We start from the raw sequence: 90,262 nt of genomic DNA, 5'->3' as shown, positions 1-90,262 counted from the left end.
GTTCTTCCTTGCTCCGCCAGGGCTCCGTCTTCCTTGCTCCGCCAGGGCTCCGTCTTCCTTGCTCCGCCAGGGCTCCGTCTTCCTTGCTCCGCCAGGGCTCCGTCTTCCTTGTCGCCCGACGTTTTGTGGAGGGTGGGGTCTTCAAACTTCTGATGAGGCGCTCCGCGCCTCAGATGACATGACGGCTGCGCCGTTCCGTTTCGGCTGTTGAAGGTACTGTCCGCCCTTCTCTTGGCAAGTCTCCGCCGGCGGCTTTCGCGGCATATCCTCACTCGCTTCGCTCCCTCCGGTATTCCACGGTCCCCCGACTCCAACTTGCCAATTCACTTCGCGGCCAAGTGATGACGGCGTTGCCGAAAGGAACGGTGGCAAAGATGAAAGCGAGACGAGCGATGTATGGGTTAGTGACGCCACGCCAGGTGGCTCAGAAATACGGCATCAGCATGATGGCGCTGGCCTCATGGAGGCGCCGGGAGATCGGACCGCCGTTCTACAATCTCGGACGCAAAGCAGTCCGTTACGACATGGCCGACGTCGACGAATGGTTCAACGATCCACGCAACGCGCACCTACCACTTCCCAGTGAACGAAGAAACACACCCATGCCTTGGCAATAGCGGACCACCAGAATCGACACAGATAGGGTTGAACCATGGGAAACATCAGCATCGAACAAACACAACAACAAGCACGCGCACTCCTCGACTCACGCATCGAATCCATCACCGCCCTGGTCAAAGCCAGGCAGCGCGTAGCTGACCTCAAAGAACAGCTAGCCGAAGCGGAACGCGAAGACAAGCGCGCCTACGTCCGGGCAACCAAAGACGGCTGGAGCACCGACGAACTAAAGAAGCTCGGACTCGAAAACGGGGCCGCCGGCCGCCGCCGCGCATCCAACCGCAAAGCGGTGGAGACCTTTCCCGCAGCACACGATAACGGCACGACGGACAGTTCGCAGAGCTGACGGCCAACCAGGGAATATCAATGGGGAATTTGAACGCTCCGATAACGAACCAGTGCGCTCACTCTGACTCGACTGAAACCAACAGAAATACTGTGAGGCCGACTGGTCAGGGTTCTTCAGGGCCTCACAGTTCCCATCTCGACGGGGACGCAGCCATCCTATCTGGCTGACGTGACGCTCTTCAGGTTCTTACACCACGCGCGTCAACGACTGGAACCTTCATCAGCGAGTAATTGCTGTCGACTGCGGCTCTACCTCCAGACCAAAGTGATCCGTGTCGTTGGTGAGAGCAACTCGTTGCACCCCGGCGGGTAGACGTATGCCGAAACCGTCTTTCCGAACTCGGATTTCATCCAGCGAAAGGGTTGCGAGGTTGCCCATGGTCGTCTCATCAAGCGACAAGTTTCTAGTGATGCACGCGCTAATATCGAGCATCTCCATGAGGCATCGGGAGAAAGACATACTTTGCAAGGATTTCGAGCCATTAAGAATCAGGCTGGTTGTCATAACCTCGGAAAAGTAGAGCGATGTCGCGGTCACATCCTCGAAGAATATTTCACCGCTCACCTCGCATCGCTGCATGGTGCAGGACCCGAGAGACGCGTCGATCCCTGTCAAGTCACCATCGACGTAGCAACCGCTCAACGATAATTTCCTACCGAAGTACGTGTTCGTTAAGTCCAAGCTGAAGCCTTTGTCCGCGATCACTAGGTCGTCCAAATTTGCTCTAGACAACCTTAGAAACGGAGGTGACTGATGTCCCCCTCGCACACTTTCGGCACTTGGTAGCAGCTCTGGCAGGAGCTCGGCGCATGTACGGCGAACTTCTCGTTCTGCATCGCGAGCGTCACGTGCAGTCCCATCGGGCGGAACCCACCCGGTCTTACCGAAGGGTAGAGGTGACGTGTCGCCGATATCCCGATCAAGATCGGGGTGATGGAATGGTTGCCGGAGATACGCGCAAAAGACTTCCAGTATCGTGCTTAGCCGCTCGGGTTCTGACAGGGCGAGCCTATGCAATGAGTGAAGTGCGCCAACTCGAACAGGGGCTGCCGAATCCCCAAGGTGCTTCACCGCCGCCGAGAAGCGGTCATCGTTAGCGGTCAAGCGAGCACGCTCTTGAATTTCGTCATGGTGTCGCTTCGCCTGGCGGACGGTCTTGTTGTTTATCCGCACCCCCGCGGCAGCCGCGCCGGTCGCAAGGAGCGCAGCCACCACGACACCTAATGCCTGTCGCACACCATTTTGAGCCGCTGCCGCTGCACTTGCGGCTTGTACCCGCAATCCGGCGGATGCCGGATCCGCACATTCACCGTCAACGATAGTTACTTGAGAAGAGGACTTGAGTGGGAACGGGATCAGCCCGTTGGGGTTGAATGAATCCGTCGGTGAGTCCGATTGTGCAGCCTCTACGCACGGGGCGGAAACAATGACCTTCTCGAATGCTTCGGATGGGTACAACTTGGAAGGCAGGAAGAGAAGCGTCCATGCAGCTACAGCAATTAGGACCAAGATGGCCGTAATCATCCAGCCCATTGATCGGTCCTGCTTTGGCGCTGCTATCGAATCCACCTACTGAGGCTAGCGCTAACTCTCAACATCCTCACGCCCATGTATCCGACACGGCAGATGCGGGAGATCCGGTATGTGACGCCAGCAGGTTTCGCAGATCAGTGGCATACTCCAACGTCTCGCAATCGTAGGGCGGTTTCAGATGGTCGTCGCAACAGACGGTTTCGATGGGTCTAAGAGTAGCTTTTCGAGTGCTGCGGCGGGCGTGATGCCGTCGAGGGTTCTGCGGGGTCGCTGGTTGAGTTCGGTGGCGACGTCGAGGAGGTGTTCGGGGCTGTGTGCGTTGAGGTTGGTGCCCTTCGGGAAGTACTGGCGCAGCAGCCCGTTCGTGTTTTCATTCGACCCGCGCTGCCACGGCGAGTGGGGGTCGCAGAAGAAGATTGCCATGTCAGTCGCGACGGTGACCTCGCGGTGGCGGGCCATTTCGGTGCCTTGATCCCAGGTGAGTGAACGGCGTAGGTGCGCCGGCAGTGTGCTGATCGTGGCGACGAGGCCGTCCCGGACGTTCTCCGCACTGTGCCCGTCCGGTAGGTGCACCAGCATCAAATAGCGGGTGGTTCGCTCAACAAGGGTGCCGATCGCAGAACCTGACGCGGACCCGACGATGAGATCACCTTCCCAATGCCCAGGCACTGCCCTGTCGGAGGCTTCAGCGGGACGCTCACTGATCAGGATCTTGTCCCTGATGCGCCCTTTCGAGGTAAAGTGCAGGCCGCGGGGCTGACGTGCAGCCCGGCCCGTTCGAAGGTGTTTATGCAGGTCAGCGCGAAGGTGCCCGCGGCCCTGGACGAACAGAGACTGGTAGATCGTTTCGTGGGACACCTGCATTTCCTCCCGCCCCGCAAACACCCGGTTCAGGTCATCGCTGACTTGTTGCGGCGACCAGTTCTTCCGCAATCGTTCCTCGACCACAGCGACCAACCGGGCGTCGGTGAGCTTGCCGGGCTTGGGCCTGCAGGCTCGCTGATCACACCGTTTCTGCGCCGCGTAAGGACGGTAAGCGCCAGTACCAGGCCTGCTGTTCCGGCGCAGCTCCCTGGAAATCGTCGATGGTGCCCGGCCGAGTTCCCTGGCGATATGACGAACGCCCGCGCCGGTCAGGCGCAGGTCCGCGATCTTCAACCGGTCGTCCTGGCCCAGATACCTACCCGAGCGAGGCCGCTCCGCAACAGGGAACCGGCCTCCAGCTGCTTTGATCCCCCGATAGCCCTGAGTCCTATGCACCTCCACAGCCTCACACGCTGCCCCGGCGGTGTAGCCCTGCCGGAGGAGCTCCCAGAACCGATCCTGTCGATTCCTCGAAGCCTGATTTCCTCCCATAGCAACACCTCATCAAATAGGTGTTGCGACGACCCCTTGAGGCCAACGTAGGGTTGCAAAACACTAGGACGAGACAACCCCACTCCCCTGCCACTACGACTCCCTCTATGTCTTGCTACCCTGTCTCCTAAGTGGGGTATCTAGTCGTGACTGAGAAGTAGGTTGCGAGACAATTATGGGAGCAATCGACATAGAGGAGCCGCATGGGCAAGCTCATCGGGTACGCGCGGGTATCGACGCGCGTCCAGGACACCGATCGGCAAGTTGCCGATTTACTCTCCGCCGGCGTCCGCCGCGATGACCTGTACATCGACCACGGCGTCAGCGGTGCTCATGCGCGACGGCCCCAGTTCGACAAAGCCCTCGACGCACTGCATGAAGGTGACACCCTGATCGTCACCACCCTCGATCGCCTCGGCCGCTCCACTTCCAACATGCTCGCCCTGGCCGATGAACTTCGAGCTCAGAAGGTGAACCTGCGAGTCCTGAACCTCGGCGGCGGGAACGTCGACACTGGCACACCCATGGGATCCATGGTCTTCACCGTCATGGCTGCCCTCGCGCAGATGGAGCTCGAGATCAAACGCGAACGCGTCAACGACTCCAACACCAAACGCCGCACCGCCGGCTTAGACCTCGGCGGACGACGTCCGACTTTCAGTGACAGCCAGATCGCCAACGCCCGCCGCCTCATCGAGCAGGGTAAACCCGCTTCCCACGTCGCCCGCGACCTTGGCATGTCGAGAGCCACCCTGTACCGACGAATTGCCAACCTCGAGGCCAAACAGTGGGTTACCACCTATCCGGCCAGCTGAAATGTCACCGCCTACTCCTACATTTAGTCTCAGAACCCATGTAACGGAGAACTCTTATGCGTCCCACTACCGCCCTCCCCGGCCTCGCCATAGCAATCACGCTTCTCCTGAATGGTTGTTCCACAGGCTCTGAGGCAGAAGCGCCGCCCACCACGGCGGTCGATCCTTCCCCATCTGCTTCAGCCGAGGAAACCCCGGCCACGTATGAGCTAGGCCAATCATTTACAGCCACAACGTCCTACGGGGCGGAACTGACAGTGGAAATTCCCGCAGAGGGACCGAGCGATGTGGAGCAATTACGCGAAGACTTACGCATTCCGCCGATCAGCTACGCGCACGTCGGCATCGATAACAGGAAGGGGACCGAGGACGTGTCCGTCTACCTTGTCACTATCTACGATGAGGACGGAACCGCCTACGAGTTCCAGGACCTTTCTGTGTACCACGTGGCTGACTGGGGCCCGCACTACACCGATGCTCTCGGTGGCGTGGAAGGCAAGTACGGCTACACCCTGACGGACGGTACGGTGCTCGAGGAGCCTGTAGGAGATGACCTCAGCAGGCGGTCTACTACCCTTCACAACCAGTACCTGAACGGCACCAATGCTTCCAAGCTTGAGGTTTCTACCGGTTGGCTCGCCTCGACTACCACCGAATTGCCAGGACGAATCACGGGCATCACCATTCAACCCAACGGACTGGGGGAAGAGATTCCGATGACGCCAGGCGGGACTATGCCCTCCGTGCAAGCTACCCAGGCCCCGAGTGCAGAACCCGAAACGACGACTCCCCCAGCACCAACAGACAGCCCTGAAGCTGACTCGGAGCAAAAATTCACGTACGAGGAAGCACTGGCCGCACTGCAAAACGGAATGCCTTACTACGAGGCCTTCTGTCTGCGCTACGAGCCAACCACAGACGCCGGTCGCTCCCAATGTGAAGGCATAGAAGTCGGCACTGTTGATCCAGTAACCGGGGAGTACATCGGAGGCTGAACCTACGAAAGGACGCCGACGACGAGCTCGTGTTGGGGCGAAGGGCCTAGATGTCTGCACATATTCGTTGCAAAAGTCGCTAGAAGACCCTAACGCCACGCAGATATGTTGGCTGCGGCGTGTTGCGTGTGGGTGTGCCCTAACGCAACATGCTCTCGACTTTGTAAAAGCCCGCACCGAGATCGATCGATTGTGGGGTCCGGTTGGACGAGCTAACGCAGGATCCCTTTGGTACGAGCGGTGGCGACGGCGGCGGTGCGGGATGTGACGTCGAGTTTGGAGAAGATGTGGGAGAGGTGTGATTTCACGGTGGGTTCGCTGATGTGGAGGCTTACAGCGATCTCATTGTTCGAGTGTCCTGTGCTGACGAGCTCGAGTACCTCGATTTCACGAGTACTGAGGCTGATACCCGGGGCGCGGAGGCGGTTGAGGAGCCGGGAGGTGATGACGGGGGCGAGTGCGCTTTCGCCGGCGGCAGCAGCCCTGACCGCGGCTACCAGTTCGTGGGGTGGAGCGTCCTTGAGAAGGTAGCCGCTGGCGCCGGCTTCGACGGCGCCGAGAATGTCAGCGTCAGAGTCGTAGTTCGTCAGTACCAGAACGTAGGGAGGGGCTTCGAGGGATCTGATGCGCCGTGTGGCATCAGCGCCGGTGGAGGTCGCTCGGGCTCCGAATTGGAGGTCCATGAGAACGACGTCGGGACTGTCCCGCTCCGCGGCAGCTACAGCTTCGTCGGGGGAGGCCACCTCGGCGATCACGTCGAGGTCGTCCTCGAGGCTGAAAAGGGCGATCAGGCCGGCGCGGACGATGGGGTGATCATCGGCAATAACGAGCCTAATCATGCTGCGTCCTGAAGTGAGAGTTCGACAGTGAGACGGGTTCCGCGCCCAGTGGCAGCGTCAAGGGTTAGAGTTCCGCCGAGCTGTTGCACGCGCTCCTCGGTGGCTTGAAGTCCGAAGGAATCTGACGTGTGTTCCTGTGTGAGTGCTTGTGGGTCAAATCCTGTCCCGTCGTCGAGGATCGTGAACCGCAGAACGCTGTCATCAATAGCGAGTGAGATCGTGGCGGTGGTCGCGTTCGCGTGTTGCAGGACGTTCGCGATTGCTCCTTGGGCTATCCGTAGCAACGCGGTCTGTAAGTGCATCGGCAGGACGACCGTGTCCGATACGCGCACCCGCACCTGGAGGCCCTGGGCAGCCCATTGGGTGGTGGCGAGCCTGCGCAGGGCACCTCCCAGCCCGTCGTCGTCCAGGTTTGGTGGGGTCAGCTCCCGGATGAACCGGCGCGTGTCAGCGAGGCTCGCGGCAGCAGTTTCGCGCGCCAGCTGGATGTGTTCGACTCCGGGCCGGTTCAGGTTTAGTCGCTCGGCTGCGTGCAGCAGCATCTGGATACTGGAGAGCCCCTGCGCGACGGTGTCATGGATCTCCCGTGCCAGACGGGCACGCTCTGCGAGTACTCCTGCTTCGTGCTCGGTCGCGGCGAGCTGATCTCGTGTCTCCAGCAGCTCTTTGACGAGTGCTTCTCGCTGCTCCGCCTCACGGGCGAGGGCCTGATAGCCAAGTCCGATCAGCAGGGCCACCCCTGCGCCGACAAAGGGACCGACGACACCGCCAACGGTCCAGCCGCTGTGGATGCCCAAAGCGCAGACCACGACGAGGGTCGACACTATGATTGCCGCTGTTCCCCACCTCCTGCCTAGCAAGTGCAGGTAGAGAAAGAACAAGGCAAAGGCCAAATACGCGGCATCAGGGCTGAGCACCAACAGGACAAGCCACACCACGGACAGGACACCCAACCAGGCCGACGCCAGCGCATTCGGTACTGGGCGAGCAGGTCGAAGCACTACGGCCCCGAGGCAATACACCCCTATCAGGACGACCGTCAGGACGATGATGAGCGCACTGGCGTCAGACGGGACAATCACGGCCCGGGCGAGGACCACGACGGCCAGGACGATGAACAGGGCATGCAGGCCGGTGCGGAGGCCCCGGAAAACCGGGGTCAAAGCAGTGTGGGCCATGATCTGAATGCTACGCCCGCAACAGGGCCGGCTCATCGTTCGAAAGTACGACCAGGGAACCATCCCTTCGATCAGCAGAAAGCAATCGGGAGACCGATGAACGAGCAGCCCCGAAACGGAAGAGTTAAACCTGTCACCGAATCCGGTGGCAGGAAAGGGAAAACACCATGTTCGTCGCGTTACGCGATCTTCGCTTCGCCCGGGGACGATTCGTCCTTATCGGTTCCGTCGTTGCTCTCATCACTGTCCTTGTCGGTTTCCTCAGCGGCCTCACCGGTGGCCTAGCCACCCAGAACATCTCGGCAGTCCTCGCCCTCCCTGCAGACCGGATCGTCTTCTCAACCCTGAACAACGGTGCTGAGCCGACGTTCTCCGACTCGACTGTGACCGAGCAGCAGGCCCGTTCCTGGGCGGCAACGGCAGGCGTCAGTACAGCCGAACCGGTGGGGATCAGCCAGACCCGCGCCGAGACCGGCACCGCCCGTGCGGCGGTAGCCGTGTTCGGAGTTGAACCGGGATTTGATGCCGCCGCTCCCGCTGGGGACGGGCTCCTGTCACTGTCAGAGCCTGCAGCGAAAGACCTCCAGGTGGTGACCGGTGACAGCGTCACGATTGCAGGTACCCCATACATCGTTGAGACGATCAGCGGAGATGACTGGTACAGCCACACCCCCGTCATCCGGATGACCCTGCACGACTGGCAGTCATACTCAGCAACCACCGGCAATCCCGATGCCTACGCCACCGTCCTCACCGTTACCGGCGAACCTGACTGGGCTGCCGCCGACAGCGCCCATGCCACCATCTCCAAAACCACCCTCGCCTCCCTGACCGCCCTGAGCTCGTTCCGGTCCGAAATCGGCTCCCTCCTGCTCATGGTCGGCATGCTGTTCGGTATCTCCGGACTGGTCATCGGAGCGTTCTTCACCGTGTGGACGATGCAGAGAAAGGCTGACATCGCGGTCCTCAAAGCACTCGGAGCAAGCACCCGTTCCCTCATCCGGGACGCCCTCGGACAAGCACTCATCGTGCTGCTCCTGGGAATAGGCCTCGGCCTGGGGATAGTCGCGCTCCTGGGCACTCTCGCCGGTTCCGCGCTGCCGTTCCTGCTCAGCCCACTCACAACAGCCCTTCCGGGCTTCATCATGATCGTGCTCGGACTGGCCGGGGCAGCGTTCGCCCTGCGCTCTGTCACCTCCGCCGACCCCCTCACTGCCCTAGGAAGTAACCGATGATCCGCCTGAACAACATCACCCTGACCTTCCCCGATGGGGACAGCACCATCACCGCCGTCGACCACGTGAACCTCGCTGGCCACCCAGGAACGGTCACCGGCATCACCGGCCCCAGCGGATCCGGGAAGTCCAGTCTCCTCGCGGTCGCGGCAACACTCATCCGGCCAACCTCCGGGCAGGTCCTCATCAACGACGTCGACGCCACCCAATTGACCCAGAACGAGGCTACAGAACTACGGCGCAACAGCATCGGCATCGTCTTCCAGCAGTCCAACCTTGTTCCCTCTCTCACTGCGCGGGAACAACTGGTCGTCATGAACGAACTGGGCATACGGCATAGCAGGAGCAATCGCGCACAGGCCATCACCCGCGCTGGTGATCTTCTGGAAACGGTAGGCCTCGCTGATCAAGGCGACAAGCGGCCCCACCAGCTCTCTGGCGGGCAACGCCAGCGCATCAATATCGCCCGGGCACTGATGAACGATCCCAGTGTTCTCCTTGTCGATGAGCCCACGAGCGCTCTAGACCAGGAACGCGGTGCCAGCATCATCGAACTGATCCTGCGCCTTACCGACGAACTGAACACCTCAACCCTGCTCGTGACCCACGATCTCGTACACCTGCCCAGCATGCACGGATCGGTCAACCTCGTCGACGGACGCCTCGTTGATATGGTTTCTGCCGCCTGATGCTAGGGCTGGCACTGACCGAAGAAGCCTGCGGGGCCTGGAAAACAACTCACATCCCGCGTGCCGGGCGCGCGGGATGTGAGCTGGTTTAGTGGGAGACCGCAGCAGGGATGACGCAGCGGGCGGACAGTAACTCCTCATAGGAGCACACTTCCAGCAACCGAGCAGGAGGTGTGCTCCTCGGGTGCTTCCCGAAACCCAGGAGAGAGCTTCAACCTCCGGGGCGTTCTGTCACTAATGAAGCCGTAAACTCGAATGTCTGTGCAACAGTTGAAGTAGAAGGTAGTCAACCTGACCACGCCAGACACAATTTGACCGACAACACTGGTCATCCTGACCGCGCAGAACGAGGAGACCCTCATGGTCGTCGACAAAACGGACCGCCCCATCCGAGACGCGATCGACCGCGCAGTCCTCGAGGCGCTGGACGCCGATCCCAGAATGACCATCCTCGCAATTGCGCATCGCACAGGACTGGCCCGCGGAACGGTCCAAGCCCGCCTCGAACGGTACGAGCGGCTAGGAGTACTCAGGTCTCACAGCGTACGTATCGATCCAGCAGCCCTCGGCATGGGAATCTCCGCCCATGTAGCAGCCGAACTCGACCAACACCGGATCAACGTCGCAGTAGACGGACTACGAGCCATCCCGGAAATCATCGAATGCCTCGCCCCGGCAGGAGAGACAGACCTCCTCTGCCGAGTCGTGGCACGGGACCCGGACGACCTGTATCGGGTGTCAGAGGAAATACGTCTTTGCCCAGGAATCCTGCGAACCAGAACAAGCATGTTCCTTCGCCAACCCATCCCCTACCGTATGAGCCCGCTACTAACCACCCTCGGCAAATAAGCGCGACCCTTCGGCAGTGACCTGGCAGCGACCGGGTTGCCGCCCGACCTACTTGCCGACGCACGTTCACCCCCTGAACAGTCCTGGCTGTATGTGCATTCACACCAATATGCGTTCCAAGTCCACCCTCCACTGGACACCTGCTTAGAGAGGCCGGAAGTGGTCAAGGTCGTCGCGGGTACACCAATTGCCGATCTGAGGTCATATCCTTCTGCCACAGATCAGCTGCTGAGGGTGTACCCCAGCGCTACATCTCACCTTGAGCTAGCAACAATCGCTTCTGCCCGGCGACGGCTTGCAGGCCCGAGCCGCTATTGGCGCCGGTGATGACTGCTCGGCTACCCATTAGGTCACTTATCGCATCCACAGTGGCGTTACTCATCGTGTTCCTACCTTGCCGCCCGACAGCCAGCGGTCACCGCGCTTGGTTACGTACTGCCGGACCATGTATCGCCAGGGAAGGATGATGAGGACAATCACGAGCAAGGAGCAGTTGATGGCCACACTGGCGGTGGCGCCGTTGAGGTCGTCACCGCCGAGCCAGAGCGGCAGCGCTACTGTGCTGAGCCAAATCACCTTCCACACCAGCTCAAACAGCAGGAGCGGGATCATCTGCACCGGGTAGCGGACACCTAGGAAGAACAGCAGTGACAGCGCAACGAGCATGCACAACACCACACCTTCCATCAGCGCCAAGGACGAGTCATGCCCGATCAGGAGCGGCCACCGGGTGATTGCCAGGCCGAGGGCCATGAACAGGTAACCCGCGCGCAGCAGGTAGAGACGGGGGAGGGAAAACGTTTGGCTGGTCGACGTGGCCGATGCCGCAATTGGGTCGGGCTCGGTTGTTGCAGGGGATGTCATGGCATTCTCCTAGTTCTACAAGCTGCACAGGTGTGAAGCTCATATACAGAGGGTGCGCTGCCTTGAAGACGCGGTTAAGTTTCGTTGCCAAAACTGGGACGGCAAGACCCGCACGATGCTCACAATCGGAAGATGGATGGCAACGCTCTGTGGGCAACGCCAGGTACTCCCCGCCGGCGATTCACCGCAAGCCTCAACGGGCGGGCCACGTCATCCATGCCGGAGGGATCGTAAGTGATGAGCCAACGCCAGCAACTATGGACCGTGCGGGAATGCTCGACCTCGGCACAGAGACTTACCAGTTCGCTGAGGTGGAATCAGTTTGCTTTGACAACCCGCACCGGGACTCGATCGCTGGGCCGTCGCAAGCGAAAAGGGCGGATCTTAGCCTCTACAACTCATAATGATGACGTTCCTGGCGGATCCCGCGTCGGTTCTGAACTTTCACGAGTGGCCTGTCGCGTCGTGCGCGTTACTCGGCTTTATCTCTTGTGGACTTAGCGCGGACGTGCATCCGCTCACCCTGCCCACCGAACACACTGAGGACTTCCGCCGGCCGTTCACCAGTGCTGCCGAACCAGTGAGGTACGTGAGTGTCGAATTCAGCTACCTCTCCCGGACCCAAAACCAGGTCATGATCTCCGAGGACCAGACGCATGCGGCCCGAGAGGACGTACAGCCATTCGTAGCCTTCATGGGTTTTCAGTTCAGGGGTGGACTTGGAGGTGGGAATGATGATTTTCCACGCCTGCATGCCTCCTGGTTGGCGGGTCAGCGGGATCACAGTTCGCCCATTTGCGTTGGCGGGTTTCAGACGGATGCGCGGGTCTCCGACCTCCGGTGCACCGACCAGCTCATCCAGTGGCACGTGGAACGCTAAGGCCAGGGGAAGGAGGAGTTCCAGGCTCGCACGCCGCTGCCCTGTCTCAAGCCGGGAGAGCGTGCTCTTGGAGATACCGGTAGCGGCCGAAAGGCTGGTCAGGGTGACACCGCGCCGGGTGCGCAGTTGTTTCAGTCGGGCGCCGATGTGGTCAAGTGTTGCCTCAATCGCCGTTGTCTGGTCATCCACAGTGCCATCCAATCACCCACAGGGTCCATCGGACCCCGAATTCCCGGAAACAGCAACGTTCGTTGGCGGACCCGGAGTGCGTGGGCACTCTGGAGTTATGAGCAATTATGACGTAGTGATCATCGGTGGCAGTGCCGCCGGATTGTCGGCAGCACTGGTTTTATCCAGAGCTCGCCGTAAGGTTCTCGTGGTCGATTCCGGTGTGCCAAGGAACTCCCCGGCTTCACACATGCACGGATTCTTATCTCAAGACGGTCTGCCGCCAGCCGAGCTCCTTGCCATCGGTCGGGCCGAGGTGAAGGGCTACGGTGGAGAAATCCTCGAGGCAACTTCCACGGAATTGGTCCGGTGTGGCCAAGACGGGTTCCAGGTACTGCTCTCCGGCGGTCGGCGTGTTGCCGCACGGCGCCTGCTTGTGGCCACCGGCCTGCGCGATGAACTGCCCGACGTTGAAGGCCTCAGCGACCGGTGGGCGCGTGATGTTCTGCATTGTCCGTACTGTCACGGCTATGAGGTCCGCGACCAGCAGTTTGGGGTCCTGGGCAGTTCCCCCGACACGGTGCGCTACGCACAGATCGTTCGACAATGGACCCAAGATTTAGTCCTGTTCGCTCCGGTCGGGTCCCTCACTGTCCTTCAGCGCTCCCAACTGGTGGCCCGGGCCATCGGGATCGTCGAAGGAACTGTGAAACGGGTTGTCACAGAGAATGACCGCCTACTCGGGGTCGAATTGGATGATGGCCGCGTCATCCGCCGTGACGCGTTGTTCGTGCCGCCACGCTTCGTTCCGAACAACAGCCTCCTGACCGGCATCGGTTGCGAGACTGACGAAGCAGGATGGCCCGTCAAGGACAGCACCGGTCTCACCACTGTTCCCGGCCTCTGGGTAGCGGGCAACGTCGCTAACCCGCGTGCGCAGGTCATCACCGCCGCCGGTGAAGGATCCGCTGCCGCCATGGCCATCAACGCCGACCTAATCGAGGCCGACGTCCGAGACGCCGTCCGCAACTTCAATCGGGGCATCTGACCAACGAAGCTTCGATTTCTTGCCCGCCCCTTCGATCCACCACCCAAAGACCGTCCAGGAGTACTGATGTCCACCCCCACTGCGACCCACCGGCCTACACCGCCGACCAAACACCAACTGGCCCTGATGATTTGGCTAGCCGTCTTCCCCACACTGACAACCATCAACCTTGCCTTCGGACACTGGCTGGAAATGCTGCACCCTGTCCTGCGTACCTTCGTCCTGGCCACCGTCGCGGTGCCCATCGTGATCTACGGCATCATGCCTCACCTTCACCGCCTTCGCGGCCGCCTCCTCGCACGAGGACATTAGAGAACTGCGCTGCGATGAGTGCCTACAACCCGGTGAGCGTTCCCATCGCCTCTGTGAGCTCCGCGGCGGATCACTTGTGGCGATCGAGAAGTACCCGAATGACGCAGAACGAAAATAGTGACCAGCACTTTGGCGCTCTTCGATCAGTCGCTGATTGCCTCGACAATGCCACAGTGGCGCTCGAACGGATACGTCAGGAGCCAGTGCACGACAAGGACGACCTCGACGCACTCGATTGGATGTGCAGGTCACTTAGTGAATTTTCTGCCACCATCCAAGGACTCAGGCTCGCCGACGACCGTCGCTTCTACGCTCAGCCCGACACGATGCGTGAACTGCTATGAGCTGGCCTAGGCAACCTGTCCCGAAACGCAGCACCGGACCGGTAACATCTGAAACCAACCGCCCTCGAACGAGGCGCAAGCCTACGCTCTGGCTTATTCCCACCGGGCTGATACTGCTCAGCCTCATCCCCACACTGGGCGGGGCAGTTCGTCTCACCGAGTTGGCAGGTGGTGCGGAAATCACACCGCAGAATGAGCGGTTCTTCGACTCTCCTGTCCCGGTGTTCCTTCACATCATCAGTGGGACCGTGTATTCACTACTGGGCGCGTTACAGTTCGTCCCCTCACTACGCGGGCGGAACTGGCATCGGGTCGCTGGACACATACTGGTTCTCGCCGGGCTGGTGGCCGCGTTATCTGGAGTGTGGATGGCCATCTTCTACTACCACCCAGGAGATACCGACGTCATCCTGCTCATTCTGCGGTCAGCCATCGGCTTCTCAATGATCTTGAGCATCACGCTGGGCTTGTACTACGCGATTCGCCAAGCCAACCCTGCCCGACACGGTGCATGGATGACCCGTGCATACGCGATTGGAATAGCCGCCGGCACTGAGGCTCTCATCATCATCGGACAGGAGATTCTTACCAGCCCGCCAGACACTCGCGCCCAAAGCATGGTTACAGGAGCAGCGTGGATCATCAACATCGCCGTGGCCGAATACTTCATCCGCCGTGCCCCTCGCGTCACCGGTCCGCCACAGAACGCAGTGAATGTGCGACAGGGGAAGAGCGCAAACCCTTCGAGACACTCCGATACCCTGCCGGATAATATCCAGGCACCACAACGCCAGCGTCGGTATGGGGTCTTGACCTCTTGCCACAGATCAGCTGCTCACGGTGTACCCCATCGCGACATACTTTCGTGAAGTTACGATTGGCCAAAGTGCCGCCCGTAATTCGGCATCATGCACCGTGAAGGAAATGCTTTTCATATCGCGGCACTGCGGCCGGTTGCAGAAATGTAGCGATAGATGGCGGGGCCTCGCCCCCACTCTCTCATGATCCCTGGCCATTTAGGGGTGCGGCCGGCCGTCACTAACTGGTGTGTGGGTACTACACCGAGACGGTTACGCCCTCTCGTGCGCATGCGGCCACGGCGTCCGCGACGGCTTGGGCCACCCGGGGATCTAGGGCTGAGGGCACAATGTGGTCGGGGCGCAGGCCGTCGGCGAGTGCGATCGCTGCGATAGCTTTGGCGGCTTCGACTTTCATTTTTTGGGTGATCCTGGGAGCACCGGCGTCCAGCGCCCCACGGAAGATGCCCGGAAATGCGAGCACGTTATTGATTTGGTTCGGGAAGTCGGAGCGGCCTGTGGCTACCACTGACGCGTACTTGGCCGCCACGTCAGGCATGATTTCAGGATCGGGGTTGGCAAGAGCGAAGACTACTGCGTCTTCGGCAAGCTCGGTGAGGTATTCCTCCGGGACCTTCCCGCCGGAGACTCCGACGAACACGTCTGCACCTCGGAGAGCGTCTTTCAATCCGCCCGTCAACCGGCGGGGATTCGTACGGGCTGCATACCGGCCCTTGATGGCGTTCAGGTCGTCACGTTCGGGCGAAATGATTCCGCGGGAGTCTAGCAGCACCACGTCCTCGATGCCTTCTGCCAGCAGGATTTCCGTGATGGCGATTCCAGCCGCACCTGCTCCGGCTACGACGACGTTCAAAGATTCGAGATCCTTGCCGACCACCTGTGCCGCGTTGAGCAGCGCCGCGAGGACAACCACCGCCGTTCCATGTTGGTCATCGTGCATGACCGGGATATCGAGCTCCTCGATAAGGCGCTGTTCGATTTCGAAGCAACGGGGAGCAGAGATGTCCTCGAGGTTCACGGCACCGAAGGACGGGCGCAGCAATTTGACGGTGCGCACGATCTCGTCGACGTCCTGGGTGTCGAGGACGATCGGGATAGAGTCCAGGTCGGCGAAGGTCTTGAAGAGGGCAGACTTGCCCTCCATGACTGGCAGGGAGGCAGCGGGTCCAATATTGCCTAGGCCCAGTACGGCTGAGCCATCCGAAATCACGGCCACCAGCCTGCCAGCCCAGGTGTGCGTTTTTGCCATGGACGGGTCAGCGGCAACCGCGCGGGAAACTTCGGCGACTCCTGGCGTGTAAGCGATGGAAAGATCTCGGCGCGAAGCCAGAGGGGACCTTGAAACCACTGAAAGTTTTCCACCCTCATGCTTGGCGAAGATTTCCTGGGACGTGATCGGGTCAGGTTCGACTGTGTGGTTTGTCATTAGTCTCCTTGAATTTCCGTGCAATAGGTGTGGCGGGCGATTGCGCCGGTTCGGCCGTCAGGCGATAGACACCGAAACTGTCCAGGTTCGGTTCGAACTGACTTGGACCAAAGGTCGGAGCGCGTACTTTCGGCCTGATGAATGCTCTCGGCAGAATTCTGCACAGCGGGCCACCCCTGACACGCACATTTTGGGGTTCATTTCCCTCGACGGTTCATCGTCGTTAGGCCTGCACCCGCCCCGGGTAGGGGCAAGGACGACTTGTTGGTCGCCAACGTTAGCGCAAGACCATGACGTCATCAATTTCGATGACGGTGATTCACTATTTCAGGCCAGCCTCCTTCAGGCGTCCTCTACGGGGGTACGACTTCCCAACGACGGCGAAACCGTCGTAACGTTTCGGCTGCCTGGCAACTAAATGGGTGTACTTCTTGATGCAACCGACGTTGTGGCCAGGATCGAACCCGCACTGAGGCCCGTCGGACAGTGTCGACGGAGAGTGGAGCCGTGAAGAGTTCGAAGAACACATCCGGGACGAACAATCCACGTTTCGCTGGCTTCTCGAACCGATGATGCGACGTGCCCGTTTCGACATCATCGATGCCCAATGCGTGCCGGAGACCTTCGACGCAAAGTACAACTGCGCGCAATCTGAGGTTCATATCAGGTGTCGGTACCCGCTTCGCCTGCCCATACCCGGATATCGATTTCGTACTTGCAATGTGACCGACGTCCCCCTGGCCGCTTCGGGCCTTTCTGCTGAGGTGTCAGAATCGGTCGTTTCTGACTATGCGGTTGGAGATGACAAGAACCCAATGAAACGCCAAATGTAGAGCCGTTATGCAGGGCCCCAGAGTCAGGCTGGGTGTCATTGATTCCATCGACAACAGTGCGACCTCCCAGACCGCTCCTAGCCGAGGCCCCTGTCCTGTGCTGTGCTGTTCGCGTGGCCTTCTACTTCGCGAACCAAAGAACAAACTATGAACAGGTCATCAAGACCAAGACCCTATGGACATGCCCTCGGCCGAACAACGCTGCCCTCAGGGAATCTCGCCGACTGATTCACGATCTTCGGCGTGGCGATGTTGTGTTCCACTACCAACGAGGCGCTTTGCGGGCAGTCAGCACAGTAGTTGAGAAATGGGTCCACCATCACCGACCGCCTGAGTATCCAGCCCGAGCCGGTGAGGTCGATGACGGCTGGCTTGTACGCGTTGAGCCACTTATAACGGGTCTCGAAGTGGGCTACAGCAAACTCGGCACGATCATCACGCTCGGCGAGCAGGGACCGCTGAACAAGGACGGTAGCGGAGCAGCTCAAAAGTATCTGTCTTCGATCACCGCCGAGGACGGCCATCGTCTATTGGACGCCCTCGAGCTGGATGTTCCGGAGTCGGACGGCGGATGGCTCGGCCATCCACCAAGTTTCTGGGATGGCGCTGACTCAGATGTTGAAACCTTCGGCAAGATGCGAGCGGAACAGCGCTATCTTCGCCGACACCTCATCGCTGGCAGGACAGAGTCGGACTGTGCCTTATGCGGCAAGACTCTGCCGATAAACCTGCTTATAGCGGCACACATCAAACCACGCTCCCAGTGCAACGAGATGGAGCGGCGGAACTTCCAGGCAGTAGCGATGCTGGTCTGCAATCTTGGGTGTGACGCTCTCTTCGAGTGGGGCTACATTGCCGTGAACGACCAGGGCTACATCTTTAGCCTGCGACCCGCACCCACTGCGCCAACGGCACAAGCTGTAACTAGTCTGCAGGGACTTCCCTGCTCAGCCTATAACCCCATGACAGCACCGTACTTCGCCGCTCACGCTGCCTTTGCGCAGCAGCGGGAGGGAAGCCCGTAACCGGTAGCGGGAAAACTTTGAGGCATCCATTAGTCGAGTATGTTGGGGCCTGAACGTTTAGTTAGGGATGGGAGACGCCGTTGATACCTCCGAAGCCGTCAAGCCGTCATAGCGTCGCCTGTGTGGGGCCGCTAGTAGATAACGTGCTGACTGGATGCGATCGCACACCTATTCGTTTCGTGGTCTCCCCCGCCCGTAACGACTTCGGGCTGGGTGTAATTGATGAGGGAGAGCTGCCGGCCATAAAAGTTTGCGGCACATGCTCTCGTCATATCGACCAGCTCCTGGAGGGTTTGCGCGAATCAAGTCCGTTCGAAGCTGATCCAGCTGTGTTCACTGTCCCCGACCTCCTAGAGAACTGGGAAGCCTTTTTCGCAGACCTGTCTCAAGCCATGGGTGAGGCCGATTCCTACCTAGTAACCCGCCATAACGGCGACGTTAACGACAGTCCGACGAGGTTATGAACCGAAGACGCGGCAACTCTGGTGGCCCAGGAAGGCGCTACATCATCAGATGCGTTCCGCAGCCGGAGCAGTGAACTGCGCTTAGCGTGCAGTCACGACCGCAAGAGTTCCAATCTCGGCAGAGATGACACTCCTCGCGATTGTGTTCGGTTTCAGCAGGGGCCCAACACTCGTTGCAAAACCATGAACCGCCACTTCCCTTAAGAGCGCGCGCGATGTCATTCCAACGGAAATGGAAGGTCCCCGTGACCGTATACCCACCACCCGCAGTGTGCACTGTGCCCGGGTGGAGGATTCGCGAATTGTAGTCCACTGTCATCTGATCGAGGTGCGCCTGGCACGCGCGGTAGCTAGCCAGCGCACCTTCGAGCTCGGCCTCAAGAACCATCCACTGTCTTCCTTGCTTGACCGCTGCGACGCGATGTTGGTCAAATGAAACGGAACCGTAGCGGGCCGCGGATTCCCGGTACCAGTCGTAGGCATTCGGCCTCGTGCGTAGTTCTTGACTAAAGCGAGCCACCGCTTCCTTCAGGGGTATGAGCACGAGAACGACTGTACCGGGCGCTCTTCTGCAGTGCTGGATCTGGCAGCAGCATCCACAGCGGGCACTGTTTTAGCGTCTCCATCAGGGAAGCAATGCCACCGCAAAGCCCTTCACGGCGCGGTTATATGACTTCGCGAACCTTCTCTGGGATCGTTAGACCAACAAAGGCCAGTTGATCCTTGGGGGGAGCACGTGTCATTTCCAGCTGATCTCACGGCCACCCTCTCGGGCACCTTGATGCACCAGTTGTATCTTTGGCGAAAGTCCAGCCTTCTCGTCCCCGAAGTGAGCTCCGGTCGACCACCGCTCTATTCCTTCCGCGACGTCACGGCGCTTCGCGCGATGGCGTACCTCCGAGCTCGCACGTCACTCCAGAGCATCCGAACAGCCTTCGGCACCCTCCGTTCACTGAACTTTGAAGACCATCCCTCGGCATACAGGTTCGAGACGGACGGTAGGACAATCGCTGTCACTGACGCTTCCGGCAACACAGTTGACCTCGTCCGGCACAAAGGTCAAATGTCAGCGTTCACTCTGGCGGATATCTTCCGCCCCTTCGAAAACCTCCAGAATCAAACGGTTGCAGACTTCGAACATCCCCGTCCGCGCTTAACTGTGAACGGAGAACGCCTCGGCGGCTGGCCAACTATCGACGGCACCCGGGTGCCCTACGACGTTGTGACGCAATTTCTTGGCGAACATCCTGACGAAGAGGACTTCGAGGACCTCCGCTATTACTACCCGGACGTCGGCAGAGAGGCCGCTGAGGACGCTGTCGATTTCGATGCAGAAGTCATGGCGACCAATCGGGGGTCTGCCGCTTGAAGTTCCTCCTGGACGAGTGCGTCTCGTACCGACTCATGCCCTCACTGGAATCGGCCTTTCGAAGTAGTGAATTCCACTCCGTAAAATCACTAAACTGGCGCGGAACGCTCGACCCAAAGCTTTTCCGCGCAGCCGCCGACGAGTCCTTCGACGTTCTCGTTAGCTTGGATCACAAGATCCTTCGCCTGGAAGATGAGCGAAGTGCACTACGGCGGGCAGGACTACATTTCGCCGCAATCGAGCGCCCCCCGTTAGGCGTCAAGGGCAAGGACTTCAACGCGCTCGTTCTCGCTCAGCTCGTGTCATGTCTCACGCTTGTGTTGCGTACATCCACCGCCGCTCCAACCTTGTTCCGGCTCGGCGCCGTGCCACATCACCACACGAAGAGACTCACGGTCGAGCACATCTAAGCGGGTGCTGCGGGGGAAACAGCACAGGCAGAGGCGTCCGTCCAAGAATTCCTCGAGCACGCGGATACGCTTAGGGGCATGAACGTCGAACTGCCCTCTGCGAAGTATGAACATCTTTCAAGGACTGAGCTGATAAATCTTCTTCGCCGCCGTGACGCCTCGAGAAAGCTTGGGCTGGTTTGGGAGAGAGATGAGCTGGAGCACGAGCGTGCCGTCAATGATGACTTCGTAACGGTTGATCTAGTGCCTGAGCTGTCCGTTGGGTACGGACCCTACAGGAACCTGATGATTGAAGGAGACAACTTCGACGCTCTCCGCCACCTGCGCATTGCGTACAGAGGCCGCATCAAGTGCATTTACATCGATCCGCCGTACAACACCGGCAGCAAAGACTTCATCTACAACGATTCCTATGTTGGCAAAGATGACGGGTTCAGGCACTCAAAGTGGCTCGAATTCATGTATCAGCGCCTCATCTTGGCGCGGGATCTCCTGGCTAACGATGGAGTGATATTCATCTCAATAGACGAAGCCGAGAGCGCACACCTAGCCTTACTCATGGACCAAGTGTTTCCTGAGCGCAGGGTGGCAAATTTCGTATGGAAGCGCCGAAGTGGTGCCAACCTTTCGAAGGACAGGTTCCTCAGCGTCGATCATGAGTACGTTCTCTGCTACGCCAATCCTGGATTCACTTTTGCCGGCGACCGGAAGGCACTGCAGGACTACGCCAATCCGGACAATGATCCGCGCGGCCCCTGGGTCAGCAGTGATCTAGGCAAGGCCCACACGTGGAAGCAGCGTCCGGAAGCTTTCTATCCACTATTGAATCCGGAAACTGGCGTCTGGTACCCAGTGGACCCTGAGAGAGTGTGGGCTTTTGCGACTGCCGAACGGTCAGAGGCCAGAACGCTAAGAACGAAGACAATGGAGCAGCTCATCCGCGAGAAACGAGTGCTCTGGCCCGAAGTCGAGGAAACGGTCACCTACTCTACGGTGGATGAGCTCAAAGCAGCTGTCGCTAGCGACGCTGTGCCTGCCAATCTGAGTTTCTACAAGAACCTCGAACTGCTTGAGCAGCAGGTGACTTCAGGCGAAGCTCCTGCGAAGCTGCTGAATTTCATCGAACCGCTGGAAAAATGGGTCGGTCGGAAAATCGGCTTAGGAAAGCCGCGATTCAAGAGATTCGCCAGTGAACTTCGGAGCACAGAGAAGCCGGTCTCCACCTGGATCAAACCCGCGTCGATGAAGGCGTCAGAGGTTCGGGAGCTTGAACTTGAAGAAACGACAAACCTGACCTCCGGCTACACGAGTGAGGGAACCAAGGTTCTGTCCCAGATCATGGGAAACAAGGATTTCGACTATCCCAAGCCCTTGAGCCTAATCAAGGAACTCGTCAATCAATCGACGATCGCTACAGGCAACGACATCGTGCTGGACTTCTTTGCAGGCTCTGGAACTACAGGACACGCAGTTCTCAGCCTCAACGAAGATGATGGCGGAAACCGCTCCTTCATCCTTGTTTCCTCCACTGAGGCCACTGATACAGAGCCGGAAAAAAATATCTGTCGAGATGTCACAGCTCGTCGAATGAAGAGGGTCATCGAAGGGTATAGCTACCGCGGGAAGAACGCCAACGTCCAAATCGAGGGCATCCAAGCCGAGTTCGCCTACTTGCGCACTGACAAGATTGCTCACGAGTCCCTCCTAACGTCCCTCCGCCACGATCAAGTGTGGATGGCACTGCAGGAAATACACGCCGGAGCTGTTTCAGCGTTCGACCCTGACCTGGCAGTCCAAAGCTTCACCGGCGATGCATTCGCCTATGACATTCTCTATATCCCCCAGCTGACTGAAGACTCATTCACGATGCTCACAGAGAGACTAGATACGTCGGTGAAACCTTGTGTCGTTTATTCATGGCAGCCTGGTCTGATTGCACAACGGTGCACTTATGAGCACTTGCAACTTGAACGCATCCCCGAAGCACTGATTGAACGTTTCGGGAAGGCTCTTTGATGGAGTCACCACTGATGTACGGGACGGCACTGCGGGGATTTCAGCAACAAGCCGTAGAGAACGCATCCCAGATCCTCAAGAACTGCCTAGTCGGGCTTTCGGAACTACCGGAAGAGAACTTCCAGAAAAACCGGGCTGCCTACATCTCCGACACGGGAGCTGTGCTTCTTGAGGCGCCGACCGGTGCCGGGAAAACTCTCATGGCCGGGACTATCGTTCAAAACCTCAGCAAGCTAAGCGCGATGGAACCCCTTCCAAAGGTTCTGTGGTTCTGGTTTGCCCCGTTCGCAGGGATCGTCGAGCAAACTGTGGCTGCAATGCAGGAGGAATTCTCATCCCTTCGAATAAAAAACCCATCAACCGACAGGGACATATCGGCTCTCGCCTCAGGGGATATCTTCGTCACGACCTGGCAAAGCGTGGCGGTGGCCAACGCCGCGAGCCGTAAAGTACGGACAGAGACGGAAACCATGCCGTCTTTGGACGATCTCGTGATTTCCGCCCGGGAACTTGGATTTGCAATCGGTGCAGTCGTCGACGAAGCCCACCACGGGTTCAAGAGCAACACTCAGGCTTTGAACTTCTACACCTCGGTTCTAGACCCCGATCTGACAATTCTGGCTACAGCGACTCCTCGAGACAGAGACGTGGACTCATTTGCCACCGCAACAGGTATCGCCAATCTGCGCCGAATCTCCGTCTCAAGGCAGGACGCCGTCGCCTCCGGTCTCATCAAGGAATCAGTCAAGTCCATCGTTTTCAAGGCACCGACTGATGTTGCAGCGGTCGTGGACTTCAAAAAAACCGCCTTGCAAGCTGGCGTTGAAACGCACACCCGCATCAAGCAAATACTTGCCACGAACAACTTGGGCGTCGTTCCACTTCTTCTGGTCCAAGTAGACGACACCGCCAATGCCGTCGAAGAGGCGACTTCATGGCTGAAGGAACTGGGATTCCGCACCGAGGGCGAATCAACGTTAATTCGCTCACATACCGCCAAAGAACCGGATCCCTACCTCACCTCCATAGCTGCCGACGAGTCGGTAGAAGCGCTAATCTTCAAGCTAGCCGTGGCCACAGGCTTCGACGCCCCTCGCGCCTTCACACTCGTCTCCTTCCGGCGTAGCCGCGATGAAGATTTTGGCGTTCAAATCGTCGGCAGGATTATGCGCATAGACAGGCGATTGCAAAGCATCGCCAGTCCCCCAAGCGGCCTGAACTCTGGCTATGTCTACCTCTCAGACAACGAGTCGCAAACGGGCCTCACCTCGGCGGCTGACCGAATCAATGCAATGAAATCCTCGCTCGCCTCCGTGACTTCCAATGTTGCTGTCGTGGCAGTGGGAGACCTCCCTCCCACAACGACAAATACAGCCCACGGCCAAACACACTATCTGGACGAACAAGGCAGATTGGTGGGCTCTGAACCAGAACCGGTACCTGAAGAACCAGTCGAAGCCCCCGCATCTACTGACGGCTCCTCGACTACCAGCTCCGATCGCCCTGGGACCCAGCAGGAGTTAAGCGCCATCCTCGATCACTTTGGCCTGTCGACAGAGGCATCCGCTGTGCCCACTCCCCCTCCAGCAGCACAGAAGACTTGGTCCTACCCAATACGTCAAGACCTTGGTGTGCCAGCACGACTGAAGAAGGCTGTCTGTTCGATGGACAGCCCAACTATTCTGCAAGACGCTGTAAGTAACTTTCGGTTCGACGGTGACGCATTGCTGATGGCTATGAAGTCATCCACCGCGATCATCAAGCGAGAGTACGACCTTTTCACACAGACCGCTGGAACTTCTGAAAACTTCTATGCTGCGTTGGCACAGAAGGAAATTGATGCTCGCGCTCAAACAATCCTCATCTCAGCTGACGAGCTTCAAGTAATCGACATGAAGGGGCTTCAGTCGGCTCTGCTCGAGCAGTTCACGAAGGAAGTACTAAGGGCAGGAATTTCCGGATTCGAAACGGAAGAGAAAAGACTCGCTGGGTTGAACAAGATCTTGGCATTGCGGCCCGCAGCTCTACGGAGTGCCGTCGCGAAAAGCATCTCCAGAAACATGGTTTCGATGGATGCTGGACCACTGCCCGAAGTACTTGGCTCGGAGGAGAGACTCCTTGGAGCTCGACTCAACATCTATGGGGTCTTCCCGGGGGATCTTAATTCATGGGAACTGCAGCTAGCCCAGGAACTTGATGACGACCTGACTGGGACGGTTCTCTGGTGGCACAGGAACCCGGTCCGACGACCAGAGTCCGTCAGTCTCCCGCTCCCGAACAAGTACCAGTTCTACCCTGATTTCGTCGTTGGCGTGAAGAACCGTCAGCGAGGTAATGGCATTTTGCTTGTCGAGACCAAGAACGCCATCAACGACCAGCAAGGCGACTCTGTAGTGAAGAACCTGGCTTCTCATCCCGATTACGGCAACGTCATGATGCTGTTTTGGGAAGATGAACGCGAGTGGCAGGTGGTCGAATACGATGCCTCGAAAGAAAAGAACATCTTGGAGAGGGTTTTTAGGATCGACCTCATGCCGAACTACTGATGGCCTAAAGCAATCCATGCCCGCTCCGCCCGGGGAAGGCTAAGGAATCTCGACTGATTTACTCGTCCCGGCTCGGCGCTGATGAGTTGATCGCCGCATGGCTCGATCTCGTTGCACGCCTTGCAAGCAATCTTTAAGGGAGGCTCTCTGCACCCGATGCCTATCAGACGGCTGAGCATACGAGCCGCAATGGGACGGCTACTTCACTGCATCGTTCCGTGCCAAAGACTAGGAACGCCGATAACGGCCTGTTATGCCCCCGGTGCGTGCCCGGGGCCCGCCACCGCCACAAGGGTTAGCCTGGAGCGTTCGCGGCGCCCCTAGCGGGCACTTTATCGTGCTGCTTCTACGTACAACGGCACCCCTCGCAGATGTGCCGGCCAGCCTCCCCGTCACGACGTGTCACTGAAGGTTCGGCTTGCGGGGCGGCGGCAGCGGGAGTCCAAATCCGCTTCCTGCGCTGCTCGCATTCCACCGTAGAGTGAAGCCTTCAGACGGGTGCTGAGTCGTCGTACTACCCGCCCTGGCGGCGCAAAAACGCCATGTCAGTCGTTTGGGGTGCCGAACTGCTATTCTGTCCAAAAATCATGGGGGATTTTGTGGGAACGAGCCGACTGACAATTTATCTACTGCGCAACGTCTCGAAACCAGAAGACGCGATCGTTCCAGATAAGAACCCCCAGTCGCGAACGCTTGACCCAGCCTCAGGCGTGGAGGGGAAGTTCTTTTTTTCATCCCGGCCAGCTGACCCGCCCGCATGGGTTTCATTCGTTCAGCCGATTCTTTCCTCACCGGTTCAGTCACTGAAGACGTCATCCGCCTCTGGTCTCCTGGTTATGAAGGCCAAGGACAGACATTTCGCTCTTACCTTCGGCTACGGTCGGAGCTTCATAAATCCTTCCAAGGTCGAGCACCAGTTCGGGCTTAGAGTCGCTCTCAATCGTATTGATCCGCGCCATATCCGTAGCCTCGACACCAAGACGTTTGAAGACATGGTCGTAACCAAGAACACACAATCCAGTAAGAGCTCTGAGCTGCCCACATTCGGAGTTGACGTATCACGTGACATGCTGCGGGCCGTTACTGGCGAGCCCCGAGACAAAACCCTCGCTAAACGTCTTTCAGGTTCAGACGCCTTGGTCCTAAACGTGGACATCCTTCCCGCTGATTTACCAAAGCTCTGCGAGGAGCTTTTTCTAGCCTTCCAAGAAGACACGTACAAGACCAACTTTGAATGGATCGACCACTTAGCCTTGGTCACGGATGCAGAGTCCATATCGGAGCTCAATAGCCTGCTTGAGAAACAACTTATTGCTGGTGACACCTCCAACACGCATATGGCGATGCCGGAAGCGATCGACTGGGAGGATATCGACGCGTTCAGGATAGGGGGAACACGAAAGGAAGAGTACGAGGACCTGGATCTGGATGACTACCTTGGCCGCTTGGGCGACGGAAAATCAGAAATCACGGTTGAAAAGCTCCGGTCCCGCCATGTGTCTGTACGCTTCAGCCGTTCCAACGATTTTGACTCGCGATGGAACCTATATCAGTGTCTAGTGACCGAGCAGCGCCTTAGGTCTCAACTGCATGTGTTGATTGAGGGCCGCTGGTTCGTCGTGAGCGATTCCTTGGTTGCGAAGGTTGATCAATTTGTCTCCGCGCTACCGGCGACCGCAACGACGCTGATTGAATCCAAGGCTGGAGAAATAGAGGCGAAATACAACGCACGCTTGGCGGATTCAGCGCCGGCGGATCTTCTCCTGCTTGATGCGCGCATTAAGAGGCCAGGAGGGGCATCCAGTGGGATCGAGCTCTGCGATGTCCTTTCGTCAACCGGAGAGTTCATACACATCAAGAGGAAGACCCGATCGGCCACCCTTAGCCATCTTTTTGCCCAAGGAGCAGTGTCGGCAACGACCTTTCTTGCTGATGGAACCTTCCGTGATGAGCTTCGGAAAGTCGTTGAAGCTGAAACGGAAGAACCGCAGAGGAAGGTCTGGCTTGACATGATTCCGGACGGAAAATCCACCGTGGACCGGTCTCGGTACTCCGTTTCCTACGCGGTGATCGCCAATTCCTCTCGGTCAGGGACGGACTGGCTGCCCTTCTTCAGCAAGCTGAACCTGATGCAGAATGGCCAGCAATTGCTGAATCTAGGCTTACGCGTCTCAGTTTCGAGAGTAGCGATCACCGCATAAGCGGTCACTAGAAACGAGGTAGTGCGGGTCTTGACGATATTGACCGCGCCTAACTTCCCACGCACCACTATCGGCAGGCCTTGAGTCAGCGACGCTGCTAACCGATGGGATACACGGATGGGGACCTTGAGGAAGAGGACTGGACCCGCATCGGCCAAACTTCCTCAACAGAAGTGTCCGTTGAGGAATCGACACTGCCGAGGCAACCGACTCCAAGACTGTTCTGTCCCCCACCCCCCTTCTGTCGCCAAGACTCTACAGCCGCATTCCCAGCACTGAACGAGATCCCACCCGGGGTCCGGCGACGATGAACATGAGTTGTTGCCGCCGGATCAAGGCATTCACGACGCGCGGAAGCCGCAGATATTCCGTTGCGTCAGTGGTAAAACTTGCCACGCGCTTCTTCAGATGAACCTGAGTCGCTTCTCCCCTCACCGAGCCGAGGCCGGTCCGAACACTGCTGCTACGTCCCGAAAGCCCTTAGTTCTTCCCGTTCTGACCAGCACGATCAAGCAGAGGACGAAGGGCAGCAATCGCTTTGAGCATCCGATGATGGACAGAGTTAGGGGAAACAACAGAAAAAGGTCGGTGGTCATAGGAGATCCTATTTGCAGCAGGGAATAGGTGATTGCCTGATGCCGCCGTGGAGCAAGAAGTTTGCTGAAGATGGCCTCGGGCTCCAATCTCGCTTCGGAAGGGCCCCTTCATTAGTCACCTCGAGCAATTTAGGTCGCGGGCCTACCACGCTGCTCAGCCCCCTAGGAAAGCCACCGATAAGTAATCTGCTACGGACCCTAGGTTGGTACGCCCTAACAGTGCTTTGATCCTGCCACATCATCACCGGTCCTGTCAGCAGCGCCAGACATAGTCTGCAAAGCGCGCGCTTTGCATTGGGAAGGACGCGACTGGCGGCCGACTCTGAGCGGTGAGGGATCGCTATGCAGTCAGGGGACGTCCTTACTCTTCTGGCCTCCTGCACACACACCCCACGTCACCAACAACCTGGACTCTCACCTCGTGCGAGCGGGGGGCATGCACAGCCTAGTTCCAGCGCAAGAATGGGTCGATGGAGCGTGCCGCTCGAACCCACACCCTGTATGGGCCGTCCGTGTCGGCCAGGGCGTGGATTCGTTCCTAAGCGGACGCCGTCGGAAGAATAGGGTTATGACGCCCTCTGATGTTGTTCTCCCTGACGGCTACAGCCAGACACTCGAGGCGCTGAAGCGCCGTGTGCGTGAGGCTCGCATCCAAGCGCAGCGCAACGTTAACACGGAGTTGATTCAGTTGTACTGGTCGATCGGCAGGGAAGTCCTGGTCCGGCAGGACCAGCAGGGCTGGGGAAGCAGGGTCATCAGCCGACTTGCCGCGGATTTACGGGCTGAGTTCCCGGATATGAAGGGGTTCTCCCCGCGGAATCTGCAGTACATGACGACATTTGCCCGGCAATGGGGCGCAGGTCCAATTGCGCCACAGGCTGTGGCGCAATTGCCGTGGGGCCATATCCGCACGATTATCGACAAGTCGCTGACTCCCGCAGCGCGTGCCTGGTATACGTCGGCGGCCGTTGAGTATGGGTGGTCGCGCAACGTGCTGCTGAACATGATCATGAACAACTCGATGGAACGTACCGGTGCGGCACCGTCAAACTTTACCCGGCAACTCTCCTCCCCGGACTCGGAACTCGCCCAGCAGGTGGCCAAGGACCCGTACGCGTTCGAGTTCCTCGGTCTCTCGGGCGAGGTCGCCGAACGGGACCTGGAACAGGCGCTAACCGACCGGATCGTCGACACCCTGCGCGAGCTCGGTCCCGGGTTCGCGTTCGTGGGCCGGCAGGTGCGCTTCGACGTCGGCGGCGACGACTTCTACATTGACCTGTTGTTCTTCCACGTCGAGCAACTGCGCTATTTCGTCATTGAGCTCAAGACCGGCAAGTTCCAGCCCGAGTACGCCGGGAAACTGAACTTCTACGTGGCCCTGGTCGATGGCCAGCTCAAACGTCCCGCCCACAACGAGACGGTCGGCATTCTGATCTGCGGGTCCAAGAACGAACACACCGTCCGGTACGCCCTGGGACGCTCGGACTCACCGATGGCCGTCTCCACTTACACCTACGAGTCCCTGCCGCCGGCCGAACGCAACGCCCTGCCCGGCGCGGATGAACTCTCCGCGGCCTTCGACCAGCTCGAACCAGCGACCGGACACGACACCACCAGCGGATAGACCACCGCACACCACCACCAGCTCCCCGTCCCCTCCCCCAGCCCGTATGGTTCGATGGGGTCCATGACGAGCGATCCTCCCCTCCCCCAGCCCGTATGGTTCGATGGGGTCCATGACGAGCGATCCTCCCGCGGCCGTAACCCACGACGTCACCCGGCTGTTGGCGGCCCTGGATGCCACCGTGCCGGTCAAGGATGATTCAAACCTCCTGATCGGGACCTGGAACGTCCGTGCGTTCGGGGATCTGACCGAGAAGTGGACAGCGGGACCCCGGGATTCACCCAAACGCGATCTCCATGCCATAGCGTGCATCGCCGAGATCGCGAGCCGGTTCGATGTGCTGGCCCTGCAGGAAGTCCGCCGGAACACCACAGCCCTGCACCACCTGATGGCCCTGCTGGGCCCGGGGTGGCGGTTCATCACCTCCGATGTCACCGAAGGCTCCGCCGGTAACGGGGAACGCCTGACCTACCTGTACGACACGGCCCGGGTCCAAGCCTCAGGCCTGGTCGGTGAGATCGTCCTCCCACCCGGAACCGACGGGCCGGTCCCGCAGTTCGCCCGCACCCCGTACGCAGCAGGGTTCACCCGCGGCACGGCCGGGTTCGTCCTGACCAGTGTGCACGTGCTCTGGGGCGACAGGGCCACTGACCGGCTACCCGAACTGACCGCATTCGCCCAGTGGATGCGGGATTGGGCCGAACGCCCTGATGACTGGAACGAGAACCTCCTCGTCCTGGGAGATTTCAACCTCGACCGCATCGGGAACCCCCTGTATGAGGCGTTCGTGTCCACCGGGCTGTGGCCACCCACGGAATTGGACACGGTGCCGCGGACCATCTTCGACAACGACAAAACCCGGCACTTCTACGACCAGATCGCCTGGTTCTCAGAACCCGACGGGACCAGCATGCTCCAAACCCTCACCTACACCGGCCGCGCCGGGCACATCGACTTCCTGCCCCACATCCTCACCAGCCTGACCAAAAACGAGGTGTCCTGGCGGATCTCCGACCACTACCCCCTCTGGGCAGAATTCACCGCCTGAAACCTCACTCCTCCGCCCCGCTGCTTCTGGCTGGGTGCTGAGTCTGTGAGCAGTGCGGCAGGGCGGTGGCGGTTTACCTCAGTGCGGCTGCCTGACTCGCAAGCACGTCGGAGCCTTCTGATAGAACACATGTTCTAATTAAAACGGAGTGACCCGTTAGGTTAAGTAAGTGGTGCCGGCCACCGTACGAATGGGGGAAAACGTACGGGGGCCGACACCGGTGAGGGTCCAGTCTCCTGATCTCACTCGATCACATCGATGGGGGAATCAATGTGCTGATACCCAGCCTACTGATCAATCCTGTGGGGAGGCTGGGTAGCCGACGGCGTGGAGCACGAGGCGGAGGTGTCAGGAATGGGCGAGAACAAGCGATACCGGGCCTACTATGACCGGCTTCTGGATGATTGGATTGAGCGTTTCGTGATGCGCGAGGAGCCGATAATGCTCACCGAGGCCGAGCTCGACCTGGAGCACCATCCAGCCCGGGAGTTCCAACCTCCACGGCGGGTTCACGTGTGGATCCGCTACCCCTCACAGGCGCACCTGGTGCAGGCCCAGGCGACGGCGTGGACGGCCACGGCGATCCGTATCGGGTTCTTCGAACCGGCGATCAAGATTCACCGCGAAGGTTGGGTGTGGCGCAGCGCGGTCACACCGGCCCCGCCCGACAAGAAGCAGTGACGGGAGTCTTCGCCTTCGTCTGTGAGCTTTACTCCTCGTTGAAGGGCTTCGGCTGTGCGGGTATAGGCATCCGCGATGTATTCCTCGAGCTTGGACCGTTCGATGCGCCATTGCCCGCGGCCGCCAATCTGAATGGCAGGAAGATCACCGGAGTTGATGATGGCCCGGATCTGGGTTTCACTCGTCGCCAGCTCGGCCGCAACACTCTTGATGGTCAGGAAGCGGGATTGATCCTGTGCGGCCATGTATCAAATGCTCCTCAATCTTCAATGTCATCGGACATAAGGGTGGGGCCGGGAGCTGCACCACACAGCTTCCGACCCCGTTTCTTTCTTGTTTTCCCTGCGAAAAGGAAACCTATTCGGTTCGGCGCTTCTCCTCGGCGAGGTTCCGCCTACCCGTACGGAGCGCACCTGGCGGCACCGGCTCGTACGGTGGCCGCCGCTGTACTTGCGCTGCAGCCGGCGAACTTCTTTCAGGACCGCTTTCCCGATTAAGTCTGACACGGACACATACTCTTCCGCGGCACCTGCCGTAAGGAACGCCCGCACGGACCCTGCCCGCATCTTCCTGGGTGAAGTACGGGGTGAAAGAGGCAGGCTTCCCGCTTACTCATTTACTCAGATACTCATTCACTCAGGCGCTTCGTCGGCGGGTTCTTCGAACCGCGCCCGGGCTTCCTCAACTGTGAGGTTCAGAGCTTCCCCGATCTCATGCCAGTCACCGCCCTGGTTGCGGGCGAGTTTCACTGCTGCAATGAGCTCCCGTTCGGCCCGTTCGAGTTTTTCCTGGTGCCCTTCCAACAGTGCCCGCCAGTCCTCGATGAGCCATCCGCGGCCCATCATGTCCGCATCATCGGAGAGCTCAAAGCAATCCCCCAGCAGCCGGTAGGAGTTGAGGAGCTTCGCGGCCTCGTCCTGACTGAGCTCGTCGAAGTCGTTGGTATCGCTGGGGCCGGCGTAGGGCGTGTCCCTCATCGTGTGTTCCTTACAGTTGGTGCTGGGAGTGCCGGCGACCAGCGTAACGCTGCCTTATCGCCGACACTCCCCCAGCGGTCGGTAGAAGTGGTTTAGAACGGTGGTTCGGTGGCTTCAGGTGCATTGCCCCAACCACTGTTAGCAGCACCTGCATTCGCTGGTGCTCCCCAGGGGTCTGCCTGTGCGCCCTGGTTACGCTGTGCTCCCCCGCCGTCGCTGTTGTTGGTGTTGCGTTGGGTGCGGTTGATTTTGGCGGAGGCGTAGCGCAGGGACGGACCGATTTCGTCGACGTCGAGTTCCGTGACGGTGCGCTTTTCGCCTTCCTTGGTGTCGTAGGAGCGGGACTTCAGCCGGCCCTGGGCGATGACGCGGGTTCCCTTGGTGAGGGTTTCGGCGACGTTCTCAGCTGATTCTCGCCACAGCGAGCAGCGCAGGAAGAGGGTTTCGCCGTCTTTCCATTCGTTGGATTGCCGGTCGAAGGTGCGCGGTGTGGATGCGATGGTGAAGTTCGCTACCGCCGAACCCGACGGTGTGAAGCGCAGCTCCGGGTCCGCGGTGAGGTTCCCTACAACGGTGATGGTGGTTTCGCCTGCCATGATGATCAACTTCCCTCTCGTGCTGGTTGTGGTGGTGTCGTTGAATAACTCGGGTTAGATAACTGAGCTGGGGTTTGGGTGGTTAGGCGGCTTTGCGTGCTGCCTGGATGAGTTTGTCCATGCGGTGCCCTGACCAGTGGTCCTCGTCGTCTGCGTCGTTGACGACGACGGGTGCCTGGGAGTAGCCGAGTCCGCCGTCTGCCGGGTCGCTGGTGATGTACTCGAACGCTGCGGGGACTTTGGTGATGTCGACCTCGCGGAAACCGACGCCTTTTCGTTCGAAGTAGCCTTTGGTCTCAACGCAGAGGGGGCAGTTTGGCTTGGTGTACACGGTGTAGGTAGCCATCGTCAGTCCTTGGTTTCGTATCGGTTTTAGTAAGAGTCAACTGCTGTACTGCTAACCCAATATTCACGGGTTCTCACCTGGAAAAACAGAGTCCTCAGCTGAAACTGCAGGGGATTTGTGGTGTGCCCTTCCTCCCCCGTTGTTTTTGCCTGCTGGCAAGCTCGCTTGCTTGCCCTAAGACGGAGCAGTTCTCAACCCGTAGGGCAGCATCCGGCAGCTGGAATGTGGGAGGAAATAAGCGACGCCAGGAGCGCCGGACATCATTGCTGTGCCGGTGGTGCCGGCCATTGGCCGGTTGACGCTGTGGAGCGGGGGCGCACAATCCGTAGGACAGCAGCAAAAATCGTGTGAGCTGGGTCAGCCTGAGCGCAGCGAGGCCCGCGTGGTGTTCCAGCCCGGAACGGTCTCATCGAGGGTGTCCCGCCTGACGTGTGTGAGTTTGCCGGCGCGGGCTTTGGCGCGCTGGGTTTGGATCCAGACATCGAGCGTGGCTTCAAGCGGAGTGGCGTTCTCGTTCTGTCCGTGGGGCATGCGCCCGGTGTCCTGGATGAACTGCAGCAGCTGGGCGTGGACGGTGCGCCAGTGGGTTTCCCGGTCCCCGAGCATGGTCCCACGCCAGGGCCCGAGGGTATCGAGCTGCTTGATCTGATCCTCGGTCATGCGGCCTTCGGTGTAGCGGGTGCGCTGGTATCGGAGCCACCGGTGCAGGTTCTTCTCCTCCGGGTGTGGGGAGAGTTGCTGCGGGAACCGCCGCCGACGGCGGACAAAACTTTGCAGTTGGGCGAACTTGTCCTCCCAGGGTTCCCGGTACGGCGCCGCCGGTTGTGGTGGTGCCGGTGCTGGCTGGTCGTGGAGAATCAGCCGGCGCCCGAGCAGGGTCGGGTCGCGCCGTTCCCGGGAGCGGATGTGGAGCCGGACTTTTTCGTAGTCGACCCGGCACAGTGTGGCGATCTGTCTGATGGTGAGACCCCGGACGTACATGAGGGTCCATTCCCCGCGGGACGTCGCCGGCCCCCACTCGCGGGCATCATCATCGTTCATCAGCGCTAGGGAGTGCGGCAGCTCTGCCTGTTAGGCGTCAGGCCAAAGTCCACTGCCGGACCGGTCCCAGGTGAGGTTCACCGGCCCACTTACACCAGCACCCAGCGGCAGGGCTGTGGTGAGGGCTTCCTCGGCCCCGCTGGAACGCTCGTAGGCGACCTGCCGCGTCGAGTAGACGAGGTCGGTGCTGGTCATCTGGTTACCCCCTGAAACTGGCTTTCCTTTGGGGTTACTGTACCGGGGCCGGTGGCGCGGTCACGGGGGTTTGAGGTGGCGCGTGTGGGTGTCGTGCTGACTGCGGCGGCCGGCGGAGCGAAGCGGGGGAGGCCGCCGCCGCGCATCCTGAAACCACCGCTAGGGGCAGGGAACCCGTGTGGCTCCCTGCCCCTCCCCTACCGGATTAGCGCTGGTAGGCGGTGTGCTGGTGTTTGACGCATTCGGGCAGGGTGCCGGTGTACACGAGCTGGGTGAGCAGCTGGGACAGCGTGTGATCCGGGTCCGCGTCCTGCGCCTTGGTCAGGTACTGGGCGGCGATGGAGGACCGGCCCTTGTACCAGTGGATCCAGCCGAGGGTCGCGAACAGGGGCGCGCGCGCTTCGGGTGGGGTGAAGCGGAGCAGGTCGATGAGTAGTTCCTGGGTGGCGTCGACATGTTCCCAGTCCGGTGCGCCGGTATAGCGGCCGGTCAGGACGGTAGCGAAAGTTTCCGGGTCATCGTCGGTGCTGATGGTGTCAGCGATGATCCGGTCGCGTACTGCGGGAGTGTGCAGGGCGGCGAGAAGTTGAATGGCGGTGTCCTTGGCCGGTGTTGTGCCGAGGGTTTCCTGCCACAGTGCCCGGTTCTCGGCGATGACCGGTCCGGCCCAGTCGCAGTGGTCGGTGATGGTCCAACCAGCGATCAGGTCAGTGACCCGGTCGAGGATTGTTTTGTCTCCGGTGAACTCCGGGTCCGCGACGGTTTCCCGTCCGGGGTTGGATCCCTCGTACACGAGCCGGGCACTGAGGGCACTGTCGGTGATTTCCTCGAGCGGGTGCGCAGAACAGCAGTCGGCGTCTTCGCAGAAGTACGTCACCCAACTCTCCGAGCCCACGAGCCAGCTGTCCCGTATCGGCGTGCCTGCCGCGTCCAGCATGCTGTCCAGGGCGTGCGCGTGGTCGCTGAACGGCTTGGTCCCCTCGATGGTGGGCTGGTCGGTGTAGGCGATGAACAGCACTCCGTCCGCGACCGCGTCGCGGGACAGGTACCCGAGGACCATCATGGCGAACTCTGCCGGATCACCGTGCTGTGGTGCGTCGATGCGCAGCGTGGCGCCCAGGCGCTTACCGGTCATGGTCAGGAACACGAACGACTCCTGAGGGGTGAAGCCGAGGGCGTGCGGGACGTAGGCCAGAACATCGGCCGCGGACGTAGCTGAAATGGTTTCCTTGCTCATGATGGTGCTCCTTCGTCGCAGGTGGGTTTGAGGCGTGTGGTGTGCCAGCAGTTCGCCCCTCCCCCGTTGTTTTTGCCTGCTGGCAAGCTCGCTTGCTTGTGCCCGACGGAGCCGGGTCAACCCCGCAAGGGGCAAAGGGGACAGAAAGTCCGGGAAGGAAATAAGCGACGAAGGAGCGCCGTCCGTACCTTTGTGTGCCCGCAGCAGCGCAGCTGTTGAACCGGTGGAGCGGGCACGCATAATCCGTAGGACAGCAGCAAAAACCCAAAGAACCCTGCCGGGGGCGACGCCAGGAGCCACCGGAAGCACAGCCCGGAGCGCCAGCGAAGGTCCGGTTCCCTTGTGTAGCGTGCGGGTCACTTGGCACGTTCGGCTGGCCCAGCTACGTCCGTGCCTCCCAGCAGGAATCTAATGTCGAGGGGCCACTGGGGAGTTACAAGTCCCGTTCGACAAGTACGACGTCCAAGTCATGGTCGAGGGCCCCTGGACACATCCCGCTGCACCTGGTCCGCGAGAACGTGGAACGGCAGCAGGAATTGTGCGTCGGGCCAGCGGCGAAGCGCGTGGAGACTGAATTCAGACACGATCCACCCACTCACAACCGACGTGCGCGGCATCGGCGGCACCGGCTGTCATGCCCGCCAGGCGGTCCCGGAAAGCCTCGAGTTCCGCGCTGCTGTCCGCGACGGCGACGGTGACCAGCACCTGGCTGGGCTGGTACGTGGTGCCGAGCACGGTCAGCCCGGCGCCGCGGAGGTCGTTCTCCAGACGCCCTGCTGTGGCGTGCGGTGCGGAAACCTGGAACACCCGGCGCCGTTCTCGTTGGACGTACCGGGCGGTGTCGAGGGCCTGCGACACCGACCCTGAATAGGCGCGTACCAGGCCACCGGCGCCGAGGAGGATCCCGCCGAAGTAGCGCACCACCACGGCTGCCACATCACTGAGGTCCGTCCGGCCGTCGACGGTCTCTCGACGCGTCAGAGCCTCGAGCATTGGAGCGCCGGCCGTTCCGGAGGGCTCGCCGTCGTCGTTGGCGCGCTGGACCTCGCGGTTCGCTCCGATCAGGATGGCGCTGCAGTGGTGGCGCGCATCGTGGAACTCCCTGCGAAGTGCGGCGAGGAGGGCGTCGGCCTGCTCCTGCGATTCCACCCGCTCAAGGACGGCAATGAAACGCGACCGCCGCACCTCGATCTCGTGCCGGTGGCGCCCGGCGATCGTCGTGTACGTCAGCGCCGCCCCGGTTCCTGTCACCGGTCCAGTCTAGGCAATGGTGAGGAGCCGATTCCCGGGGCCCTGTGTAGGGCTTCCGGCGTCCGGTATCTGGTCAATAGCATCAGGGCGGCTTCGGACCGGCTCTAGTCAAAGGCCTGCTCAAGTGCGGGGAAGTACTCCAGCAGCTGGGCGCGCAACCGGCTAATGGCCCGCCCACGATCCACGGCCCGGAGCTCGACGCGGAGTACGTGGAAGTGGATCCGCAACCAGAAACTGAAGCTCGGTTGTTGATCCGAGGATTCTGACCTCCCGTAGGGCAGCAAGCAGCCGACTTGCCGGGGATCTACATTCTGAGTTCCCGGACATGAAGGGGTTCTCCCCGCGGAACCTGCAGTACATGACCACATTTGCCCGGCAATCGGGCACAGGCCTAATTGCGCCTGCCCGAGCGCAGTGAGGTCCGTTTCCTAGGTTCGGGTGGGCTCTCGCCGCCGGTGAAAGCATCCGCTGAGGCTGTGCGTGCCCCAGCACACGTCCAGCAGCAGGCGAAGTGAAGGGCTCAGGCGAGGTTGCTGGGCCCGTAGAGGAAGCCCAGCAACCTTTCCTGCCTCCTATCCCGCTTCGGAGTAGTGGTCTTCCTCCGCGATCAGTTCTTCCTCACCGGCGTGGACGCCCGCGAACGTCTCCCCCGGCTCCTCGTGAGCCTCGTGTGCCTCGACCGTGTGTGCGTCGCGGGCCATGACGTGGTCGGTGATGATGGCCTCGACCTCACTGAGGGTGTACCCCCAGTCCTGGAGTTGAAACAGGTAGTAGGCCGCCTGCGTGCCAGGGTGCCGCCAAGAGTCCCGGCTGAGGTCGGATTCATGGGCCGCGAGCATCATCGCCAGCACGGCGACGTTAGGGTTCGTAGTGTTCTTCTCGGTCAGTTCCTTGTAGGAGCGGTATCCGGGCTCTGGCACTCCGGCGAATCCTGCGGCGAGTTCCTGCTTCTGCGCGGTGGCTTTGGCGACGCTGTTACCGTAGCTGGCCAGCGTGGTGGCGCTGAACTTCGCCCAGTCCCTGGGCGGGTTCTTCCGGCTGAGCAGGGTGGTGAGCCACTGGTGCCGCACCTCGGTCGCGGCGTCCCAGAGCTTGTTGTTCTTGATGACCCTGCGCCGTTCTTCCTTCTGCTCCTCGGTCATCGGCCCTGACTGGGTGCCGCTGGGACCGCCGTAGTACTCCTGCAGGGTGAAGCCTTTGGCTTCCCAATTGGCGATGACGGGCCGGACGTTGATGTCGTTGCGATAGGTCACGGTGAGGACCACGGCGTTCGTGTCCTCGTCGGTGGCCGGTTTCCCGTCGGGCCGAAGCAATGCGTGGGGGTACTGGTGCTCGGGCATCTGGTAGCCGGCTGCTTCCACCACGGTTTTGCCGGCCTTGACCTGCTCGGCGGTGGCTTCGGCCAGAAGTCGGGCGGTCTCGCGCTCATTGCGCAGGTACTGCACGGTGTGCTCGAACCGGTCAGGGTACTCGTTGAGGGCTTCCTGGAGGGAGGCTAGGGCGTCGGCGTCGTCGCTGAACTCTTCCAATGCCGCTGATTGCTCGAGGGTCCAGCCTTCTGCGAGGGCTTTGGTGGCGGTGTCGTTGGCTCGGACTTTCAGCGCGGTTTCCACGGTTGTTTTCTTCGCCCCGGTCTTGCGGGCGATCTGGGTTGCCGAGACTCCGAGTAGGGAGAGCTGGTGGAACGCTTCGGCCCGATCATGATCGGTCAGGGCCTGCCGGTGATCATTCTCCACGACCTGCTTGGCCAGCCGGTCGGCTTCGGTGAGGCTGTCCACCACGTAGACGGGAATGAGGGGCTGTGCCGTTTCCACGGCTGCCAGGGTGCGCCGCTGCCCGTACAGGACGTGCACTCCCCCGTCCCCGGTGCGGTGGGCGACGACGGGCTGGATAACGCCGTGCTCTTTGATGGAGGCCAGGAACGCTCTGTCGAGTTGGACGTCTGTGCGGACGTTCGCGTCGATGGTCAGGGTGGCCGGGTTGATCTGTTCCAGAACAGTCATGATGGGTGCTCCGTTTCGCAGGTGGGGAAGCTGGGCTGTGGTGTACCAGCAGTTCGCCCCTCTCCCCCGTCGTTGTTTAGCCTGCTGGCGAAGCAACGCGCAGCTGTGCCTGACGGAGCAGCGCTCAACGCCGTAGGTGCAAGGGTGCGCCAATCCTGGGAGGAAATAAGCGAGGCAGGAGCGCCGGACAGGATCGGTGTGCCCGCAGCCGGCGCCAGCCGGTTGACGCTGCGGAGCAGGCACACACAATCCGCAGGACAGCAGCAAAACAGAACAGGTTTCTGTCAGCCTGAACGCAGTGAGGTCCTAATCAGTGGCGCAAGAGTCCCCATCCGTGATGGGGACTCCGGAACTACGTGATCATATTCTTCCGCGCAAGAGCGTACAGACATGCCCGCACACGAGGAAATGGAGCTGGATAACCACCAAGTTCCTCGCGCTTGGTGGTCGATGCAATGGGCAACAGCCCGCGTCAGCTGCCCACGGGGCGCCCGCGGCGTACGCCCCGTGCGCCCTTCCTGTACCGCTCCCCGCCGTTGTACTTTTCCTCCAAACGTTCGACTTCACGTTCTAGCACTGAACAAATGAACGCCGAGAGGGATTCGTGGCCCTCGGCCGCGGATGTGTCCACGAACGCAGCGCGCATGCGCTCACCGAACTCTGGCGGCTCCCAGTACCCAGTCTTCTTCAGCTTCTTCTGAGCACTCCCAGAAGCAGGCTCAGCGGACTGTTGCACAACCTCGGGCTCCCTCGGCTCCTCGTCTGCCCTGCGTGGCTCAGCTGCTGGAACGGCCGGCTCGGGCTGTGCCTGCTGATACGTCAGCCTCTCCGGTTCAACCGGCGGTTCAGCCGGCGGTTGAGCGACAACTTCCGGCTCATCCCTGGCACTTGGCACAGCGTGGAGGGTGGGTGTCAGCGGTGGCGATTCGGTAGCTGCACCCATCTCTGCGACAACGCTGCGCGAGGGTGCCTTCTTCATACCTTTGGGGCGCAGCTTCGCCAGCGGGTCCACCTCCCCTCCCCTTCTGGGGGCAGGATCAGGGCGGCTCATTCCCCACTCCCCTTCCAGATCAGCTGTGCAAGCTGCTCAAGATCGGACCGGAGGATGTTCGCTGCCGATCCGAATGACCTGAGGGGCTGGGACGCTGCCTGAGACCTGGCGAAGATTTCGCGGTCGGGCAGCGGCGGATCCAGCACGAGGTCGCCGAAATCGCTGCGCACTTTGTTGATCCAGTAGGTCTGATCAGACCGGCCCTTGCGCTCCTTGTTGATGATGACGCCCACCAGATCGATGTCCTCGTTCAGGTTCTCCTGTACCTCCGCAATGGTTGTCACGATCTCCGACAGTCCTTCGACTGACGAGACGCGGGGTTCAGTGACCAGGAGTGCATGGCTGGCGGCGGTCAGCGCGTTCACGGTGAGGAGGCCCAATGAGGGCGGGCAGTCGATCAACACGATGTCGTACTGGTCGGCGACTCCCTTCAGCGCGATGCGCAGACGGTGCTCGCGGGCCATCATGGAATCGCGCTCCCGCGAAGCCAGGTTTCGTTCTGAAGCTATGAGGTCAATCTTGGGGTAGTCTTCTCCCCTGTCCGCTCTGGCTTGCCATTCCTCGCCTGCCGAGATGATGGCGTCCCCGGCTACGCCAGGGGCAATCTTCTGGTTGTTGTCCGGATCCCCATAGAGGACGTCATTCAGGGTGAACTCTGGCTCGGTCACGCCCATCGCCGAAGTGGTGTTCCGTTGAGGGTCTGCGTCGATCACTAGAACGGATTTGCCGAGCTTCTGGGAGAACGACTCGGCGAGCCCGGTGACGACGGTAGTCTTACCGACCCCGCCCTTCTGGTTGCAAACTGCAATGATTCTCGCCGACATCTGCCAGTACCTTCCCTAGTCGCGCGCTGCGGTCGAGCCGAGACTGACAGGAAGCGTCCTGGTCAGGGACGAACCGGGCCGGCAAGACCGATTTTTCTTCACAGTAGTGCCGACCGGCCGTTCCCACTCCTCGCCACGCGGGACGACGGAGTAATGGTAGTCGAACTTCCATTACTCACGTCGGTAGCTTTGGAAACTATGGTGCTGTTACTACCAATGGAAGTATTGGTAGTAACGGATGTTATGTACCCGTTGGTTCTATTGAAAGCCTTACTACCAATGTTTTTTACTTCCATTACTACCGTTGGTAACGTTTAGCGGGACGTGAAATGGAACCAATGCTTCCAACGGTCTCTTCGGTGCCGATACTTCCATTACTACCGCGGCTCGCTCCGACCGGAGACAGTGAAACGTCAGCAACGCTTCCATTATTGAAAACGCCCGAGACTGCGGCTATCAGTGTGGTTCTACGCCTGCATTCTCCGCAGGGACTCCTGCATACGGAAGCAAAACTTCCATTACTTTCCGGAGCGATTCGACACCACGTTGCCGGGCTGACCTGAGTCCAGCGCCCCGCATTCTGCTTCTGGAAGTAGGAGGAGGTCGGCTAGATTACTTCCGATACTTCTTGCACTCCCTTTACTTCTTATGCCACCATAACTTCCATAACTCCCCTTACTACCGTCGGAAGCTTTGGCAGTATCGGGAGTATTGCTACCGCAACTTCCATTACCTTTCACAACCACTACCAATGTGAGCAATGGAACCATTACTTCCTCCAGACCGCCCTTCGAGCAGGTGTTCGGTCCGGGCCGCTGTAGGCACCAGGGTTCGGGAAGCTGCCGGCCGGAGGCTGACGGCAATCCAAGCTGGACTCGTCCTGTCCGCGATGGGCTTGGCCGGCGTGTGCAGCGCGTGGCGTTTCGCTGACCAGGTGTTGGTCGTGAGCCGTTCATCAGGATCTTCGGAAGTAATGGACGTTTCGGTGGCAGCCTTAAATAGGTGTAACGGGACCGTTGGTGCCGAAACTTCCATTTCAACTAATGGTTCCAATGGTGCCGTTGCTCCATGTGGAAGCTATGCCAGTTTCGGAAGCTTCAGAAGTAATGGAAGTTTTACACCGGTCTCACCAGGCGCGGTGCCGCGGCGGGGAGGCATATTGGGGGAGCGGAACCAATGTCACCGTTGTCACCAATGGTGGTATCGGAAGTAACGGTAGTTTTATCCGGTAAGCCGGAACGCCATCTCCGAGAGCTCCCAATCATCTGGGGGAGGCTCAGCGAGACGCCAGGGATAAGAGTCGCCGGGGGAGAGGAGTGGTTGCCCTTCGATGGCGCGTCCGGCAAGCCAGGAGTGCCAGGCCGCACGTTCCTCCCGGTAGCGAGTGATCTGGGCTGTGACGTTGTCGATGACGCCCAGGTACTCGGCAAGCCAGGCCAGACTGCAGGACGGGTCGATCGACCAGCCGCGATTTTCCGGACCGCCCCGAGATACCAGCTTCCAGGCGGCGAGGATCTCCAGCGCCTCGGTGACCGCTGTCCGGCTCAGCGCCGTTGCTTCCACCAGCTGCGTGGTCGATAGGGGAGTGGGGGAGTGCTCGAGCGCCTCGTACACGAACGCAGATGGCAGCCCGAGCTCCCTGAAGGCTGGCCGGAGCGAGTGGAGTTTGCCGGCGCGCCAGGACATCGCTTCTGCAGCGCTCTGAAGATCTGCCGGAAGCGTGAGCATGTACTGATCGGCGTGGGTTCCCTTGGCTTCGACGACCTGGGTGATGAGCGGTTCCGGTTCGTGGCGGAGGGCCCTCAGATGGGCGGCCACCGTGGTGTGGTCCATTCCGGTGGCTACAGCGATCGAGCGGACACCGAACTCGATGAACCTGCTGCCGGTGATATGTGCTGCGGCGCCCAAGGCGCGAAGGACCATCCTGCGTGCTAATCCCTGACGACTGCCTCGGTAACGTACTTCAGCGATAGCCAGGGCATTGCGCCAGGTCCGGATGAATCTGTGCTCGTGATCGGAACCAACGGTAGGAGAACCCAGTAACCCCTGGCGCTGTGTATATGGCTGGCTTGTGGGGTATTTACGGACATTGTTCTCACCGTCTTTGTGGAGCTTCTGATTTGCTCTGACGTGCCCGATGGCTTTGTCCCAGTCGCGCTTGAGCGCCGTCGACCGGTGAGAGGGGGCGTACCGGGCAAAGAACTGCGCTAGCCCTGGCCAGAGCCCCTGCTTCATCCGCCGGTCGACGTCCGTCATGGACAACCCAGCGGCGGCCGCTGCAACCAGGACGGCCTGACGCGCCTCAGAGGGCGAGCTGTAGCGTGCTGTGTCGTACATCCCCTTGGTGGCGATGTCGAGCATCCGACGTGACATCCGGTGGTGCGGGCCGTCGATCTTTGCTCCGTCGTCCTTGGGCCCCTCATAGGCCTGTTCGAGCCGGAGCGCGCGCACACCGGCTATCTCCGCCTGAAGGTCGTTCCTGAGGGACTGGATCAGTCGAGCGGCGTTGGGCCGGCGCGCGATGTCGTAGGCCATGGAAAGACTCATATCGAGTATCTGGTAGCCGCCGCGCTTGTGTATGGCACCAGGGGTGCGCATGCATCCGCGGTCGATACTCTGGTGGGGGGACTTATCCAGGCTTCGGTATCGGGTGCCTATGGCTTCGACAAGCTCACGGGCCTCATGGAAGGGTAGGCGTTCAGCGAGCGGTACGTAGATGTGGCGTCCGCCGTTGGGGGAGTGGTCGGCGATCCAGCGGATGCTGTGCTTGTACAGCCAGCTGGTGAAGAGGTGAACCTCGGCGTCCACTCGGTCGATGCCATCCACGGATGAGTCGAAGTCGAAAAAGAGCGCTCGGCAGGTCCCGTCCTTGCCGAAGATGCGTACTGCTGCCGGCATAGTAGGTGCTTTATCGGTCAGGTCCCGCTCGTTGTGCAGGGGGTAACTCCGGCCTCCGTCCTTGGAGATGCGGATGCGGGGTTGCCCGGCCAGGAGTGGCGCGAGTGCTGCAAATACGGTCGCGGGGTCATCTTTGACCAAGGCGACACGCGGGGCGCCCGTTTCTGAATGTTCTGGGCGCGCGAAGATGCGCTGCTGTACGATGAGGATGTTCCTTCCGATGAGGGGGAACAGATAAGCCCTCGGACTTATCTGACGCAAATCCCGTGAGGGATCTGTACTGGCTTTTCACCTGGTCGCCGGCAAGCATTTAGGTGAAGGGCTGCAACTTCGTCATAAGAGGCCCGCCATGTGCGGGCCTCTTTATGCGTTAAGAGGCCACTGCGATAGGCAGTTCCTCCTGATTATCTCGTGCGGTCAGATCGACATGCTGCAGGCGCATAGCCAAAGCAGACTCTATGAAGTCGGTGATGGTCAGACCCTCGAGCTCGGCTGCTTGAGCAACCTGCTCAGCCATACGCGTGGGAACCTTGCCGCCCACGAACTGACGAGGTCCCTTGCTTGGGCGCCCGCCTCCGCGGGGATGTCCTGATGTAGCCATCGTCCATCTGTCCTTTACGTCAGTGCGTCCGTCCGACCTGTAGCTGGCCGGTGATTCGCACGGCGGATCCTCATGAGTTGAGCCTCGTATTGCATTCCCTAGAAGGGCTGAACCGATTACTGTTTTCAACTCATGAGCAAAGTACCAAAGTCCTTCGCCATTGTGTGGGACCTTCGACAGCTCCTCGTGTCCGGATACTCCTGACCCTTCTTCCCAGTATTGGCGCGGAAGCAGCGCCTGCTTCCAGCAGGGACCCTCATACCTACCCGCAGACTGGGGCGAGGTTCCAATGTTAGTAATGGAACCAATACTGAAAACAGATAAAGAAACCTGCTGGTGCCCTGTTATTCGCCGGGCAAGCCGTGAAGCGGAAGTAATGGAACCCTTCTCACCTCGCCTGGCATGTTCGGCGCGCAACTCACGCCCCGATCCTGACCAACATCTCGGCACGACGGATCCTCTCCCAAAAAATTGCCGTCTTCGGCGTGTCGCCCCAATTTGGATGGTCTCAGTACTTACAAGCCGTTCGCGAGTGCAGCCACCGGCGGGAACCATGGTTGGGAATGTAGGGGCTTCGCGCCGGATACCGCTGGCTTCCTCGCGGGTCAGCTTCACTCCAAGTGGTACTGCCCCAGATGCATAAGTCATTCGCTCATGTCCTGAAACTGGTGTCCTACGACGTACCAATGTTCGTCGTGTTTCTCCAGGTAGACGGTGACGATTCGCTGGCCGGTGTCGGTCAGCTCTTCTCCGTCTCGGCTTTCCCAGCGCCACCGGACGTCGTATGCGCGGATTGCTTTGTCCTCGGCGACGTCTTCGGACACGTCGCCCGGCGCAGGAACGATAGAGGGAGAGCTGTATGCCCGGTGTTCGGCTGGTTCGAGCCAGGCGCCTTGGGCAGCGTTCCGTTTGGGTTCGATCTGGTGGGCTGCCCAGTCCTCGCTCATGAGTGGTTTGGCGCGGACGGCCGCTGCTGTCTGGGTGTGGTCCGTGGTGGTGTCCCAGGAATGGAGCATCAGCGCTGCGACTTCTGCGGTTGAATCAGCATCGGAACGGTCTGCTTCTGACGCTGCTACGAAACTACCCTCGCCCGGTGTGGGCGCGGCGGTAGCCGGTTCGGAGGTGGCCGGGGCCGTGATCTCGGATGCTGCTCCGGTGTGATCCTCGCTGGGTCCGCAGGCGGTGAGCGTGAGGGCCAGACTGGTGCAGACACCGGCGACGGTTGATTGGTATGGGCGGGGCTTTGTCACTGTGGCCACGCTCCTTTTTCTCTGAGGATGGGTTCGGGGTCGATGTTGTAGCCCTCATAGGGGAATACGAGGTCGGGAGCATCCGGCGCGTAGAGCTCAAGGTGGAGATGCGTCGGGACGGACCCGAGCGCGGCTTTGTTGCCCTCGGTCCCGATCACGTCGCCTCGTTCGAGCTGGTCTCCTGTGTCGACGCCGTAGTCGTTGAGGTGGCAGAACGCGAATCCAAAATCTGGGTCGTCGCCGTTCTCTTTGGCGATTACGCAACCGTCTTTGTCATTGATTCCGGTGATACGCAGGTCGGTTGGGGCGATGATGGTTCCTCCGTCGCCGTGTCCAGCGCCGGGTGTGGCGATATCCACACCGACGTGGTTCTGTGCCCAATCGGGAAGTCCGGGTACGTTGCGTTGCCCGTATCCGGAGGTGAATCTCCCTCCGGGTAGGGGAGTGGTCCATTCCCCGTCGCCGAGGTCGCCGTCCCATGTTCTGGCTCCGGTGGGTGCCTTGCATTCCATGGAGAACCTGCTTTGCGCGTTGTCGAAAATGCTGTTGACGTACTGCTGCGTCTCCTGAAAGGGGGGAATTCCTTGATGTTGTCGGACCGCGCCGGGGCCGGCGTTGTAGGCGGCGAGCGTAAGACGTACGAGGAGGTCAGCATCGTCCTTGGCTAGCGCCTGGACTTCTTTCATCAGTGCGGACATGTAGCGTCCGTAGGCCGGTATCGCGTCACTTGCCGAGAATGGGTCTCCGCCGTTGCCGTAAGTGGCCCAGGTTGCTGGCATGAATTGCGCGACGCCTTGAGCGCCGGCGTGGCTGCGGGCGTCTTCCTGCCATCCTGACTCTTGGGCTAGCTGCGCAGCGACCACGCTTGCGGGAAGGCCAGCCGTTTTAGCGGCATTTTCAACCAGGGGACCCCACCCATTAGGCACGGAGGGAAGGGAGTCGTTCCCGCTATCGGCGACAACGCAGGAGGCGCGCTCCAGCTGCTGAGCTTCCTCGTCCTCAGCGATGCTCGTGGCAAGGAAGACGAGCGCCATGACAGCGCCGACAGGCGCAACGACGAGTGCGGTTACAGCGCACCCGACAGCTTTCCCCCTGGACATGGTTTCCCTACCCGTTGAATGAGACTTCTGAGACTGAAGGAGACTTTTGGGACGTGGTGCTCTCTGTTTACAGCTGGTCGGTGAGGTCGGCGGTGGCTGACTCGTACGCATGCCAGGTGGCTGGGTTGAGGATGTCGTAGTTGAAGGCCATACCCTCTTGGAGGGACCGGTCGAAGGGGACAACTGCGACCGCGGCGAGGCCGATGGTCTTGCCGTACTCCTGCAGCCACGCGAGGCGTTCCGCGTTTGGTTGTGCGGTGTTGGTGACTACGAGGATCGACCGCGCGAGCTTGTCGCCGTGTCCTTCTGCTTTGACTCCCTCGACGGTTGCTTCGAGAAGGCGGCAGTCGTCGGCTTTGTTCTGTGCAACGAAGACGAGGGAATCTGCGACGTCGACGGCGGCGCGCCATGTCGATGCCTGAGCGGAGTTGCCTGTATCGAGCAGGATCAGGCTGTACAGCGAGAGCAGCACGTCATGTGCTGCCTTGACGGAGTTGCCGTCGACCCGCCGCCGGTCGGCTCCTTCCGGAGGGGACGCGAGAACGTGGATCCTGTCATCGCCCTGCGGCCGGACGTAGCGAACGAGGTCGCTGGTACGGCGGGTTACCGAGCCCAGGTTCCGGATCAGATCCAGCGTTGTCCGGTCGTGGGAGCCAGCGAGAGCTCGTTCGCCAAGTGTTCCTTGGTTCTCGTTGAACTCACCGGCGAGGATGTTGCCGCCGCGGATCCGCCCGTAGGTCGCCGCGAGGTGGTAGGCGACCGTTGTTTTTGTGGCCCCGCCCTTGAGCTGGACCACAGCGACTGTGCGGTGTGATTCGAGGGGGCGCTGGATGCGTCGGCGCCGGTCGCGGTTTGCCTGTTCCGCGGCCGTGGGCGCCAGGTTGATCTTGAAGGCCGCGTTCATCCAGCCACGCCATCCCTCTCGGGCCGGGGTTAGCGCTTTCTCTGCAGGGATCTCCGGACGCAACCGGATGCGCGGGTCATCAGGTTCGACCTGGATGGCAGCGGGCACAGCGGCTGGTGCTACTGATGGAAGTGGTTCGTGCTCGGTTTCGGCGGCGGCCACCGCTGGTTCATTCCGCGCCGGTTCCTCAACGATGGTCTGCTCGGCGGTGGGGGACTCATCAGCGGCGGTCACGTCCACAGCGACGTTGCCTGCAGCTGAAGTGTCCGAGCGTCCGGAGGTTCCTGCTTGAGCCACATGCAGTACCCCGCGCCGCGGTGCGCGCTTGGTGCGCACGGAAGAGTCTTCCACCACGGAACCGTCGACGTCGACGATCAGGAATGACTCCGGGTTGGTGGGGGAGGAAGGGTCGATGGCTGTCACTTTGAGGGGCCGGCCAAGGTCCTTGGCCGTATCGGCGAGGTAGGTAATCGCTTCAGGCATGGAATCGCACTGCCGTTCGACGCCATCGATCACAACCATGACGGTGTCATCGTCACCGATCGTCGCCGTGCATATTGGCCTACTCAAAGCTTCCGCCATCGCCTTTTCCCCTAAACGTCGTCTGGTGGAGTTCCTTCGATCGCCGCCGAAGCGCCTGATCGCGGAATGTTGTAGTGGCTGTTGAGGTGCTCTTTGACGTCATCACGCAGGATCAGCCACGACCCGCCCAGCTTGATAGCCGGCACCCTGCCTTCACGCAGCCACCGATACGTCACCTGCTTATCGGAGAGCCCGAGAAGGTCGGTGAGCTGTTCAATACTGAGCCGCGGCGGCAAAGCGTCGAAGAGGTCGTCCAGTGCCTTAGACACTATGACCACCCCAACCTCCATGGTCAGCACGATACACGATGTGCAGTGATTGTAAAGAAAAGTACATTGGAGTAAACATTTAGTAGTAATCCGCCTCAGATTGTGTCTACTATGGTCCCGGTCGAGTCTATGGTCGTTATGGGGGCAAAAGTAGATGGTTAATCGCTGGGGCGATTACGTGACACAGGAGCCTGCTATCGCTCCGGTGGTCACCGAGACCGAGTTCCGCGACGCTGTAGAAGTTCTCAGAGGTGTGGCGGGCCCGCAACAAGGCCTTCTCGGCTTGGCCGCCGGCGAGGGCATGGCGAGATTCCTGACGGACAGTTCGGACGTGTTCTGGCTCGGCGCCCATGGGGGAGCGGGGGAAAGTACTCTGGCCGATTTGCTTGGGGGAGTGGCGTGTCATCACCGCTGGCCCTCTCGCTCCGCTGCTGACCCCTCCATCGAGCCTGCTCAGGTTTTCCTGGTCGCCCGGCAGAACCACCGTGGTCTTAAAGCCGCCCAGCTTGCAGCGCGTGATTGGGCTGCGGGATCGCACCCGACCATCACGTTGCTCGGACTTGTGGTGATCGCAGACGCTCCGGGTAAGACACCGAAAGCCTTGCACAACCAAACACGCATCACTGCCGGCGGTGTCCCACGGACGTGGGTTTTGCCCTGGATAGAAGAGCTTCGCCTCGCAGGATCAGTTGACCCCGAGTCGCTGGCCAGCGAGCCAAGAAAAGTCCTCACCAATCTTCGTGAGGTCATCAACACCACCATCAGAGCTAAAGGGGACTAGACCTATGGAACTGCTTCTTATGACCCAGGACGTCATCATCAACGCCGGTGTGCTGCCCGACTCCGACCCGTTGGCACCTCCGGGCATCGGTGAAGCCTGGAACCGCATGGTGGGTGTCGGAAAGTGGATCGCGCTGGGCGTCTGTGTTCTTGGCCTGCTCGTCGTGGGCGGAAAGATGGCCTTCGACGCACGCCGTGGTGAAACCACGGAAGAGATCTCCAGCGTCATCAAGATCGTCCTCGCAGTGTCGATGGTCACCGGTGGAGCGTCACTCATTACCTTCATCTCGGGCGCCTGATCAACCCCGCAAACCAGTCTCACCTACAGGAGCAGCCATGGCGGGAACAGAAGAAGAAACCGACAATGCGTGGTGGACCAAGCCCACCTTCATCATCTCCGCAATAGCCGTTGTCCTATTGGTCGGGGTGGGCATCATCCTCTTCACCTTTCTGGGCAATAACGAAGAGTCAGAGTCTGCGCCTCCGGTACAACAACAAGCGTCCGCACCCTCCACCTCAGCTGCGCCGGAACCAGTCTCCGATGAATCCATATGCGGATTGGACGCTACCGGTGGAACAACCCTGACTGCCGCACCTGATGATGTGGAATGGAAGTTTCTGGGCGGTGTGGCAGCCCCCAAGTCGACTGAGCACGGGCCCGGTGTCGTCGATGAACAAACGGGCGTTCGCTCGTGCTACTCCCGCACACCAGAAGGCGCTCTCCTCGCCGTAACCGGCATGCTCGCCGCAAGTGGAGATCCCGAGCTGCTGGTCGCAACTGCCCGAGCCCTGTCTCTGGAAGGGCCGGGTAAAGACTTGAACATGGAGCGTTACGAGCGACAGATCGATTCGACTGGCGGTGCTGCTCCGCCGATCAAATTTGAAGGTTTCCGCCTCCTTTCTTACGACGGGAACCAGGCGACAGTCGAGGTTGTCGCCTCGGGCGACAGCGGTTCTGAGCTCCTCTACCTCACAAGTTCTTTGACTGTGGAATGGCATCAGGGTGACTGGCATGTGAAGTACAAGGACGACGGGACCAGTGGCCCTGTGCAAGGCCAAATTTCCGACCTGTCCGGATATATACCGTGGGGTCCTGATAATGCCTGAGGTTCCCGCTGACGAGAACTGCGGACCCGCCAGCATTGTCTGCGGAGTTAAAGATATCGTCGGCGACGCTGTTTCGGGCGCCGCGGGTAATGCGCTGGAAGCTATTGCCGATGCTGTGACAGTTGCACTCATTTCGACGATCGCCGAGCTTGGTGCTCTGTGGACGACGATTGAAGCTCCGGACCTGACGACGGCGGCCACTGGATCGGCTGAGGTGCCCGCAGGTGGGGCCTTCAACGATAAAGTCGCGACCTTCCTCGGATACGTGACGTGGATTGGTATGGGGGTCAGCGCGATCGCCATCATCTTGCTGGCCATCACCTTGGTGACCAACGCCCGCCGCGGTGATGGTTCGGGCCTCGTCAACAAGGCAACACTTCTCTTCGGGGCAACCGCGCTCATCGGTGGAGCGACTTCCCTCGCGGGATTCATTGTTCCCCAACGCGCAGCGTCCTCCGTAGCCGCGGTTGGCTTCATCCAAGACCAGACCTTCTATCTAACGCTCGCTCTGGCGGCGCTGAGCATGGTTGTTGCCGGCGTGCGGATCGTGTGGACTCAGCGCGGAGAACCGGCGCAGGAGCTGTTGAAGGGGCTCCTTACACTCGCGATCGTGACAGCCTCCGGCGTCGCATTACTGAACGTTCTGCTCGAGGCCACAGACGCTCTGGCCGAGCAGATCATCGCCGCTGGCATCGGTGATGACTTTCAAGCTGATGTCCAACTGTTGTTAGGAATCATGCCGGGCACGAGCACCACCTTTCTGGGTGGTAATCAGATGCTCATCATCATCGGCGGAATCGTCGCCGTGTGCATCAATATCGCGCAAATCATGTTGATGGTGCTACGGACCGCGATGCTGTTCTTGATCGCCGGGGTTCTCCCGCTCTCGGCAGCGTTTATGAATACTGAGACAGGGAAGACCTGGTTCAGCAAAATCGTTGCCTGGACCCTGGCCTTCGCCTTCTACAAACCGGCCGCTGCGGTGATTTACGCAACTGGCATCACTCTGACCACCACCGGGATTTTTTCAGGACAGGAACTCTTGCAGTTCTCCGCAGGGCTGATCCTAATCATTGCGTCCGTCGTCGCACTCCCCGTGCTCATTGGTTTTCTGAGCCCTGTTCTCGGCTCGATGTCGTCCTCGGGCGGCGGCGCCTCCGGCGCGATGGGGATGGCCGCACTTGGTGCAGCGATTCCCCAGGGCGCGTCACGACTAGCACGCACCCGCCAGGGCTTTGGAAGTGCCCCAACCCCATCCCAAGGACCGTCATCAAAGAGTCCATCCTCGCCCGCACCGGCAACCTCAGGCGCAGGAGCTGGTGGCGCAGCAGCCAAAGCGATTCCAGCCGCTGGAGCTGCCGTCGCCGCCACAGAGGCAGTGAAGAAAGGTGGCGAGGCCGTCTCTGGTGCCGTCCATGAAGAGGCCCAGCAAGGTTCAACTTCAGTGGCGCAGAGCGGGCCGGGAAGTCCGGCAAAGCCATCTCCGGCAGCTGACGGAGGGTTAGGAGCCAACAGATCCGGACAGGAAGCTGCTGCACCACCAGCTGGAGGCGGCGCGAGCCCGTCTGGCGCGAGGGGTGCTGGCGCGGGAATTGCCGGTGCTGCTTTAGAGCAAGGTGCCGCACAGATTCAGAAGCAGGCACAGCAGATGAAGAATGAAATTTCGAGCAACACCGGAAACGAGGATCGTCCTAATGGCTCAAACCGAAGCTGATACTCCCGACGTCCGCCCTCGCAGCTACGGCAACTACCGGGTGCCGACCAGCAAGGGTCTAGCCGGCCTGTCAACTGCCGGCACTGTCGTCCTGGTCCTCGGCGTGATCGGCGGGGTGATCTTGATGATGCTCAACCTGTGGGCAGCCGCCCTCCTGTTCGAAGCCATCATCGCTGCGGTTCTGCTGCTCTCACTGCAAAAAAACAAGCACGGCCGGACGTTGATCGAGCGCATATTCCGCCGCTTTGGATGGATGAACGCCCAGTACACCGGAGCCAACGTTTACCGTGCCGGCCCTATCAGCCGGGTGCCGAGCGGGACAACCACACTGCCGGGCATCTCGGCACGATCGACCATCAGCGAGCACACCGACGCTTACGGGCGGCCTTTCGCCCTCCTGCACGTTCCTCAACAGAACCACTACACCGTGGTTCTGGGGTCCGAACCGGACGGTGGCGGCATGGTCGACCAGGATCAAATCAACCGCTGGGTCGATCGTTGGTCGCATTGGCTGGGCATTCTCACTGACGAACCGGGCCTGATCGCAGCCTCCGTAACGATAGAAACAGCGCCGGATTCCGGTTTCCGTCTCGCCCGCAAGGTCGAAAGCCGTATCGATCCGAACGCGCCCGAATTCGCCCGGACCGTCATTCAAGAAACCGTCGCCGCTCTGCCTACCGGCGCCACAGTGACCCGCGCTTACATCGCGGTGACATTCCGTGCCGCGCTGCGCTCCGGTGGTCGTATCCGCAAGGCCGACGAGGTAGCAAACGACCTGGCTGCGCGTCTACCGAATATCACTGCCAGCCTCAGCAATACCGGAGCCGGCGTCGCAATGCCGCTAACCGCTCAGGAACTATGCGAAGTCATCCGGGTGGCCTATGACCCTGCCGAGGCGGTCCTGTTCGATCGGGCTCACGCCGAAGGTAAAGCGCCCCTGTTGAACTGGAGCGAGGTCGGCCCGCAGGCCGCCGATACGTTCTGGGACAGCTACCACCACAACAATGCGTGGTCGAAGTCATGGGCCATGTCCGTACCGCCCCGCTCCACGGTCCAGGCGAATGTCCTGCAGGCCTTGGTCGCGCCAAGCCCTGAAGTCGTTCGCAAGCGCGTCACCATGCTGTACCGGCCGATTGACGCCGCCCGCGCTGCCCAGCTCGTGGAGAACGACGTCAACACCGCCACCTTCAACGCCTCCTCACGCAACCGCACCACCTCCCGCGATACCCGCGAGACCAGGGCCGCCCGCGCCACAGCCGAGGAGGAAGCCGATGGAGCGGGCCTGCTCAACTTCGCGATGATCGTTACCGCGACCGTCCGCTCGAAGCAGGACCTACCCGAAGCTGAAGCCGCTATCGAAAACCTCGGCGCATCCGCCCGTATCCGACTCGAGGAAGCCTACGGCGCCCAGGATTCGACCTTCGCGGCTGGCCTACCGCTTGGCATCGTCATTCCAGACCACCTGGCACTACCCAAGACCGTACGGGACGCACTCTGATGACCGCCCACAAAGCAGCACCCGCGCAGACAAGGCCAACCGATCCACAAAAACCTGCCAAGAGTACCGGGAAGACACGTGCCCGCCGAACCACATCATCAGTTGTAAAACGACCGGGCCCGAGGGGGTTCAAAGGCAGGGGTCTCGGAGAGGCACAACTGCTGCATCCTGTGCGGGAGATGCGCGGAACGAACTACCAGGTGTGTGGCCTGTACCCGTTCCCGATGGGCGGCGGTGCACCCCTTGAAGGTGTGCCGCTCGGCCGGAACCTCCTGTCCAACGAGCCGGTCTGCTGCGACCCCATCTCGTGGTTCAAAAACGTCCGGCTCATTTCCAATCCTTCCGCGTTCGTCATGGCCAACCCCGGACTGGGTAAGTCCTCGCTCCTGCGGCGCATGGCCATCGGTCTCTGCGCATTCGGCGTGAATCCACTGATCCTTGGAGACATCAAGGGAGAGCACGTGGGCATGATCGAGGAACTTGGAGGCTCCCCCTTGCCGTTGGGGCGCGGGGTCGGACACATCAACCCTCTCGATGATGCTGGTGCCCTGGCGGCGACCGAGCTTCTGTCGCCAGCCAAACGTGAGGAGCTACTCACCGAGCTGCACGCACGTCGACGTGGAACCATCGCTGCACTGATCTCAATCCTCCGCAAAACTCCGCTCGATGAGCGTGAAGGTGCCATCCTCGACCGGTGCCTCCTCGTCCTCGAATCGCACCACAACGCTGCCGGAACCATCCCGCTCATGTCCGACCTCCGCCAGGTCCTGAAAGACCGACCCGTCGAAGTGCGGGAGGTCGCCCTGGACCGGGGCAACGACGAACGCTACGACGCCATCACCGAAGGGCTGGAATCCTCCCTGAACAGCCTCTGCGGTGCCGGCGCGTTCGGTGACATGTTCTCCCGGCCCTCAACGCACAGGATTGATGCCAGCAAACCCATGGTGTTCGACCTGTCCAGGATCTCCCAGACGGAAACCGATCTACGGGCGGCGACGCTCATGGCCTGCTGGGCGGCCGGCATCGGAACAGTCACGACATCGAACATGCTTGCCGACGACGGCGTGATTGAACGCCAACGATTCCTCATCATCCTCGACGAGCTGTGGAACACCCTCGCCGCCGGACCCGGCATCGTCGACCAGGTCAATGCCCTCACCCGCCTGAACCGCGAGTGGGGAGTGGGCCAGATCATGGCTTCTCACACTCCGTCCGACCTGCAAGCAGTCAAGGACGAAGCCGACCGGCACAAAGCCAAAGGCATCATGGACCGTTGCGGCATCAAAATCCTCGGAGGACTCGCTCGCTCGGAAATGCCTCTGCTGACCCAATCCGTAGAGCTCAGTGTGCGCGAACAGGAGCAGTTGGCGACATGGCAGGACCCGCCGGCGTGGAACCGTTCAAAGGACGAAAAGACGCACTACACCAATGACGACGTTTTCCAGCGCACAGGCGAAGCGTTCACCGACGATGAGCTGGCCGCGTGGCTGCAGGACGCTGACAACGCCGCCTGGTACTACAACGACCGCACGACTGAACCGCCACCTGGTCAAGGAAAGTTCTTCATCAAGGTCGGCTCCCGTGCCGGAATCCCATTCAGGATGGAATTCACTCCAAGTGAGCGCCTATCCCGCGTGCACGACACCGAAAAGAAGTGGCACGAAGCCAAACGCACCGCCGCCCAGGAACGGGGTGAACTGTGAGCTCTCTGGACCGCAAGCACAAGGGAGGATCGGCTGGAGAGGCCGCGCTTCTGGCTCTGCTGATCACCGCCCTCATCGGCGTCCCCTCCGCCTTGTACGGTCTCAATACGCTCGGCGATCAGCTGGCGCCTCGTCCTGAGGGTCTTCCTGCGGACTTCTGGCCACGGGCACTGGGCACCTTCACCGGTGCGCTGCCGTGGCGCAGTACGGAGATCTACCTCCTGATTGCAGCCGGTGTAATCCTGCTTGCACTGTTCGTACTCTTCGTCGCCGGCCGCATCCGCAAGGGAGCCAAGGCCGTCAAGCACGACCGTGCCGCGGCGCGGATGGCCTCGCTGAAGGACGTCGGGCCATTCACAGAGAAGCAGGTCCGCGCCAAGGCAGCCCGTTTCGGCGTCGACGCCCCCGGCGTGATGATCGGGCGTATGGTCCGCGGTGGAAACACGCTGTACGCCTCATGGGAAGACACCCTCCTGCAGATCTGGGGAACCCGCACCGGCAAGACCACCACACAGGCCGCACCGTCGATCATCGAGGCACCCGGGCCCGTGATTGCAACCTCGAATAAGCGCGACCTCTCCGACCTCACCCGCGATATCCGCGCCGAAGGCGGTGATGTGTGGATCTTCGATCCGCAAGGGGTTGCCAATGAACAGCCCACCTGGTGGTGGAACCCGCTCACCTACGTCACGGACAGCGAACGCGCCGCTGAAATGGCGAGCAACTTCGCGCTCGGCTCACGGGCAGTCGGAGCCAAGGGAGGCGACGCGTACTTCGACACCGCCGGCAAGGACCTCCTCGCCGGCCTGCTGCTCGCCGCCGCCGTCGGCGAACAGCCCATCGAACGAGTACACAGCTGGCTTTCCCGCCCGACCAACGACGAACCCGTCCGACTCCTCGACCAAGCCGGCTGGGTCAAGGAAGCCGACTCGATTGGTGGTGTCATCGCTGCCCCCGACAAGCAGCGCGAGGGCGTTTACGGCACCGCCCGGCAGATGGCCTCCTGCCTCAAAAACGAGAAGATCGCCGCCTGGGTGAATCCAACCGGTCCAGGAGACCGCAGACCCCAATTCATCCCGGAAGACTTCGTACGAGGGAAGAACACGCTTTACGCGCTCTCGAAGGAAGGCGCCGGAACCGCCGGGCCCCTCGTGACGTCCTTGACGGTAGCTACGGCAACCGCTGCCGAAGAATACGCCGTCGCCCAGCGCGGCGGCCGCCTGGCCGTCCCCATGGTCTGTGTCCTGGACGAGGCTGCGAACGTCTGCCGGTGGGGGAACCTGCCCGACCTGTATAGCCACTACGGATCCCGCGGGATCGTCGTCTCCACCTTCCTGCAGTCCTGGTCCCAGGGCGTCGATGTGTGGGGCGAATCCGGCATGAAGAAGCTGTTCTCCACAGCGAACGTCTTCACCTACGGCGGCAACGTGAAGGAAGAACAGTTCCTGAAGATGCTCTCGGACCTCATCGGCCAGTACCGGTACACGTCCGTGTCGACATCGAAGCAGAAGGACAGTCGCTCCACCAATCGGCAGGACTCCACCGACGACATCCTGTCAGTGGCCGACCTTGCCGCCCTCCCCAAAGGTAGGGCGGTGATGCTCGGCTCTGGTGCCAGGGCTGTCCTGCTCCGCACCGTCCCCGTTAGTGACCGTCCCTACGCTGACAAAGTCGCAGCATCAGAGGCTGCCCGCAACAGCCCCCAACCCGTCGCAGCTGGCCTCACCGTGGAACCGGCTCCTGCTGCAGCCGGTGGCGGCAACCGGTGGTCCGCAATGGTGAAGGAGTAGCCCGTTGGACATCGACATCGCCGACGAGGCGAATAACGACGTGACGGACGAGCAACCACGCCTTTACTACGCAAACGTCGAGCAGTTCGTCACTCAAATGCTCGCCCAGCAATACCGCAGGCCCGTCGACCTCGCAGGCCGCGGCAACACGTTCACCTGGTGCAGCAAATGGTGGATGCACGCCGAAGCCGTCAGCCGGCTCGCCGCGCTATGGCGGGCATGGGAAGCATCCCGGCTGGACCCCACCACCGGAATGATCGTCTGGTGGCGGGACCATGCGGACGCCACCATGCGCGTACTTTTCGCCCCAGACGGACCCTTCGCCGGGTGCACACCCCGCGAACACAAACCCACAGGTATTCCTCTGCCTCTTACCCCACCTCCAGCGGGTCTCTTCGATTTTGATTAACCCGGACTATCCGACGGAGTAAACGCGCTTGCCAACCTTCAACACCGTTGCGAGGACTAGAGGGAAACTGACCAACAAGCCTGAGTTGAGCCGTATCGGATACGTTTGAAGAGTGCTCCACGCCCGAAGAGAGGGACGCAGTCGATGCGAAATAGGAGTGGACCCAGCGCGGGTCATCCACATGTGGGCGGGTGGAGCCCGGAGGATGTAGCTCAAAGCCGTCCACCTGTGGGTGAGCCGACTACAGCTTACGATGCACGCGAGGATGAAGGCCGGCCCTGTGAAGACTCAACTCAGACCGGTCCTGGTGTTAGTCACCCGATAGGTCGGCAACGGTTGAGGCGTCGTCAGCCTGGTTTGCAGCCTGTACGTCCAGTTTCGCTCTTTCGTGTCGGGTTAGCCCCGTTCAACGCTTTGGTCTCTGCCGTCAAAACACTTTCGGAGTAAAAGTAATGCGGCAACACCAAACCTCGCGAGTTCCGGCTGGCGAGGGCATCGAGTAGGTCGAGGTAGCCGCCGATGCCGCCTTGAATCTTCCGGTGGCGCCCGCCGTGCGCCGTCTACGAGCCTTTGTCATCGGGGCGTTGGCTGGCTTGGCGAGGCCCCCTGTTGCTGGCCGCCTTCCGCCGGTGTCAGGGAAACCTCCGAGGTTTAGCAGCACTTCACGGGGTCCGTCGAGGAGCGCTTGAACGGTTCCCGGTTCCAGTTCGGCTTCAAAACGGATCTCCACCCGAGCGCACTGAGTCCGAATGCGACGGCTTCAAGGTATGGCTTAGCGCTTCGGGGTTTTCAGCCACTTGCCATGACGCATGACGCCATCGACCTCCAGCCGTTCGTTCAGCACCACAAGGTCCGCCATGGCACCCGCTTTGAGTGCGCCAACCTGGCCATCGAGACCTAGTACCCGGGCAGGTACGTGGGTTGCTGAGTGGAGCGCGTCGTAAAGAGGGACCCCGGAGTTAACGGCATTCCGTACAAGGTCGGACATGGCTGATGTCCCGCCGGCGAGCGATCCGCCGACAGTAAGCCGGGCGACGCCGCCGGAGACCTCAATCTGGGAGGGGCCGAGGCTGTAGGTGCCGTCGGACAGCCCGGCTGCAGCCATCGAATCCGTCACCAGGGCGATGTTGGCCGCTCCGAGCAGCTCAAACATCGTTGCAACGGTTTCCGGTGCGAGGTGAACGTCGTCTGCGATGAGTTCCACCACTGCTTTGCCTGCGCGTGCAGCGCGCAGGCAAGCCGAGAGCGCCCCGGGGGAGCGGTGATGCAACGGGTCCATGCCGTTGAACAGGTGGGTGACTGTCGGAACACTTCCTGAGCCATTGTGGTGCCGGGAGAGTTCACGAGATGCCCGGGCAAGAGCCTCGCCCGTCACCTCAGGGCTTGATGCTGTGTGGCCAATGGAAGGAACCACCCCGAGGGAGGCCAGGATGTCGACAAGTTCGTCCGAGCGCGGTAACTCAGGGGCGAAGGTCATGGTGCGCAGGGAACCGCGTGCGGCTTGGACAAGCTCGCGGGTGAGGTCCAGGTCCGGGTTGATGAGCCAGTCGGAGTTCTGCGCGCCGCACCGGGCATGTGAAAGGAATGGGCCTTCTAGGTGGATGCCGGCAATGGCTCCGGACTCAACCAGGGCGGCTAGTCGCTCCGCACCCGCGAGAAGGGCCTGGGGCTCGGCGGTCACCAAGCTTGCCAGCAGCGTTGTTGTCCCTGCCTCGTGTATCCGGGAGATGGCCTCCCGTGCATCCTCAGCGTCTGATGTCGAAAAGTCGACCCCGAACCCGCCATGGCAGTGCAGATCAACAAAGCCGGGAACTATGATGCTGTCCTCCGGCAACCGGAGCAATCCGTCCGCGCCGTCAGTGGAAACTCCCCGGTGTACTTTGCGGATAGTCTTTCCGGAGATTTCGACTGTCGCCCCCACCTGGGTGCTGTCTTCCGCGATGATGTTGCCGAGGACTGCGGTCACGCCGGCGCGCCGCTCTCGGCAGGCATGAGCCTTGTTGCGGCCGCCTCATCGACGAGGACCGTAACATCGTGATGTAACTGGAGCACGGACCCCGGGCAATCCATCGTCACAGGGCCTGTCAGTGCTCGATTAAGTATGTCGGCCTTGTCCGCGCCGCGGACCACGAGGAGTAATTTTTTGGCGTCGAGGATCGTTGCCAAACCCTGAGTGATGCAGTGGGTGGGAACCTCGTCAAGGGACGGGAAGAACCTGGCGTTCGCCTGACGGGTACTCTCGGCCAGAGCCTCGACTCGCGTCCTTGAATTCAGGGGAGTTCCGGGCTCGTTGAAGGCAAGATGTCCGTTGTGACCGATCCCGAGAATCTGCAGGTCGATACCGCCAACCTGCTGGATAAGCGCCTCATAGTCGGCCGCGGCTGCGTCGAGGTCCGCCCGTTGCGCATCTGGGAGGAGGACGGATGCGGGATCGAGATCCAGAGGCTCGCTTACCTCGCGCCGAATCACCTCGGCATAGCTCTGGTGGTGTCCCGGCGGCAGTCCGACGTATTCGTCGAGGGCGAACCAGCACACATTCGACACATCGAGATGCTCCTGAGCCAGCGCCTTGTACAGAGGCAGCGGGGAGGACCCGGTAGCCAAACCGATAACTGCATTCGGCTTCGACAGGACGACTTCCTTGACGGTCTGCGCCGCTGCCATACCGATAGCATCAGCAGGACAAACTTCAAGTTTCATCATTGTGCGTGTGTTCGTCTCCATTATTTGTTCAGTGCGTGGTGAGCTTCGCAAGCTCACCACGAATGCCGTCAAAGTGCCGCTTCAACCGTTCGGACGCCAGTTCCTTGTCACCGGTCTGCACCGCAGTGAAAATGTCGCGGTGAATCGCTGCCGTCTCCCTCAGGTCTACCGGATCACCACCGAGCTCGGCGTGGATTTTTCGGTAGACCTTCCAGAAGACTGACATGAGGTTGGACAACAATTCGTTGGCCAGCGGTTCAAATAGCTGTCGGTGGAATTCTTCATCGATCTCGGTGAACCCCTCACCACGCTCGGCCGCCGCTTCCATCCGCTTCACTGTGGCGTCGATGACGTCCAGGTGTTCAGCGCTCATCACATCCATGGCGTCTCCGATAAGCCCCGATTCGAGTGCCTGGCGGACGTCAACCAGCTGAAGCGCTTCCTTTCCTTCGTGGCGGAGCGATAGACGCCCCCGGAAGGTGAGACCGTCGGTGAGTGCTTCGAAGTTACTCGGTGCAACGAACATGCCAAACCCGTGACGAATTTCAACCACTCCGAGGGCTTGGAGAACCTTCAGCGACTCGCGCAGCGTATTACGCCCGACTCCGAGGACAGTGACCAGCTCGCTCTCGGTGGGAAGCGGGTCACCGGACTCGAGGCCACGTTCAAGGATGAGCTCCATAATGTCCGCCTGCAGCGCGCGAAGCCTGGCTTGGGCGCTGAATCGCGCCTGGCGCAGGGGAAGCTCTACGCTCATAATCTCTCCTTGTAATCATCCAAAGGGCAGAAACACGGGCACTCTCAGGCAGACGGGGAACCGGAGAATCCTCAGTCCGCCTAGATGTAGGTTATCCAATGTCCGATCATCCCGCTAGGCGCAGTGCGGAGCAACAGTGCTATTCACAGAGCGCGCGGAACGGCTTGACCGATCTGTGTGATGCGTCTTACAGTTCTACAACAGCATCGGACATCCCATGTCCGATAACCGACTTGAATGGTGAGGCACATTGATGAGCAACACTTTTGAATCCACAGGAGTGCTGAGGGATTCCAGCCGCCGTAGTTTCCTGAAACTGGCTGGGGTCATGGGCGCCGCCGCCGCATTCGCCGGAACCATCTCGGCGTGCAGCCCGGGCGGCACACCTGGCCCCGCAGGGTCCAACGGTAATGGCGATGCACAGGCAGCCGGGTCAATCGAGGCCGGCATCTCTTACCAGTTGTCCACCGGCTTCGACCCCATGCTGGCAACCGGCGCTACGCCGCTGGCCGCCAATATCCATATCTTCGAGGGCCTGGTTGAACTTCACCCGGCTACCCGCGAGCCCTACCTGGCACTGGCCGCCGCCGACCCTGAACAGGTTGACGACACCATCTACCGCGTGACCCTGCGCGACGGCGCAACCTTCCACAACGGAGAGCCGGTCACTGCTGAAGACGTTGTCTTCTCCTTCGAGCGGGTCCTTGACCCCAAGAATGAGTCATTGTACGCAGGGTTCATTCCGTTCATCGACACAGTGACCGCTGTCGATGAGAAGACCGTCGAGTTCAAACTGAAGTACGCGTTCCCCGGCTTCGGACCCCGCATCTCCGTCGTTAAAATTGTGCCCAAGGCCGCTGTTGAAGCGGACCCGGAAGGCTTCGACCTGGCACCTATCGGTTCCGGTCCGTTCAGCCTCGTCTCCGCGGTCAAGGAAGACAAAATCGTCTTCAAGAAGTTCACCGATTACAACGGCAAGTTCCCGGCCCGAGTCGAGGACATGACCTGGCTGCTCATCGCTGATCCTGCCGCCCGCGTAGCCTCGATCCCGTCCCGCACCCAGGCCATCGAAGACGTCCCTTACCTCGACGTCGACCAGCTGAAAAGCAAGGTCGAGGTTGAGTCCGTTCAGTCCTTCGGACTCCTCTTCCTGCTGTTCAACACCGCCAAGGAGCCATTCGGTGACAAGCGTGTCCGTCAGGCACTGCACTACGCGCTCGACACAGAGGACATCATCACCAAGGCCCTCCTGGGAAACGCGGCTCCCGCGACCTCCTACTTTCAGGAAGGCCACCCGTCCTACAACAAAGCCTCCACGGTCTACAACTTCGATGCCGGGAAGGCCAAGTCGCTGCTGCAGGAAGCCGGCGCGGGAAACCTGTCCGTCACCCTGACCTCAACCGACACCGGCTGGGTCACCAAGGTTGTGCCGCTGATCAAGGAAGCCTGGGACGCCGTCGGCGTGAACACCACCCTAGAGATCCTTCAGTCCGCAGCAGTGTACGCACCAGACAAGGTCAACGGCGGAAACTTCGACATACTCTGCGCGCCGGGCGACCCCTCTGTTTTCGGTAATGACGGCGATATCCTGCTGAGCTGGTTCTACCGTGGCGACGCCTGGATGAAAAACCGCGCCAGCTGGCACGAAACTGCTGAGTACAAAGAAGTCCAGACCAAGCTGGACCAAGCTGCGCAGCTTGAGGATGACGAAGCGAAGGCTATCCACGCCGAGATCATCAACATCGTCGCTGAGGAAGTACCCCTATACCCGATCTTCCACCGCCAGTTGCCCACCGCGTGGGACAGCGAAGCACTGGTCGATTTCGAGCCGCTTCCGACCACAGGCCTCTCCTTTCTTGGAGTGGGCCGCAGCTAGTCCGCGCGGCGGTGGGACTGCCCCGTCCGGGCAGTCCCACCGTTTCGCAGCGAAAGGTATGGAGTTCTACACGTGACCACGTTAATCCGCCTCCTGGGGCGAAGACTTGCGGCGCTGCCGTTTATGCTCCTCGGAGTCACCATCATGGTGTTCCTTGTTTTGTCGGTGATTCCTGCAGACAGGGCCACCGCTGTTCTCGGCGAGAACGCGTCCGAAGAGATGAAATTCGCTTGGCGGGAGCAGCGCGGTCTCAACGACCCACTCATCGTGCAGTTCCTTCGCTACCTCGCCGGAATTATCCGGCTGGACTTCGGCGTAACCAACCCGCCTGAAGAGTCGGTGGCCGCCAAAATCGCTTCGGCCTTCCCTGTCACGCTCCAACTGACAATGCTCGGCGTGGTGCTGGCAGTTGTTCTCTCTCTTATCCTCGGCGTACTGGGTGCACTGTACCGCGACCGGTGGCCGGACCAGGTGATCCGCATCTTCTCCATCGCGGCGATAGCAACGCCGTCATTCTGGCTGGCGATCCTGCTCATCCAGTGGTTCGCACTGCCGGAAGGGTCCATCTTCCCGACAGGCGGCCTGGCTTGGGCGGACCAGTACGGCTTTGTCGGGTGGATGTACGCCATGGCGTTACCTGCCCTGGCGCTCGGCATCCCGGTGTCCGCCTCACTCATCCGCGTGGTCCGAACCTCCATGGTGGAGGAGCTCGACCGTGATTACGTACGAACCGCGATCGGCAACGGCGTGCCCTACCGCACAGTCGTGGCCCGCAACGTCCTCCGGAACGCCCTCGTCACCCCAGTGACCGTACTGGGCCTCCGCATTGGGTACCTGCTGGGCGGCGCCGTTGTCATCGAAAAAATCTTCAGCCTCAACGGCATGGGGGACCTGATCGTGACCGGGCTGACCACCTCGGACACCAACCTCGTCCAGGGCGCGGTACTGACGATCGCCGTCGCCTTCGTGCTCGTCAACATCCTGGTTGACGTCCTCTACCTGCTCATCAACCCGCGAATTCGGACGGTATAACCATGCGAAACGGACTGGCTACCCGCCTGAGCAACTCCGGAGCCCGCTTCCAGGGGCTCCCCCTCAGCTCCAAGATAGCCCTCGGCTTCCTGATCTTCATCACCATCGTGGCCATTATCGGGCCGTTAGTGGCGCCCTATGACGAGAACGAATCCATTGCTCCGGTCCTCCCCCCGGGAGGACCCCACCTCTTCGGAACGGACGGCTCAAGCTACGACGTCCTCTCCCGCATTCTGTACGGTGCGCGGGTGTCCATCGCGATCGGCCTGGGAGCCGTGCTACTAGCGGTCATCATGGGCGCCCTGCTCGGCGCCCTCGCCGCCACCTCTCGCAAGTGGGTCAATGAGGGCATCATGCGCGTCATGGACGTCCTCATGGCATTTCCCGGAATCGCGCTGGCCGCCGCACTGCTGTTCGCCCTGAAGGACCACTCAAACAACATCTTCGGCTCCACGGTGCCGGTGATCATCCTGGCCATTGCGATCGTCTACACCCCGCAGCTTGCCCGCGTGGTCCGCGCGAATGTGCTGGCCCAGTATGGTGAGGACTACGTTCGAGCCGAGCGGGTCCTCGGTGCCGGACGCTTCTATATACTCATCAAGCACATCACCCGCAACACCGCGGCGCCGGTACTGGTATTCGCAACAGTCATGGTCGCAGACGCCATCATCCTCGAGGCGTCCCTGTCCTTCCTGGGTGCCGGTGTCCAGCAGCCGGCTGCCTCCTGGGGCAACGTCATGTCCGACGGGCGCAACGTGGTCTTCAGTGGAGCCTGGTGGCCAACCACCTTCGGCGGCATCACCATCCTCCTTACCGTGCTTGCACTGAATATCCTGGCCGAAGGCCTGACGGACGCCATGGTTAACCCGAAGCTGCGCAAGGCTGCGCCCGTGAAGGAAGAGCCGATCAAGGCAGCCCAACTCACCGAGACCGCGCGGGTAACAGTTGCACAGCCGTCCGTGCTCGATGCCGAAGAGGCGCAGACAGGAATCGGCCCGGCACAGCACGACGACGACGCCGCCGTCATCGAGAAGGCTGCGATGCTGGGCGCCAGCATTCACAAACCCGGTTCCCTTGAAGCGCTTGCAGAGGAACTCAAGCTGCTCTCCAGGGTCGAAAGCAGCCGCACTGACCGCTTGCCGCAGGTACCTTCTGATGCGCCGATGATCCTGGAGGTGAAGGATCTGTCCATCCGTTTCCCGGGCCGCTACGGTGACACAGCGATCGTGGACCGGGTGAACTTCACGGTCCGTGAGGGCGAAACAATGGGCCTGGTGGGGGAATCCGGCTGTGGAAAATCGATCACTTCACTGGCCATCATGGGGCTCCTGCCGCCGTCGGCACAGCTGAGCGGCTCCATCAAGTTCAACGGCAAGGAACTGCTCACGAACAACCAGAAGGAACGGACGGGCCTGTATCGGGGGCTGCGCGGCGAGCAGATCGCCATGGTTTACCAGGACGCCCTCAGCTCACTGAACCCGTCCATGCTGATCAAGGACCAGCTGACCCAGCTGACAAAGCGCAACGGCCGCAAGACACCACGGGAACTGCTGGAACTGGTCAAGCTGGATCCGGACCGCACCTTGAAGAGCTACCCCCATGAGCTGTCGGGCGGGCAGCGACAGCGCGTGCTCATCGCCATGGCCTTGTCGCGATCACCGAAAATCGTGGTGGCGGATGAGCCGACGACGGCCCTGGACGTGACCGTGCAGAAGCAGGTAGTGGACCTCCTCAACGAACTCCGCGAACAGTTGGGCTTCGCCATGGTGTTCGTCAGCCACGACCTTGCACTTGTCGCTTCGCTCGCCCACCGAGTCACGGTGATGTACGCCGGGCAGGTTGTGGAATCTGCCGAAACCACGGAGCTCCTGCGCAATCCGCAGCATGAGTACACCCGCGGACTGCTCGGCGCAGTCCTCTCCATCGAAGCCGACGCCGAGCGACTACACCAAATCCAGGGCACCGTCCCGTCACCGCGCGAATTCGCCTCGGGGGACCGATTTGCCGAACGCTCCCTCCGCCCAGACGCTGACCCCAACCAGGTGCTCCAGTTTGTCCGCGTGGGCAACGGCGAACACTACTGGGCCAGCCACCACAGGACCCCGGAACTTATGAATCCTGCGCCGTCCCCGGATGACGCCCTCGTAAAAACCGCAGCGCATACGTCCCCGAAGGTGCATGATGACTACCAATGAAACAACACCGGTCCTGGAACTGAAGGACATCAAGGTCCACCACCGAGCCCGTACCGGGAGCCTGTTCCGTCCCAACATCGTCAAAGCAGTAGATGGTGTGAACTTCCAGGTCCGGCGCGGTGAGACGGTGGGAATCGTGGGCGAATCCGGGTGTGGAAAATCCACTCTGGCGTCGGTGCTGGTCGGATTACAGGAACCTACCGCAGGGCAAATGTTGTTCCACGGCAAGCCGGTCATGGCCCGCAAGGAATCCGTACGGAAGCAATTCGGGCGCGATGTCTCAGTAGTATTTCAGGATCCGTCAACTGCGCTGAACTCGCGGATGACGATCCAAGACATCCTCACCGATCCGCTCCAGATCCACGGCATCGGCACCGAGCGCACCCGCATCGCGAAGGTGCGGGAACTGCTCAGCGTCGTGGGCCTTCCGCAGTCCGCGGCGGAGGTGATACCCAGCCAGGTGTCCGGGGGCCAGCGCCAGCGCGTGGCCATCGCCCGGGCCCTCGCACTGGGCCCCTCCGTGATCGTAGCGGATGAGCCGACGTCGGCCCTCGACGTATCAGTCCGCGCGCAGGTCCTAAACCTGCTCTCCGACCTCAAACGCGAACTCAACCTCGGGATGGTCTTCATCTCGCATGACATCCAAACGGTCCGGTACGTCTCCGACCGGATCTGCGTCATGTACTTCGGGAAGATCGTCGAAGAAGGGCCAGCGACCCAAATCTTTGATCATCCGACCAATGATTACACCAAAAAACTGCTTGGGGCAGCGCCAAGCCTGCTTCACACCTGAGCATCAACCCATCTACTTCATCGCACCTAATCCCCAGGAGAAATATCGTGGCAACCGCGCCCGCTTCCCGCTTCCATGGCGTCATTCCGCCCGTGGTCACACCCCGCTCCGCCGACGGCGCAATTGACGTTGCCTCCCTCGAACGGCTGACCAAGCACCTGCTCGACGGCGGTGTGAGCGGACTCTTCGTCCTCGGTTCCTCTGCCGAGGTCCCGTACCTCACCAACGACGAGCGGGCACGCGTGGTCCGGACAATCGCCGGTGTCAACGCCGGCCAGGTGCCGTTGATCGTCGGCGCGAACGAGCAAACCACTAACCGGGTGATCGAGGAGGGCCGGCGCATGGTTGAGCTGGGGGCGGATGCGCTGGTGGTGACCTCCCAGTACTATGCGATCTCCGACGCAAACGAGACCGAAACGCACTTCCGATACGTTCACGCGGCGCTCGACGTGCCGCTGTTCGCATACGACGTACCGGTTCGTACGCACTACAAGCTGCCGACCGATCTGCTGGTGCGGCTCGGCCGCGAAGGTGTCATCGCAGGGGTGAAGGACTCATCCGGTGACGACGTGGCGTTCCGGCAGCTGCTCATCAAGGCCAAGGAGGTTCCCAACTTCGACATCTTCACGGGCCATGAGGTGGTTGTGGACGGTGCACTGTTGGGCGGCGCCCAAGGTGTGGTACCCGGACTTGGGAACGTGGACCCCGCCGGTTACGCGAAGCTCTACAGCGCCGCCACGGCTGGAGATTTCGACGCGGCCGCACGTGAGCAGGACAGGCTCGCCGATGTCTTCAATATCGTGTACACACCAACCCCAGGTCGTGTCTCGCCGGGCGCCGCAGGGCTCGGTGCGTTCAAAACAGCTCTCATGCTCATGGGCGTGATCGACTCCAACGTGATGTCCTCGCCGATGCTGGGGCTGGACGCATCCGAAACCAGGGCGATCGGGGCAATCCTTGAGCGGAACGGTTTGCTCTAGCCGATGCGGTACGCACTGGGCATTGATCTCGGCGGCACGAAGACAGCCGCGGGTGTGGTGGACGAAGACGGCCAAGTGTTGGTGAGCGACCAGATTCCGACCTTCGCCCGCGACGGTGCGGCAGTCATCCTGGACGCCACCGCCAAGCTGGCGCTCAGTCTTGCGGGCCGGGCGGAGGCCGACGGAATCGTGTTGGAGGGAATCGGCATAGGCGCTGCCGGCGTCATCGACGCCAGAACCGGCACGGTGGTGTCTGCGACGGACGCCATCCGCAGCTGGGCCGGAACCCCACTCACCGCAGGGCTTGCTGCCCGCACCGGCCTCGAGTGCGATGCTGTAAATGACGTCCATGCGCACGCTCTCGGCGAGTATTGGGTCGGCGCAGCGAGGGGGGTCCGTTCTGCCCTCCTAGTTGCGGTGGGGACCGGAGTTGGTGGCAGCTACGTCGTCGATGGAAGCCCATTGCAGGGCGCCCGGTCGGTCGCAGGCCACGTTGGACACATCGCTTCTCCCTATGCGTACAACGGCACCATTGGCCGACCTTGCAGCTGTGGCGGGGCCGGGCATGTCGAAGCTGTCGCGTCCGGGCCAGCCATCCTGGAAACGTACCTGCGTCAGAACTCAGACGAGTCGCCCGCGCAGGACACGCGCGAGGTGTGTGCCCGCGCCGCGGCGGGGGACCCGACCGCACACCGCGCGGTGACCATTGGCGCGGCCGCCGCCGGCCAAGCGATCGGAGGCTTGGCGAACGTGCTGGATCCGGACGTGGTCGTTGTGAGCGGCGGCATGGCCAGCGCCGGACCCCTGTGGTGGAACACCATGTCGCACGCAGCGGCCGTTGAGTTGCTCAGACCGCTGTCCGGGATCCCGATTGTCCCGGCCGCGCTCGGAACTAAAGCCGCGATAGTAGGCGCTGCCCGTCTGCCGCTCACCAGGAAACTAGCGAAAGTTGGCCGATGATCGACCTTCAAGAGCTCCAAGGCAGGCTGATTGTCTCCTGTCAGGCTTATCCCGGTGAGCCGATGCGGGATCCCAGAACCATGGCACAGGTGGCGCAGTCCGCTGTCGCGGGGGGTGCCGCGGCTGTGCGGGTGCAGGGTATAGCGGACATCCAGCACGTTCGGACCGCCGTCGAGGTACCCGTGATCGGGCTGTGGAAGGACGGTCACGACGGCGTTTTCATCACGCCGACGTTGAGGCATGCCCTTGCCTGCGCGAACGCAGGAGCGCACGTGGTCGCCCTCGACGGCACGCGGCGGCCGCGGCCGGACGGGTTGACCCTCGCTGAGACCATCGACGGTATACGCACCAACTCCCACGCGGCAGTCATGGCCGACTGCGGCTCCGTCGATGATGCGTTAGCCGCGGTTGACGCCGGAGCGGACCTCATCGGAACCACCCTGGCCGGATACACGGGGGAGCGGGAGAAGACCGTCGGTCCGGACCTTGACCTTCTCGAGCGGTTGACGGCTGCCGGCCTGGGCCGTCCTGTGATCGCCGAGGGCAGGATTTCGACGCCGGATCAGGCGCGGCAGGCGATCGACGTCGGTGCATACGCCGTCGTGGTCGGAACCGCGATCACCCACCCGGCGAGCATCACCGGCTGGTTTGTCCGCGCTCTGGGACAGGATTGATGGACGCGTTCCACGCCAGAGTTGACCCTGGGCTGATTGACGGGCTCGCTTTCTCCAAAGCGCTGCCACCAGCGACCACGGTTGAGGAGCTCGTGGCCTTCCGTGCCCGGGCTGCCGAGTTGCTGGCACCCTTTGACGCGTCCGCTTCCAACGTCCAGCGCCGCGAACACGAGGGACCCGGATTCGCGCTGTGGAGCTACGCCCCGCCCGGAGACGGACCATTTCCCGCGATCTACTGGATTCATGGCGGGGGGATGATTGCTGGCAGCTTACAGGCGGACGAGTCGTACTGTACTGCGCTGGCCGCTGCGACGCGGAGCGTGGTGGTCGCGGTGGATTACCGGCTTGCACCGGAGAATCCGCATCCAACGCCAGTTGAGGACGCGTACGCAGGTCTGATCTGGACTGCATCCCGGGCTGACCTTCTCGGTGTGGATCCAGACCGAATGGCGATCGGTGGATCGAGTGCGGGTGGCGGGCTTGCTGCCGCCGCGACACTGATGGCCAGAGACCGCGGCGGCCCGCCACTCTGCTTTCAGTACCTTATGTATCCCATGCTCGATGATCGCCAGGAGTCACCATCCAGTGTGGAATTCTCAGGAATCCCCACTTGGAGCAGGGAACGGAACTGCTTCGCGTGGCAATGCCTGCTCGGCGATACGGCAGGAGGGAAGGATGTGAGTCAATATGCCGCGCCTGCCCGCGCAACCGATCTCTCGGGTCTCCCGCCGGCACTCATCCAGGTAGGGGAGCTCGATCTCTTTCGGGACGAGGACATCTCCTACGCATCAAGACTGATGCAGTCGGGTGTTCCCGCGGAATTGCACGTTTACCTCGGTGCGTACCACGGGTTCGAACTCGTCGCCCCAGAAGCGGTTACGAGCCGACAGGCGATTCACGACAGGAACCGGGCCTTCATCCGGGCGTTCGCATAAAAAGAGCCAATAGAGTGGCGCAACTCACACATAGGACATAGGATGTTGTATGTAGCACCTCAACATCCCTGACAAGGAAGTCTGGTCATTCATGAAAAATTCCCCTCAGTCAGTCCGTCGGTCGGGCATGGGATTGGCCGCGCTTCTCGCGGCCTCCCTTGTATCCGGAGGATCTCTGGCGGCAAACGCCGCCCCTGTGCCTGCCAAAGCCCCCGGCGACGCCCCGGGAACCTTCTCAGAGGTAAATCTTGGGGCGGAGCTCATCAGTCCGTTCGCTTCCTACCGGATCCCGGCTTTGGCCTACCTCGGAAACGGCGTGGTGCTGGCGTCCTGGGACGGCCGGCCTTTTAACGCGGCCGATGCCCCCAACCCGAACTCCATTGTCGAGCGCCGCAGCACCGACGGCGGAAAGACGTGGGGGCCCATCAAGGTTGTCGCTGCCGGTTCCGTCACGGCAACTGGTCAGGAGACGCCCAAGTTCGGTTACAGCGATCCCAGTTATGTGGTTGATGAGGAAACCGGAAAGGTTTTCAACTTCTTTGTCTACTCCAAGGACCAAGGTTTCCACGGCAGCTCCTTCGGGAATGACGACGCGAACAGGCAGGTCATCAGCTCCGCTGTGATCGAGTCAAGCGACGGTGGTCTCACGTGGTCCGAGCCGCGACTGATCACGGACGTGACCAAGCCCGGGAGTAATCCGTTGACGCCGGCGCCCGGCGACATCCGCGCCAATTTCGCCACCTCCGGCCAAGGCATCCAGCTGAAGTATGGCCAGTACGCAGGCCGGCTGATCCAGCAGTACGCAGGAGACACCCTCCAGGCGGACGGCACCCGAACCATCCAGGCCTACAGCGTCTACTCGGATAATCACGGACTGACTTGGCAGAAGGGAGAGAACGTCGGCACCCAGATGGATGAGAACAAGACGGTCGAACTCTCCGACGGCCGCGTCATGATGAACTCGCGGGACAGCGGCAACGGAGGCTACCGGAAGGTGGCCATCTCCACGGACGGTGGACACAGCTACGGTCCGGTAACCAAGGACCTGGAACTGCCGGATCCCACCAACAATGCCTCCATCACCCGCCTCTTCCCGGACGCCGCACAGGGCACCCCCGAGGCGAAGAAGCTGATCTTCTCCAACTCCAACAGCCAGTCCTCGCGTTCGAATGTTTCGGTGCGGGTTTCCTGTGACGACGGCGAAACCTGGCCTTCTGTCCGGTCCGTCCGGTCTGGTTTCTCCGCCTACTCCACGCTGGAGCGCTTGGAGGACGGCCAGATCGGTCTGTTCTACGAGACCAGCTACACCAACGGAATGACCTTCGCCAAGTTCGACGACGCCTGGCTGAACTACGTCTGCGCCCCGCTCGAGGTGCCAGATGTGAAATTGGCTGCCGGTCAGTCAACTGACGTTCCGGTCACCATCACCAACCAGGAGCAGACTGCCCTCTCCGGCGGAGTCACCATCGACACACCCGAGGGCTGGACGGCGCCGGTTGTGGACGTGCCCTCCATCGCGCCGGGCGAATCAGCGACCATCTCCGTGCCACTGACGGCCGGTGACAACCCGGGCGCCGCATCGACCCTCAACGCGGTCTTCACGTCGGCCCAGGGCGGCGAATCCCGCCGGTCCTTCAAGGCCGCAGCCGACGCCGTCGGGTTGAGCATCACGGGCGCGGTCGCTGACACCAGCAGGGACGTTGACACCAACCCCTACAAAGTGGGGGATCAGGTTGGCTACAACCTGCGCATCACCTCGACCGCCACGGTCACCACTGACGCGGTACCTACCGCCGGTAATCTGGACATCGGTTTCCTACCGCCCAATGCTCCGAACTGCCGCTGGCGCAACCTTGCACCCGGCGCAGCCTACAACTGCACCACACCAAAGCACACGGTGACGCAGGAGGATGTAGACCGGGGATACTTTATTCCGACGGCAACCTTCGAATCCACATCGACAACCGACAGGTCCCTGACAAGGTCGGTGACCCACACCGGAAACGTCGTGTTCCTGAACTCCACAGGGAAGGCGAACGCCCTCGCAGCGGACATCGTCGGCTCGCGGACCGACACCAGCCGTGATCTGGCAGCGAACCCTTACACGGCGGGTGAGCAGGTGCCATATTCCTTCCACGTCACCAACACCGGTCTGGTCACTGAGGCGACAGTCCCGACATCGGGCAACTTCGCTCCGTTTGTGCCGCCGGGCCCGGGCAACTGCCGGTACCTTGTCCTTCCCGCCGGGGATGATTACACCTGTTCCACACCGAAGCACACGGTCACCGAGCAGGAAGCAGCCGACGGCTTCTTTGTGCCGCTGACTACCTGGCAGCTGAGCGCGTCCGGATTCCCGAGTAAGGAACTGAGCATCAACGGCGGCGAGTCCGACCTCAAGGAACGCAACCCGGAGCTGACCGCTGCTGCCGTCGCAACCGAAATCGCCGACACGGACGGTGATGGCCGGGACAGCGCCGGTGACCAGGTGACACAGCGTGTGACCATCACCAACAGCGGCAATGTCCGGTTGACCGAAGTTAATCTTGAGGGTTGGTCCGGTGCTGTAGCTGAACTGGCGGTTGAAGGATCCACCGACGTTACCCGCACGTTTGCACTGACGGAAGCCCAGGTGGAGGCGGCCGAGATCGAGGCGATCGACGCCGTCGTCGTCGGTGCCAATGGCAGCCGCAGCGCGGAGGGTGCGGTCACCGCCGACGCCTACCCGCTGAGGACCTCAGTTGAGCCGGGCTTCACTGCGGATGTGCCGACCGAGCAACAGCTGCAACGCAAGAACGAAGCTGACTTCGGTGCTCCACTCATCCCGCCCGCTACCGATCAGGAGGTCACCTTGACGCTGCCTGACGCCGGTGCCTGGTACTTCCTCCACGAGAACACCGAGCCGCTGGGCTGGTTCCAGTCCGACGACGCCGGGCAGGTGACCTTCAATGTCCCTGAAGGCGCAAAGCCGGGCGCGCGGAAAGTGTCGGTCACTGACGGCGAAGGCCGGTACGTCGGCTGGGACCGGGTAGTCCTTTCCGCCGCGCGATAGAACCAGCGACTGTGAGCATGGCCGGTAACGCACCCGCACCTCCAGGGTGGGGTGCGTTCCCGGCCATGCGTGCGCTCGGCCACTTCCAGCCTTCATTCTAAGCCGGAGGACATGGGCTCCTACCGGGATGACATTCTGGCAATAAGTTACTTCAAGGAGGGCCTGTGACGGCTGATGGTACCCCACCCGGTTGGCAACCGCGGGCTGCGCGCCCATTGCACAGGCGCGGACACAACCGGAGTGACGAGATCGCCGGCCAGATCAAGGACCTGATTCTGGTTCAGGGGTTGGCGGTGGGCGATGCCATGCCAACGGAAGCCGATCTCTGCCTGTCCCTGGGCGTATCAAGGTCCAGCCTCTGCGAAGCTATCTGTACGCTGACCACCCTAGGCATAGTCGAGGTACGCCACGGACACGGCATGTACGTAGGCCGCATGTCGCTCAATGCGCTGGTGCAAACCCTCGTGTTCCGCCGGCACGCTCCAGCCTGGCGCAGATCTGAGCGCGCTGCATGAGATCGTCGAGATCCGGCAGTCCCTTGACCTCTCCATGGCCGAACAGGTCACTGCCGCACTGGGCCAATACCTCCAACCCCGAGTTGACCGTGATGGTGAACCGGATGATCGAACGCAGCCACCAGAAATCGATGTTTGCAAACTACGACCGCGACGCTCACACGGCCCTTCTCGCACGGACCGGCAGCTCGATCATCGGCCCGTTGGTCGGAGCCTTCTGGGACGTTCACGACGCCGTGATGCCCCGACTCGGTGTGTCGCTTCCTACCGACCTGACGCAGACGGCGCGGGCGCATGAACAGATGTTGCGAGCTGCGGAAGCAGGCGAGGTGGAAGAGTACCGCGCCGCTGTCAGGCGTCACTACGAACCCCTGCTTCGGAGCCTCGATCGGAAGGTCCGGTCATGAATGAGCCGCCGGGGTCGAGTAACTCGATGATGGAGGGCGGTCTGACCCTTGGCGCTTACGCGCTCTTTGCGGGATTGCCTGACGCAGAGCTCGCCCGCGCTTACAGCGCGCTCGAAGCGCTGCAGCCGGTGAGCGCCATAGAGATGCCGCTCACCGAAGCGCTGGGGGACCGGTTCGCCCTCGGCGCCACGAAGGGAGGCCTGCCCGCCGTCATCTCGGACCGCTGGGATGTTGTGATCACCTGCATTCCCACGGTGATGGGCCGGCTTGCAGGCAACTCGCGGTATGGTTTGGCGTCGATCGATGATGAGGGCCGTGCCGTCGCCGTTTCAGATGTCCGGGGCGCCCTGGCGGCGGCTGTCGAGTCCGCCCAGGCCAGTGGGCGACGGCGGGTGTCAGCAATTCAGGTACACAGCGCTCCCCGTGGCGCCATTGCCAGTGCGGTCGCTTTGGAGCGATCCATCACCGAACTGCTCGGGATGGAGGCAGCCGGCGCGGACCTGGTCATCGAGCACTGTGACGCTCCGCGTCCCGGGCGGGTGCCGGAGAAAGGCTTCCTTGAGCTGACCGACGAGCTGGCGGTCCTTGAATCCCTCAACCATGAGCGTGCCGGCTGCACTATCAACTGGGGTCGGTCGGCTATTGAGGGGCGATCCGCGCAGACCGCGCTGGATCACGTCAGCGCCGCAGCTTCCTCCGGCCATCTGGTGGGCCTCATGTTTTCCGGTGCCACGCCAGCTTCTGGGCCTTGGGGTGCTCCGTGGGCAGACTCACACATCGCGCCCCGGGGAGTAGGTGAAGAGTCCTGCGCATGGAGGGAGAGCCTGTTGAGTGTTGAAGAAATTGCGGCAACAACCGCAGCGGCAGGGGCTGTTAGGTACCTCGGGCTGAAGATCACTACAGGCCTCCTGGGCGTGCCACTCGCGGAGCGAATTGGAATTGCACGCCGTGCAATTGGGATGGTCCAGCAGGCTTCCATGGGGGCATGCACGACGATTCCCTAGGGCGGCGGAGATCACGTGACGGATCGCCACTCAGCGTAGTGATTTCCGAGAAACTTCCCCTCCTAGTGACGTTACCCACAAATAGACGTAGGATGTTGTAGGTCAGACGTCACATAACCTCGACTACCTGGATCTCGCCCCCGAGGAGGCCTTATGAGTTGCAAGCAGATGTCATGGGTCGACCTATCTCCACCTAGAGTGCGGCCTCAACGAGTAAAGCACTCCGGTCGAGAGGTAGACGGGTGATGGGAATCAACGGGCTGGAAGCCATCGTGCTCGTGGCCTTGGCAATCCTCATTCTTGGTCCCGACCGCCTCCCCGTTTACGCATCTCAACTAGCGCAATTCGTCAAAGCGTTCCGCCGGTTCGCCGCTGGAGCACAGGAACAAATCCGCCATGAAGTGGGCCCCGAGCTTGCGGACGTTGAGTGGCACAAATTAGATCCACGCCGTTATGACCCGAGAACGATCATCAAGGACGCGCTCCTAGAGGATCTGGACGGCATGCCTCAGCCCTTCGATCTGGGGGTATCAGCGGAGCGTATTCCTCCCGCAACCACAAGAATCAAACGAGCAAACTAGAAAAAGGGGATTGAAAATGAGACCTGAAGGTTGGACCATCGTCGTCGTCATCGCCTTAGCCATTGTGCTTTTCGGCGCACCCAAGCTACCGGGACTAGCACGCAGTGTCGGGCAGTCGCTAAGGATCTTCAGATCTGAGGTGAGACAGCTGAAGGATGAAAACAATCCAGACTTTGCAGGTGAGGACTACACGCTTTCGGAGCCCGCGCATCAACCACATCAATCCAGCAACCCAGCCGCCCGGAACAGGCCGGATCCTCGTATAGATGGGGGCATCCAGGACGGCTTCTCTCCTCCAGCCAGATAGCAATCCATGTTTCGGATGAAGGTAGGCAGTCACAATTCCGGGGGCTCTATGCCCTTGAAGGAGCACTTACGGGAAGCCCGAAACCGTTTGGTGAAAGCCGGAATGGCGACGATCGGCGGAACCGTTGCGGGATTTTTCCTATACGCTCCGGTGCTGGAAGCACTCGCGAGGCCCGTTGAGGAGTTGAACGCCCGTGAGGGCCGTCAGGCCTCGTTGAATTTCGACGGTGTGGCAACCCCCTTCGACCTGATGATTCAGGTTTCGATTTTCTTGGGCTTGGTCCTGTCCAGTCCTGTATGGCTCTATCAGCTGTGGGCATTTGTAACGCCCGGACTGAAGTCAAAGGAGCGGCGCATTTCGCTGGGGTTTATCTCGGTGGCAGTGCCTCTATTCTTGGCAGGCCTCTGGCTGGCTTGGTCGATCCTCCCCAACGCCGTCCGCGTGCTCACCGATTTCACTCCCGGTGGCTTTTCCAACATCATCACCGTGTCGGTCTTCATCACCTTTCTCCTTCGGCTCATGCTCTCGTTCGGGATCGCCTTTCTCCTCCCGGTATTCCTCTTCGGCCTGAATATGGTCGGCATTGTCACTGGAGCACAAGTTCTTAAGGCGTGGCGCATCACCGTGTTCTTGGTATGCCTCTTTGCCGCGATGGCGGCGCCCGGAGCCGATGCCATGAGCATGTTCTACCTGGCGGCGCCTATGCTGGTCCTGTTCTTCGCTGCGATCGGGCTATGCCTACTCAATGACAAACGGCGCGTCCATAGACACGCCGCACGGGCAGCCGAAACCGAGCTCAACGCAGACACTGCCTCACACATCAATTTGCTTGAAACGCAACCGCCCATGGCACCGAACACATCAGCCTATGACGCCACAGGTCCAGGCAGGTACCGGGCCTGACCCAGTGTTCTGCTAAGGGTCTTCAAGCCCTCGGAGGGCCGTGATCGGTCCTTCCGACCGCCTCCTCACCGCGAACCAGCGAATCAGAGGCGGGCATCCGTCCAAGATTTCACGTTCACGGGAAAGAGAACTCGATGTGACGTCCTGGCTCCGAATGGTATTGACGAGAGTGGGTCGAACTAAATCGACCACTTGGTGCTCCAAACACATTGCCAAGCCTAAGTACACTTAACATGTGACGTCCCACCTCCGATCTTCCATTCCTCACGCTCGGCCTTCCGTGGAGCACGCTCTGGCAGTGCGTGGCTACAGCGGATACCGGCAGTATCGGATTCCAGCCTTGTCGGTAACCATGAAAGGCACACTTCTCGCTGTTTACGACGGCCGGCCCAACCTTGACGACCTGCCCAGCCCCATCGACCTGTTAATTCGCAGAAGCGTCGATAACGGGCAGACCTGGGACGCACAGGAGGTTGTGCGCACCGGTACAGGCCTGAACGGCTACGGCGATCCGAGCCTGTTGGTGGACTCCGAAACCGAACGCGTATTCCTCTTCCACGCAGCTGGCTCACGTAACGGCTTCTTCGAGGCAAGCACCGGATTGGACCCTGATGATGAGAACATTCAGCACTGCGACCTCAGTTTTTCTGATGACGATGGCCTCACCTGGCAACACCGGCGGATCACCGGCCAATTGAAAGGCAGCGCTCCCCGTGGCCGGGAAATCGCAGGTATTTTCGCTTCCGCCGGTCAGGGCATTCAGATCCACGCTGGTCCGTTCCGGGGGAGACTGGTTCAGCAGTTCGTTGTTCTCTGTGGAGGCAGGATCATGGCCGCCTCTGCGTTCAGCGACGACCACGGCGACAGTTGGGCCCTGGGCGATCTCATCCAGGGAACGGCCGACGGAGTCGGACCCAACGAAAACAAGGTTGTCACTCTCAGGGACGGGCGGCTGTTCCTGCACAGCCGCGCAACCCCCCGGCGACTCTCCGCCACCTCCGAGGACGGCGGCCGAAGTTGGAGCTTACTGACTCCTGTTGAGGATCTTCCGGATCCGAGCGACAACGGTTCGCTGGCGCGCTACGACGGCGTGCCAACCCTGAAGCCCTTCGCTTCAGTGCGAACAGACTCGTGGCTCTTGGCCACCAACAACCACGACACCAGCCTGCGCCGTAACACCGTATTGAGCCTTTCCACGGACGACGGCCGAACGTGGCCGGCCAAGCTGGTTCTGTGCCCGGGAAGTTCGGCCTATTCGACTGCGACACGTCTGCCGGACGGCAACATTGGCGTTCTCTACGAGCGTCAGGGCTATCGGGAAATCGTTTTTGCGTCTGTTGCCGCGGACCAGTTGACTGACCAGCTTTCTGTCCCCCTAGGCGACTCGGCAAGAGAACGCGGGGGACAGAAAGCGGGCGGGAAGTTGTGTTTCCACATGGAGCTCCGATCAATTACTCCAGGCCTGCCGCCCGCATGGAAAAACGCCGGGGAGTTTCATGTGGTGGCGACGGACGGGAGCGACTGGGGTGCCGAATCGTGGAAAGAGATCGGTCAGGGCTATTCGCCGGACCGGGTCCAGGTCTTGGGTACCCGCGAGGCGCAGGAGTTGAACTACGGGCCCGTTATTCCCGGCTTCAAAGCAGGAGACATCCTTGCGTTCACCGGACGAGCAAGGAATGAAGGCCGCGAAACCGTTTCGGGGGTCCGCCTGACCGGACCGGGTACCGCCGCTTTTCCGGTAACCGATCTCCTGCCGAGCGAGGAAGTCCTGTACTTCACACCGACCTACACTGTGACTGAAGAGGACGTTGGGCGAAGTGCTTTCGAGGTAGCATTCACGGTCGAAGGGGTACAAGACGATTCCGTCGTGGCACCGTGCCGGATCTTCCGCTTCCATGTTGCAACAGGCGCAGTTGACCTAGAGGTCGCCTCTTCGCCGTGACCTAAGGGAACAATTCCATTGGAACGGTACCTCTATGCTGTCGGCCCTCTCCCAGACCTAATCTCAAATAACGGCTTTCAAAAACAGCGCAGCGTCGATCTAGCAGGAACTTGGCAGATTTCGCTGACAATGCGTGGCCCCCGCCGGGGCACTGGTCAAGCTTAGGTTCACGAACAGAACGCCCACCCGTCCGATGGTTAGAGGTGTCAGCATCACCCTCAGAAGGGGTAATCGGGGGCAGTTCTACTTTCCTGTGAAGAGTTTAATGGCGCGCTCAAAATCCTAGCGAGGGCGAGCTCTTCTGGGCTTCTCCCAGCGACGAGAACTGTCCTGTGGCGCGGCCCCAGGGCCCGGTCGTTCCTCTGTGTGAGTGGCGCTGGACGGTATCAACCAGACGGCGCAGTTTGGATGGGTGCCCGGTTGGCTGCGCCAGCGGTCCTCGAACACGGCACATCGGGTTCCGCCAGCGCATCCGGGCTGATCCCACCTCCCGCCCCGTCCGCCATAGGGGGCATTCATCAGCACCCTGGGCGCCTCCTGACTGACCAGAACATGCGACGAGTTATCGGGGGTACGCCGATTATCGGTGTTGATGGAACCCAAGAGCTCGCACCGAGGGTACGGAGGCCGCCGAAACCGCTACGCGGACTGCCAGACCGCGCCGCCGCTCACTCACCCTGTGCTTGACCTATGAAAGGGCTGCAGCGCGGGAACCTTGACATGCTGTGGTGCTTATCACTAAGGTGATCCGTACGCATCGCGTATATGTCGTACGGTAAGCGTACAGTTACAATTCGATCACCTCAGGAGAAACCGATGACGGTACTGGCAAAGAAGCCACCCGGCGCTGGCCCCGACCGCAGAAAGTCCCCGCGACGATTCACTGCACGGTCACTTACCGGCAGAGGAGCCTTGGGCACCCTAGTGAAGACAGCGGGCCTCTTGGTATTCACCTGGCTGTTCGTCTGGCCATTGGCCATGCTGATCTTCGGGGCCTTCAAATCCTCACCCCTCGCCCGAAACCAGAGCTGGACGACGTCCGGTTTTGAAAGAGTTTTCTCCGATCCGGACACGTACAACGCCCTGATTGCGACAATGGTTTATTCGGTGACGATCACCGTGCTGGCCGTGGCTGTCGCCGTGTTCTTCGCTACCGTGACCACCCGCATGGATATCCCCTTTCGGCGCTGGATCACTCCAGTCATGGTCATCCTCGTAGCCATGCCCACTGTGCTCTACTCGCTCAGCTGGGCAATGCTTGGGGCGGGGCAATCTGGACTAATCAACCAGTTCCTCGACACCATTGGCCTGGATGCTTTATCCGCGGCATTCAACACCCGCAGCTGGTTTGGCCTGATTATCGTGACCGTGTTCAAGGCAGCCGCGCTGGCGTACCTCATCATTCTCGGCGCGTTTCGCAACCAGAATTCAGCCTTGGAAGAGGCCGCCCGCATCAGCGGAGCCAGCCGGATGCGAGCATATTTCGGAATTGAGCTGCCCGCGTTGCTTCCGGCTTTGATGGCAGCCAGTCTGTTCGTCTTCGTAAAGGGCCTGGAAGCTTTTGAAACACCGGCTGTGCTCGGCCTGCCTGCCGGGATCACCGTTTACGCCACCCACATCTACGACTACCTCAGGGGCGGTTTCGAAGCCGATTATCCGGCGGCCTCCGCATCCTCGTTGGTTATCGTGGCGATCCTCGCGGTGCTGGTGCTGACGCAACTCAAACTCACCGGGGGAGGGAAAACCTACACCTCCGTGGGAGGGCGCTCCAAGGACGCCGGCCTGCGCAAACCGGGAAGGTGGGCGGGTCTTGTCGTAGCGGCCATGCTGTTCTACTTCTTTATTGCTCTTGTCCTTCCTGTCTTCCAGGTGATCCTCAGCGCTTTCCAGCCGTACCTGGGTTCCCCGGAAATGTCGACGCAAAACGTCGAGCAGTTGCTGAATACCCCGAACGTCATGCAGGCGCTGAGAACCACAATCGTTGTTTCGGTCCTGGGCGGGTTGCTTACCGTCATTTTGGCGTTCGTGGTCAGTTACGCATTCGTGAGGATGAAGGGCCCGCTGGGCCGATACATTCAGCTCGCTTCCTGGGTGCCGGCCGCTATGCCAGGGCTGGTGCTCGGTCTGGCTTTCCTGTGGTCAGTTCTGACCACGCCCGGCGGGCGGAGCCTGTACGGGACGGTGTGGGTCCTCATCCTGGGCCTCGCAGTAGCCACAGTTCCTCTAGCGACCCGCACCATCGAAGGGGCCCTTGCCCAGATCGGGGTGGATATGGAGGAAGCGGCCCGCATCTCCGGAGACTCGTTCCTCCGGGCGGTGTGCACTGTGACGATGCGCCTCATGACGCCGAGCCTTGTCGCGGCGTGGTTCCTCGTGGCTATCACCATGTCGGGCATTCTCGACGTGCCAGTCCTGTTGGGAACCACGAACACGGAGATGATTTCCACGATCAGCTTCGGCTATCACAACAGCGGTGAAACCGTCCTCGCCTCCGCCTTGTACGTCATCTTCACAACAGCCATGATCGGCCTCGCGCTGGCAGCGATCATTCTTATCCTCATCTTCCGTTTCCTGTCCACCAGAGGGCCCTTCAACAGCCTGAAACGCCAGGACGCCACCTCACCAGAGCTTCCCGAAGGAGCCTCGAAATGACCGGAATCAGCATTCAGGGACTGCATAAGTCCTTCGGAGGCCGCACCGTCCTGGACCACGTCGACCTCACCGTGGAAGACGGGGAGTTCGTCTGCCTGCTCGGCCCCTCAGGTTGCGGGAAATCCACATTGCTGCGCTCCGTCGCCGGACTGGAGAACCCGGAGGGCGGCTCCATCAGCTTCGGCGAAGATACCGTTTTCGACCGCTCTGCCGGCATCAACCGAACCCCTGAGCAGCGCCAACTCGGAATGGTCTTCCAAAGCTTCGCGCTGTGGCCGCACAAAAGTGTGTTCGACAACGTCGCGTATCCGCTCAAACGCGGCAAAGTGGCCCGGACTGAAATTCAGGACAGGGTCCGTGAGGCATTGATGATGGTGGACTTGTGGGAGCACCGGGGTTCCTATCCGGGCACCCTCTCCGGAGGCCAGCAGCAGCGCGTTGCCCTTGCCCGGGCAGTTGTGGCCCGACCCCGGCTGCTGCTGCTCGATGAGCCGCTGTCCAGCCTAGACACAAACCTCCGGGCCCAGATGCGACGCGAAATCAGACGGATCCAGCAGCACATCGGCGCGACTGCCATTTACGTCACCCACGACAAGGAAGACGCTGGTGGCCTCGCGGACCGGGTCCTGGTGCTGCAGGAAGGACGAATCGTGCAGGAGGGAGCCCCCCGGGACGTTTTCGTCGGTCCGAAGACGGCTTTCGTCGCTGAGTTCGTCGGTTTCGATAACTTCTTCACCGCGACCGTCACCGAGGCTACAGACACCCTAGCTACAGTCGAGATCGGAAGCGGCAACTTCCTCAACGCAACGACCACAACACCTGTCAGCGCCGGCCAACAGGTCACTGCCGCGATCCGCTCACGCCTAGTACGCGTCCACCCACATGACGGCGGAGCAGCCCCCGAGAACACGTTCGTCGGAACCGTTATCTCCAAGGCCCACCTCGGCGACGATGTCGAAGTCGTCCTTTCAAGCGGGGGAGTGGACCTAGTCGCCCGCGTACGGCCCGGCTATGCCCAAGACATTCATGTCGGACAGCCGGCGCTAGCCCAACCCCCTGTCGGAACCGTCGTCATCGTCGAAGGCACCCGCAAGGGCGGACAGGGCGAGGCCTCCACGCTCCAGCCCACGCCCGCCCCGCAACTAACCGTCAACCAGTAAAGGACAACACCATGCAACTCAAGAAGACAGCCACTGCCCTGGCAATTGGCTCCCTACTCGCCCTCACCGCCTGCGGCAACGACGCCGCCGGGACATCGGATCCGGTTGCCGCGCCTACCTCCATGGCTGGCCTGTATGAGGAGGCTAAGGCCGAAGGCGCCCTACAGATATACGGTCCCACCGAAGATCTCTACAAAGCCGTCTACGATGACTTCGCCAAAGCCTACCCAGGCATCGAAATAACCACAGCAGACATCTTTGGGCAGGAACTCGACGCCCGGCTCGAAGGCGAACAGGTGGCCGGAGGGTTCGCCGCAGACCTGCTGCACATCGGTGTCTCTGACATGGATCGTTATGCGACAAAAGAATATCTGACCGCCTACCAGCCGGTTGAGGCGGAGGCACTGGACGATGAATTCCGGGGGACCGACGACCTGTGGTCCGTCCCCTCCCGTCACCTCTACGCAACGGCATACAACTCCAACAACGTCACTGCAGAGGAAGTCCCGGCCACGTGGGACGACCTGATCGACCCGAAGTGGAAAGGCGCTCTGGGAGTTTCCAACCCCAAGCAGAGCGGTGTGACCCCACAAGTATTCTCAGCCGCACTGGAAGCAGGAGCAATCGATGAGGCCTGGCTCGATTCCCTGAAGAACGACATGGATCCGGCGATCTACCCCTCCGTGGCCACCGCGTTGCAGGCCGTCGTCACCGGCGAAAGCGACATCTCTCTGATCGCCGGTTACGGCAGCTTCATGCGTCAGGCCACACAGGGCGCACCGATCGGATTCACCACCATGGACGACGGCGCTTACTACTCTGACGTCGCCTATGGGATCCTCGACGGCAGCGAACACCCGAATGCCGCGCGACTGTTGGTGGCCTGGATGTTCAGTGACGAAGGCCAGGCATCCATCGCCAAGAACGTCTACGAGTTCGGCACCATGCCGCAGGCACCTCTTCCGGAAGGTGCCGAGGAGCTTGGCGAGTCCGCGGAGATCACCTATCCGGGCGCGGAAAAGTACCGCTCCACGCTTGATCTGCTGAACACCAAGTTCTAACCAGCGACTCGTAGGGCAGGCACTGCATGTCTGCCCTACGGGATCACCTACTTTCCGGAGGAGAACATTGAAAACCCAGGTACTCATCGTCGGGGCCGGCCCCTGCGGCGACACCGTAGCCAATCTGCTGGGCGTCTACGGTATCCGCACCCTGATCATCGATAAGTCGCCTGACATCGTCGACTACCCCCGCGGGGTCGGTGTGGATGACGAGTCGCTGCGAGTGTTCCAGGCTTGTGGTTTGGGAGAGCAGGTCCATGCCGACATGATCCAGAACCAAGCCCTCATCTGGTTTGACTCCAACGGCACCAAGCTCGCGGAAATCGCACCTTCCGGCCAGCCTTACGGGTGGCCGCGCCGAAACTCCTTCCTGCAACCGCTCCTAGAGAGAAAACTTCGCGGCGGATTGGACCGCTTCGAGCACGTGGAGATTCGGCTGGGTCAGGAACTGACACACCTGACCCAAGACGACCAAGGGGTGAAAGCAACCATTCGTGCGGCCGACGGGACGGAAACTCTCGTGGAAGCCGATTTCGTGGTGGGCGCCGACGGTGGCCGCAGTACTGTCCGCAAACTCAGTGGCGCAGTCTTGGAAGGTTCAACCCTCCCGGCGCGGTGGCTGGTGGTGGACTTGAAAGACTCGACTTACCACGCCCCTTATTCCGGGAACTACATCAGCAGTGACCGGCCCTACGTCTCTATTGACCTGCCCTACGGTTACCGGCGCTTCGAATTCCGCCTCACCGACCAGGAGACGGATGAGCGGATGGTCCGTCCCGAGGAAGTGGAAAAGCTCATCCGGACCCATTTCGATTGGACAGGGCCTATGCCTGGTGTTGAACGTGCACGCGTCTATTCCCACCATTCCAGAGTTGCGGACCGCTTTGGGATCGGGCGGGTGTTCCTTGCCGGGGACGCCGCGCACCTACAGCCGCCGTGGTTCGGTCAAGGCATGAACTCAGGAATTCGCGACGCCGCCAACATTTCTTGGAAACTCGCCGCCGTCCTGGCACACGGTGCACACCCAGCCGTTCTGGAAAGCTATGGACAGGAACGCCGGAGCCACGCCAAGGCCCTGGTTGAACTGGCAACCACCCTGGGGAAGGTCTACGGTCCGAAAAGCAAGGCCGGCGAGAAGGTCCGCAGCTACGGGCTGCGTGCCATGGGCCGCGTCCCGGCCACCCGCGATTACTTGCTGCAGATGAGGTTCAAGCCGATGCCTTACTACGACAAGGGCATCGTCGTAGACGCGTCTCCAAAAGCACCCATCGGGAAGATGTTCATTCAACCCGATGTCGAGACATCCGTGGGGGAGCGCGTCAAGCTCGATTGGGCTCTCGGTGATTGGTTCGCCGTCATCGGAATCAACACCGACCCGGTTGAACATCTTGATGCTGAATCTCTCGCCTATTGGAAATCCTTGGGAGCAAAGCTCATCCGGGTCAATCGTTCCCGCGCGGGAGAGCACCTGAACGCGGTCAGTGAAGACACCGTCCTGCTTGATGACGTCGCAGGAGGTTTCCGGGACTGGGCACGCGGACGGAAAGACCGGGAGATCGTCGTCATCAGACCGGACCGCTACCTCGCCGCCGCCTGTGCGCACGACCAGGTCAACACCATGACACGACGGGTGGCCGCGGTCCTGCCCGTCAAAACAATCATCGGCACCGGAAACTAAAGGAAGCAGCTATGGCAAACATCGTTGGCTACATCGCTATGTCCCACTCGCCCTTCTGGGACGGGAAATTCGACATCGACGGCCCTGGCGCGGCATTTGCTAACGCAGCCGGCCAGATGAAGGAGAAGGTCACGGAACTTAAGCCCGATCTCATCGTCATCTTCGGGCCGGACCACTTCCGGAACTTTTTCTTCGACCTCATGCCCGCCTTCTGCATCGGTACGGGCGAGATTGAAAGTTTCGGCGACTACGGCGGATACAAAGGTCCATTGCCCTTCAAAAACGGGGCCGGTCTGCAGATCATCGAAGCCGTGCGTGAGGCAGGGTTCGACCCGGCCTTCTCGCTGCGCATGGGTATCGACCACGGCATCGCTCAACCCTACGAAGTCCTCGTCCCCGGATTGGACATCCCCGTTGTCCCGATTATGGTCGACTGCAGTGCCCCACCCCGGCCCTCGATGCGTCGCTCCTACGACTTCGGGTCCGCGGTCGGCGACGCCATCCGCGGCCTCGACGACGACCTGAGAGTTCTTATCCTCGCCTCAGGAGGGTTGTCCCACTGGGTCAAGCCCATGTCACCCTACGATGAGGAAACCGACCAGAGCACCCGCGAATTCCTCATCGACGGCCGTGACCAGGTCATCGAATACAACAAGGCCCGCGAAGAAAACCTGGCACAACGGATCGCCAACCACCACGAAGGCAAAATCAACGAGGACTGGGACCGCTGGTTCCTGGACCGCCTGACAACCGGGCCCCTCGAGGACCTGCTGACAATCGACGCCGAGAAGATGGAAGAAGTCGCCGGTAACGGTGCCCACGAAGTTGCCTCCTGGGTTGCCGGCCTCGGTGCCTGGCGTGGAAAAGTAGCCACAGTGGCCTATGAGCCGGTCCCACGATGGGTTACCGGCATGGGACTGTCCGCAGGCTTTGACGTCACGCTTTCCGATGATCAGGCTCGTCTGGAAGCGGCCACCGAAGGGGGACTCCGATGACTGACGTACGAACCCCAGAACACGCCACAGACGCGTTCTTCGGGCTGGAGGACCGGTGGCTGGAAAGCGCCCCAGGAGAACTCACCCACTACCATGAAATCGGCAGCGGGACGCCGGTACTTTTCCTCCACGGCTCCGGAACCGGCGTCTCAGCTGCCGCGAACTGGTGGCTGAACCTGGAAGACATCGGGCAAGAAAACAGGGCCATCGCCGTCGACCTCATAGGATTCGGGCAAACCATCGTCCCGGACGGCACGGACTACGGCATCAAGGCCTGGGCTGAGCATGTGATCCGGGTCTTGGACGCTCTCGGCATCGAGAAGACCTGGCTCGTCGGTAATTCACTCGGTGGTTGGGTGGCGTTCCAGTTCGCCATCGACCACCCGGAGCGTCTCGCCGGAATCATCTCCATGGGAACAGGCGGAGCAAAACGCACCCAAGCCTTAACCAGCCACGCTACGCCGGAGATCACCGTCGACGGAATCCGTCGCACGCTCACGGACTTCGTCGTGGATCACTCCCTCGTGACTGAAGAACTTGTTCAGGCCCGATACAAAGCCTCGAAAACTGAACAGGCAACGACCCGGTTCAGAGAGGTCATCACAGCCAGGGACCGCGACCGGGAACGCCTGCCACTGGATTTTTCCGCCCTGGCACAGCTGCTGGTCCCAGTGCTTTTGATTCACGGCCGCGAAGACGCAGTTATCCCTGCAACCCGGAGCCTCGAGCTCGCGAACACTATCCCGCACGCAGACCTCCACCTCTTCTCCCAATGCGGGCACTGGAGCCAAGTAGAGCGGGCAATTGATTTCAACGAAATTGTCCGTGGGTACCTGGCAACCCACGGACAAGCCAAGGCGAACCCATGACGGTCGATGAGCAACAGGCCGGTTCCGATGCGGCGGAGAAGGCAATCGGGATGGGGGAGAATTCCGATATGGAAAACAGCACGGTTACCCTCCGACGTGATGGCGACTTCGTCCAGTCCCTCGAAAAAGGGCTGGCTGTCTTGCGGGCTTTCTCCGACGAGCACCAAGAGATGACGCTCTCCGACGTCGCCCGGCAGACCGGGCTATCAAAACCCAGCGCCCGACGGCTCCTGCTGACCCTGCAGAAGCTGGGTTATGTCAGCAGTAAAGACGGAGCCTTCCGGCTGCGTCCCCGGGTGCTAGACATCGGCTACGCCTACCTGTCCTCGGTGGAACTGCCAGCCGTCGTGGAGCCTTTCCTCAACGAATTAAACGCCGAACTTCGCGAAGCGTGTTCCGTCGGAGTCTTCGATGAGGATCGCATCTATTACATCGCCCGCGCCTCCGCGCAGAAACGCATAATGACATTCAACGTCCGTGTCGGGACCAGGATTGATCCACTGCCTACCGCCCTGGGACGGGTCATCCTCGCGAACATGCCTCCGGAAGAACTGGACGCCTATCTCAACATGCGCGAAGAAGCCGGAGACCTCGGTGGAGCCGGACGCGACCGTGACTCTTTCACCCGGATCCTTTCTGATGTCCGGTCACAAGGCTGGTGCCTCGTCGATCAGGAAGTCGAGGCCGGCGTGCGCACGATCGCCGTCCCTATCCACGATGCGAACGGGAAGGTCATCGCTGGTATCAACGTTGCCGTGCACACTGCACGCGTGTCCATGGAAACGCTCCGTGACGACTTCCTGCCTCGCCTGATGGACACCCGGAACAAGATTGATGAAACCATCGCCTCCTACGGGCCGGCTGCCAACTTCTCCTAATAACACTCCAGAGCCAGTTCTATGCGCCAACGCCAGTTCGGCGTTCTTGGCGAGGCGCAGATGCTCCCACGCGGGCCAGTTCAGGCCGCGTTGTTACGCGGGTGGCTGTCTTGCCGTCAGTTCCTAGGGACAGCTTAGTTCTGCTCTTTCAGACGACTTGAACGATTCAAATATTCACCGACAACTCAGGAGCTGTAGCCATGCTGGACGACGCGACGATTGAGGCTATTGCAGACGAGCTGGTGGAGGCCGGCCGCAGCCGCACCCCCATTGCCCGGCTGACCGCCCGCTACCCGGACATGACCGTCGAGGATTCCTACGCTGTCCAGCAGTTGTGGCGCCGCCGCAACGAGGAAGCCGGGCGCACCCTGGTGGGACGCAAGATCGGCCTCACGTCCAAGGCCATGCAGGCAGCCACCGGGATCACCGAGCCGGACTACGGTGCCATCTTCGATGACATGGTGCTGGAAACGGGCTGCTCCGTGGAGTGGGACAAGTACACCCATCCGCGCGTCGAGGTGGAGCTGGCGTTCGTGCTGAAGGATGGGCTGAAGGGCCCGGGCTGCACTATCTTCGACGTCCTGAACGCGACGGATTACGTGGTTCCGGCCCTCGAGATCCTGGATTCGAGGATCGAGATGGAGGGCCGGACCATCGTGGACACCATCTCGGACAACGCCGCGATGGGCGCCATGGTGGTGGGCGGCCGTCCGGTGAAGCCGGACGCCGTCGACCTCCGCTGGGTCGCCGCCATCCTCTACAAGAACCAGACCGTCGAGGAGACCGGCGTGGCAGCCGGTGTGCTGGACCACCCGGCAGCCGGCGTCCACTGGCTGGCCAACAAGATTGCCGCCCACGGGGACAGCCTCAAGGCCGGGGACATCATCCTCGCCGGTTCCTTCACCCGTCCCCTCTGGGTTTCCAAGGGCGACACCGTCCATGCCGACTACGGACCGCTCGGAGCTGTGACATGCCACTTCCACTAGAGAGCACCTTCCGCGACGCGCTGGCCGCAGCCGACCGGCCGCTGGCGGGAATGTGGGTGTGCTCCGGCAGCCCGCTGATCGCGGAACTCTGCGCGGGCGCCGGCCTGGACTGGCTCCTCGTTGACGCCGAGCACAGCCCGAACGGCCTTGAGTCCATCCTTGCCCAGCTGCAGGCGATCCACGGTTACCCGGTCTCCACGATGGTCCGGCCGCCCGTGAATGACACTGTGCTGATCAAGCAGTACCTGGACCTGGGTGTGCAGAACCTGCTCATTCCAATGGTGCACTCCGTGGCGGAAGCCGAGGCCGCTGTCGCCGCCACGCGGTACCCGCCGGAGGGTGTGCGCGGGGTCGGCTCGGCACTGGCCCGCGCGGCGCGCTGGAACCGGGTGCCGGATTACCTGGCCCGGGCCTCTGACACCATCAGCGTGACAGTGCAGATCGAGTCCGCGGCCGCCGTCGAAGCCGTGGAGGACATCCTCAAGGTCGACGGGGTGGACGCCATCTTCGTCGGCCCCTCCGACCTCGCTGCTTCCATGGGCGTGCTCGGCCAGCAGGAGCACCCCGAGGTTCGCGCCGCCGTCGAACGCTGCCTTGAGGCGGCGAAAAAAGCCGGCAAACCGGCGGGCGTGAACGCCTTCAATCCTGATACCGCCCGCCACTACCTGGACGCGGGGGCCGGCTTCATCCTGGTCGGTGCCGACGTGGCCCTGCTGGCTCGGGGCTCCGAGGCCCTCGCCGCGCAGTTCATCCCGGCATCCGACGGCGATACCCCCACCAGCTACTGAAAAACACGCCGGTGGCTAAGTTCTCCGCCCGTTGCCAAAACTTTAGGACTTCCTCATGACTGTTTCTGCGCTTTCCTTTGCCATCTCGCCTGAACGCGAGGCGTCCCTGCTCGCTTCCATTCCTACCGGACTCCTGATTGGCAGCCAGTGGCGGGAGGCGTCCGACGGCGGCACTTTCGACGTGCATGATCCCGCCACCGGCGAGGTGCTTGCGACTCTCGCGTCGGCGACCAGCGAGGACGCCGTGGCCGCCCTCGACGCCGCGGACGCCGTGCAGGCGTCCTGGGCGCGGACGGCGCCGCGGGTTAGGGCCGAGATCCTGCGCCG

82 protein-coding genes and 1 pseudogene are annotated in these 90,262 nt (G+C 61.0%); 55 read left to right on the top strand and 28 right to left on the bottom strand.

All coding sequences use genetic code 11. The annotated features are described in order from the left end of the window. The first annotated feature begins 365 nt into the window (after positions 1-365). Complete coding sequence (locus tag AC4D2M_RS15865; protein ID WP_490892863.1) at positions 366-617, top strand: helix-turn-helix transcriptional regulator; 252 nt, start codon at positions 366-368, stop codon at positions 615-617. 35 nt (positions 618-652) lie between these two features. After that, positions 653-964 carry a hypothetical protein gene (locus AC4D2M_RS15860; RefSeq protein ID WP_490892862.1) on the top strand — a complete coding sequence of 104 codons (312 nt, stop codon included), beginning with the start codon at positions 653-655 and terminating at the stop codon, positions 962-964. Between the two features lie 222 nt (positions 965-1,186). On the opposite strand, the gene AC4D2M_RS15855 is transcribed toward AC4D2M_RS15860, so the two are convergent. Continuing rightward, positions 1,187-2,536: a hypothetical protein gene (locus AC4D2M_RS15855; protein WP_490892861.1), complete on the bottom strand. Its 1,350-nt coding sequence runs from the start codon at positions 2,534-2,536 to the stop codon at positions 1,187-1,189. A 138-nt stretch (positions 2,537-2,674) separates the two neighbouring features. Beyond that, complete coding sequence (locus AC4D2M_RS15850) at positions 2,675-3,856, bottom strand: IS30 family transposase (protein ID WP_490892860.1); 1,182 nt, start codon at positions 3,854-3,856, stop codon at positions 2,675-2,677. Between the two features lie 203 nt (positions 3,857-4,059). On the opposite strand from AC4D2M_RS15850, the gene AC4D2M_RS15845 reads away from it, so the two are divergent. Together AC4D2M_RS15845 and AC4D2M_RS15840 are read left to right on the top strand one after the other, a co-directional pair. Next, on the top strand, positions 4,060-4,671 hold the full coding sequence (locus AC4D2M_RS15845; protein WP_490892859.1) for a recombinase family protein: 612 nt from the start codon (positions 4,060-4,062) through the stop codon (positions 4,669-4,671). Positions 4,672-4,727: 56 nt separating this feature from the next. Beyond that, positions 4,728-5,666, top strand: a complete 939-nt coding sequence (locus AC4D2M_RS15840; RefSeq protein WP_490892858.1) for a hypothetical protein — start codon at positions 4,728-4,730, stop codon at positions 5,664-5,666. A gap of 212 nt (positions 5,667-5,878) precedes the next feature. Here AC4D2M_RS15840 and AC4D2M_RS15835 read toward each other — a convergent pair whose 3' ends face one another. Together AC4D2M_RS15835 and AC4D2M_RS15830 are read right to left on the bottom strand one after the other, a co-directional pair. After that, positions 5,879-6,505: a response regulator transcription factor gene (locus tag AC4D2M_RS15835; protein WP_490892857.1), complete on the bottom strand. Its 627-nt coding sequence runs from the start codon at positions 6,503-6,505 to the stop codon at positions 5,879-5,881. Beyond that, complete coding sequence (locus AC4D2M_RS15830; protein ID WP_490892856.1) at positions 6,502-7,683, bottom strand: sensor histidine kinase; 1,182 nt, start codon at positions 7,681-7,683, stop codon at positions 6,502-6,504. The genes AC4D2M_RS15835 and AC4D2M_RS15830 overlap by 4 nt, the downstream gene beginning before the upstream one ends. A gap of 167 nt (positions 7,684-7,850) precedes the next feature. On the opposite strand from AC4D2M_RS15830, the gene AC4D2M_RS15825 reads away from it, so the two are divergent. The 3 genes from AC4D2M_RS15825 (at position 7,851) to AC4D2M_RS15815 (ending at position 10,456) form a co-directional block, all read left to right on the top strand. Then, positions 7,851-8,918 (top strand): FtsX-like permease family protein, encoded by a 1,068-nt coding sequence (locus tag AC4D2M_RS15825; RefSeq protein ID WP_490892855.1) that lies wholly within the window; start codon positions 7,851-7,853, stop codon positions 8,916-8,918. After that, complete coding sequence (locus AC4D2M_RS15820) at positions 8,915-9,607, top strand: ABC transporter ATP-binding protein (protein ID WP_490892854.1); 693 nt, start codon at positions 8,915-8,917, stop codon at positions 9,605-9,607. Before AC4D2M_RS15825 ends, AC4D2M_RS15820 begins: the two co-directional genes overlap by 4 nt. Positions 9,608-9,967: 360 nt before the next feature. Continuing rightward, positions 9,968-10,456 carry an Lrp/AsnC family transcriptional regulator gene (locus AC4D2M_RS15815; protein ID WP_490892853.1) on the top strand — a complete coding sequence of 163 codons (489 nt, stop codon included), beginning with the start codon at positions 9,968-9,970 and terminating at the stop codon, positions 10,454-10,456. Positions 10,457-10,834: 378 nt separating this feature from the next. Here the strand turns inward: AC4D2M_RS15815 and AC4D2M_RS15810 are convergent, their stop codons facing one another. Next, positions 10,835-11,320 (bottom strand): hypothetical protein, encoded by a 486-nt coding sequence (locus tag AC4D2M_RS15810; RefSeq protein ID WP_490892852.1) that lies wholly within the window; start codon positions 11,318-11,320, stop codon positions 10,835-10,837. 472 nt (positions 11,321-11,792) lie between these two features. Continuing rightward, the gene (locus tag AC4D2M_RS15805; protein WP_490892851.1) at positions 11,793-12,389 is read right to left on the bottom strand and encodes a helix-turn-helix domain-containing protein; all 597 of its coding nucleotides are present in this window, start codon (positions 12,387-12,389) and stop codon (positions 11,793-11,795) included. 97 nt (positions 12,390-12,486) lie between these two features. Here AC4D2M_RS15805 and AC4D2M_RS15800 point away from each other — a divergent pair, with 97 nt between their 5' ends. The 4 genes from AC4D2M_RS15800 to AC4D2M_RS15785 all read left to right on the top strand — a co-directional run bounded on the left by AC4D2M_RS15800 (position 12,487) and on the right by AC4D2M_RS15785 (position 14,941). Further along, positions 12,487-13,416 carry an NAD(P)/FAD-dependent oxidoreductase gene (locus tag AC4D2M_RS15800; protein ID WP_490892850.1) on the top strand — a complete coding sequence of 310 codons (930 nt, stop codon included), beginning with the start codon at positions 12,487-12,489 and terminating at the stop codon, positions 13,414-13,416. Between the two features lie 66 nt (positions 13,417-13,482). Next, on the top strand, positions 13,483-13,728 hold the full coding sequence (locus tag AC4D2M_RS15795; RefSeq protein WP_490892849.1) for a putative antibiotic biosynthesis monooxygenase: 246 nt from the start codon (positions 13,483-13,485) through the stop codon (positions 13,726-13,728). Between the two features lie 98 nt (positions 13,729-13,826). Continuing rightward, the gene (locus tag AC4D2M_RS15790) at positions 13,827-14,072 is read left to right on the top strand and encodes a hypothetical protein (RefSeq protein ID WP_490892848.1); all 246 of its coding nucleotides are present in this window, start codon (positions 13,827-13,829) and stop codon (positions 14,070-14,072) included. Next, on the top strand, positions 14,069-14,941 hold the full coding sequence (locus AC4D2M_RS15785) for a DUF2306 domain-containing protein (RefSeq protein WP_490892847.1): 873 nt from the start codon (positions 14,069-14,071) through the stop codon (positions 14,939-14,941). Before AC4D2M_RS15790 ends, AC4D2M_RS15785 begins: the two co-directional genes overlap by 4 nt. A 187-nt stretch (positions 14,942-15,128) precedes the next feature. On the opposite strand, the gene AC4D2M_RS15780 is transcribed toward AC4D2M_RS15785, so the two are convergent. Next, on the bottom strand, positions 15,129-16,316 hold the full coding sequence (locus AC4D2M_RS15780) for an NAD(P)-dependent malic enzyme (RefSeq protein ID WP_490892846.1): 1,188 nt from the start codon (positions 16,314-16,316) through the stop codon (positions 15,129-15,131). Between the two features lie 1,240 nt (positions 16,317-17,556). On the opposite strand from AC4D2M_RS15780, the gene AC4D2M_RS15775 reads away from it, so the two are divergent. The 9 genes from AC4D2M_RS15775 (at position 17,557) to AC4D2M_RS15735 (ending at position 31,129) form a co-directional block, all read left to right on the top strand. Beyond that, the gene (locus AC4D2M_RS15775; RefSeq protein WP_490892845.1) at positions 17,557-18,174 is read left to right on the top strand and encodes an HNH endonuclease; all 618 of its coding nucleotides are present in this window, start codon (positions 17,557-17,559) and stop codon (positions 18,172-18,174) included. 1,527 nt (positions 18,175-19,701) lie between these two features. Further along, entirely contained in the window at positions 19,702-20,007 is a 306-nt protein-coding gene (locus AC4D2M_RS15770) for a DUF433 domain-containing protein (protein WP_490892844.1), read from the top strand. Continuing rightward, positions 20,004-20,417, top strand: coding sequence for a PIN-like domain-containing protein (locus AC4D2M_RS15765; RefSeq protein WP_490892843.1), 414 nt, complete (start codon positions 20,004-20,006; stop codon positions 20,415-20,417). The genes AC4D2M_RS15770 and AC4D2M_RS15765 overlap by 4 nt, the downstream gene beginning before the upstream one ends. Positions 20,418-20,495: 78 nt before the next feature. Next, positions 20,496-22,433 (top strand): site-specific DNA-methyltransferase, encoded by a 1,938-nt coding sequence (locus AC4D2M_RS15760; protein WP_490892842.1) that lies wholly within the window; start codon positions 20,496-20,498, stop codon positions 22,431-22,433. Beyond that, complete coding sequence (locus tag AC4D2M_RS15755; RefSeq protein WP_490892841.1) at positions 22,433-24,979, top strand: DEAD/DEAH box helicase; 2,547 nt, start codon at positions 22,433-22,435, stop codon at positions 24,977-24,979. Before AC4D2M_RS15760 ends, AC4D2M_RS15755 begins: the two co-directional genes overlap by 1 nt. Positions 24,980-25,566: 587 nt before the next feature. After that, on the top strand, positions 25,567-27,180 hold the full coding sequence (locus AC4D2M_RS15750; protein WP_490892840.1) for a DUF6119 family protein: 1,614 nt from the start codon (positions 25,567-25,569) through the stop codon (positions 27,178-27,180). A 1,164-nt stretch (positions 27,181-28,344) separates the two neighbouring features. Continuing rightward, on the top strand, positions 28,345-29,400 hold the full coding sequence (locus tag AC4D2M_RS15745) for a PDDEXK nuclease domain-containing protein (RefSeq protein ID WP_490892839.1): 1,056 nt from the start codon (positions 28,345-28,347) through the stop codon (positions 29,398-29,400). Between the two features lie 112 nt (positions 29,401-29,512). Continuing rightward, complete coding sequence (locus AC4D2M_RS15740) at positions 29,513-30,448, top strand: endonuclease/exonuclease/phosphatase family protein (RefSeq protein WP_490892838.1); 936 nt, start codon at positions 29,513-29,515, stop codon at positions 30,446-30,448. Between the two features lie 354 nt (positions 30,449-30,802). Beyond that, positions 30,803-31,129, top strand: a complete 327-nt coding sequence (locus tag AC4D2M_RS15735; protein WP_490892837.1) for a hypothetical protein — start codon at positions 30,803-30,805, stop codon at positions 31,127-31,129. Here the strand turns inward: AC4D2M_RS15735 and AC4D2M_RS15730 are convergent. The 8 genes from AC4D2M_RS15730 to AC4D2M_RS15695 form a co-directional block, all read right to left on the bottom strand. Continuing rightward, positions 31,066-31,374: a helix-turn-helix domain-containing protein gene (locus AC4D2M_RS15730; protein WP_490892836.1), complete on the bottom strand. Its 309-nt coding sequence runs from the start codon at positions 31,372-31,374 to the stop codon at positions 31,066-31,068. The genes AC4D2M_RS15735 and AC4D2M_RS15730 overlap by 64 nt on opposite strands. A 27-nt stretch (positions 31,375-31,401) precedes the next feature. Next, the gene (locus AC4D2M_RS15725) at positions 31,402-31,695 is read right to left on the bottom strand and encodes a ParB family protein (RefSeq protein WP_490892835.1); all 294 of its coding nucleotides are present in this window, start codon (positions 31,693-31,695) and stop codon (positions 31,402-31,404) included. Between the two features lie 66 nt (positions 31,696-31,761). Further along, positions 31,762-32,106: a hypothetical protein gene (locus AC4D2M_RS15720; RefSeq protein WP_490892834.1), complete on the bottom strand. Its 345-nt coding sequence runs from the start codon at positions 32,104-32,106 to the stop codon at positions 31,762-31,764. Positions 32,107-32,198: 92 nt separating this feature from the next. Continuing rightward, entirely contained in the window at positions 32,199-32,702 is a 504-nt protein-coding gene (locus tag AC4D2M_RS15715; RefSeq protein ID WP_490892833.1) for a single-stranded DNA-binding protein, read from the bottom strand. Positions 32,703-32,784: 82 nt separating this feature from the next. Beyond that, the gene (locus AC4D2M_RS15710) at positions 32,785-33,048 is read right to left on the bottom strand and encodes a glutaredoxin family protein (protein WP_490892832.1); all 264 of its coding nucleotides are present in this window, start codon (positions 33,046-33,048) and stop codon (positions 32,785-32,787) included. Between the two features lie 357 nt (positions 33,049-33,405). Then, positions 33,406-34,089, bottom strand: coding sequence for a helicase associated domain-containing protein (locus tag AC4D2M_RS15705; protein WP_490892831.1), 684 nt, complete (start codon positions 34,087-34,089; stop codon positions 33,406-33,408). A gap of 30 nt (positions 34,090-34,119) precedes the next feature. Further along, positions 34,120-34,284 carry a hypothetical protein gene (locus tag AC4D2M_RS15700; protein ID WP_490892830.1) on the bottom strand — a complete coding sequence of 55 codons (165 nt, stop codon included), beginning with the start codon at positions 34,282-34,284 and terminating at the stop codon, positions 34,120-34,122. A 205-nt stretch (positions 34,285-34,489) separates the two neighbouring features. Further along, on the bottom strand, positions 34,490-35,521 hold the full coding sequence (locus tag AC4D2M_RS15695) for a DUF4192 domain-containing protein (RefSeq protein WP_490892829.1): 1,032 nt from the start codon (positions 35,519-35,521) through the stop codon (positions 34,490-34,492). A gap of 451 nt (positions 35,522-35,972) precedes the next feature. On the opposite strand from AC4D2M_RS15695, the pseudogene AC4D2M_RS15690 reads away from it, so the two are divergent. Continuing rightward, positions 35,973-36,069: pseudogene (locus AC4D2M_RS15690) on the top strand (phosphomethylpyrimidine synthase ThiC); the annotation flags it as partial. 28 nt (positions 36,070-36,097) lie between these two features. Here the strand turns inward: AC4D2M_RS15690 and AC4D2M_RS15685 are convergent. The 10 genes from AC4D2M_RS15685 to AC4D2M_RS15640 all read right to left on the bottom strand — a co-directional run bounded on the left by AC4D2M_RS15685 (position 36,098) and on the right by AC4D2M_RS15640 (position 48,263). Further along, a complete protein-coding gene (locus tag AC4D2M_RS15685; protein WP_490892828.1) occupies positions 36,098-36,772 on the bottom strand; it encodes an IMPACT family protein in 675 nt (224 codons plus the stop codon). 572 nt (positions 36,773-37,344) lie between these two features. Continuing rightward, positions 37,345-38,775, bottom strand: a complete 1,431-nt coding sequence (locus AC4D2M_RS15680) for a ParB/RepB/Spo0J family partition protein (RefSeq protein ID WP_490892827.1) — start codon at positions 38,773-38,775, stop codon at positions 37,345-37,347. Positions 38,776-39,247: 472 nt separating this feature from the next. Further along, positions 39,248-39,826, bottom strand: coding sequence for a ParB family protein (locus tag AC4D2M_RS15675; RefSeq protein ID WP_490892826.1), 579 nt, complete (start codon positions 39,824-39,826; stop codon positions 39,248-39,250). Continuing rightward, the gene (locus AC4D2M_RS15670; RefSeq protein WP_490892825.1) at positions 39,823-40,650 is read right to left on the bottom strand and encodes a ParA family protein; all 828 of its coding nucleotides are present in this window, start codon (positions 40,648-40,650) and stop codon (positions 39,823-39,825) included. Before AC4D2M_RS15670 ends, AC4D2M_RS15675 begins: the two co-directional genes overlap by 4 nt. A 1,221-nt stretch (positions 40,651-41,871) precedes the next feature. Continuing rightward, positions 41,872-43,689 (bottom strand): MarR family transcriptional regulator, encoded by a 1,818-nt coding sequence (locus AC4D2M_RS15665; RefSeq protein ID WP_490892824.1) that lies wholly within the window; start codon positions 43,687-43,689, stop codon positions 41,872-41,874. Between the two features lie 229 nt (positions 43,690-43,918). Next, entirely contained in the window at positions 43,919-44,149 is a 231-nt protein-coding gene (locus AC4D2M_RS15660) for a hypothetical protein (protein ID WP_490892823.1), read from the bottom strand. 644 nt (positions 44,150-44,793) lie between these two features. After that, positions 44,794-45,408, bottom strand: coding sequence for a hypothetical protein (locus AC4D2M_RS15655; protein ID WP_490892822.1), 615 nt, complete (start codon positions 45,406-45,408; stop codon positions 44,794-44,796). Beyond that, positions 45,396-46,499, bottom strand: coding sequence for a transglycosylase SLT domain-containing protein (locus AC4D2M_RS15650; protein WP_490892821.1), 1,104 nt, complete (start codon positions 46,497-46,499; stop codon positions 45,396-45,398). Before AC4D2M_RS15650 ends, AC4D2M_RS15655 begins: the two co-directional genes overlap by 13 nt. Before the next feature lie 67 nt (positions 46,500-46,566). Then, the gene (locus AC4D2M_RS15645) at positions 46,567-47,973 is read right to left on the bottom strand and encodes a P-loop NTPase family protein (protein WP_490892820.1); all 1,407 of its coding nucleotides are present in this window, start codon (positions 47,971-47,973) and stop codon (positions 46,567-46,569) included. Positions 47,974-47,996: 23 nt separating this feature from the next. Then, positions 47,997-48,263 (bottom strand): helix-turn-helix domain-containing protein, encoded by a 267-nt coding sequence (locus AC4D2M_RS15640; RefSeq protein WP_490892819.1) that lies wholly within the window; start codon positions 48,261-48,263, stop codon positions 47,997-47,999. A gap of 169 nt (positions 48,264-48,432) precedes the next feature. On the opposite strand from AC4D2M_RS15640, the gene AC4D2M_RS15635 reads away from it, so the two are divergent. The 8 genes from AC4D2M_RS15635 to AC4D2M_RS15600 all read left to right on the top strand — a co-directional run bounded on the left by AC4D2M_RS15635 (position 48,433) and on the right by AC4D2M_RS15600 (position 57,255). Then, positions 48,433-49,035 carry a DUF6668 family protein gene (locus AC4D2M_RS15635; protein ID WP_490892818.1) on the top strand — a complete coding sequence of 201 codons (603 nt, stop codon included), beginning with the start codon at positions 48,433-48,435 and terminating at the stop codon, positions 49,033-49,035. Positions 49,036-49,039: 4 nt separating this feature from the next. Then, positions 49,040-49,333, top strand: a complete 294-nt coding sequence (locus AC4D2M_RS15630) for a hypothetical protein (protein ID WP_490892817.1) — start codon at positions 49,040-49,042, stop codon at positions 49,331-49,333. A gap of 37 nt (positions 49,334-49,370) precedes the next feature. Continuing rightward, positions 49,371-50,141: a DUF8175 domain-containg protein gene (locus AC4D2M_RS15625; protein ID WP_490892816.1), complete on the top strand. Its 771-nt coding sequence runs from the start codon at positions 49,371-49,373 to the stop codon at positions 50,139-50,141. Further along, the gene (locus tag AC4D2M_RS15620) at positions 50,074-51,855 is read left to right on the top strand and encodes a hypothetical protein (RefSeq protein WP_490892815.1); all 1,782 of its coding nucleotides are present in this window, start codon (positions 50,074-50,076) and stop codon (positions 51,853-51,855) included. Before AC4D2M_RS15625 ends, AC4D2M_RS15620 begins: the two co-directional genes overlap by 68 nt. Then, entirely contained in the window at positions 51,836-53,353 is a 1,518-nt protein-coding gene (locus AC4D2M_RS15615; protein WP_490892814.1) for an SCO6880 family protein, read from the top strand. The genes AC4D2M_RS15620 and AC4D2M_RS15615 overlap by 20 nt, the downstream gene beginning before the upstream one ends. A 179-nt stretch (positions 53,354-53,532) precedes the next feature. Beyond that, complete coding sequence (locus tag AC4D2M_RS15610; RefSeq protein WP_490892813.1) at positions 53,533-55,056, top strand: ATP/GTP-binding protein; 1,524 nt, start codon at positions 53,533-53,535, stop codon at positions 55,054-55,056. Beyond that, a complete protein-coding gene (locus AC4D2M_RS15605) occupies positions 55,053-56,846 on the top strand; it encodes a type IV secretory system conjugative DNA transfer family protein (RefSeq protein WP_490892812.1) in 1,794 nt (597 codons plus the stop codon). The genes AC4D2M_RS15610 and AC4D2M_RS15605 overlap by 4 nt, the downstream gene beginning before the upstream one ends. 4 nt (positions 56,847-56,850) lie before the next feature. After that, complete coding sequence (locus AC4D2M_RS15600) at positions 56,851-57,255, top strand: DUF4913 domain-containing protein (RefSeq protein WP_490892811.1); 405 nt, start codon at positions 56,851-56,853, stop codon at positions 57,253-57,255. Positions 57,256-58,027: 772 nt separating this feature from the next. On the opposite strand, the gene AC4D2M_RS15595 is transcribed toward AC4D2M_RS15600, so the two are convergent. From AC4D2M_RS15595 to AC4D2M_RS15585, 3 genes are read right to left on the bottom strand one after another with little or no spacing between them, the layout of a single operon-like run. Continuing rightward, positions 58,028-59,221 carry an N-acetylglucosamine-6-phosphate deacetylase gene (locus AC4D2M_RS15595; RefSeq protein WP_490892810.1) on the bottom strand — a complete coding sequence of 398 codons (1,194 nt, stop codon included), beginning with the start codon at positions 59,219-59,221 and terminating at the stop codon, positions 58,028-58,030. After that, positions 59,218-59,955 (bottom strand): glucosamine-6-phosphate deaminase, encoded by a 738-nt coding sequence (locus AC4D2M_RS15590; protein ID WP_490892875.1) that lies wholly within the window; start codon positions 59,953-59,955, stop codon positions 59,218-59,220. The genes AC4D2M_RS15595 and AC4D2M_RS15590 overlap by 4 nt, the downstream gene beginning before the upstream one ends. Positions 59,956-59,986: 31 nt before the next feature. After that, the gene (locus AC4D2M_RS15585) at positions 59,987-60,715 is read right to left on the bottom strand and encodes a FadR/GntR family transcriptional regulator (protein ID WP_490892809.1); all 729 of its coding nucleotides are present in this window, start codon (positions 60,713-60,715) and stop codon (positions 59,987-59,989) included. A gap of 253 nt (positions 60,716-60,968) precedes the next feature. On the opposite strand from AC4D2M_RS15585, the gene AC4D2M_RS15580 reads away from it, so the two are divergent. From AC4D2M_RS15580 to AC4D2M_RS15455, 26 genes are all read left to right on the top strand, one after another. Continuing rightward, positions 60,969-62,591: an ABC transporter substrate-binding protein gene (locus AC4D2M_RS15580; RefSeq protein WP_490892808.1), complete on the top strand. Its 1,623-nt coding sequence runs from the start codon at positions 60,969-60,971 to the stop codon at positions 62,589-62,591. Positions 62,592-62,663: 72 nt separating this feature from the next. Next, positions 62,664-63,623 carry an ABC transporter permease gene (locus AC4D2M_RS15575; RefSeq protein WP_490892807.1) on the top strand — a complete coding sequence of 320 codons (960 nt, stop codon included), beginning with the start codon at positions 62,664-62,666 and terminating at the stop codon, positions 63,621-63,623. A gap of 2 nt (positions 63,624-63,625) precedes the next feature. Beyond that, positions 63,626-65,818: a dipeptide/oligopeptide/nickel ABC transporter permease/ATP-binding protein gene (locus AC4D2M_RS15570; RefSeq protein WP_490892806.1), complete on the top strand. Its 2,193-nt coding sequence runs from the start codon at positions 63,626-63,628 to the stop codon at positions 65,816-65,818. Then, complete coding sequence (locus AC4D2M_RS15565; protein ID WP_490892874.1) at positions 65,805-66,611, top strand: ATP-binding cassette domain-containing protein; 807 nt, start codon at positions 65,805-65,807, stop codon at positions 66,609-66,611. The genes AC4D2M_RS15570 and AC4D2M_RS15565 overlap by 14 nt, the downstream gene beginning before the upstream one ends. A 47-nt stretch (positions 66,612-66,658) precedes the next feature. Continuing rightward, positions 66,659-67,591 carry a dihydrodipicolinate synthase family protein gene (locus tag AC4D2M_RS15560; RefSeq protein ID WP_490892805.1) on the top strand — a complete coding sequence of 311 codons (933 nt, stop codon included), beginning with the start codon at positions 66,659-66,661 and terminating at the stop codon, positions 67,589-67,591. 3 nt (positions 67,592-67,594) lie between these two features. Next, on the top strand, positions 67,595-68,551 hold the full coding sequence (locus tag AC4D2M_RS15555; protein ID WP_490892804.1) for an ROK family protein: 957 nt from the start codon (positions 67,595-67,597) through the stop codon (positions 68,549-68,551). Next, complete coding sequence (locus AC4D2M_RS15550; RefSeq protein ID WP_490892803.1) at positions 68,548-69,225, top strand: N-acetylmannosamine-6-phosphate 2-epimerase; 678 nt, start codon at positions 68,548-68,550, stop codon at positions 69,223-69,225. Before AC4D2M_RS15555 ends, AC4D2M_RS15550 begins: the two co-directional genes overlap by 4 nt. After that, positions 69,225-70,160 (top strand): alpha/beta hydrolase, encoded by a 936-nt coding sequence (locus AC4D2M_RS15545; protein ID WP_490892802.1) that lies wholly within the window; start codon positions 69,225-69,227, stop codon positions 70,158-70,160. The genes AC4D2M_RS15550 and AC4D2M_RS15545 overlap by 1 nt, the downstream gene beginning before the upstream one ends. A gap of 91 nt (positions 70,161-70,251) precedes the next feature. Beyond that, positions 70,252-73,209 carry an exo-alpha-sialidase gene (locus AC4D2M_RS15540; protein WP_490892801.1) on the top strand — a complete coding sequence of 986 codons (2,958 nt, stop codon included), beginning with the start codon at positions 70,252-70,254 and terminating at the stop codon, positions 73,207-73,209. 164 nt (positions 73,210-73,373) lie between these two features. Further along, entirely contained in the window at positions 73,374-73,724 is a 351-nt protein-coding gene (locus tag AC4D2M_RS15535) for a FadR/GntR family transcriptional regulator (RefSeq protein WP_490892800.1), read from the top strand. Between the two features lie 23 nt (positions 73,725-73,747). After that, a complete protein-coding gene (locus AC4D2M_RS15530; RefSeq protein ID WP_490892799.1) occupies positions 73,748-74,131 on the top strand; it encodes an FCD domain-containing protein in 384 nt (127 codons plus the stop codon). Further along, entirely contained in the window at positions 74,128-75,135 is a 1,008-nt protein-coding gene (locus AC4D2M_RS15525; RefSeq protein ID WP_490892798.1) for a DUF4862 family protein, read from the top strand. Before AC4D2M_RS15530 ends, AC4D2M_RS15525 begins: the two co-directional genes overlap by 4 nt. Before the next feature lie 245 nt (positions 75,136-75,380). Then, complete coding sequence (locus tag AC4D2M_RS15520) at positions 75,381-75,716, top strand: twin-arginine translocase TatA/TatE family subunit (protein WP_490892873.1); 336 nt, start codon at positions 75,381-75,383, stop codon at positions 75,714-75,716. 16 nt (positions 75,717-75,732) lie between these two features. Continuing rightward, positions 75,733-76,023: a twin-arginine translocase TatA/TatE family subunit gene (locus AC4D2M_RS15515; RefSeq protein ID WP_490892797.1), complete on the top strand. Its 291-nt coding sequence runs from the start codon at positions 75,733-75,735 to the stop codon at positions 76,021-76,023. A gap of 48 nt (positions 76,024-76,071) precedes the next feature. Further along, positions 76,072-76,926: a twin-arginine translocase subunit TatC gene (tatC, locus tag AC4D2M_RS15510; protein ID WP_490892796.1), complete on the top strand. Its 855-nt coding sequence runs from the start codon at positions 76,072-76,074 to the stop codon at positions 76,924-76,926. 352 nt (positions 76,927-77,278) lie between these two features. Continuing rightward, positions 77,279-78,868 carry a sialidase family protein gene (locus AC4D2M_RS15505; protein ID WP_490892795.1) on the top strand — a complete coding sequence of 530 codons (1,590 nt, stop codon included), beginning with the start codon at positions 77,279-77,281 and terminating at the stop codon, positions 78,866-78,868. A 924-nt stretch (positions 78,869-79,792) separates the two neighbouring features. Further along, positions 79,793-81,520, top strand: coding sequence for an ABC transporter permease (locus tag AC4D2M_RS15500; protein ID WP_490892794.1), 1,728 nt, complete (start codon positions 79,793-79,795; stop codon positions 81,518-81,520). Continuing rightward, entirely contained in the window at positions 81,517-82,680 is a 1,164-nt protein-coding gene (locus AC4D2M_RS15495) for an ABC transporter ATP-binding protein (RefSeq protein ID WP_490892793.1), read from the top strand. The genes AC4D2M_RS15500 and AC4D2M_RS15495 overlap by 4 nt, the downstream gene beginning before the upstream one ends. Positions 82,681-82,691: 11 nt before the next feature. Continuing rightward, positions 82,692-83,741: an ABC transporter substrate-binding protein gene (locus AC4D2M_RS15490; protein WP_490892792.1), complete on the top strand. Its 1,050-nt coding sequence runs from the start codon at positions 82,692-82,694 to the stop codon at positions 83,739-83,741. A 67-nt stretch (positions 83,742-83,808) separates the two neighbouring features. Then, a complete protein-coding gene (locus AC4D2M_RS15485; RefSeq protein WP_490892791.1) occupies positions 83,809-85,419 on the top strand; it encodes a bifunctional 3-(3-hydroxy-phenyl)propionate/3-hydroxycinnamic acid hydroxylase in 1,611 nt (536 codons plus the stop codon). An 11-nt stretch (positions 85,420-85,430) separates the two neighbouring features. Further along, positions 85,431-86,414, top strand: coding sequence for a DODA-type extradiol aromatic ring-opening family dioxygenase (locus AC4D2M_RS15480; protein ID WP_490892790.1), 984 nt, complete (start codon positions 85,431-85,433; stop codon positions 86,412-86,414). Continuing rightward, positions 86,411-87,283: an alpha/beta fold hydrolase gene (locus tag AC4D2M_RS15475; RefSeq protein WP_490892789.1), complete on the top strand. Its 873-nt coding sequence runs from the start codon at positions 86,411-86,413 to the stop codon at positions 87,281-87,283. Before AC4D2M_RS15480 ends, AC4D2M_RS15475 begins: the two co-directional genes overlap by 4 nt. Further along, entirely contained in the window at positions 87,280-88,161 is an 882-nt protein-coding gene (locus AC4D2M_RS15470) for an IclR family transcriptional regulator domain-containing protein (RefSeq protein ID WP_490892788.1), read from the top strand. Before AC4D2M_RS15475 ends, AC4D2M_RS15470 begins: the two co-directional genes overlap by 4 nt. A gap of 200 nt (positions 88,162-88,361) precedes the next feature. Next, complete coding sequence (hpaH, locus tag AC4D2M_RS15465; protein ID WP_490892787.1) at positions 88,362-89,147, top strand: 2-oxo-hept-4-ene-1,7-dioate hydratase; 786 nt, start codon at positions 88,362-88,364, stop codon at positions 89,145-89,147. After that, positions 89,132-89,935 (top strand): HpcH/HpaI aldolase family protein, encoded by an 804-nt coding sequence (locus tag AC4D2M_RS15460; RefSeq protein WP_490892786.1) that lies wholly within the window; start codon positions 89,132-89,134, stop codon positions 89,933-89,935. Before hpaH ends, AC4D2M_RS15460 begins: the two co-directional genes overlap by 16 nt. Before the next feature lie 55 nt (positions 89,936-89,990). Continuing rightward, positions 89,991-90,262, top strand: a 272-nt coding sequence (locus AC4D2M_RS15455) for an aldehyde dehydrogenase family protein (protein ID WP_490892785.1), incomplete at its 3' end; no start/stop codon positions are given.

The organism is Arthrobacter sp. TJ-270 (assembly GCF_058269075.1).
The sequence above is the reverse complement of the archived record's forward strand: the minus strand, read 5'-3'. Positions and strand labels throughout refer to the sequence as shown.

What these genes read in the sequence shown, in the direction of transcription:
- AC4D2M_RS15700 (WP_490892830.1), bottom strand. Translation starts at nt 34,284, where the DNA reads ATGACCAGCACCGACCTCGTCTACTCGACGCGGCAGGTCGCCTACGAG.
- AC4D2M_RS15545 (WP_490892802.1), top strand. Translation starts at nt 69,225, where the DNA reads ATGGACGCGTTCCACGCCAGAGTTGACCCTGGGCTGATTGACGGGCTC.
- AC4D2M_RS15745 (WP_490892839.1), top strand. Translation starts at nt 28,345, where the DNA reads ATGACGCCCTCTGATGTTGTTCTCCCTGACGGCTACAGCCAGACACTC.
- AC4D2M_RS15540 (WP_490892801.1), top strand. Translation starts at nt 70,252, where the DNA reads ATGAAAAATTCCCCTCAGTCAGTCCGTCGGTCGGGCATGGGATTGGCC.
- AC4D2M_RS15550 (WP_490892803.1), top strand. Translation starts at nt 68,548, where the DNA reads ATGATCGACCTTCAAGAGCTCCAAGGCAGGCTGATTGTCTCCTGTCAG.
- AC4D2M_RS15725 (WP_490892835.1), bottom strand. Translation starts at nt 31,695, where the DNA reads ATGCGGGCAGGGTCCGTGCGGGCGTTCCTTACGGCAGGTGCCGCGGAA.
- AC4D2M_RS15525 (WP_490892798.1), top strand. Translation starts at nt 74,128, where the DNA reads ATGAATGAGCCGCCGGGGTCGAGTAACTCGATGATGGAGGGCGGTCTG.
- AC4D2M_RS15790 (WP_490892848.1), top strand. Translation starts at nt 13,827, where the DNA reads ATGACGCAGAACGAAAATAGTGACCAGCACTTTGGCGCTCTTCGATCA.
- AC4D2M_RS15505 (WP_490892795.1), top strand. Translation starts at nt 77,279, where the DNA reads ATGAAAGGCACACTTCTCGCTGTTTACGACGGCCGGCCCAACCTTGAC.
- AC4D2M_RS15795 (WP_490892849.1), top strand. Translation starts at nt 13,483, where the DNA reads ATGTCCACCCCCACTGCGACCCACCGGCCTACACCGCCGACCAAACAC.
- AC4D2M_RS15835 (WP_490892857.1), bottom strand. Translation starts at nt 6,505, where the DNA reads ATGATTAGGCTCGTTATTGCCGATGATCACCCCATCGTCCGCGCCGGC.
- AC4D2M_RS15815 (WP_490892853.1), top strand. Translation starts at nt 9,968, where the DNA reads ATGGTCGTCGACAAAACGGACCGCCCCATCCGAGACGCGATCGACCGC.
- AC4D2M_RS15495 (WP_490892793.1), top strand. Translation starts at nt 81,517, where the DNA reads ATGACCGGAATCAGCATTCAGGGACTGCATAAGTCCTTCGGAGGCCGC.
- AC4D2M_RS15785 (WP_490892847.1), top strand. Translation starts at nt 14,069, where the DNA reads ATGAGCTGGCCTAGGCAACCTGTCCCGAAACGCAGCACCGGACCGGTA.
- AC4D2M_RS15770 (WP_490892844.1), top strand. Translation starts at nt 19,702, where the DNA reads ATGTCAGCGTTCACTCTGGCGGATATCTTCCGCCCCTTCGAAAACCTC.
- AC4D2M_RS15480 (WP_490892790.1), top strand. Translation starts at nt 85,431, where the DNA reads ATGGCAAACATCGTTGGCTACATCGCTATGTCCCACTCGCCCTTCTGG.
- AC4D2M_RS15490 (WP_490892792.1), top strand. Translation starts at nt 82,692, where the DNA reads ATGCAACTCAAGAAGACAGCCACTGCCCTGGCAATTGGCTCCCTACTC.
- hpaH (WP_490892787.1), top strand. Translation starts at nt 88,362, where the DNA reads ATGCTGGACGACGCGACGATTGAGGCTATTGCAGACGAGCTGGTGGAG.
- AC4D2M_RS15675 (WP_490892826.1), bottom strand. Translation starts at nt 39,826, where the DNA reads ATGAGCCGCCCTGATCCTGCCCCCAGAAGGGGAGGGGAGGTGGACCCG.
- AC4D2M_RS15800 (WP_490892850.1), top strand. Translation starts at nt 12,487, where the DNA reads ATGAGCAATTATGACGTAGTGATCATCGGTGGCAGTGCCGCCGGATTG.
- AC4D2M_RS15845 (WP_490892859.1), top strand. Translation starts at nt 4,060, where the DNA reads ATGGGCAAGCTCATCGGGTACGCGCGGGTATCGACGCGCGTCCAGGAC.
- AC4D2M_RS15565 (WP_490892874.1), top strand. Translation starts at nt 65,805, where the DNA reads ATGACTACCAATGAAACAACACCGGTCCTGGAACTGAAGGACATCAAG.
- AC4D2M_RS15860 (WP_490892862.1), top strand. Translation starts at nt 653, where the DNA reads ATGGGAAACATCAGCATCGAACAAACACAACAACAAGCACGCGCACTC.
- AC4D2M_RS15740 (WP_490892838.1), top strand. Translation starts at nt 29,513, where the DNA reads ATGACGAGCGATCCTCCCGCGGCCGTAACCCACGACGTCACCCGGCTG.
- AC4D2M_RS15615 (WP_490892814.1), top strand. Translation starts at nt 51,836, where the DNA reads ATGGCTCAAACCGAAGCTGATACTCCCGACGTCCGCCCTCGCAGCTAC.
- AC4D2M_RS15780 (WP_490892846.1), bottom strand. Translation starts at nt 16,316, where the DNA reads ATGACAAACCACACAGTCGAACCTGACCCGATCACGTCCCAGGAAATC.
- AC4D2M_RS15720 (WP_490892834.1), bottom strand. Translation starts at nt 32,106, where the DNA reads ATGAGGGACACGCCCTACGCCGGCCCCAGCGATACCAACGACTTCGAC.
- AC4D2M_RS15825 (WP_490892855.1), top strand. Translation starts at nt 7,851, where the DNA reads ATGTTCGTCGCGTTACGCGATCTTCGCTTCGCCCGGGGACGATTCGTC.
- AC4D2M_RS15715 (WP_490892833.1), bottom strand. Translation starts at nt 32,702, where the DNA reads ATGGCAGGCGAAACCACCATCACCGTTGTAGGGAACCTCACCGCGGAC.
- AC4D2M_RS15515 (WP_490892797.1), top strand. Translation starts at nt 75,733, where the DNA reads ATGAGACCTGAAGGTTGGACCATCGTCGTCGTCATCGCCTTAGCCATT.
- AC4D2M_RS15610 (WP_490892813.1), top strand. Translation starts at nt 53,533, where the DNA reads ATGCGCGGAACGAACTACCAGGTGTGTGGCCTGTACCCGTTCCCGATG.
- AC4D2M_RS15820 (WP_490892854.1), top strand. Translation starts at nt 8,915, where the DNA reads ATGATCCGCCTGAACAACATCACCCTGACCTTCCCCGATGGGGACAGC.
- AC4D2M_RS15650 (WP_490892821.1), bottom strand. Translation starts at nt 46,499, where the DNA reads ATGTCCAGGGGGAAAGCTGTCGGGTGCGCTGTAACCGCACTCGTCGTT.
- AC4D2M_RS15680 (WP_490892827.1), bottom strand. Translation starts at nt 38,775, where the DNA reads ATGACTGTTCTGGAACAGATCAACCCGGCCACCCTGACCATCGACGCG.
- AC4D2M_RS15460 (WP_490892786.1), top strand. Translation starts at nt 89,132, where the DNA reads ATGCCACTTCCACTAGAGAGCACCTTCCGCGACGCGCTGGCCGCAGCC.
- AC4D2M_RS15660 (WP_490892823.1), bottom strand. Translation starts at nt 44,149, where the DNA reads ATGGCTACATCAGGACATCCCCGCGGAGGCGGGCGCCCAAGCAAGGGA.
- tatC (WP_490892796.1), top strand. Translation starts at nt 76,072, where the DNA reads ATGCCCTTGAAGGAGCACTTACGGGAAGCCCGAAACCGTTTGGTGAAA.
- AC4D2M_RS15625 (WP_490892816.1), top strand. Translation starts at nt 49,371, where the DNA reads ATGGCGGGAACAGAAGAAGAAACCGACAATGCGTGGTGGACCAAGCCC.
- AC4D2M_RS15830 (WP_490892856.1), bottom strand. Translation starts at nt 7,683, where the DNA reads ATGGCCCACACTGCTTTGACCCCGGTTTTCCGGGGCCTCCGCACCGGC.
- AC4D2M_RS15735 (WP_490892837.1), top strand. Translation starts at nt 30,803, where the DNA reads ATGGGCGAGAACAAGCGATACCGGGCCTACTATGACCGGCTTCTGGAT.
- AC4D2M_RS15585 (WP_490892809.1), bottom strand. Translation starts at nt 60,715, where the DNA reads ATGAGCGTAGAGCTTCCCCTGCGCCAGGCGCGATTCAGCGCCCAAGCC.
- AC4D2M_RS15570 (WP_490892806.1), top strand. Translation starts at nt 63,626, where the DNA reads ATGCGAAACGGACTGGCTACCCGCCTGAGCAACTCCGGAGCCCGCTTC.
- AC4D2M_RS15695 (WP_490892829.1), bottom strand. Translation starts at nt 35,521, where the DNA reads ATGAGCAAGGAAACCATTTCAGCTACGTCCGCGGCCGATGTTCTGGCC.
- AC4D2M_RS15840 (WP_490892858.1), top strand. Translation starts at nt 4,728, where the DNA reads ATGCGTCCCACTACCGCCCTCCCCGGCCTCGCCATAGCAATCACGCTT.
- AC4D2M_RS15520 (WP_490892873.1), top strand. Translation starts at nt 75,381, where the DNA reads ATGGGAATCAACGGGCTGGAAGCCATCGTGCTCGTGGCCTTGGCAATC.
- AC4D2M_RS15750 (WP_490892840.1), top strand. Translation starts at nt 25,567, where the DNA reads ATGGGGGATTTTGTGGGAACGAGCCGACTGACAATTTATCTACTGCGC.
- AC4D2M_RS15730 (WP_490892836.1), bottom strand. Translation starts at nt 31,374, where the DNA reads ATGGCCGCACAGGATCAATCCCGCTTCCTGACCATCAAGAGTGTTGCG.
- AC4D2M_RS15760 (WP_490892842.1), top strand. Translation starts at nt 20,496, where the DNA reads ATGAACGTCGAACTGCCCTCTGCGAAGTATGAACATCTTTCAAGGACT.
- AC4D2M_RS15810 (WP_490892852.1), bottom strand. Translation starts at nt 11,320, where the DNA reads ATGACATCCCCTGCAACAACCGAGCCCGACCCAATTGCGGCATCGGCC.
- AC4D2M_RS15710 (WP_490892832.1), bottom strand. Translation starts at nt 33,048, where the DNA reads ATGGCTACCTACACCGTGTACACCAAGCCAAACTGCCCCCTCTGCGTT.
- AC4D2M_RS15670 (WP_490892825.1), bottom strand. Translation starts at nt 40,650, where the DNA reads ATGTCGGCGAGAATCATTGCAGTTTGCAACCAGAAGGGCGGGGTCGGT.
- AC4D2M_RS15850 (WP_490892860.1), bottom strand. Translation starts at nt 3,856, where the DNA reads ATGGGAGGAAATCAGGCTTCGAGGAATCGACAGGATCGGTTCTGGGAG.
- AC4D2M_RS15705 (WP_490892831.1), bottom strand. Translation starts at nt 34,089, where the DNA reads ATGAACGATGATGATGCCCGCGAGTGGGGGCCGGCGACGTCCCGCGGG.
- AC4D2M_RS15580 (WP_490892808.1), top strand. Translation starts at nt 60,969, where the DNA reads ATGAGCAACACTTTTGAATCCACAGGAGTGCTGAGGGATTCCAGCCGC.
- AC4D2M_RS15555 (WP_490892804.1), top strand. Translation starts at nt 67,595, where the DNA reads ATGCGGTACGCACTGGGCATTGATCTCGGCGGCACGAAGACAGCCGCG.
- AC4D2M_RS15475 (WP_490892789.1), top strand. Translation starts at nt 86,411, where the DNA reads ATGACTGACGTACGAACCCCAGAACACGCCACAGACGCGTTCTTCGGG.
- AC4D2M_RS15755 (WP_490892841.1), top strand. Translation starts at nt 22,433, where the DNA reads ATGGAGTCACCACTGATGTACGGGACGGCACTGCGGGGATTTCAGCAA.
- AC4D2M_RS15630 (WP_490892817.1), top strand. Translation starts at nt 49,040, where the DNA reads ATGGAACTGCTTCTTATGACCCAGGACGTCATCATCAACGCCGGTGTG.
- AC4D2M_RS15470 (WP_490892788.1), top strand. Translation starts at nt 87,280, where the DNA reads ATGACGGTCGATGAGCAACAGGCCGGTTCCGATGCGGCGGAGAAGGCA.
- AC4D2M_RS15590 (WP_490892875.1), bottom strand. Translation starts at nt 59,955, where the DNA reads ATGAAACTTGAAGTTTGTCCTGCTGATGCTATCGGTATGGCAGCGGCG.